The following is a 112,664-nucleotide window of genomic DNA, read 5'->3' as shown; positions in this document are numbered from 1 at the left end:
GGGTGCACAGGCCGCGGCCCAGGCCAAGTCCGGGCCGGAGATGCAGACCAACGGTCGGACCGTCCCGCCCGCACCGACCGGTCAGGTGCCGCAGCGCCCGGAGCAGGCCGGGAAGGCCCCGCAGCAGCCGGCTGCGGGCCGACCCGCGGCCGGGGCGGCGCGACCCGGTGCCCAGACCCCGCCGTGGCAGCGCGGCACCCAGGCGGGTGCCCAGCCGGCGGCGGGAAAGCCCGCCGGCCCGACCGCTGCCCAGCCGGCGGCCGGTAATCCGACCCAGCCGGTGGCCGGTAAGCCGACCGCTGCCCAGCCGGTGGCCGGTAAGCCCTCTGCTGCCGGCAAGCCCGCCGCTGCGCAGTCCGCAGCTCAGCAGGCTGCCGCACGTCCGAACGGGCAGCGTTCGGCCGCCGATCCGGCGCGGGCGGCACAGAAGCAGGCCGCGCAGGCGAAGGCCGCGGTGATCGACGGCCCGACCCGGCACATCGACCGCGAGGATCTCGCGAAGGATTTGCCGGACCTGTCGGAGGTCAAGCATCCGACGCCGGTCGCAGCGGAGAAGGCGCCGGGCAAGAAGCCGTCCGTGATGGTCGCCGCGACCACCCCGGTCGGGGATCCGCTGCGGGCCTCCGTGCAGATCCGCAAGGTCGACCCGTGGTCCACGCTCAAGGTGGCGTTGGTGCTGTCGGTGGCGATGTTCTTCGTGTGGATGTTCGCGGTCGGGTTCCTCTACATCGTGCTCGACGGCATGGGCGTGTGGGACCGGCTGAACAACGCGTTCACCGACATCGTGTCCGAGTCCTCCGACTCCGGATTGGTGACGGCCGGCCAGGTGTTCGGCTACTCGGCGCTGATCGGCGGCATCAACATCGTGCTGTTCACAGCGCTCGCGACCGTCGGCGCGTTCATCTACAACCTCTGCACCGACCTCGTCGGCGGTGTCGAGGTGACTCTGGCAGACCGTGACTGACTGGTCGCTCCTCGCGAACCGTGACCGATTGGTCGCTCGCGAACCGTGACTGACCTGGTCTTTTGCGTCCCCACCGGCCCGATTTTGGCGGCTGCGGGTCGGTGGGGTAGTGTCATGCCTCGGTTCGAGAGACACGATCAATCGGGCCGGTCACGGGCCTATAGCTCAGGCGGTTAGAGCGCTTCCCTGATAAGGAAGAGGTCGGAGGTTCAAGTCCTCCTAGGCCCACTCCCCGTGCCGACGAAGGGTTCGAGCATGAAGATTCTGCTGGTCATTGCGACAGCTGCGGCAGTGATCTTCGGCCTCACCAAGCTGCGCTCGCAGCAGCGCAGCGAGGACGTCTGGCACGAGGTAACCAACCGCTGACGCGGGACGGGGCCTTAGCTCAGTTGGTAGAGCGCTGCCTTTGCAAGGCAGATGTCAGGAGTTCGAATCTCCTAGGCTCCACAAATTTCACAGCTTCAACGAACACCCCGCACCTCTTCGGTGCGGGGTGTTCTGTTTCCTCCGCAGGCGGTCCGGGATGGGGATGCCCCGGCGAATGACCGATTTACCCAGGTTGTCCTGTGGAAATGTGAACAAGCCTGTGTAGCGATGACCTTCGGTCACCGTCGGTTCACGTCCTGGTCACGCTGTTGTCCGGGCTGACATCGGCTCGTGATCCGGGAGGTCGCGGTTCGGCCTCTTACCAAGCTGCTTGCGCTGTGTTACCGTCCCGATCAATCTGTTACTGCAAGTAACATAAATTGGGGGTCTGGGAGTGGTGAACAGCAGGGGAGTGCGCGTCGTTCTCGCGGCGGCGCTGATGGTCGGAGCGGTGACGGCAACGGCCACGAACGCCGCAGCCGCACCGGCGGACTTCTACGGCACACCGTCCGCGCTGCCCGCCGCCCCGGGCGACCTGGTCCGGACCGAGCCGGCCGCTCTCGCACTGCGCGTCCCGAACACCACAGGTGGCTTCCCGGCCGACGCGACCCGGATCATGTACCGCACGGCCGATGCCAACGGCGCGCCGATCGCCGTCACCGGCACCTACTTCGATCCGCAGACCCCGTGGACCGGGGCGGGGGAGCGGCCGCTCGTCAGCCTGGCGGTCGGCACCCATGGTCAGGGCGACCAGTGCGCGCCGTCGAAGCTCTTCGGGCAGCCGATCAACGTCGACGAGCACCTGGCCCCGATGGTCGAGTACGAGATCCTCGCCGTCAACAACCTCCTCCTGCGCGGCATCGCCGTCGTCGTCACCGACTACGAGGGCCTCGGGACCGATGGCGTGCACACCTACGTCAACCGCGCCGCCGAAGCGCACGCCGTCCTCGACGCCGTCCGTGCCGCGCAGGCGCTGCCGGACACCGCGATCACCCCGGACGGCCCGGTCGGCTTCTGGGGTTACTCCCAGGGCGGCGGCGCGGCTGCCGCGGCCGCCGAGCTCGCCCCGCAATACGCGCCCGAACTCGACGTCAGGGGCACCTACGCGGGCGCGCCGCCGGCAGACCTCGTCGCCACGCTGCGGGAGATCGACGGATCCTCCCTGACCGGGGCCATCGGCTACGCGATCAACAGCCTCGTGCAGGCGTACCCGGAGTTGCGGGACTTGCTGGAGGCCGAGGTCAACGACCGTGGCCGGGACATGCTCACGCGCGTCGCCGACCAGTGCATCGCCGAATCCGCGGCGGCGTTCGGATTCCAGCGGACCAGCGACTACACCCGCACCGGCGAGTCGCTGTCGGTGGTGCTGGATCGGATGCCGGTCGCGAAGGACCTGCTCGACCGGCAGCGGATCGGCAGGCTGACACCGTCCGCCCCGGTCCTGGTGCAGTCCGGCGTCCACGACGACGTTGTGCCGTACGGACAGGCCGCCCAGCTCGCCCGCGACTGGTGTGCCCGCGGGGCGACCATCCAGTTCTCCGAGAATCCGCTGCCCGCGCTCGGGACGGGTCTCGGCGTCAACCATGCCGCGCCGATCGTCCTCGGCCTGCCCGAGGGCTCCCAGTTCATGCTCGACAGGTTCAACGGCGTGCCCACGGCCGGCAACTGCTGACCGGTCCTCCACGCCACAGCGAACGGGCCCGGCACCTTGTGAAGGTGCCGGGCCCGTTCCACGTGAAACCGCTACTGCTCGACGGCCTCGAGGTCACGCAGGCTCGGCGGCTGGTCCGCGACCGGTGCCGGCTCCGCGCGTCGCAGTCGCCACACCGCGACACCCGCGGCGACGGCGACGCCGAGCGCGCCGACCACCGCGATCCGACGGAACCGGCCGCCGCGGTGGTCGGGGGCGACCGCAGCAGCGACGACGTTCTCGTCGGTCAGCGGGGCCGCGGCGGCATGCCTGGGCCGGGACAACGCCGACTTCGCCATCGAGTACCCGAGGCCGAGAAGGTAGGCGCTCACCGTGCCACCGCCCTTGACCAGACCGCCGGCACCCTTAAGCACGCCGAGCGCGGAGGCTTTCGCCAGCCGCAGCGCCATGCCGGGGTCGGTGGAATCGGTTCCGGACGTCGTCAGAACCGGTGCGTGGGTGTCGAATTCGTCTTCGAGCTCGACCGGTGCCGGGGCGGGGGACTGCTTGGTAGCGCGAGTCATTGCTCCACTGTCCCACATGTCCGTGCTGTGTGAGTGGCACCAGAGGTGCGTGTGAATGGCACCATGGAGGGGTGAGCACACCGAATCAGACCGCAACCGCAACGCTGCACACCAACCGTGGCGACATCAAGATCGCCCTGTTCGGCAACCACGCGCCGAAGACGGTCGCCAACTTCGTCGGCCTCGCCGACGGATCCGCCGACTACACGACCGAGAACGCCAAGGGGGAGAAGTCCGGCCCGTTCTACGACGGGGCGATCTTCCACCGCGTCATCGACGGCTTCATGATCCAGGGCGGCGACCCGACCGGCACCGGCCGCGGCGGCCCGGGCTACAAGTTCGCCGACGAGTTCCACCCCGAGCTGCAGTTCGACCGCGCCTACCTGCTGGCGATGGCGAACGCCGGCCCGGGCACGAACGGCTCGCAGTTCTTCATCACCACCGGCCAGACCCCGCACCTGAACCGTCGCCACACCATCTTCGGTGAGGTCGTCGACGAGGAGTCGAAGAAGGTCGTCGACGCCATCTCGGCGACCCCGGTCGACCGTTCCGACCGCCCCGTCGAGCCGGTCGTGATCAACAGCATCACCATCTCCTGATCGACCGAGGAACAAGATGACGAACCCCGGTTGGGGTGGGCCCGGCGAGGGCATCCCACCCCAACCGCGGTGCGTGCGGCACCCGGACCGTCCCACGGGACTGTCCTGCACGCGCTGCGGACGCCCCGCCTGCCCCGAATGCCTGCACATGGCCTCGGTCGGTCAGCACTGCGTCGACTGCGTCGCCGCGGCGAACCGCCAGACCGCGACCGTCCGCACCGCCGCCGGTGCCCCGGTCCGTGCCGGGCTGCCGACGCCGATCGTCACGTACGTCCTGATCGCGCTCAACGCCCTGGCCTTCGCGGTCACCGTCGCGCAGTCCGGGAACATCAGCGACAACCACCGCGGGTCGGCACTGTTCAACGACTGGGCGCTGTGGCCGCCTGCCGTCGCGAACGGGGACCTGGTCCGCGTCCTGGGCAGCGGTTTCCTGCACTTCGGGTTGCTGCACCTGGCCGTCAACATGTTCGCCCTGTGGGTGATCGGCCGGGACACCGAACTGGTTCTGGGTCGGGCCCGGTACCTGGCGGTGTATCTGGTGTCCATTCTCGGCGGTTCGGCCGCGGTGATGGCATTCCAGATCGACGCGGTCACCGCAGGCGCATCGGGCGCGGTGTTCGGCCTGATGGGCGCGCAGGCGGTGATCCTGTTGCGGATGCGCCGCAGTCCCGGACCCGTCCTCGCGGTCATCGCGCTGAACGTCATCATCAGTGTCACGATCCCCGGCATCTCGCTGTGGGGACATCTCGGCGGACTGGTCGCGGGCGCCGCGGCCACCGCGGTGTTCATGTACGCACCCGGCCTGGCCGGTGATCCGCAGCAGCGCAAGCAGGCCCGCACCCTCGGCTGGGTCGGGTTCGCCGCGGTCGTCGTCGTCACCGTCGGTGTCGTCGCGATGCGGATCGTGCAACTGCGGAGCGAACTGGGTCTCTGACGCCGCGGCGGCCGCGGTGGAGGGCCCCGGCCTCCGGTCGGACCGGCGGGGTTCCCCGTCGTCAGGGAGTGGTGCGACGGTCCGGCGGGACCAGGCCGCGGGAGTTCAGCTCCTCGAAGACGACGGTCGGATCGGCGCCGAGATCCCAGCGACCGAAGATGATCAGCCGGTCGTCATCGGACCCGGGCGGTCGCACGTCGATCTCGAGCATCGGGACGCGGCGGCCGAGACGCGGGTAGCGGACGATGCGGACCCGGCTCAGCTCGGAGCGGTCGACGTCGAGGCGCCCGCGCAGGCGCTGCATGGTCAGGCCGCGGTTGCCCTCCTGGATCGCGAGCCGCGGCCGCTGCCGCAGGCCCAACGCGGTCACCACGAGCAGGCCGAGCGCGGCCAGGCCGATCAGGAACCGTCCGGCGGGATCCGCGGGCAGCGCGAGCGCGGCAACCGCCATCGCCACCCCGCCGATTCCCGTGGCGGCCAGCGCCGCCGTCGGGGTGGACCAGGACCGTGGGGGCGTCATTCTCGGCCCCGAGGTGGGTTGTGCACTCGTACTCCCGAAGTTATCCACAGCGGTTATCCACAATGGGGATGAATGACATGTGTGTAATTGGAGGGGAGTGGACGGGTGAAACTGCAGGTCATCGCCACCGCATCGTCATGATCAGGCCGGCGACCATGAATCCGAACCCGATCAGGAAGTTGTATGCACCCAGGTTGTTGATGAACTCGATCTGGTCCCCGGCCAGGTAGTACACGATCAGCCACGCCAGACCGATCAGCATCAGGCCGAGCATCACCGACACGTACAAGGTGCTCGACGGTCCGGCCTTGACCTTCACGGGCGTGCGGTTCGCAGGGCCAACGGTGTAGTCCGTCTTCTTCCGGACCTTCGACTTCGGCATGACGTCCTCGGGTGATTGTGACCAGGGCAGCCGGCCCTGTGGATGAACGGTGTGCGACCGCGGTCGGCGTCGTCTCCGACACCTCCCAGGTAGATTCGAGCCTACGGTAGCGGGATACACGCTAGCCCAGCACCGAACCGCCCGGGGCGGACCTCGACCACTCCGCCGGCGGCGGACCAGATCACCGATGACACTCCGACTGCGCGGGGAAGGCACAGAGATGACCGAAGGCGTCCGCCGGTCGCGGCTCTGGCTGGTGGGCGTGCCGATCGTCTGCCTGGTCGCGGGGTTGCTGTTCGCCACCGCCCGCGAGGTTTCCGCGGGCGACGAGTTGCGGCGCGGAGACACCACCCGACTGTCCGACCTGGTGCGGGCCGCGCAGGGCGACCTCGACCGGGTCACCGCCGCCCGGGACGGACTCGTCGCGCAGGTCGATGCGCTGCAGGCCAGCGCCGCCGGCTCCGACACCGGGGTCGCGCAGGTCCTGGACCGGGTCCGCAGCCTCGAGGGCGCGGCGGGGTTGTCCGAGGTCACCGGTGCCGGCGTCACCGTCACCCTCACCGACGCCCCCCGCGACTCCGACGGCAACTATCCCGCCGGAGCCCGGCCCGACGATCTGGTCGTGCACCAGCAGGACGTGCAGTCGGTGCTCAACGCGCTGTGGGCGGGCGGCGCGACCGCCGTCGGCATGCAGGACCAGCGGGTCGTCGCCACCACGGCACCCCGTTGCATCGGCAACACGCTGCTGCTGCACGGTCGCACCTACAGCCCGCCGTATGTGATGACCGCGCTCGGCGACCCCGCCCGGCTCACCGCAGCCCTGGACGCCGAACCGGGCGTGCGGCTGTTCAAGCAGTACGCGGTCCGGTACGGGCTCGGGTTCAGCCAGACCACTTCGGATTCGCTGACCGTCCCCGCCTACGACGGGCAGATGCGCACCAAGTTCGCCCGGTGACCCGGCGTCCCCTTATCCTGACGCCATGCGCATCCTCGTCGTCGACAACTACGACAGCTTCGTTTTCAACCTGGTCCAGTACCTGGGTCAGCTGGGCACGACGGCGACTGTGTGGCGCAACGACGACCCGCGCCTCGACGACCGCGCGGCCGTCGCGGCGGAGTTCGACGGCATCCTCCTGAGCCCCGGTCCCGGCACCCCGCAGCGGGCCGGCGCCAGCATGGACCTGGTTGCGGCCTGCGCGGAGACGGGCACGCCGCTGCTGGGTGTGTGCCTGGGCCACCAGTCGATCGGGGCCGCGTTCGGCGCCACCGTCGACCGGGCCCCGGAGCTGCTGCACGGCAAGACCAGCCAGGTCACGCACGACGGCACCGGCGTGCTCGCCGGGCTGCCGAGCCCGTTCACGGCGACCCGGTACCACTCGCTGACCGTGCTGCCCGAGACGATGCCCGAGGAACTGATCCCGACGGCTCACACCGAAACCGGCATCGTGATGGCGCTGCGGCATCGGGACCTGCCGATTCACGGCGTCCAGTTCCATCCGGAGTCGGTGCTCACGCAGGGCGGGCACCGGATGCTCGCGAACTGGCTCGAGGTGTGTGGTGAGCGGCCTGCCGAGGCGCTGATCGAGACCCTCGAAGCCGAGATGGCTCGCGCCCTCGGCGACGCCCTCACCCACTCCTGACCTGCGCCCGGGGTTCCGTAATGTCACATCGAGTCACTTCAGGCGAGCCAATGTGACATTAGGGAACCGCCTGCGCTCCCAAAACTCCCGAACGGCCCACCGGTTCAGGTCAACTGAACCGGTGGGCCGTTCGGAAATCCGGGGTGGGGTCAGCGGCCGCCGCTCGGGATGCCGAGCTGACCGATGCCGACGGTGATCGACGCGGTCTTCGACACCTCGGAACCCGGAGGCTGGGTCTGCGAGACCACCTTGCCGACCTGATCCGTTTCCAGGGTGGGCTCCGGACGCTGCACCAGCTGGCTCGACGAGCCGGTCCAGCCGGCCTTGCGCAGCGAGTCGAGGACCTGTGAGACGGTCAGGTTGCTCAGGTCCGGCATCTGGATCATGTTGCCGTTCGACACCTTGATCGTGACCGTGCTGCCGCGGGAGGCGGTGTCGCCGCCGGTCGGTTCGGTGGACACCACCTGGCCCTTGGGGCGGCCGGAGTCGATGTTCTCGACCTGGACCTTGAAGCCGGCGCCCTCGATGTTCGGCTGGGCCACCTCGAGGGTCTGCCCGACGACGTTCGGCACCCGGACCTGTTCGGGTCCGCTGCCGAGGGTCACCTGGACGGTGCCGTTGAGATCGACCTTCGTGCCGGAGGTCGGCTCCTGCGCGGTGACCTTGTCGAGCTGGTCGGTCGAGGACGGCGCCCGGTCCACGGTCGGGTCGAGCGACAACCCGATCGCGTTCAGCGCCTGCGCGGCCTGCGACTGCGTCATGCCGGTCAGCTTCGGCACATCCACCTGCTGCGGCCCGGACGAGACGTCGAGGGTCACGACGGTGCCCTCGTCGGCCCGGGAGCCGGCGACGGGAATGGTGGCGATGACGTTGCCGTTGGCGACGACGTCGCTCGGCTTCGGCTGTGTCTGCACCCGGAAGCCGAGGTTCTGCAGTTCGGTCTGTGCGGCCTGCGACGACTGGTTGGTCACGTCGGGGACGGTGACCTGCGCGGCCTTCGACCCGGGGCCGAGCGACCACAGGAACGCGCCGACGATGCCGATCACGGCGAGGGCCGCGATCGCCGCGAGCGTCATCTTCAGGGCCTTGCGGGACCCCTGCTGGGGCTGCGCCGCCGCGGCAGCGGCGGTGGCCGCCGGCGCCGGGTTGGCGGGCGCGGTGGCCGCGTACCGGCCGGAGTTGTTGTCGACGGCGCCGAGGATGGTGGTGCGGTCCTCGTCGTTCATCACCATGGGTGCGGACGGACGCTGCCCGCCGAGCACTCGCACCAGGTCGCCGCGCATCTCGGCGGCGCTCTGGTAACGGTTCGCCGGGTTCTTGCTCATCGCCTTGAGGATCACCGAGTCCAGCTCGCGCGGGATGTCGGGGTTCACCGACGACGGGAGCGCCGGATCCTCGCGGACGTGCTGGTAGGCGACCGCGACCGGGGAGTCGCCCTTGAACGGAGGCTCGCCGGTCAGCACCTCGAACAGCACGCAGCCGAGCGAGTACACGTCGGAGCGGGCGTCGACCTGTTCACCGCGCGCCTGCTCGGGCGAGAGGTACTGCGCGGTGCCGATCACGGCCGCGGTCTGGGTCATCGGGCTGGAACTGTCCGAGATCGCGCGGGCGATGCCGAAGTCCATGACCTTCACCGCGCCGGAGCGGTTGATCATGATGTTCGCGGGCTTGATGTCGCGGTGCACGATGCCGTTGCGGTGGCTGAAGTCCAGCGCCGCGCACACGTCGGCGATGACCTCCATCGCGCGGCGCGGTGCCATCGGGCCCTCGCTGCGGACGATGTCGCGCAGGGTGACTCCGTCGACGTACTCCATCACGATGTACGGCAGCGGGCCGCCGTCGGTCTCGGCCTCGCCGGTGTCGTAGACGGCGACGATCGCCGGATGGTTCAGCGCCGCCGCGTTCTGCGCCTCCCGGCGGAAGCGCAGGTAGAACGTGGGGTCGCGGGCCAGGTCGGCACGCAGGACCTTGATGGCAACGTCCCGGCTGAGCCGCAGGTCGCGGGCGAGGTGGACCTCGGACATGCCACCGAAGCCGAGAATCTCACCCAGCTCGTAGCGGGAGGAGAGTTTGCGCGGTGTCGTCATGGCTGTCCTTGGGAAGCCGAGGTCGTCGTCTCGGTCGTCGTGGTGGTCGTGGTCGTGGTGGTGGTCGGCGGCTCGGTGGTCGTCGTGGTGGTCCGTTCCGTCGTGGTGGTCGGCGGCTCGGTGGTCGTCGTGGGCCGTTCCGTCGTGCGTTCCGTGGTCCGTTCCGTCGTGCGTTCCGTGGTCGGCTCGGCGGTCCATTCCGTGGTCGGCGGTCGGGTGGTGGTCGGGGCGTGGGTGGTGGTCACCGGGATGCGGGTGGTCGTCGGTGTCGCCGGACTCGACGGTTCACCGCCTCCACCGAACAGCAACATTCCTCCACCGATGAGCAGGGCCAGCAGTACCAACGCGCCGCCGGCCCACGCGAGGGCCTTCTGTCCGCTGGTCAGCCCGGACGGCGGCGGTTCCGCCGCCGGATCGGGCCCAGCATAGGCACCCGTCGACGGGGCCAGCACCTGGGTGGCCGCGGTGGGCGGCGCCACCGCCACCGTCGGCGCACCGGACCCCGGCATCGGTGGTCGGCCACCGGACCGGACGACCGCGACGGCGTCCGCGAACTCGCCGCCGCTGTGGTAGCGCGCCGCCGGGTCCTTCGCCATCGTGATCTCGATCAGTTCACGCACGTTCGGCGGCAGGTCCGCCGGCAGCGGGGCCGGGATCTCCTGCACGTGTTTCATCGCCACGGTCAGCGCGCCGTCGCCACTGAACGGGCGATGCCCGGACAGCGCCTCGTAGCCGACGACGCCGAGCGAGTAGACGTCGCTGGCCGGCGACGCGTCCTGGCCGAGGGCCTGCTCGGGGGCGATGTACTGGGCGGTGCCCATCACCATGCCGGTGCGGGTGACCGGTGACGCCTCGACCGCCTTCGCGATGCCGAAGTCGGTGATCTTCACCTGCCCGGTCGGGGTGATCAGGATGTTGCCGGGCTTGACGTCGCGGTGCACCACTCCGGTGGCGTGTGCGGCCTGCAACGCCCGACCGGTCTGTTCGAGCATGTCGAGGGCGTGCGGCAGCGACAGTCGTCCGACCCGGGCGAGCACCGCGTTGAGCGGTTCGCCGTTGACCAGTTCCATCACCAGGTAGGCGGTTGCGGCGCCGGCGGTGTCGCGGGTCTCGCCGTAGTCGTAGATGCCGGCGATCCCCGGATGGTTCAGCTGGGCGGTGGTGCGGGCCTCGATGCGGAACCGTTCCAGGAACTCCGGGTCGGAGGAGAACTCCGACTTGAGGACCTTGACGGCGACGCGGCGGTGCAGCCGGTTGTCGGTGGCCTCCCACACCTGACCCATGCCGCCGGTGGCGATCAGGCGCAGCAGCCGGTAGCGGTTGGCGATGACACCGCCGTTCTGCAGGCTCATCGTTCCCCCTCCCGCTGCAGGGCGGCACCGATGACGGCGCGGCCGATCGGGGCGGCCACGGAGCCACCGGTCGCGGCCGCACCCCGGTCGCCGCCGTCCTCGACGATCACGGCGATCGCGACCTGCGGGTTCTGGGCCGGCGCGAACGCGATGTACCAGGCGTGGGGCGGGGTGTTCCGCGGGTCGCTGCCGTGTTCGGCGGTGCCCGTCTTGGACGCGATCTGCACGCCCGGGATCTTGTTCCCGCCGCCGGTGTTGTTCTCCGAGCCGATCATCAGGTCGGTGAGGGTGGCCGCGACCTGCGGGGACACCGCCTGCCCCTTGGATTCGGGAGCGGTGGTGGCCAGGTTCGACAGGTCGGGGCTCTGCAGCTGCGCGACCAGGTGCGGCTGCATCCGGACCCCGCCGTTCGCGACGGTCGCGGCGATGACGGCGTTCTCCAGCGGCGTCAGCGCCACGTCCCGCTGGCCGATGCTGGACTGGCCGAGCGCGGCGTCGTCCGGGATGGTGCCGATGGTGCCGTCCGCGACGGGGAGCGGGATGCCGGGCGAGTCCGGGCTGATCCCGAACGCGGTGGCCCGTTCCTTGAGGGCGTCGGCGCCGTTCCGGATGCCGAGTTCGACGAACGCGGTGTTGCAGGAGCGGGCGAACGCCTCCCGCAGCGACGCGGTCGGGCCGGACCCGCAGGTGGTGCCGTTGTAGTTCTCCAGGGTGGTCGTCGTCCCCGGCAGGGTGATGGTCGGGGCGGCGGTCAGCTGCTCGTCCGGGTTCGCGCCGTTCGTCAGCGCGGCCGCGGTGACCACCACCTTGAACGTCGAGCCGGGCGGGTAGGTCTGCGAGATCGCGCGGTTGAGCAGCGGCTTGTCGGGGTCGGCGTTGAGCTCCTCCCACGCCTGGGTGCTGACCTTGCCGTCGTGGCTGGCCAGCAGGTTCGGGTCGTAGCTGGGGGTGCTGACCATCGAGAGGATCTCGCCGGTGCTCGGGCGGATCGCGACGACGGATCCCGTGTAGCCCTTCGCGGTCAGCTGGTCGTACGCGACCTGCTGGACGACGGGGTCGATGGTGGACACGACGTTGCCGCCGCGCGGATCCCGCCCGGAGACGAGGTCGAAGAAGCGGCGTCCGAACAGCCGGTTGTCGGAGCCGTTGAGCACCGCGTCCTCGGAGCGCTCGAGGCCGGTGTTGCCGTAGAGCATCGAGTAGAAGCCGGTGACGGGGGCGTTCGCGAACGGGCTCGACGGGGCCGTCGGGTTCGGCGGGTAGGTGCGCAGGTACTTGTATCGATCGTCGGTGGGGACCGACGCGGCCAGCACCTGACCCCCGGCGGAGATCTGCCCGCGCTGGCGGGAGTACTCGTCGAGCAGCACCCGCGAGTTCCGCGGGTCGGTGCGCAGGTCGTCGGCCTTGATGACCTGGACGTAGGTGGCGTTGGCGAGCAGGGCGACGACCATCACCATCACGGCCATCGCGACGCGGCGCAGCGGAGTGTTCATGTGCGCCTCAACATTTCCGTCGGTGCGTCCGCGATGGGTGCGGGTCCCTTCTTCTTCGGCTCGGGTGGGGTGCGGGCGGCGTCGGAGATCTTCATCAGCAACGCCAGCAGCAGGTAGTTCGCCAGCAGCGAGGAGCCGCCGTACGACATGAACGGGGTGGTCAGGCCGGTCAGCGGGATGAGTTTGGTGACGCCGCCGACGACCACGAACAGCTGGATCGCGATCGTGAAGGACAGGCCCGCGGCGAGCAGTTTGCCGAAGCTGTCCCGGACCGCCAGCGCGGTGCGCAGACCGCGGATGACGAAGATCAGGAACAGCATCAGCACCGCGGCGAGCCCGATCAGACCGAGTTCCTCACCGATGGTGGCGACGATGAAGTCGGTCTTCGCGAACGGGACCTGCGACGGGCGGCCGCTGCCCAGTCCGGTGCCGGCGAGCCCACCGGTCGCGAGGCCGAACAGCGACTGGGAGATCTGGTAGCCGGTGTTGTTGTAGTCGGCGAGCGGGTCGAGCCAGGTGTTCACCCGGACCCGCACGTGCCCGAACATCTGGTAGGCGAGCACGAACCCGAGTGCAAGCAGGCCGCCGCCGATGACGAGCCAGCCGGCCCGTTCGGTGGCGACGTACAGCATCACCAGCACCGTGCCGAACAGCAGCAACGAGGTGCCCAGGTCCTTCTCGAGCACCAGCACGCCGATCGAGACGACCCACGCGACCAGGATCGGGCCGAGGTCGCGGGCGCGCGGCAGGTCCAGGCCGAACACGTGCTTGCCCGCGGTGGTGAACAGTTCGCGCTTGGACACCAGCACCGACGCGAAGAAGATGATCAGCAGGATCTTCGCGAACTCGCCGGGCTGAATGCTGAAGAACGGCAGCTTGATCCAGATCTTCGCGCCGTTCACCTCGGACATCGACGACGGCAGCAGCGCGGGGATCGCCAGCAGCACCAGACCGGCCAGGCCGAGGGTGTAGCTGTACCGCGCGAGCAGTCGGTAGTCGCGCAGGAGCACCAGTACGGCGATGAACCCGGCGATGGCCAGCGCCGTCCACAGCACCTGCTGGGTGGCGTCGGGGGAGGGTGGCTCCCGGCCGAAGTAGGCGGCGGTCGAGGCGTCCGCCAGGTCGAGGCGGTGAATGAGCACCAGGCCGAGACCGTTGAGCAGCGCGACGATCGGCAGCAGCAGCGGGTCGGCGTGCGGCGCGAACCGGCGCACGGCCGCGTGCGCGATCAGGAACAGCGCCGCGTACGCGAGCGCGTACTTCGCCAGGTCCCAGGTGATGGCCTGTTCCTGGCTCGCCTCCACCAGCACCAGCGAGAGCGTGGTGATGGCGATGGCGGCGCAGATCAGCAGCAGTTCCGCGCCGCGGCGGTTGGACTGCTGGGGGGCGGGGGCGAACCCTCCCGGAGGACTCGGGAAGGAGGCGCCCGAGGGTGCCGAGGACACGGACATCAGCTACCGGTCCTGCAATTCTGTCCCGGAACCTGGGGCAGCGTCGTCTCGGTGGTCGCGGCAGGCGGGGTCGGTTCGGCCGTGGGAGCCGGTGCCGGTGCCGGGGGCGCGGCCGGCGGGGCCCCGGGTTCCGGGACCGGTGTGGGGGCCGGGGCGGGGGTCGGCGTCGGCTGCGCGGTGGTGGTGGGCTCGGGTGTGCACACCGGCAGCAGGTCGCCGTCGGTGAGCCGGTGCATCTGGTCCTTCGCGTCGTCGAGCGACCCGGACGGCAACCCGGCCCGGACCTGCTCCCGCGCGGACGGCTGCAGGTCGTCGACGGTGAGGATCGTGCACGAGGTGGGCGTGATCTCGGGCGCGACCAGAGTCAGGTCGCCCGTGTCGGTGACGCAGCCGAGGAGGTTGACGTCCTGCAGTGAGTAGCCGAGCACCGAGCCGGGCACACCGCGCAGCACGGCGACGCGGCCGTCGTCGGCGCCGACGTAGTAGTTGTGCCGGATCAGCATCCGGCCGACGACCACCCCCACTGCGAGGACCACGACGAGGCCGAGGGCCAGCAGGATCCAGCGCAGCCGGTGACGTTTCTTCGGTTCGGGTTCGGCGACGGCCACCCGGCGGGGCGTGGCCCGCGGCGGACGCATCGCGGCGGCCCGGCCCGCGGCGGTGTCCGGCGGCGGGGTGTCCTCCTCCTCGTCGGAGGCGGCACCGCCGACGATGGGCCGGCTCGGGCCGTAGTCGAGGTCGATGACGTCGGCGACGACGACGGTCACGTTGTCGGGTCCGCCGCTGCGCAGGGCCAGTTCGATGAGCCGGTCCGCGGATTCGGCCGGGGTGCCGCCGCGCAGGACGTCGGCGATGGTCTCGTCGCTGACGACGTCGGACAGTCCGTCGGAGCACAGCAGGTAGCGGTCCCCGGCGCGGGCCTCGCGCACGGTCAGCGTCGGTTCGATCTCGTTGCCGGTCAACGCCCGCATGATCAGCGACCGCTGCGGATGGGTGTGCGCCTGTTCGGCGGTGATCCGGCCCTCGTCGACGAGGGACTGCACGAAGGTGTCGTCCCGGGTGATCTGTGTGAGCACGTCGTCGCGGAGCAGGTAGGCGCGGGAGTCGCCGATGTGCACCAGGCCGAGCTTGCTGCCCGCGAACAGGATCGCGGTCAGGGTGGTGCCCATGCCGTCGAGTTCCGGCTCGTCCTCGACCTGTTCGGCGATGGCGGCGTTGCCGTGCCGGGTCGCGGCTTCGAGCTTGCCGAGCAGGTCGTCGCCGGGCTCGTCGTCGTCGAGGTGCGCCAGGGCGGCAATCATCAACTGCGACGCGACTTCACCGGCGGCGTGGCCGCCCATCCCGTCGGCGAGCGCGAGCAGCCGCGCACCGGCGTAGACGGAATCCTCGTTGTTGGACCGCACGAGGCCGCGGTCGCTGCGCGCTGCGTAGCGCAGGACGAGGGTCACGGGCGGAGCTCGATCACGGTCTTACCGACCCGGACCGGGGTGCCCAACGGCACCCGAACGGCGGTGGTGACGCGCGCCCGGTCGAGGTAGGTGCCGTTCGTTGAGCCGAGATCCTCCACGTACCAATCTGTTCCGCGGGGCGACAGGCGTGCGTGCCGGGTCGAGGCGTAGTCGTCGGTGAGGACCAGGGTGGAGTCGTCGGCGCGGCCGATGAGGACCGGCTGGGTGCCCAGGGTGATCCGGGTGCCGGCGAGCGCTCCCTGCGTCACGATGAGGTTCTTGGCGACCTTCGGTTTGCCGAACGAGGGCAGCACCGAGGAGCTGCGGTTGTATCGGGGCGGAACCCGGACGCCGGCGGCGGCGTAGACGTCACTGCGCAGGGTGCGGAGCACCGCCCACACGAACAGCCACAGGAGCAGCAGGAAACCGGCCCTGGTCAACTGCAGGATGAGTCCCTGCACAGCGGTCCACCTCCTCCTCGTTCGCGGCATCGTGCCGACAGCGTCGTATTGCGATGCGGCGATCGTCGCTCGCACCGGGGAACGCCCACACCACAATACGGAACTCCGTCGGACTTCCGTCGGTTAGTGGCTGGCCTGTCGGTTTGGGTAACTCTCTGGTAACTAGACGATGCGTACCAGGATCTCGGAGTGGCCGGCGCGGATGACGTCGCCGTCGGCGAGCTGCCAGTCCTGCACGGGGGCGCCGTTGACGGTGGTGCCGTTGGTGGAGCCGAGATCGGACAGCATCGCGACCTGGCCGTCCCAGCGGATCTCGATGTGCCTGCGGGACACGCCGGTGTCCGGCAGCCGGAACTGGGCCTCCTGACCGCGGCCGATCACGTTGCGGCCCTCGCGCAGCTGGAAGTTGCGTCCGCTGCCGTCCTCGAGCTGCAGGGTGGCGGTGAAGGTGCGGTTCTGGTCGTAGCTCGGGTACTCGGCACCGTAGGCCTGGCCGCCGTACTGCGGCTGCTGCTGGCCGTAGCCCTGCTGCTGGCCGTACGCCGGGTATTCGGTGCTGGGCGGGTAGGGGTTGGCGTAGTCCGCCTGCGCGTAGTCGGCCTGGGCGTAGTCGGGCTGCTGCTGGCCGTACGCGGGGTAGTCCGGGTTCGGCGGGTACGGATTGGCATAGTCCGCCTGCGCGTAGTCGGCCTGGGCGTAGTCCGTCTGCTGCTGGCCGTACGCCGGGTAGTCCGGGTTCGGCGGGTACGGGTTGGCCGGGTAGTCCGACTGCGCGGCGTAGTCGCTGCTCGGCGGGTAGGGGTTGGCGTAGTCCGTCTGCGGGTACGGGTTGGCCGGGTACTCGGAGCCGTTCTGACGGGCACCGCCCTGCGCGTAGCCGTTGCGGGGCTGGTCGTAGCCGCCGCCGGCCGCCGAGTAGCTCGGGTAGGCGTTGCCGTTCTGGGCGCTGACCGGGCGGTCCTGCGGGTACCGACCCTCGTCGGCGGGTTCGCGCGAGGGATCGAAACCTGAGTTCTGGGTCATCTGGCCAGCTCCTGAGTTCATGGGTGCGGAGGGTCGTGCGTTCGCGGGCGGTAAGGGTACTTGCCGATTCGGTTGCGGGGGCGGTGTTGCACCCACATCCGGATCCACTGCACCGCTGGTCCGGAACTGACCGGTGTGGAGTGTGGGCGACGCCTCGAACCGAACGGAGATCGGGCCGTAGGTCTGCCACCCCTGATCACGGATGAAGTCCTCAAGGTGTCGGGAGAACGCCTTGACTGTCAAGTCCCTGTCGGATGAAAGTTCTTCGTGATCGGACTCGTTGATCGTGATCACGTAGGAGTTGGGGGCCAACGTGTGCCCGCCGTCCAGTCGCTGCAGACCGTCGACGGCCTCGCGCTGTAGTGCGGACTCGACCTCCTGGGGAACGACACCTCCGCCGAACACCCGGGCCAGCCCGTCGCCGACGGCGCCCTGAAGTCTTCTTTCGAAGCGCTGGACGATACCCACGCCGCCTCCTCTCGACCCTCTCCGCGTGTCGCGGTCAGTCTCGACCGCACCTGCATGATATCTGCGACGGCGAACATAGGCCCCGGGGGTGATCATCATCGCAGGTCAGGGGGGCGAATCGTCGTTTCCTGGGTACCCGTGCTAGTGTTTCCAGCGTCGCTCGGGCGAGTGGCGGAATGGCAGACGCGCTGGCTTCAGGTGCCAGTGTCCTTCGGGACGTGGGGGTTCAAGTCCCCCTTCGCCCACAGAGAGCAGTTCCACGAACTGCGCAGAACGAGGTCACGAACCCAGTCGGGTTCGTGACCTCGTTTTCGTTGGCGGGTGGCCATGCATCCAGAGGGCGGTTCGTCATTGCGCGGTGGTATCCGCGACCGCTGATCGACCACCACGTGGTCGGGATGATTCTGATCAGCAGTGCCCCGCACGCAGGTTGGCGGGCCACCTTCGCGCATTACGGTCGCAGCCACTCCATCCCGGGTGTCGACGAGGCGGCGGCCCGCTACACCGCGCAACCCGACGACCGGACCCTGCGCGAGCTCACCCTCGCCTCCGCCCCCTGGAACTTCACACCCGCATCGTTTGCCGCGGGCCGCGCTCTGCTCGAGACCCCGCCCTGCAACCACGCTGCGGAGGCCTGGGCCGACACCCACTTCGACGACACCCACCGGGCCCGTTGGGCATCGCACAGCCTTCCAACGCTCATCGTCAGTGGTGCCGAGGACCGCGTCGTCGACCAACACCTGTGGTGCGACGAACCGGGTTTTCGCCGCCCGAACATCACGCACCGCCGGATCGACCGGGCCGGCCACTTCCCGTGGCTCGACAACCCGGACGCCGTCGGCGTGCCCTTCGCGGAACCGATCGACCGGCTCGACCCCCAACAGCACCCCAGCGGGCTGAGGCAAGTTCAATGGGCTCGGCCACGAACTCGACTGTGCACACGGCCTTTGCGGCACGCACAGGGTGATTCGACGCACGAAACCCCTGTGCACGCCAGAAGTGTTATGTGCACAGGGGTTTTGCGACCGGTGTCTAGAGCGTGCCGTTCTCGATGTCGCGCTTCATGGCCTGCTGGTTCTCGATGTGCGACGACACGCCGTTCTTCACGGTGTAGTCGATCAGCATCGCCGGCGCCGAGAACGTCAGGTGCTCGGTGACCGTGGTCGCGCCGCCATCCTCGGCGAAGGTGACCTCCTGGTGGGTGATCACGCCGGGCGCATCCCAGGTGTCGGTGCTGTACCAGTGATCGGCGGCGTACGTCCGCTGCTGCCCGACGGTGCGTCCCGGGATCGACACCGAGCCGGCCGGGATGTCCTCGAGGGCGATGAACTCCCAGACCTCGGCACCGTTGTCGGTGTACTTGCGGCGGTCGAGGACCTCGCGCAGGAAGGGATGCCGACCGATACCGTTGGTGAAGTTCGAATACACCGGGAACACCCGATCGATGGGTGCGTCGATGGTGACCGGCAGGGTGACGTTCACGGTCGCGAGTGCCGAGTCGGGCAGGCTCTTCTCGAACTCGTATGCCGCCCACGAGGCTTCCCATTCCACGTCCAGCGCGGAGGACGAACTCGACATGGCCTCGGCCCCTGCAACTCCCGTGCTCCCCAGCACGATCCCGGTAGCGAGCAGGCAGGCCGCGAGTGGTGTGGATTTCGAGCCTCTGGCTCGCCCGACACCGACCTGCTCCGGACGTTCGACCATCGTGTTTCCTCACCCCGTCGAGACCACTGCCACCGTTCGGCGACCGGGCGCATGTTACGCCGCCCGCACCAGCGATCGACCTCGAATGGGAGCAGAATCTGCATGCCGTCAGGAGTCGAACTCGGCCGCGCTCTCCCGGGCCCGCGTCAGCTGCGTGTCCGCGTGCCGGGCCGCCTTCTCTGCGGTGCGGAGGGTTGAGTCGGCGAACCGCGACTCGTGCTCGGCCCGCGACAGCTCTTCCCGTAGCTCTTGCACTTTCCGATTCGCCGCCTTCGCCCGTTCTGCCGCCGACTCGAGCTCCGAATTCGCCTCGCGTGCCGCCTCTTCGTCCTGGGCAACTCGGTCGAGGGCCGCACTGCGAGCGGCTTCGCGGGCCTCACGTCGCTCCGCTTCGCGTGTTTCGTCGCGTGTCGGTCGATCGTCGGCCTTGGTGGTGTGCTTCGTGGGCCGAGGTGCAGGCTCCGGCGTGGTTTCGGCCGTCGTTGGTGTGGGTACCGCTGCGATCAATGCGGGCCCGAAACCGCTGTAGGACACCGCACCGAGCATTCGTCCGCTCCGCAGATCGGTGCCGATCTCGGGGTCGGCGAGTGCCGCCGACAGCGACTGCCCGACCTCGCGCAGCACGGTCTCGGTCAGCTCGCGGCCGCGCTCCCTGGCCGCGGCGGCCGCGCGGTCCGTCAGTGCCGACAGCACCGCCGCACGCTGGGCCGTCAGCGAGCGCAACTCCTCACCGCGCAACGCCTGCTGCGCCGCGCGCAGCGTGGAGCCGAGATCGAGCAGTCGAGCGACGTCCTCCGGGTGATCCCGGACGAGCAGGTTGAGCGCCCACCCGGTCGTGGTGGGTTTGCGCAGGCCCGCCAGTTCCTTCGCCAGAGCCTTGTCACCCTCGGCCTTGGCGCTCGCCACTGCCGCGCCTCGAGCAGCGACGAACTCGGACGGCTCGACCCCGTAGAGTTCGTCGGCGGTGCTGTCGAAGTCCACACGTAGATCTTGGCACCGCGATCTCACGGCAGACCAGGGATTGCCGGGAGCCGTGCCGGGGAGTCATCCATCACCCTGCGGCGTCAGCGCTTCGCGCGCGGGTGACGAGTGGGCCGTTGCAGCCGTGGTTTCATGAACAGGTGCAACGACCGATTACAACGGTCATCCGGGGGGTACTGGCGGTTGCCGGCGTGGCCATGCTGGCTGCGTGCGGCACGGACTCGACCTCCGCGGAGACCGCAACCACAATGACCACGACGCCGAATTCCACTGTCACACAGGCGCCGTCGGATCCCGTTCTCGACGTCGATCCCGCCCTGTACGACAGCGGATCCGGGCGGTACCGCTTTCACGTCGCCGGATCCCCCAGGCGGGAATGTGTGATCGTCCAGGGCTCGTCCGGGGTCGGAACCTCGGTGTACTGCTCGGTGACCTTTCCCGACGGAACCCCCGACGTCACTGCTGCGCCGTTCAGTGGGCCCCCGAACACGGTGGTGCTCACCGGGCAGGGCTCCTATCCCACGATCACCGAGGGCGGCCCGCCCGGGGCCGCGCTGCTCGCGGTGAATTCGCGCCTGACCGTCGACGACGCGAGCTGTAGCGCCGTCCCTGGGGGATTCGCCTGCACTGTCGGCCCGAGCGCGGCGCGATTTGTCGACGGACAGTTGACCCTGACCGGTCCGAAGGTGTCGAGCCCGGCGGCTCCTTCGAGCGCACCCACCTCGACTGCTCCCGTCACCACGGCATTCGCACCCATGGATCACTACACCGACGGCACGACCCCGGCGGCGCCCGGATCCCTGTGTGGGGCAGCGACCGGTCGGCGATTGGTGACGGTCGTGACCGGCGCGATCTCCTGCGCCGATGCACTGGACGTGCTCGACACCTATCGCGGGCTTCCGCCCGGGGACTACGGCAATGCGAACATCCGCGAGTTCGACGGCTGGACCTGTGCGAGCCCGACGGCCGCGCGGTCACGCGAGGTGGGGTACGGAACGCAGTGCACGAAGGGGGACATCGAGTTGACCACTCCGCTCGGCGGCTCCTGACCCGAGCCCCGACCGATCGACGAGAGGCACTGGTGATGGATGGATTTCGCCACCGGACTGCCCGCGACGCCGAGCGGGTCAGGCGAACAGCGGGTCGGCGCGGGCGATCGTCGTGACCCGGGTGGTGACGTCGATCGTGATCACGGGCCGCCGTGCCGCGAGCTCGCGCAGCGCGGCGACGGTGCCTCCGCCGGGGATGCGCGGATCTCGCACGGCGATGACCACGTCCGCGTCGGAGAGCATCAGCGCGTTGTGTGCGCGGAAGACCTGCTTGTCCGGTCGGCCGCCCACCATCACCCGGCGCCTCGCGATCGCCAGCAGCCGTTGATGTTCGGCGACCTGCTCGGGTGGCCGGCCGACTGTCAGCTCCGGGTGGGGCTGGTACGCCCACAGTGACAGGCCGGCCTCGGTGGCGGCGTCGGCCCACCACAGGTCCGCGCCGGTTGCGAAGCCGCTGATCGCGATCTGCGTGCCATGGTCGGCGGCGAGTTTGCCTGCCAGACGGGCCAACTCGCCCTGCACCCACTCGGCCGTGCCGGGCTCCCGCAGCAGGTGGTCGCGGTGTCCGGTCACCGCGGCGCGGACCCAACGGTCCGTGGCATCGCCCCGGGCGACGGCGCGTTGCCGCATCCAGGTGCGGCCGAGCTCATTTCGGCCGATCGGAGTCTTGTAGCCCCGGTCGCGGTTTCGGCCCCACAGCTTGTCGGGTCCGGCGGCGACGAGCAGTGCGTCACCGGTCGCCGCGAGGGCCGCCGCGACGACCAGGTCGTCGGTCATGGCGGCGACGATCTCTCGGAGCACCGTGAACCGGGCGGTCGGCCAGTCGTCGCGGCGGACGGCGCCGATGCCGATGCGGTGCGCGGCCGCGCTGCTGGTGTCGGGGTCGGCGATGCGGTCCCAGGCGATCGTCGACGTGGTGTGGGAGGCGGCGAACGCGTGCTCGGGGGTCGGCCAGGTGCGGCCCGCCCACTCGATCGGCACCGGCCGGCGCAGGTGCAGCGGCCAGTCCGGGTGCGCGCCGAGGTCGACTACGTCGAGCGCCGTCAACGCATCGGGTGTCGTCTGGCTGGTCACTTCGGCTCCGTGGTGGTGGTCAACGACTACCAGGATGGGGGATGCGTTCGTCCTCGTCGAGGCGGACTGCGCTTTCGCCGGGCCTTCGCACTGCCGTGTTCCGGGTGCCGACGAGCATCGGTCTGTGGAAAACTCGGCCCTCAGGGGAGATTGCGACAACGGGGGTGGATGCGGTGGATCAGAACGGCATGGACGTGAGGGGGCACATCCATGCCGAACGAGACGAACTGGTCGCGTTGTTGCGGACGCTCGGTCCCGACCAGTGGTCGACGCAGTCGCTGTGCGGACTGTGGTCGGTGCGTGACGTCGCCACGCACCTGTCGATGGACTCGGTCACCATGCCTCGCTATTTCCTTGCGGCACTGCGTAATCGATCGGCCGATCGCGTCAACGAGTCCTACGTCGCCACCCACGGCGACGTGGCGACCGATGCCCTCGTCGAGCAGCTTGCGGATTCGGCGGCCTCGAGTTGGTTCGCCCGGTACGCGCCGCGCCTGACCCTCGCCGATCACGTCGTGCACCAGCAGGACATCCGGCGCCCGCTCGGACTCCCGCGAACGATCGACCCGGAGCGGCTGTGCCTGGTCCTCGATCGACCCGATCCGTTCGCCCGGCCCCGCCGGTTCACCCGCGGCCTGCGGTTCGCCGCGACCGACCTCGCGTGGGCGAGCGGCAGCGGGCCCGAGGTCCGTGGGCAGGCGGAGGCACTGGCACTGGTGATGGTCGGCAGGCCGTCGGTGCTCGACGAGTTGGAGGGCGACGGAGTCGGGCTCCTGCGGGCACGCATGTCGCCCGGACACGATTCGGCGTCCGGCCGGTAACCGGCCGACGGGGACAGGGAGCAGGGGACATGGGCGGACGCGCGGCCCTTCTCGGGGCGTTGATCATCGGGCTGGCCGTGACCACGGGGGCGGCCGCGCAGGCGGCGCCCGCCACCGGATCGGTCGATCCGGTCGTGCCACCCGCGGGTGAGGCGGTGCCTCCTCCGATCGACTGCCGCCCCTCCGCCGAACATCCACGGCCGGTGATCGTGCTGCCCGGCGCCGACGGAGGCACGTCCGAGACCGCGGACCAGTGGGCGACGATGACGTCGGCGCTGCGCGGATCGGGTGCGTGCACCCTGCTGTTCCAGGGCGGTGTCGTGGACGGCCGACGCTGGGCGGGCAACATCCCCGACGAGGCCGTCCAGCTCGCGGAGTTCGTCGCGTCGGTACAGGCCGCCACGGGTGCCGACGCGGTCGATCTCGTCGCGCACTCGGCGGGCACGGTCGTCTCGAACTACTACCTGAAGGTGCTCGGCGGTGCGCGGAACGTGGCGCATGCTGTCTTCCTGGCGCCGGAGGGCCGGGACTGCGACGGCGCGGGCTTCGTCGCGGCATACGGCATCGACGATCCGCCCGTCACGCCAGTGCAGGTGGTGCGGGCACTGCCGTTCCTGCCGCCGCTGCTCGGGCACGTCTCGCCGGACCTGGCGGTCGCCCTCCAACTGGCGCCCGGCTCGGAGGTGTACACGAAGGTGTTCGTCGACGGACCCCTCACGCAACCGGGCGTCGACTACTCCGTCATGGCCACCGAGCGCGACGAGATCGCCACGCCCGCCCCGACGTGCTCGTTCATCACCGAACCCGGTGTGACGAACACGCTGTTCGAACAGGTCTACCCCGAGGCGCCGGCGGTGGACCACTCGAGCCTGCGGTCGAGCCCGCAGACGGCCGAGTGGGTGTTGGAGCAGCTGCAATGATCACGCGACGGTCCCGAATGCCACAGGTCCGCGTCGTCGCGTGTTCGCCTGCTGGAGAGCGTGTTCGAACCTCAGGCCGAGCAGGCGTACCTCACCACGGCCTGCTGGTGCTGAGGTACGCGGCCATCTCCTGACTCTGCTGGCGGTGTGCGCGCCGGTGCTGTGCCCGCACGTCGCCGGTCTCGTTGAGTTTGCGTTCCTCGTCGGACTCCGGGACCACCTCGGGGACCCGGGTGGGCAATCCGGCGTCGTCGATTGCCACGAAGGTGAGGAACGCGGTGGCGGCGATACGGCGGTCGCCGCTGCGCAGATCCTCCGCGGTCACCTTCACGAACACCTCCATGGAGCTGCGCCCGGTCCAGGTGACGTACGACTCGAGGCACACCGAGTCCGAGGGCCGGACGGGTGCGAGGAACGCCACAGAGTCCGTCGACGCGGTCACGACGGATGCGCGGCTGTGGCGGGTCGCGGAGATCGACGCGGTCATGTCGATGTCGCTCATCAGCCTTCCGCCGAACAGCGTGTTGTGATCGTTCACGTCGTTGGGAAAGACCCTGCTGGTCTTGACGACTCGTGATTCGCGGCATGGTTTCGCCTGCACGATTGCCCTTTCGCTCATTGCGGTCGTCGGGATCTCCGCAGGCCGCACCCCTTCCAGCCTACGAGTTCGTGCCTCGGCCCCGGGCTCCCCGGCGAGTGGGGATCGGTGGGAGGTAAGGGCGTCCTCGGTGACCTTCGACACAATGGGGCGAAGTCACGATCCGGTCACGCTATGGTTACGTCAGCGCTGGCCGCAGCTGATCTCGAATCGCTGCGGTCAGTAGTCGTTTCCGGACCTTTTCATCCGGGTTCCGGTGGCCGCTCCGAGGACCGCGTCCCGCATCCGCCGGCCCGAGTCGGCCATCGCCAGCCTGCCCATCGCCCGCGATCCGCGCACCAGCACCCGGGTCCGGTGACGGCGGGCCCGGTCGTAGCGGCGCAGCGCGGTGGGCACGTCGGGGCTCTCGGTCAGGGCCCGGCCGAGGGTGACGGCGTCGACGATCGCCTCGCAGGCGCCGCGTCCCAGGTTGGGTGCCATCGCGTGGGCCGCGTCGCCGATCAGTGCGACGTTGCCGCGCACGTAGCACGGCAGGGCGGGGGAGTCGTACAGGTCGTGGTGCAGCAGGGCGGACTCGTCGAGCCGGTCGAGCACGTCCCGGACCGCGCGGTGCCAGCCGCCGAACCGGTTGCGCAGGAACGCGATCCCGCCGTCGGGTGAGCCGGGTTCGACCCGGACCGCGGCGAAGAAGTTGGTCAGGGCGCCGTCGCGCGGGGTGATGCCGAACAGGGCGCCCGCGTCCCAGGTCTCGGTGGTTGTCGTGGCCTCGCCGGGCACCCACCCGCGCCACGCGCTCATCCCCAGCGGCCGGGCCCGGTAGCGCGGGCCGAACAGCGCGTCCCGGGTGCGGCTGCCGATCCCGTCGGCGCCGATCACGACGTCGGTGTCCGCGGGGATGCCGTCGACGGTCGTCGAAAGCTCGAGCACGCCTGCGGGGAGCGGTTCGGCGAGGGTGCGGAGCAGTGCCGGCCGCGACACCAGCACGGTCGCGCCGCCCGGGGCGCCGAGGCGGGCGATGGTGGATCCGTCGGGGCGCAGGATCGCGCCGGAGGTCTGCGCGACGCCGAGTGCGCGAATGCGGTCACCGAGACCGAGGGTGTCGAGGGCGTGCTGCGCCCGCGGCCACATGCCGAGGGCGGTGCCGCTGGAGGGGAGCGAATCGGATCGCTCCAGCACGCGTACCTCCCAGCCGGCCCGAATCAGGTGGTTCGCCGCGGTGAGGCCGCCGATGCCTCCGCCGACGATCGTCGCCGTTCCTCGCATGGAGCCAGGGTACTACGGATGTAGTGCCAGTTACTACCGATGTAGTGAAGCCCACTACCGCTGTAGTGTTCGGGCATGGCAGGCAACCGTGATCAGGCACTGGACGCGGCGATCGACCTTCTCGGCGCCCGCGGCCTCCGGGGCCTGACCCATCGGGGCGTGGATGCGGCGGCGGGGCTCCCGCAGGGGTCGACCTCGAACTACTTCCGGACCCGGGACGCCCTGGTCGGCGCGGTCGTCGCGCGTCTGGTCGAGCGGGACCGCGAGGACTGGGCGGCGCTCGGATCTGCCCGCCTGCCCGCGACGGTGACCGAACTCGCCGACGGGCTGACCGGATACGTGCTGCTGGCCACCGGCCGCGACCGGCTGCGCACGGCCGCCCGGTTCGCGCTGTTCGCGGCCGCCATGACCGATCTCGCGGTGGCCGAATCGATCGGCCGTGGCCGCGCCGAACTCGTCGAGTGGGGGACCACCATGCTGGCCATGCTCGGCGCCCCCGATCCGGGGAAGCACGCTGTGATCCTCACCGACTACCTGGACGGTGTGATCCTGCACAGATTGACCGGGCACGAGTCGGTGTCGGAAGAAGTGCAATTCGACCCGCGGGCGGGAATTGTTACGGTCCTCGGCGCGGTCTTCGGGTCCGGATCGGGCCGGATGTGACCGGAAGAACTTCGGGATAGCCCCACGTCAACGCTATAAAAGGCTACCCTTGGTTGGCACTGCCCATGGGTTCTGAATTATCGTTTTCGGAACATGCTGGACACACAACAGTCCAGAGGGCCACTCGGCTGAGCCGGTGACGGACGGGTAACACCCCGTGCGATCGACCGCGGCGAGGCGAGTGGGCGCGCCGATCCGACGCTGTGTCGGCGCTCGTTCTGCCACGTGATGGCCATCAGCGTTGCTGGTCGTCTGTGCACTTTCACGCACACGAAGGCTAGGTATGAAGCAATTTCCAGGCCACAGGTCTCACGGACCCCAGGGCCTCTATGACCCCGCGAACGAGCACGACGCGTGTGGTGTCGCGTTCGTCGTCGACATGCACGGTCGTCGCAGCCGCGACATCGTCGACAAGGCCATCGCCGCGCTGGTGAACCTCGAGCACCGCGGCGCTGCCGGTGCGGAACCGAACAGCGGCGACGGCGCCGGCATCCTGTTGCAGGTCCCGGACTCGTTCCTGCGCGCGGTCGTCGACTTCGAGCTGCCCGCCGAGGGCGCCTACGCGACCGGCATCGGCTTCCTCCCGCAGGGCGCCGAGGCCGCCGACGAGGCCGCCACCGGTGTCGAGCGGATCGCCGTGGAGGAGGGCCTGACGGTTCTCGGCTGGCGTGAGGTCCCCACCGACGCATCCTCGCTCGGTGCGATGGCCCGTGACGCGATGCCGACCTTCCGGCAGCTGTTCCTGGCCGGACCCGACGCCTCGATCACCGGCATGGACCTCGAGCGCAAGGCCTACGTGGTCCGCAAGCGCGTCGAGCACGAACTCGGCGACGGCGGCTCCGGCGAGGGTGCCACCGGCCGCGAGTCGGTGTACTTCCCCAGCCTGTCCGGGCAGACGTTCGTCTACAAGGGCATGCTGACCACGCCGCAGCTCAAGAGCTTCTACCTGGACCTGCAGGACGAGCGGATGGAGTCCTCGCTGGGCCTGGTCCACTCGCGCTTCTCCACCAACACCTTCCCGTCGTGGCCGCTGGCGCACCCGTTCCGCCGCGTCGCGCACAACGGCGAGATCAACACCGTCACCGGCAACGAGAACTGGATGCGGGCCCGTGAGGCGCTCATCGAGTCCGACGTGTTCGGCGAGGGTGCGCTCGAGAAGATCTTCCCGATCTGCACCCCGGGCGCGTCCGACACCGCACGTTTCGACGAGGTGCTCGAGATGCTGCACCTCGCCGGCCGCAGCCTGCCGCACGCCGTGCTGATGATGATCCCGGAGGCGTGGGAGCGGCACGAGTCGATGGACCCGGCCCGCCGCGCGTTCTACGAGTACCACTCCGCGCTGATGGAGCCGTGGGACGGCCCGGCGTCGGTGTGCTTCACCGACGGCACCGTCGTCGGCGCCGTGCTGGACCGGAACGGCCTGCGCCCCAGCCGCATCTGGGTCACCGAGGACGGCCTCGTCGTGATGGCGTCCGAGGTCGGCGTCCTCGACATCGACCCGGAGAAGGTGGTCGTCAAGACCCGCCTGCAGCCGGGCCGCATGTTCCTCGTGGACACCGCGCAGGGCCGCATCGTCTCCGACGACGAGATCAAGTCGGAGCTGGCCGCCGCGCACCCGTACCAGGAGTGGCTCGACGCCGGCATGGTCCACATGGAGGACCTGCCCGAGCGTGAGGTCCTGCACATGAACCACGAGCGCGTGCTGATCCGTCAGCAGGTGTTCGGGTACAGCACCGAGGAGCTGAACATCCTCCTCGCGCCGATGGCGAAGACCGGTGGCGAGGCGCTCGGCTCGATGGGCACCGACACCCCGATCGCGGTGCTGTCCTCGCGGTCGCGGCTGCTGTTCGACTACTTCCAGCAGCTGTTCGCGCAGGTCACCAACCCGCCGCTGGACGCCATCCGCGAGGAGGTCGTCACCAGCATCGGCGGCAGCCTCGGGCCCGAGGGCGACCTGCTCAACCCGGGACCGGACTCCTGCAAGCTCCTGAGCCTGCCGTCGCCGATCCTGCACAACGACGACCTGTCGAAGCTGGTGCACGTCAACGACGACGGCAAGTTCCCCGGCTTCCGCTCGGTGGTCATTCCCGGCCTGTACCGGGTCGCGGACGGCGGCGCAGGCCTGCGTGCCGCGCTCGACAGCATCCGCTTCCAGGTCTCCGAGGCCATCGCGGGCGGCGCGCGCATCATCGTGCTCACCGACCGCAACTCGAACGAGACGTTCGCGCCGATCCCGTCGCTGCTGCTGACCTCGGCTGTGCACCACCACCTGGTGCGCGAGCGGTCCCGGACCAAGGTCGGTCTGATCGTGGAGGCCGGTGACGCCCGCGAGGTGCACCACATGGCTACCCTGATCGGTTTCGGTGCCGCCGCCGTCAACCCGTACATGGCCTTCGAGTCGATCGAGGACATGATCGAGAGCGGCGCGCTCACCGACGTCACCTACGACAAGGGCGTCGCGAACTACATCAAGGCCGCGGGCAAGGGCGTGCTCAAGGTGATGTCCAAGATGGGCATTTCCACCCTCGCCTCGTACACCGGCGCGCAGCTGTTCCAGGTCATCGGCCTCGGGCAGGAGCTCGTCGACGAGTACTTCACCGGCCTGAACTCGCAGCTCGGCGGCATCGGTCTCGACGAGATCGCGGCCGACGTCAAGGTCCGTCACCAGAACGCGTACCTGCCCCGCAAGGAGGAGCGCGCGCACCGCGAGCTCGAGGTCGGCGGCGAGTACCAGTGGCGTCGTGAGGGCGAGTACCACCTGTTCAACCCGGACACGGTGTTCAAGCTGCAGCACGCCACCCGCACCGGCCAGTACTCGATCTTCAAGGAGTACACCAAGATGGTCGACGACCAGTCCGAGCGACTGGCGTCCCTGCGCGGCCTGTTCAAGTTCAAGTCCGGTCTGCGCGAACCGATCTCGATCGACGAGGTCGAGCCGGCCAGCGAGATCGTCAAGCGGTTCTCGACCGGCGCGATGAGCTACGGCTCCATCTCGGCCGAGGCCCACGAGACCCTGGCCATCGCGATGAACCGCCTTGGCGCACGGTCGAACTCGGGCGAGGGCGGCGAGGATCCGCGGCGTTTCGAGGTCGAGGAGAACGGCGACTGGCGCCGGTCCGCGATCAAGCAGGTCGCGTCCGGTCGCTTCGGTGTCACCTCGCACTACCTGACCAACTGCACCGACATCCAGATCAAGATGGCGCAGGGTGCCAAGCCGGGTGAGGGCGGCCAGCTGCCGCCGCACAAGGTGTACCCGTGGGTCGCCGAGGTGCGCGGCTCGACGCCGGGCGTCGGCCTGATCTCTCCGCCGCCGCACCACGACATCTACTCGATCGAGGATCTCGCGCAGCTGATCCACGACCTGAAGAACGCCAACCCGCAGGCCCGCATCCACGTGAAGCTGGTCTCCGAGGTCGGCGTCGGTACCGTCGCCGCGGGTGTGTCCAAGGCACACGCCGACGTGGTGCTGATCTCCGGTCACGACGGCGGCACCGGTGCCTCCCCGCTGACCTCGCTCAAGCACGCGGGCGCCCCGTGGGAGCTCGGCCTCGCCGAGACCCAGCAGACCCTGCTGCTCAACGGTCTGCGCGACCGGATCGTGGTCCAGGTCGACGGTCAGATGAAGACCGGCCGCGACGTGATGATCGCGACGCTGCTCGGCGGCGAGGAGTTCGGTTTCGCCACCGCGCCGCTGGTGGTCTCCGGCTGCATCATGATGCGCGTGTGCCACCTCGACACCTGCCCCGTCGGTGTCGCTACGCAGAACCCGTTGCTGCGCAGCCGGTTCACCGGCAAGCCGGAGTTCGTGGAGAACTTCTTCCTGTTCATCGCCGAGGAGGTGCGCGAGCTGCTCGCCGAGCTGGGCTTCCGCACCCTCGAAGAGGCGGTCGGTCAGGTCGACGTGCTCGACACCACCGCGGCGGTCGAGACCTGGAAGGCGTCCAAGCTGGACCTGTCGCCGATCCTGGCGCAGCCCGAGACCTCCTTCCCGGACCAGGACCTGTACTGCACCGGCACCCAGGACCACGCGCTCGACAAGGCGCTGGACCAGGAGCTGATCGTGCAGGCCCGGCCCGCGCTGGACGGCGGTACCGCGGTGCAGATCGAGTCGAAGATCACCAACGTCAACCGCACGGTCGGCACCATGCTCGGCCACGAGGTGACCAAGGCGTACGGCGCAGAAGGACTGCCGGACAACACGATCGACATCACCTTCACCGGGTCGGCGGGCAACAGCTTCGGCGCGTTCGTGCCGAAGGGCATGACGCTGCGGCTCAACGGCGACGGCAACGACTTCGTCGGCAAGGGCCTGTCGGGTGGTCGCATCGTGGTGCGCCCGCCGCTGCAGACGGCGGACGGGTTCGTCGCCGAGGACAACATCATCGCCGGCAACGTGATCCTCTTCGGCGCCACCGGCGGCGAGGCGTTCCTCCGGGGCGTCGCGGGTGAGCGTTTCGCGGTGCGCAACTCCGGCGCGACCGCGGTCGTCGAGGGTGTCGGCGACCACGCCTGCGAGTACATGACCGGTGGCCGGGTGGTGATCCTGGGCAAGACGGGGCGCAACTTCGGTGCGGGCATGTCCGGCGGCGTGGCGTTCGTCTACAACGCCGACAAGTCCTTCGAGGCGAACCTCAACACCGAGCTGGTGGATCTCGAGGACCTCGAGCACGAGGACTTCGCCTGGCTCAAGGGTGTCGTGGAACGGCACCGGGACGAGACCGGTTCGGAGGTTGCCGCGCGCATCCTCGCGGACTGGTCGCAGCAGGTCAATCACTTCGCGAAGGTGATGCCGCGCGACTACAAGAAGGTGCTCGTGGCGATCGACACCGCGAAGAAGAACGGAACGAACGTGGACGAAGCGATCATGGAGGCAGCTCGTGGCTGATCCGAATGGCTTCCTCAAGCACACCTCCCGCGAGACCCCGGTCCGGCGGCCGGTGCCGCTGCGCCTGATGGACTGGAAGGAGGTGTACGAGGACTTCGACTCGAAGACCCTCCGCACCCAGGCCAGCCGCTGCATGGACTGCGGTATCCCCTTCTGCCACAACGGTTGCCCGCTGGGGAACCTGATTCCCGAGTGGAACGACCTGATCTACAAGGATCGGTGGCGCGAGGCGTTCGACCGACTGCACGCGACGAACAACTTCCCGGAGTTCACCGGGCGGCTGTGCCCGGCCCCGTGCGAGGCGTCCTGTGTCCTGGGCATCAACCAGGATCCGGTCACCATCAAGCAGGTCGAGGTCGAGATCATCGACCGCGCCTTCGACGAGGGCTGGGTCAAGCCGATCCGCACCTCCAGCCTGACCGGCAAGAAGGTCGCCGTGGTCGGCTCCGGCCCGGCCGGCCTGGCCGCCGCGCAGCAGCTGACCCGGGCCGGTCACACGGTGACGGTGTTCGAGCGTGCCGACCGCATCGGCGGCCTGCTGCGCTACGGCATCCCCGAGTTCAAGATGGAGAAGCGGCACATCGACCGTCGCCTGGTGCAGATGGAGTCCGAGGGCACCGTCTTCCGCACCGGCGTCAACGTCGGTGTCGACATCACCGCCGAGGAGCTCAAGGCCCAGTTCGATGCTGTCGTGCTGGCCGGCGGCGCCACCGAGGCGCGCGACCTGCCGGTCCCCGGTCGCGAGCTTGACGGCATCCACCAGGCGATGGAGTTCCTGCCGATCGCGAACCGGGTGCAGCTCGGTGATCTCGACGCCCCGACGATCACGGCCGAGGGCAAGAAGGTCGTCATCATCGGTGGCGGCGACACCGGCGCCGACTGCCTGGGCACTTCGCTGCGGCAGGGCGCGGAGATCGTGCACCAGTTCGAGATCATGCCGCGGCCGCCGGAGGCCCGCGCGGACTCCACCCCGTGGCCGACCTACCCGCTCATGTACCGGGTGTCGTCGGCGCACGAGGAGGGCGGCGAGCGGGTGTTCTCCGTGAACACCGAGCAGTTCGTCGGCGAGAACGGCAAGGTCACCGCCCTCAAGGCCCACGAGGTTCAGATGGTGGACGGCCGCTTCCAGAAGGTGGAGGGCTCGGACTTCGAGCTCGAGGCCGACCTGGTGCTGCTCGCCATGGGCTTCGTCGGTCCGGAGAAGCCGGGTCTGCTCACCGACCTCGGTGTCGACCTCACCGACCGCGGCAACGTCGCCCGGTCGGACGAGTGGGCCACCAACGTCCCGGGCGTGTACGTGGCCGGTGACATGGGTCGCGGTCAGTCCCTGATCGTGTGGGCCATCGCGGAGGGCCGCTCGTGCGCGGCCGCCGTCGACGCCTACCTCGAGGGCGGGCAGACCTTCCTGCCGTCGCCCATCAAGCCCACCGCCGCACCGCAGCGGTAGGAATACCGCCGGTCAGCGTCGCCCGGCATCGCTCCAGCAACCCGCCGTCCCGGTTCCTCCGGGGCGGCGGGTTTTCCTTTTGTCCTTCACCTGACCTGGCTGTCATTCGGTTGGACGAATGTCCAGGTTAAATGGACGTGTGTTCAGCAAAACGCTTCTGCGTTTGCCTCGTTACCGCTACGATCCCTCGCTGAGATGTGACTGTAATCACACACAAGGGCCGGCGACGTCAGCTGGTCCGTCGAGGAGGTAGCAGTGCGCCTGACCCTTCCCCGTCGCCTCGCGACACCGATGATCGCGGCCACGGCCGCCGCTGGGCTCGTGCTCGGCGTGACCGGTGGCGTCGCGGCCGCCGATCCGCCCCAGTCGAGCAACTCCATCACCAGCGCCCAGCTCGTGCTCTCGAAGGAGGTGGTCGGCAGCAACGTCGTCCACCCGGGTGACACTGTTTCCTACAAGATCACCGTGGCCCACACCGGCAGCGGAATCGAGCTGTCGATTCCCGAGGTCAAGGACATCCCGCCGGCCGGCTTCACGCTGGTGCCCGGCAGCGCCAAGGCCACCTACCTGGGTTCCACCACCCGCGCGTCGATCTCCACCAACTCCGACGGCGGCGCGAGCGCGAAGTGCACCAGCGGCTGCACGTTCCTCGTTGGCGGCTTCGTCGTCAAGAGCGGTCAGAACGTCACCCTCGAGGCCAGCTACACGGTGCCCGCGAACCAGCCGTTCGGCGTCTACGACAGCGGCGTCATCGTCAAGCCGAACACCTGGCAGACCGATCAGGGCAGCCGCACCTTCGGTGTCAACGTCGAGGTTGCCGACCCGGCCGTGAACACCACGACCAGCCTGCAGGCCCCGGCATCGGCGAAGACCGGTGAGGCCGTCACCCTCACTGCCAACGTCGGCCCCGCGAACGCGGTCGGCACCGTCCAGTTCAAGGACGGCGGCAACAACATCGGCGGCCCGATCGCCGTTTCGGGTGGCAACGCAGTCCTCTCGCACACCTTCGACACCGTCGGCGCGCATTCGGTGACCGCCGAGTTCACCGCCGGCGCCGGTTTCCACAACTCGGTCTCGACCGCGTCCACCGTCGACGTCACCGCCGACACCACCACGACCCTGACCGTGCCCGCGACCGCGGTGGTCGGTGACGACGTGACGCTGAGCGCGACGGTCTCGCCCGCCACCGCGACCGGTCGCGTCCAGTTCAAGGACGGCGCCACCGACGTCGGCGCGCCCGTCGACGTGGTGAACGGCGCCGCGTCGATCACCCGGAAGTTCGCCGAGGCCGGCACGCACAACTTCACCGCGAACTTCGTCGGCACCGGCGGCTACTCCGACTCCGCGTCCGCCGCGTCCCCGCTGACCGTCACCGACGCCGACTTCGGTACCACGACCACCGTGCTCGAACCCGTCACCGCCGTGGTCGGCACGCCGGTCAACCTGTCCGCGACCGTCTTCCCGATCCCCAGCGGCGGCGACGTGACCTTCAAGGTCGACGGCACCCCGGTCGGCACCGCACCGGTCGGCACCGGTGACGGCGTCGCGGTCCTGCCGCACACCTTCACCGCCGCGGGCAGCGCCAACGTGGTCGCCGAGTTCACCGGCACCGCCGGATTCACCCCGTCCACCTCGGCCGGTTTCACCGTCACCGTGAGCAACCCGGACACCCGTGCGGCCACGTCCACCGCGCTCGCCGTCTCCGGCAACGCGGCCGTCGGGCAGACGGTGACCCTCACCGCCACGGTCGACCCGGCCAACGCCGACGGCACCGTGCAGTTCAAGGCCGGCACCACCGAGATCGGCGCCCCGGTCGCCGTGGTGAACGGCGTCGCGACGCTGACCCACACCTTCGACGCGGAGGGGACCTACGCGGTCACCGCCAACTTCGTCGGCGGCAGCGGGTTCAAGGACTCGGTGTCCGGTCCGACCGTGCTCACCGTGTCCGCCGCGGGCACCCCTGGTGGCGGTGGAACGGGTAGCGCCGACTTCGGTTCGCTGACCGACCTCTTCAGCTCCTGAGACTTCGGCCGGGGCCCGGGTGATCGGACCCCGGGCCCCGGCCGACTCACCAGTTGCCCTCATTCATCCGTAGGAGAACTCGTGCAAAAGAAGAGAATTCGCGGGATGGTCACACCCCTGGGGGTCGGCGCCCTCGCCGGCGTCACCATTCTCGCCGGGGTACCCGCCCAGGCCGCCCCCAATACGGTCACCTTCAACAACACCTGTCTGGCGACCCCGTCCGCGGTCGCGGGTCCGCAGAGTCAGACGCAGGAAGCCTCGATCGTCGTCGACGCACCGGCGTCCGTGAACGCGGGCGAGGAGTACGACGTCGTGGTCACGGCTCCGCCGCTGACCATTCCGAACTCGAACTCGGGCTCGGCGCTGCAGAGCGTGTCCCGGGTCAAGGTCGACATGGAGGTGCCGCAGAACGCCCAGGTCATCGGCAGCGAGATCGTTCCGGGCACCAGCTCCGGACTCAGCGGTGTCGCCCCGAACCTGCTGCGGGTCAACGAGAACGGCGTCGTCGATGCGAACGGCACGATCCTCCGACTGTCCGGCAACAACCAGGTCATCGGCAACAGCCCCACCGCGAGCAAGAGCTCCCGAGGTGGCATCGTCGCCCTGGCACAGTCCGGCGCGAACACCGTGTTCCAGCTGCCCCAGGTGAAGGTCCGGCTGAAGGCAGGCGCCTCGGGCACGGTGGACGTCAAGCTCCGTTCCGCAGGCGACGCCGGGCTCTACGGCAACGACAAGAACTACCTGACGTTCCTGCCGGAGGCGACGCTCCTGATCACCGCGTGGGCGCCGACCCAGTGCAGTCCGCGGGACTCCTCGACGGCGCCGCTCAACTCCGGGGCCGGCCCGCTGGCCAGCACGAGCATCGTGGAGGCGGACAAGCAGACGACCACCACGGTGGTGGCACCGGGCGCCGTCAAGAACGGCGACTCGGTCACCCTGACCGCCAACGTCAACCCGGCCGCGAACGGTGGCACGGTCCAGTTCTCGGTCAACGGTACGGCGATCGGCGGTCCCGTGGACGTCGTCGGCGGCGCGGCCAGCACGACGCACACCTTCGACACCGACGGCGACTTCACCGTCACCGCTGTGTACTCCGGTGCGCAGGGCTTCGAAGGATCGACCTCCGCCCCGAAGACGATCAATGTCAGCACCGACGACATCGCCACCAGCGTCGCGATGACCGCGCCCGACAAGGCCTACGTCGACCAGGACGTCAACCTGCACGCGCAGGTCACGCCCGCGGTCCAGGGCGGCACGGTCGAGTTCACGATCAACGGTGGTGACAAGGTGACGGGCACGGTCGGCACCGACGGTGTCGCGGTCGCGCCCTACAAGTTCACCGGCACCGGCACCCACAGCGTGGTCGCCCGGTACTCCGGTGCCGAGGGGATCGCACCGTCGGTCGCGCCCGCCTTCCCGGTCAGTGTCACCGTGGCCCCGCCCGCGGATGTCCAGACGACCACCACTCTCGCGGCGGTCGGCACCGTCGCGAAGGGGCAGCCGGTCACCCTGACGGCGACGGTCGATCCGGCGAATGCCAAGGGCAAGGTGCAGTTCAAGCTCGGTAACACGCCGCTCGGTGCACCGGTCGATGTGGTGAACGGGGTTGCGACGCTGCCCACGACGTTCGCCAGTGCGGGCACGTTCAGCGTCACCGCGGAGTTCGTCGGTGCGGCCGGTTTCATCGACTCGGACTCCGAGCCGCAGACGCTGACCGTCCCCGGTGACACCGACGGGGGCGGCGGAACCGGCAGCCTCGACGGCCTGTTCGGGGGCTTCGGCTCCTCGCAGTAGCCGGCCGAGCCTTCGCGATTCACGTGGCCACCCGGGCACCGCGCCCGGGTGGCCACGGTCGTCCTACACGCCGGCGCTGAGCGCGACGCTCAGTGGAATCACGGTCAGGAAGATCACCGCCACGACGAACAGGCCGATCACCAGGGCCCGGTTCCAGCCGCCGCGGGCACCGCTGGCGGCGGTTACGAACAGCACGAATCCGATACACACGGATCCGATGGTGAGCAGTACCGAGGAGTCGACCATGCCCCGATTCTGCCCCGGGCCGCGGCGGCCGGGCCGCCGGGTCGTTCACCGTCGGTCGATCGTGGTATTTCTGGTGCTTCACCTCGCTACCGGACGTCGCCGCGGGGTAACGTTTCTTTACCGCTTGTGCATCTTTTCGACACATCCCGATGCGACGATCGCCGCGTCGTTTCGGGAGTGGCAGGAACTAGGGGGTCGGGAGTATGGGGCTGAGGAAGTTCGTGGCGATGGCGTCGGCAACCGTCGCTGCGAGTGCGGGATTGCTGGTCGGTGCCGGTGCAGCGCAGGCGGATCCGGCGTGCCCCGACCTGTATGTGGTCGCGGTCCCGGGCACCTGGGAGACCGGTGTCACGCCGGACAAGAACAGCGGCGGCGGCATGCTCGCGGACGTCACCGACCGCCTGCGGGGAGCCGACATCCAAACCGACTACGTGCGCTACGTCGCGACGGCGTTCCCGTGGGAGGGCGAGGTGTACGGCGCCTCCCGGCAACAGGCCACCAACAATGCCCGCGGCATGCTCGAGGCGATGCAGTCCCGCTGCGGCAACACCCGCTTCGGGATCATCGGCTACAGCCAGGGCGCCGACGCGGCAGGTGAACTCGCCAACGAGATCGGCACCGGGCTCAGCTCGATCCGTCCGGAGAAGGTGGCGGCCGTCGGGCTGCTGTCCGACCCGAAGCGGTCGCCGACCGACGTCCTGATCGGACCGTGGGTGCCGGGCAGCGGCGCCGGCGGACCGCGTCCCGGCGGGTTCGGCTGGCTGAGCGACCGGACCGTGACCTTCTGCGCGCCGGGTGACCTCTACTGCTCCACCGAACCCGACGACTTCGTGACGCGAATGGCCGGCTTCGCGGCGACGAACTCCGACCCGGGATCGTCGGACTCGCCGGACTACGCTCCGGAAGCCGGCGTGATCCTGGGTGACCTGGCCGGGGCCGGTGGCATCCCGGCGCTGCAGAACCAGCTGACCGACGAGGCCAACCTGCAGCGGGCCGGCCAGATGGCGAAGTTCTACGGCTCGGGCGCGCACCAGAACTACCAGGGCTACAGCGTCGACGCCGCGGGGAACACCCCGACGGCCTGGCTCGCCGGCTGGCTGCGCGACAAGGCCTGACCGACACGATCGATCGAAGCGGCCGGATCCACTGGATCCGGCCGCTTTTTCGTGGCGATCCGATTGGCGCGGCAGAATGGTCCGGTGTTCCGTTTCGGCCGGTCCAGGAAATCCGATGACTCACCTGCCATGTATGAGCCGCGAGAGCTGTTGCGCGCGTTCGAGCGTCACGCGACGCGAGAGGTACGTCCGAACTCGGGTGAGCTCCTGATCGTCATCCCGCTGAGCGACGACAGCACCCTGGAAATCACGGTCCCGGACCCCGCGGCGGACTGGATCGACTCGCGCGTGCGGGGGCTCTGCACCTCTCTGGGTGCGATCGATCGACGGGCCCAGCGCATCCTGCGCGGCGAGTTCACCGTCGGGTGGGTCGAACTCGACTCGGCGGACCACGGCATCGTCGACTACTGGGCCATCGGCCTCAACAGCGAGTACCCCATCGACATCTCCTGGGGCGGAGACGACTGGCAGGAGTCGGCGACCTAGGGCATGCCTCCCAATCCCCATTTCGGCGCCTCTGGCGCCCAATCGCCGCCCCGCTGCGTTGTCGTCGGCGCCGATACAACAGCCGTATCGGCTTCTCCTCCGCCTTACGAGACGACGATTGCTTCGCCAGATGCATCCGAGAGGGATCAGGAGACACGCCCTAGCCGCCCCGCGGTGCCGGGATTCGTCGTCCCTGCTGGTCTGCCGGTACACGATGGTGCCGCGGCACCGCTCGCGTGCAGCAAACGGTCCGGTGGGGCGGGTGTCGGCGCGACTTCCTCGCCCACCCCACCGGACCTGGGCCAGGTGGTTATGAACCGAAGAAGATCTCGGTCGGAATCTCAGCCTGCGGGAACTGCTGATGGAACTGCTGGATCTGCGGTGCGAACTGCGGGTACCGCTGCTTCAGCTGCTGGACGTGCTGCTCCAGCTGCTGGTTCTGGCCCTGGTTCTGGCCGGGAATCTGGTTCGGGCCCTGACCCTGGTTCTGACCGGGAATCTGGTTCGGGCCCTGACCCTGGTTCTGGCTCTGTCCCGGTCCCTGGACGGGATCGGCGCTGGCGACACCCGCTCCGATCCCGACCGCCGCAAGTCCGAGGGTGCCGACGGCGGCCGCTTTGATCAGTAGTGCCTTCACGGGTGTACCTCCTGGTCGACGGCGAATGCTCGTCGTGTGAAACGGGTCTGTCCTGACACGATCCATCATCGAGGAGCTCGCTGACCTGCAGGTGTGCAGAGCCTGACAGGTTGCTGGAAGCCGCTGTGCTGCAGTACATCACCTGCGCAGCGAAGCATCTGGGCGGTCCGGGTGCGATGGCGCCGGCCGGCTTGTCCGCATGCGGCGGCACGTGTCCGGGCGGATCCGACCTGGCAACCGCCCGGCGAGGAGCACCCGGTGTCGCTGGTAGGTTGTGCCGTCGTGGATGACTCGGTACCGACCGGTTTCGACGGCGTCGAACGCAATCATGTTCGCCCCTTGTTGAAGGGACTCGGCTTCCGGAAGCGGGCGCTGGTCTTCACCCGTGTCAGAGACGGGCTGACCGATGTCGTTACGTTGCAACGCTCTTCGGGCAACTCTGGTGGCCACGTGCGGTTCTACGTGAACTGCGGCGTCTACTCCACGGAATTCGCCGCCGCGATCGGTGACACGGTCACCGAACGTCCGAGGGAGGTCGACTGCCAGTTCCGGTGCCGGCTGGACTCCCTCGTCCCGGGGGCCCCGCAGTGGTACGAGATCGACGACGCAGCGGCCGCCGAGCCGATCGGGACCGCGCTGGCCGCCGCGCTGGAGACGGCGGCATCCGCGCTCGCTGCCGTCAGCACGTCCGACGAGGTCGCGGACCGGATCAGCCGCGGCGTCGCGACCGAGGCATTCCGCTACCGCGTCGCCACCGGTAACTGGGAGTCGGCGCGGGAAATCTACCGTTCCATTCGGGCCGAGTTCGGTACGGAGGACCGGTGGCCCAGAATCGACGCGATCCTCCGGAGCCACGTTCCGGAAGCGACACTCGCGCTGATCGTGGAGCCGGTTCAGCCGTTGTAGACGGTCGACGACCGGTGCTCGTACCAGCGGGCGAGCTGCTCGCCTCCGCTGAGGACGAGGACGACAGCATTCTCTGGAAGCGCACCGACATGCGCCGCGACGTCGGGGAGGTGCGGCGATGGACATTCCCGCACCGAAGGCGCACTGCGCGGTGGACGCTCCGGCATCGGAGGGATGCTGCAGCAACTGATCTCGGTTGTGCACACGCGACGGCGCCCCGTCCCCTGAGCGGGGACGGGGCGCCGTGGTGTCGTGTGTCAGCTGCCGAAGAACGGTGCCGGTGCCGGTGCCGGCTGGGGCTGGGGGAGCGGGGCGGGGTGGTTGAAGCCGCCGAAGTTGGGGATGTTGTTGACGAAGTGGTTGATGTCGGTGATGTTCATGTCTTCATTTCTATCGGTGGAGTCTGGCTGGAAGCGTGGCGTGACCTGGTAGTGGCCTGGCAACGAAATCCTGTGATCTGTTGGAGCAGAAAAGATTCGGAGTGAGCCTCGTCATCCGATGTGGTGCGGCCTTCCGGTCGACCCCGCGCCATGACCGATCTGTTGACCATGGCGCCCGCACGGCAGAAGCGCCCTGCGGCAACGTGTGACGGTTGCGGCAGGGCGCTTCTGGTGGGTGGTCACTCACGGGTTTGCGGCGACGCGACTCACCGTAATGCCGTGTATGACAGAGTGTCTCGCTTTGTCAGCTGCCGAAGAACGGTGCCGGCTGGGGCTGCGGGTGCGGCTGGGGCTGCGGCTGGGGAAACGGAGCGGGGCCGAAGCCGCCGGGGATGTTGTTGATGATCTGGTGGAAGTGGTTGATGTCCATGTCTTCCGTTCTACCGACGGAGTCTGGCCGAAAGTGTGGGGAAACCTGGCAATCGTCTGGCAGTGATCGTCGTGTGACCTGTTGCGGTGGAGCGGTTTTCCTGTGTTCGGCCTCACAGAAACGCCCCCGCCTCGGGGAGGTGGCGGGGGCGTTTCCGGAGGGGGACCGGCTGTGATCAGTGGAAGAACGGTGCCGGCTGAGGGTGCGGCTGCGGCTGGGGCTGCTGCGGGAACGGGCTGCCGAAGCCGAAGCCGTTGAAGAAGTTGTTGAAGGCCTGGGGGAAGTGGTTGAAGTCCATGGGTGTATTTCTACGGGCGAAACCTGGCCGTGGGTTGGCAGCAACCTGGCAAACGGCAGTCAGTCACGTGGGTGGTCTGCCAGGCTTGCCGGGCGCGGTCGCGGTCCGGCTACGCCGAGACCGGCAACGGCACCCGCTTCGCCAGCCGTGCGGCGATGGCCGCGCACACGAGCAGCTGCATCTGGTGGAACAGCATGAGCGGCAGCACGATCAGGCCGATCGGCTGGCCGGGGAACAGGACCGTCGCCATCGGCAGGCCCGTCGCGAGGGACTTGGTGGAACCGCAGAACAGGATCGCGGTGCGGTCCTCGTACGTGAAGCCGAGGCTCCGCGAGCCGTACCAGGTCAGCGCCAGGACGATCGCGAGCAGCACCGCGCACACGCCGACGAGGGCGAGGAGCCGGCCGACGGACACCATCGACCAGATGCCCTCGTTCATGCCGCGACTGAACGCGACGTACACCACCAGCAGGATCGAGCCGCGGTCCACCAGCTTGAGCGGCTTGCCGTGCTCCTTGACCCAGCCGCCGACCCAGCGGCGCAGCAGCTGCCCGGCGGCGAACGGGACCAGCAGCATCAGCACGATGTCGAGGACCGCGGACCCGCTGAACGTGACGCCCTGCGTGGACATCGTCAGCGCCACCAGCAGCGGGGTGACGAAGATGCCGAGCAGGCTGGACGCGCTCGCCGAGACCACCGCGCCGGGGATGTTGCCGCGGGCGACGGACACCAGGGCGATCGCGGACTGCACGGTCGACGGCAGCAGGCACAGGTACAGCAGTCCGAGGTACAGCGGGTCGGTGAGTATGGACGGCACCAGCACCTTCGCGGCGAGCCCGAGCAGCGGGAACACCACGAAGGTGGTCGCGAGGATGGTGACGTGCAGGCGCCAGTGCCTGAGGCCGTCGATCGCCTCCTGGGTCGACAGCCGCGCGCCGTAGAGGAAGAACAGCAGGCCGATGGCGATCTTCGCCGCCCACGCGACGGTGTCGAGGGCGATCCCCTGTGCCGGGACCAGCGCCGCGAGCGCGACGGTGGTGAGGATGGCGACCAGGAACGGGTCGAGCCGGCCCAGCAGGGGGATCTTCGAGAGCATCACCCGACGGTAACGGGCAGGTCACTCATTCGCGAACTCGATAGCCATGATTTCAGCGATCACAAATCGTGATTGAAGTGGTTGGATGATGGGGTGTACGAGCCGATCCAGTTGCGCAGCTTCCTGGCCGTGGAGCGTGAGGGCGGCTTCACCGCAGCCGCGCGGCGCCTGGGCCTTCGCCAATCCACCGTCAGCCAGCACGTCGCGAAGCTCGAGCAGGCCGTCGGCCGGCAGTTGTTTCTCCGGGACACCCACGGCGTGGAACTGACCGCGGACGGATCCGCGATGGTGGGGTTCGCGCAGGACATCCTCGACCGGCACGACGCCGCCGAGCAGTACTTCGCCGGGTCCACCGTGAGCGGACGCCTTCGGTTCGGCGCGTCGGAGGACCTGGTGCTCTACGAACTCCCCGAGATCCTCGCCGAGTTCCGGCGCGGCCATCCCCGGGTCGACCTCGAGCTCACCGTCGGTCTCAGCGAGGATCTGCACCGCCGGCTCGCGGACAACGACCTCGATCTGATGTTCGGCAAGCGGCGGCCGGGGGAGCAGCACGGGGAACTGATCTTCCGCGACCGTCTCGCCTTCCATGCCGCGCCGGGTTACGCACTGGACGGCGAGGGCCCCGTCCCGCTGGTCACCTACCCGCCGCCGTCGCTGACCCGGGAGGCCGCGCTGGACGCGCTCCGGCGCAGCGGCCGCGGCGCGCGGATCACCTGCACCACCGACAGCCTCAACGGTCTGCGCGCCGCCGCGCTGGCCGGGCTGGGGGTGGTGCTGCACGCCGAGAGCCTTCCCCCTTCTGGACTCGAACCCGTTCGAGGGCAAGGACTTCCGGAAGCAGGGTCCATCGAGTTCGTCCTGGTGGCGCGCCGGACCATGCTCACCGAACCCGAATCCGCGCTGCGTGCCGTCATTTTCGCCAACGCCGACCGGCTCCGGGCACGCAGTGGTAGGCGCTGACCCGAGCTCGGCTACTCCGGGAACGTGGTGGCAGGACGGTCGATCGGGCGACGTGACGGGCTCTCGTGACCACCGGATCGGCCGGCAGGGAAGTCGGTGGTCCACACCGGTTGCAGCATGTGCCAGTCGGCCGGATGCGCTGCGATCCCGGTGGCGAACCGGTCGGCCAGCGTCTGGGTCGTGTCCCGCAGGCCTCCGGCGGTGTCGATCGGCGCGCCGACGTCGAAGCCCCAGCCGTCGGGGGTGAACCAGCAGTTCACCGGCAGCAGGGGCGCACCGGTGTCGATCGCCAGCCGTGCCGGACCTGCCGGCATCCGGGTCGGTTCACCGAAGAAGCTGACCGGGACGCCAGTGCCGGTCAGGTCGCGTTCGGCGAGCAACCCGACGATCCGCCCCTCCCGCAGGCCCGCGGCCAGCCGTTCGAACGGCGGCATCGCGCCGCCGGTCAGCGGAATGATCTCGAATCCCAAGCTTTCACGGAACCGGACGAAGCGCCGGAACAACGACTCCGGCCGGAGTCGCTCGGCGATGACGATGGGCGAGCCCACCCGCTGCGCCACCCAGACCCCCGCCAGGTCCCAGTTGCCGCTGTGCGTCAACGCCAGGACGGCCCCGGTGCCGCGCTCGACCGACTCGTGAATGTGCTCCAGCCCGGTCGCCGACGCCTCGACGCTCTCGGCGACTCGCACCGGATCCATCGACGGCAGCCGGAACGCCTCGCACCAGTAGCGGGCATAGGAGCGCACGTTCGCACGGATCAGGCCGTCGGGCACCTGGGATGGTGCCGTGGCGATGACCCGCGCCAGGTTGCGTCGCAACTGGTCCGGTCCGCCCCCGCGGGCGGCGAGGTCTGCGCCGATCTCGAACATGCGGCCGGCCCACCGCTGCGGCAGGGCGCGTACCAGCCGCCACCCGGCCGCGTACCCGAGGTCCCGGGTTCGATCCATCCGGTTCACCGGTCACCGCCGATCGGGGCTCGACGGCGGCAGACACCTGCCCATCCCTTCAGTGTCCTCCCAATGGGGGTGGTCCACATCCAGTAGAGGTGACCGCGGCACGCACACCCCGAGGCCCCGGAAGCCAGCAGCTTCCGGGGCCTCGGTGCCGATGCCGCGCAATCCTGTCGAGCACACTGCGAGGCGACGGTCCGTGATCGTCTAGGCGAACTTGCGTCGGTAGATCGCCGTCGCGGCCAGGTACGAGACGACGAGGATGCCAGCGCACCAGGCGAGCGCAACCCAGATGTCGGAGCCCGCGGGGTTGCCCGCGAGCAGGTCGCGGATCGCGTTCACGATCGAGGTCACAGGTTGGTTGTCGGCGAACGCCCGTACCGGTCCGGGCATCGACTCGGTGGGAACGAACGCGGAGCTGACGAACGGCAGGAAGATGAGCGGGTAGGCGAACGCTCCCGCGCCGTCCACCGAGCTCGCCGAGAGGCCCGCGATCACGGCGAGCCAGGTCAACGCCAGCGTGAACAGGATCAGAATGCCTGCGACCGCGAGCCATTCGAGGGCGTTCGCTCCCGAACGGAAACCCATGAGCAGGGCGACGCCGACGACGATCACGAGCGCACTCACGTTGGCGACCAGCGAGGTCAGCACGTGTGACCACAGCACCGACGGGCGGGCGATCGGCATCGACTGGAACCGCTCGACGATGCCGCCCTGCAGATCGTTGAACAGCCGCACCGAGGTGTACGCGACACCCGACGCGATCGTGATGAGCAGGATGCCGGGCAGCAGGTAGGTGGCGTAGTCGCCGGTGCTCGTGCCGGTGCCCGCGCCGGTGTCGATGGCCCCGGCGAACACGAACACGAACAACAGCATGATCGCGACCGGTGTGACGGCCGTCGTGATGATCGTGTCCGGACTGCGGGTGATGTGGCGCAGGGAGCGCCCGGTGAGTGCCGTGGTGTCGGCGATAACGTGGGTGGTCATGACCGGTCCTTTCCGGCGCCGACGAGGCTGAGGAAGACCTCTTCGAGGGTCGGTTGCTTCTCGACGTACTCGACCTTCGCGGGCGGGAGCAGTTGCTTGAGTTCGGTGAGGGTGCCGTCGACGATGATCGGTCCCTGGTGGAGGACCGCGATCCGGTCGGCGAGTTGTTCGGCCTCCTCCAGGTACTGCGTCGTGAGGAGGACCGTCGTGCCGCCGTCGGCGAGGTCCCGCACGGCCTGCCACACCTCGTTGCGCGCCTGGGGATCGAGTCCCGTCGTCGGTTCGTCGAGGAAGATCACCGGCGGGTTCCCGATGAGGCTCATCGCGATGTCGAGGCGCCGGCGCATGCCGCCCGAGTAGGCCGAGACCTTCCGGTCCCCGGCGTCGCTCAGCGAGAAGCGCGCGAGCAGCTCGTCGGCGATCGCCCCCGGATTCGTCAGGTGCCGGAGCCTCGCGATCAGCGCGAGATTCTCTCTGCCGCTGAGGATCTCGTCGACCGCGGCGAATTGTCCGGTGAGGCTGATGGATTCGCGCACCTCTGCCGCCTGCGCGGCAACATCGAAGCCGTCGACCGAGGCCGTGCCTGCGTCCGCCCGCAGCAACGTGGCAAGGATCTTCACGAGGGTGGTCTTGCCGGCCCCGTTCGAGCCGAGCAGTGCGAAGATGCTGCCCCGTTCGACCTCGAAGTCGACGCCGCGTAGCACGTGGAGCTGCTCGAACGACTTCTCGATGCCCTGCACCCGGATGGCTGCCCGTGTGGTCATTTCCCCTCCCTCTTCACGACGTCGTCGATCGTCTGGGTGAGGCGAGCGCGCTCCTTGTCGATCCACTGCTTGCCGGTGTAGGCCTGCGCGAACGTCTCGGCGAACTCGACCGGGTCGTCGCCGACGATTGCCCGCACCGGGGTGCCGTCGGCCGCGGCGCGCTCCCAGAGGTCGACGGAGTCGCCGAACATGGTCACGAGGGTGTCGCCGTCGGTGACGCCCCCGTAGTAGGTGAGGTACCGCTGGATCGCCTTCGCGGCGGTCGCATACGGCTCGGGGAGGGCCTCGATGCGGGCCTTGTCCCGCTTGAACTGCTTCTTCTGCTCGAGCGAGCCGGTGAGGGTCTCGATCCACTTGGCGCCCATGGTCACTTCTCTCCTTCGTGGAGCTGCTCGATCCGTTCCGCCAGGAAGCTCCAGTTCCTCCAGAACTCGTTCAGTTGGTCTCGTCCCCGCGCGTTGAGGGTGTACACCTTGCGCGGCGGCCCCTTCTCGGATGGAACCTTCTCCACGTCGACGAGGTCGCGCTGCTCGACTCTGACGAGCAGGGCATAGATGGTGCCCTCCGCGATGTCCGCGAAGCCCTGCTCGCGCAGCCTTGCCGTGATCTCGTAGCCGTAGGCGGGTCGCACCGCCAGGATCGCGAGCACGATGCCCTCGAGGACTCCCTTGAGCATCTCGGTCGCCTGCTTGCTCATCGCACCTTCTCCAGTACTCGGTGTTGCTGACTACCGGTACAAAGTAACACTGAGTACTGGTAGGTGGCAACACTTAGTAGTGGACGGTTTTCGTGCGGTCCCACGGCGCTGTGCGCGGTGGATCGGTTGGTGTTTATGGGTTTCGGCGCCGGCACCGCGGCGTTGGCGCGGTGTGATGCTCATGGTGAGGCGCGAGGTGGTGGCCCGAACGCCTGTTCCCCCCGCGTGACACGCCGAGGAGGGTTGGCCGGGCGCCCTCGGGGGTATCTGTGGTTACGGTCGCAAGTAACCGAACAGGGAGGCCGTTGATGATCGTTCGTCGTATCGCCCGTCCGCTGCTCTCCACGGTCTTCATCGCCGGTGGGATCGATGCGTTCCGGAACCCGGCGGCCAAGGTGCCCGCCGCCACCGCCGTCGAGCAGGCCGCGGACAGGCTTCCCGCATCGATCTCGGAGAAGGTTCCCTCCGATCCGGAAACGCTGGTCAAGATCAACGCCGCGGTTCAGGTGGGCGCCGGTGCACTGCTGGCCGTGGGCAAGGCGCCACGGCTGGCGGCGCTGGCACTCGCCGGCAGCCTCGCCCCGACCACCGTCGTGGGCCACGCGTTCTGGAACGTCGAGGATCCTGCCCAGCGCGCTGCGCAACGAATGCAGTTCTTCAAGAACCTGTCACTGCTCGGTGGGCTGTTGATCGCCGCCGTCGACACCGAGGGCAAGCCGTCGCTCGGCTGGCGGGGCCGGCGGGCCGCCCGGCACGCGCAGGACCGGGTCGCGGAAGTGTTCGCCACCGAGTCGGGGCACCCCGCGCTCGCCCTCGTGTCCGATCGGGCCCAGGTGGCGGCCGAACACGCCGGCGTACTCGGCGGCGAGGCCCTCGAAGTCGCGCGGGAGCGCGGCGCGGACGCCCTCGAAGTCGCGCGGGAGCGCGGCGCGGACGCCCTCGAGACCGCCCGTGAACGCGGCGGCGAGTGGGCCGAGCTGGCCCGTGAGCACGGCACCGAACTCGCCGAGAAGGTGCGTACCCGGGGGGTCGAGCTCGCCGAGCTGGCCCGTGAGCGCGGCGAGGAACTGGCCGAGATCGCCCGCGAACGCGGCGAGGAGCTGGCCGAGATCGCCCGCGAGCGGGGCGGCGAATGGACCGCGGCAGCCGGGGGGCAGGTCGAGGTGCTCGGGCGCCGTGCGCGCCGGAAAGCGGAGCGAGCCCTCGATGTCGCCAGGGAACGCGCCGCCGACCTGCAGCGCTGACCCGAGGTCCCGGCTCGCCGGCGCACTACCGGGGCGCTCGGCCAGGGGGCGTCAGCGGTGCCGGGGGAGCAGGTCTCGGACGTGCCCGGTCTCGTTGACCGAGGCGGGTCGGGCCTTTCCGTTGCGGGAGAACAAGATCCGGGAGACCGACGTGTAGTCGATCGGGAACGTGAGCGGCCGGTCCAGGCCGAGCAGGTGCTGCAGGTAGATGTTGATGACGCCGCCGTGTGCCACGACGGCGACGGTGTCCTCGTGGTCGGCGGTCGCCACGACGCGGCCCATCGCGGACAGCACCCGGTCGCGGAACTCGGCCTCGTCGACGAACTCCGGAAGGTGGCCGGCGAGGATCCGGGCATACGCCTCGGGTGCCGCCGTCCTCGCCTCGTGGATCGGGATGTAGTGCGAGAGCCTGCTGTCGTACTCGGCGAGATCCTCGTCGACGTCGATCGTCAGGCCCCGCGCCTCGGCGAGCGGCGCAGCGGTCTGCCGCGCTCGCAGCTGCGGGCTGCTGACGATCCGGGCCACCGGGTACGGCGCGAGTGCCCCGGGCAGTCGCGCGGCCTGCGCCTGCCCCTCCGGGGTCAGCGCCGGATCGGCGGGGGCGTCGTCGGTGAAGACACGTTCGGGCAGTGCGTGGCGGATCAGGAGCAGTTGCACCCCGTCACGGTCTCACGAGCCCGATTCCGTCGTCGCGGGCGGTGGTGCGGTTTCACGTGGAACCCGGTCGTGCCCGGGAACCCTGCTGTGCCCGAATGCCGTACACAGTGCGAGGTAGACGATCCAGCTCGTCACCGCGACCAGTTGCAGCCGCTGCGCGTAGCCGAGCAGCCACACCTCGTCCCCGCGGCCGTCCATGTCGATCGCGAACACGGTCCACACGTTGCCGACCACGTAGGTGATCACGATCGCGATGCCCACCCACCGCAGCCAGTGCGGCCAGCCGTACCGGTACGCGGCGATGATGAACGCGAACACCGACACGCCGGCGGCGGTCGCGGCGCCGACGCTGGTCAGGGCGTGCGCGAGCCTGGCCTCGTCGAGCAGTCCCGCCTGCTCGCGTGCCGCGCAGGCGGCGCTGGCGTGGGCCGAGCACTCGAGCGGCATCCGGGAGTCCAGGGCCGTCGAGATCGCGAACACCGCCAGCCCCACCCAGCCGATCGTCGTCAGGATCCGGCGGGGACGCAGCGTCAGCGCGACCGCCGCGGTGACCGTGAGCAGGACGCCGGTGAGCAGGTCGCCGGTGCGGAAGATCAGCCCGTACGGCTGGTCCAGCGCGGCCAGTTCGCTGACGTACGCGCGGGACGGGTCCAGGCCCGTCGGCAGCACCAGCTCGAGCAGCCAGGACGAGTACAGCACCGCGCCGAGCAGGATCTCCACGATCACCACGATGCGGGTCCGGTGCTGACGGTCGCTCTCGCCGCCGGCGACGGCGTCTCGGTCGTCGCTCACCGGTGTGGTCGTGTCCCGTCCTGACATGGGTCCATCCTCCCCGACACCGCTCCGGTCACCGCTGTGGCCGCGCCACTCACCGGTCACTGCCGCGGCTTCGCCAGGGGGAACGCGAGGGTCTCGCGGATGCTGCCGCCGGTGATGAGCATGACCACCCGGTCCACGCCCATGCCGAGGCCGCCCGTCGGCGGCATGGCGTGCTCGAGCGCCTGCAGGAAGTCCTCGTCGAGTTCCATCGCCTCCTCGTCACCGCCCGCAGCGAGCAGTGACTGCTCGGTGAGCCGGGCCCGCTGGTCGACCGGGTCGGTCAGTTCGCTGTACGCGGTGCCCAGTTCGATGCCCCATGCGACCAGGTCCCACTTCGCCGCGACCCCGGGGATCGTGGGGTGCGGCCGGGTCAGCGGCGACATCGACGTCGGGAAGTTCGTGTAGAAGGTGGGGAACTCGGTGTGGTCCTCGACGAGGTGCTCGTACATCTCCTGCGCCACCGCACCGGCGTCCCAGCCCGGCTGGTACGGGATCTCGTGCTCGTCGCACAGCCGCTGCAACTCGGCGAGCGGCGTCTCCGGGGTGACGGGGACGCCCAGCTTCTCGGCGACCGCGCCGTGCATGGTCTTGACCGGCCACTCGCCGGAGATGTCGACCTCGACCGGCTCGCCGTCCGGGCCGGGCCGCAGGATGATCTCGCGGCCGTGCGCGGCGACCGCCGCCGCCTGGATCAGCTCGCGGCACAGCACCATCATCTGCTCGTAGTCGCTGTGCGCCTCGTATGCCTCGAGGATCGTGAACTCCGGGTTGTGCTTGAAGTCGACGCCCTCGTTTCGGAACACCCGCCCGATCTCGAACACCCGCTCCATCCCGGCCACGCAGAGCCGTTTGAGGTACAGCTCCGGCGCGATCCGCAGGTACAGGTCCAGGTGGTAGGCGTTGATGTGGGTCAGGAACGGGGCCGCGTTGGCGCCGCCGTGCACCTGCTGCAGGATCGGCGTCTCCACCTCCAGGTACTGCCGCGCGGTGAGCGTGTCCCGCAGCGACTTGACCACCGCGCTGCGCGCCACCAGCAGGTCCCGGGCGTCGGGGTTGATCGCCAGGTCCACGTACCGCTGTCGCACCCGGGTCTCCGGGTCGGACAGGCCCTTCCACTTGTCGGGCAGCGGGTGCAGGCACTTGCCGTTCATCCGCCAGTCTGCGGCCAGCAGCGACAGCTCGCCCTTGCGGCTGCGCCCGATCGTGCCGCTCACCTCGATCAGGTCGCCGAGGTCGAAGTCGGCGGTGAACTCGTCGAGGCGATCGCCGACCGTGTTCCGGTCGAACAGCACCTGCAGGTCCCCGGACCAGTCCCGGACCACCGCGAACGCGACGCCGCCGTAGGCGCGGATCCGCAGCAGCCGGCCGGCGATCCGCACCCGGGTGCCCTCCGGGGACGCCGCCGCGGCCGCGACCGTGTGCGTCGGCGGGTAGGCGACGGGGTATGCGTCGACACCTTCAGCGGTCAGCCGGTCCAGCTTGTCCATCCGCACCCGCACCTGCTCGGGCCGGCGCGGGCCCGACTCGGGTGCGGCGGCCGCGGGGACAAGCGCGGGGATCGCGGCGACGCCGTCGGGTGCGCTGCCGTCCGCGTGCAGCGTCCCGGTGCCGGTCATTGCGGCAGGCACCGCCTCGTGCACCCCCGTGTGCTTGCTCGCGTCCCGTCGGCGCAGGCTCGGCAGGGTCAGGAAGCCCTCGGCGATCGCCGAGGCGACACCCACCTTGGGCAGCACCCGGCGGTCCGCGAAGCACAGGTACCGCGGCGCCCAGTCGGGCTGGTACTTCACATTCGAGCGGTACAACGCCTCGAGCTGCCACCACTTGGACGCGAACACCAGCAGTGACCGCCACATCCGCAGGACCGGTCCGGCACCGATCCGGGCGCCCTCCTCGAACACCGACCGGAAGACGGCGAAGTTCAGCGAGATCCGGTTGATCCCGAACCGGTCGCCGCCGGTGGCCAGCTCCGTGACCATCAGCTCGACGACACCGTTGGGAGCCTTGGGGTTCCGCCGCATCAGGTCCAGTGACACCCCGCTCACGCCCCACGGCACCAGTGACAGGATGCCGAGCACCTCGCCGTCCGGGTCCGTCTCGGTCGCGGGCCCGACCGCCTCGACGAGCAGGCAGTCGCCGTCCGCCGGGTCCCCGAGGCGGCCGAGCGCCATCGAGAATCCGCGTTCGGTCTCGGTGTCACGCCACGCGTCCGCGAGGGCTGTCACCCGCCTCATGTCCTCGGCCGGGATGTCGCGGTGCCGGCGGATCCGCACCGTCACACCCTGTTTGCGGACCCGGTTCACGGCCTGGCGCACCTGCCGCATCTCGCGGCCCGCGAGGTCGAAGTCTCGAGTGTGCACGATCGCCTCGTCGCCGAGCTGAAGGACCGTCAACCCGGCCCGGTCGTACGCGGTGGCGCCGGCCTCGCTCGCGCCCATCACGGCTGGAGTCCAGCCGTAGGTCGAGGCGAGGTCGAGCCACGCGTCGATGGCGTGCGGCCACGCCTCCTCGTCGCCGATCGGGTCACCGCTGGCCAGGCAGACCCCGACCTCGACGCGGTAGGTGACGGCGGCCTTGCCCGAGGGCGCGAACACCACCGCCTTGTCACGGCGGGTGGCGAAGTAGCCGAGCGAGTCGTCCCCGCGGCCACGGGCGAGCAGGCCGCGCAGCGCGGACTCGTCGTGGCCGGTGAGGGCGTTGCTCGAACGCTGCGACCGGAACAGGACGACCACCGCGGCGAGCAGGGCGAGGGCGCCGAACAGGCCGAGCAGGGTGTTCACGAAACCGTGTGGGCGCCCGTCGAACTGCTCGTTGTCGATGGCCGCGAGGGCGGTCACCCGGTTGAACGCCCACAGCAGGCGCTGGCCCTGCGGGAGGGTGCCGGGGAACAGTTCCACCAGGCCCCACCCGAGCAGGGTGCCGATCACGAGCCCGGCGACCAGGACCCCGAGCGCCTTCCACCCCGCGCCGCGCCGCACCCGCGTGTAGAACTGCGGCCGCGCCGCGACCAGGATGCCGATCACCGCCAGGTGCGCCACCAGTGCGACAAGGTTGTTCACGTTGCGGTCGATCGCGAACTCGACGATGTTCGCGACCGCGAGCAGCACCAGGTAGATCGTGAGCAGCCACCATGCGATCCGTTTACGGCTTGCCAGGGCCGCTGCGAGCAGGCCGAGCACCAGCGCCCAGGCGAAGCTCGTGTCGGGGGCGTCGAAGTAGTAGTCGTCGATGTACGCCCGCACCGGATGGATGAAGTACCGGAGCACCGGCGACAGGCTCCACAGGAACACGAGGACGGCGTAGACGCCGAGGACCAGGCCGGCGATGTGGGGAACCTGCGCCAGGCGGCCGTCGGCCGGGCGCGGCAGCGCCCGCGACGGCACCGGCTTCGGCACCGGCTTCGGCTGAGCTGACGGTTCACTCGTGGTGATCGGCGGCATGAACCCAGTGTGAACGGTCCCGCGGCCGGGTGCGGGATGATGAGGTCATGTCCGCTCCCGAAGACGTCCCCATCCGCGACGAGGTCATCCGCCTCGGTCAGTTCCTCAAGCTCGCCAACCTGATCGACTCCGGCGCGGAGGCCAAGGAGGTCATCGCCGACGGCCTGGTCACCGTCAACGGGGATGTCGAGGTGCGGCGCGGTCGGCAGCTACGAGCCGGCGACGTCGTCGAGATCGGTGGCATGCGCGCCCGCGTCTCGCACTGACCGCAGCTCGTCCGGCCGAGGGGCACCCTCGCGCGGGTGGGTGGAACGCCGGTGCGCGTGAGCCGGGGATGGCCCGCTATCGTCCGGTCACCTTCGGGGTTTCGTAATTGGCTGGTGGTCAATGGTTTTCGGTGCAACGGCTGTCGAGGGAATTGTTTCGCGGTTCATCGGCCGGTCATCCGGCGTCCACGTGACACCGGGTTTGCCTGCCTACCGTCCGGTCGTCCGTTGTTCATCGATGGAGGTACCCGGAAGTGACCCTTTCACCACTGAACCGCCGCGCGTTCCTCGAACGCACCGCCCTCGCCGGCCTCGGGGTCGCGCTCGCGGGCAGCGTCGACACCCTGTTCCGCCCGGCACTCGCGGCCGCGGCCCCGGGCAGGGCGATCGGCTACGGTCCGCTCGTCCCCGACCCCAACCGAATCCTCGCGCTGCCCGTGGGGTTCTCGTACACCGTCGTGTCCCGGTCGGGTGAGACCTTCCTCGACGGCGGCGCCGCGTTCCCGAGCGACCCCGACGCGAACGGGGTGTTCGCAAGCGGAAACGGCACCGCGATCGTCACCAACCACGAGATCGGCAAGGACGAGCCCTACGGCGTCCCGGCCGTGGACGGCCTCACCTACGACCCGGGTGCGCGCGGCGGCACCACCACAACCGTCCTCGGCCGCGACGGCGCACGTCAGGCCCAGTACGTCAGCGTCGCAGGCACGGTCAACAACTGCGCAGGCGGCATCACTCCGTGGGGGACCTGGCTCACCTGTGAGGAAACCGAGGCGAAGGCCGGGTCCGGCGGTTTCACCCTCGACCACGGCTACGTTTTCGAGGTCGACCCGGCAGCGCAGGCGGCGAACGTCGGCAAGAGCCCGATTCCGCTGAAGTTCCTCGGCCGGTACGCGCACGAGGCGGTCGCCGTCGACCCGGCGACGAGCGCCATCTACCTCACCGAGGACGCGTCCGACCCGAACGGCCTGTACTACCGGTGGACGCCGCCGCAGGGCTTCGTCGGCGGCCCCGGTGCGCTGCACGCGCTCGCCCAGTCACAGGGCGGGGACACCGCCGGTGCGCTGCAGGCGATGAAGTGCTTCGCCGGCGGAGTCCACGTGCCGGACCTGTCGCAGGCCACCGAACCCGGCGTCCGCTACACCGTGGAGTGGGTCGACGTTCCCGACCGGGACGCGAAGTCCAAGTCGGTGCGCAAGCAGTTCACGAACGATCAGGTCACCCGCAGCCGCAAGCTCGAGGGCCAGTGGTGGGGCGACGGCGGCGTCTACTTCGTCGCCAGCTACGCCCGCACCAGCGACGGCAGCGTCGCCGAGCACGACGGTCAGGTGTGGTTCCATGACCCGGCCGCTCAGACGATCGAGCTGAAGACCCTGTTCGGGGTGAACCCGGACCCGTCCGTCGACACCGGCAACTACGACGGTCCGGACAACATCACGGTGTCGCCGTACGGCGGCGTGATCCTCGCGGAGGACGGCGAGGGCATCAGTCACCTCATCGGGGTGGCGCAGGAGGGCGATCCGTTCCCGATCGCGCGAAACGAACTGAACGACAGCGAGTTCTGCGGCCCGGCGTTCAGCGCCGACGGGAAGACGCTGTACGCGAACATCCAGACACCCGGCATCACGGTCGCGATCCGCGGCCCGTGGCGGCGCCCGACGGGCCTGTCCTTCGGCTCGTAGCCGGCGCCGCTCGCCCGGTCGCGAGTGTGCACCTGCCGACCGTGCCTTTCCGGGCCGTGCGGCGGCAGGTGCACACCCTTCGGCGATCGGGGTGGGCACTGTCGTACGCCGTCTCACGGTGCCACACTGGATGGACCGGTCGCGTCTTCTCGAAAGGCGGTACGGCCATGATGCGGGCACATCGGAACGCACTGCGGATGCTGGGCGTGGTGGCGGTGATCCTGCTGCTGCACTTGGTTTTCGGTGGTGGTGCGGTCGCTGCGCCGCCGTGGGTGCGAACACAGGGTGGCGCGGTGTCCGCGGTCGCGAACGTCACCACGCACCAGTTCACGGTCAGCATCGGGGATCAGGTCGTGCGGACGATGCCGGCCTCGATGGGCAAGCCGGGCCACGAGACCCCGCTGGGCACCTTCGAGGTGCTCGAGAAGTACCGGAACCTGGTGATGGACTCGTCCACGTACGGGGTGCCGATCGACTCGCCGGAGGGGTACCGGATCGACACCGAGTACGCGGTCCGGCTGACCTGGAGCGGGATTTTCGTGCACTCTGCACCCTGGTCGGTCGACTCCCAGGGCCACGAGAACGTCAGCCACGGCTGCATCAACCTGAGCCCCGAGAACGCCCGGTGGTTCTACGAGAACGTGCAGGTCGGGGACAGGGTCGTGATCGTCGACTGACCGGTCGGCGCCGAGCGTGCGGTTGTCGGCGCCGCTCTCGGGCGTTGCGGCGACAACTGCACGCTCGACGACCGTGGTCAGTCCTCCGCGCGGACGACGACGCCGTCGTGGTCGCTGTAGACCATCTCGCCGGGGTTGAAGGTGACGCCGCCGAACGTGACGGGCACGTTCTTCTCGCCCGACCCGGTCTGGGTGCTCTTGCGCGGGTTGGTGCCGAGCGCCTTGATACCGATCTCGAGGGTGCGCAGGATCGCCGAGTCACGGACGGCACCGTTGACGATCACGCCGGCCCATCCGTTGGCGACGCCCTTGCCGCCGATGATGTCGCCGACCAGCGCGGTGTGCACGCTCGCGTCGCCGTCGACGACGAGGACGCCGCCGTTGCCGGGCTCGCCGAGGGTCTGCTTGACGAGCAGGTTGTCCTGGAAGCACTTGATGGTGGTGATCCGCCCGGAGAACACTGCATGCCCGCCGAACTGGATGAACTGGGTGTCGCAGCTGCGGATGTCGGGGCCGATCTCGTCGGCCAGATCTGCGGTGGCTACCTGCTCCGTCATGTGGGTGTCCCTTCGTCGACGAACATCCACAGCCTAGTTACCGGTCGGTACCGCGGCCGTGCCGGGACTCGTAGTCCTCGCGGGTGGCGTCCGCGCGCCGCTGCGCACGTGCGTTGAGCAGTTGGGGGTCCAGGCCGTGGGCGAGCAGCCGGTGCCTGCGGTAGATGTTCATCAGCGCGATCGCGAAGTACAGCACCGGCAGCAGGAGCAGTGCCATCATCGCCAGCGGAATCCACCGTTCGCCCGGGATGAGCAGGTAGAAGGCGACGAACAGCGGGATCAGCGGGACCGTGAACCGGATGACGTACCGCACCGAGGAGCCCGGCCCGACCAGATCGTTCCGCACCCAGTCCTGCATCGAGTCCGGCAGCGTGCGGCCGAACAGGTAGCCGAGGTACTGGGTGACGCTGGGTTTGCGCTGGTCGGGCATCAGTCCAGGGTAAGACTCCGGAGTGGCCGCGCACCGGTCGGCCCGGATGTTCGGTCGGCGCTATCGGGTGCGGCGGTTGCGCCTGGCGGTGGCCAGCCGGCCGGTGGCCCGCAGCACCTGCGGCGCGCGGCGAGCCACCCGCAGCACGGTGCGGTCGATCATGTTGAGGTTCAGCGGCTTTCGTGCCATCACACCGAAACCGTTCTCGCCCTCGGCGAGTTCGTACAGGCGCCAGTGCCCGGGAACACCCTTGAGGTCGTGTTCACCGCGGTCGGTGAAGACGAGTTCGGATCCGACGACGAGGTCTCGCACCGTGCGGGACACGAGCACCTCGCCGGGCCCGGCCGCCGCGCCGACCCGCGAGCCGACGTGCACGGTCATCCCGGTCAGTTCGGTCCCGATGCCCTCGATCTCGCCGGTGTGCACCCCCGCTCGCACGCCGAGACCCAGGTCCGCGGCCTGCCGGCAGACGGTGCGGGCGCACCGGACCGCGGCGACCGGACCGTCGAACACGCTCAGCGTGCCGTCGCCGGCGACGTTCACCAGGCGCCCGCCCGCCGTATCGACCTCGTTGCGCACCTGCCGTTCGTACGAGGCACGAAGTTCGCGGTACCGCCCGTCGCCGATCCGGGCGAGGGTCTCGGTGGACCCGGCGACGTCGGTGAACAGCACCGTCGCGAGGTAGCGCTCGGCGTGGACGGGTCGGCTGACGCCGGTCGCGACCCGCTCGATGTGGTCGAGCACCGGTATCCAGCCCTCCCCGAGCGAGGTGCCCGGCGGCTGTCGGGGCAGCACGTGCAGTGTGCCGTGCGGAATCGCCTCGGCGATCCGGCGGGACCCCTCCAGCGGGATCGGGCTCCCGGCGGAATGCAGCACCCGCGTCGGGCACTGGATGGAGGCGAGTGCGTCGAAATAGTCGATCCGGAGCCACCATTCGAGATGTGCGCGGGCGGTGGCGGGAGTCGCCGAGCAACGCTCGAGCAGCGCCATCAGACGCCGATTGAACGGCGAGTCCAGTGCGGTATCCCATGCCGCGAGCAACTGGCCAGACCCCCAGTTGTCGTACGCGGCGCGCCATCCGTCGACGAACCGGTCCCGCTCCTCCTCGGTCCACCCCCGCGGCGGGCCGACGCCGTCGCGGAGCGCCCCCTCCACGAACGGTTGCTGCAGCACCATGCCGGACACGCGATCGGGGGCGCGGGCGGCGACGAGGGCGAGGGCACCGCAGGTGCTGGCGATGCCGACCAGGGTGGCGCGAGGAACTCCGACGGCGTCCATCACCGCCAGGACGTCCTCGGCCTGTTCGTCGAGGGTGGGGACGTGGTCGACGGGGTCGGACAGGCCGAAGCCGCGGCGCTGGAAATACACCATCCGGCCGAAGGCCGCGGCGCGCTCGAACACGTAGTGGATGTGCGGATCGGTCCACATCAGATCCGGGTGCAGACCGATCTCGAGGAACAGGACGACGTCGGCGCCGCCCTCGCCCACGACCTGGTAGGCCAGCGCGTGCCCGTCACGCTCGACATACCTGGTCCCCGGCGGGTCCATGCATCCAGGGTAGCCGCGGCGCCCGGTCGGCGGGACCGGCGGCTTTCCGCTGGTCAGACCGGTCGGTCTGTTAGGGCTTGTCCTGGGCTGGTGGTCAACTCTATGATCTCTGCGCTCGCGTCGCACCGTTGGGGAGTGGTCCGCGGGCAGATTTTCAGTACACCGTGTGGGGGCACGTTGCTTCGGCGGGCCTTCCACCGTCTCAGGGGGAATTGGCTTGAGCTCGACCGTATTCGGCGCGCGCACGCGTCGCTTCCCTCCCTCATGCATCGCACGGTGCGGTGTTCGATTCACGACCGGAGGGAACTTCACATGAGCAGTGCCGTTTCGAAGGGCAGGCACCGCCGCCGCGTCGAGCGGGTCACGGTGGCCGGTGCGCTACCCGTCGCCATCGCCATCGCCTACTCCGGGGTCGCGGCCGCGGTCCCCGTGCAGCCGGGCGTGAGCGACGCGCCCGAGGCCCAACCGGGTGTGGACGCCGAGGTCCCCTCACCCGCCGCGGAGGTGTCGCCGCCGACCGCCGACGTCGTCCCCGACGAGCCGAAGGCGTACTGGGTCGCGCCGCCCGTGGAATACGACAACGTCCCCACCCGCCCCGCCCCGACGTACTACTACGAGGAGGCCCCGATCGCCCCGGCCGGCGTGCAACAGTTGCACCTGCCGGTCCCGGTCGAGCCGGTCGCCCCGATCGAGGCCCCGGCTCAGCGCCTCCGGCTCGGCGATTACGTTGCGGACAAGCCGAATTGGCTGTCCGAGGAGGATCTCGACAAGACCAACAACACCGCCGCCGCCTACGAGGCGCAGGTCAACACCGCGTGGCGGTCGGTCGGTGTCGAGGCCTCCCGCGCAGACCGGATCGGTGCCGCGACCGTCGCCGGAGCCGCTGCCGGCGGGCTCGGAGCCGCCGCAGCCCTCGGCCTCCCCGCGGCCGTCGCGGGCGGGTTGGTCGGTGGCGCGATCGGGACGACGGTCCTGCCGGAATCGGTGGGCATCGGAACCGCCGTCCTCCCCGGCGTCGGCACGATCACCGCGCCGGTGCTGACCATTGCCGCGGGCGCAGGCATCGGCGCGGCGGCGGCGGGAATCCCGGTCGCGGTCGTGGCCGGCACGGCGGGCGCCGTTGTCGGTGCGGCGCAGGGCATGGCGTTCGGCGCCGGCGACACCCTCGCCGAGCCGGTCGAGATGCAGATCCCGGACGCCCCGACCGTGGATCCGGGGGCGATCACCGAGGGAACACGGGCGACGGTCGCGCAGGTCGAGACGCTGCCCGGCGGACCCCAGGCGGTCGACGCGGTCCGCGACGCCGTCGAATGGGTGCCGCCGCAGGTCGCCGCGACGACCGAGCAGGTCCGCACGGCCACGCTGGGACGGCCCGGCGGGCCTGAGCTGGTCCACCGCGTCGAGGCCACCGCGACGGCAACGGCGGACGCGTTCGCGCCGATCACCGGCCCGGCGGGCGAGGTGGCCGGCGCCGTCGTGGCCGGGTTGGTCTAGGCCCGCAGGGCGGGTACCGGAAGGTGGGCCGGAACTCCGCCCGCGCACCCGTGTGAGGCGGCAGGAAGGGGGGCGAGCAGGCCGATGGATCCGTCGGAGATGAGCCCGCACGAGGACGGCACCGCGGCCGCCGCCGGCCAGACCGGTCCGGCGGTCGCCGAGCCGGCGTGGCTGTCGGACCCCGCGCCCCCGGCGCCCGGCGGCCCGGCCGACGCGTCCGATGGCCGCCCGGAGCCGCCGCGACCCCATCGCCGGCTACGGCCGCGTCGCGGTGTCCTGCTCGTCGCGGCCGCGGCCGTGCTGGTCGCGGCGGTCGTCACCACCGTGGGATTGGTGCTGAACATGTCGGACCGGTCGACGACCGGCACCACGACCGGTCGGGCCGAACCCGAACCGGCCGACACGGCGTGGTGCGCGGGGCTCGGGGCGGGCACCCCCGCCTCGGTCGACGCCGCCGACCCCGGCGAGGCCGCGATAGCCGGTTTCGAACGCGCCTACTACGTGCTGCGGGACGGTGCCCGTGCCCGTGAACACGTCGCACCCGATGCCCGAGTCGGCTCCGCCGAGCAGATCGGCAAGGGAATCGCGCAGATTCCCGTCGGCACCACGCACTGCGTGCTGGTGCGCAAGGCGACCGACGGCGCCTACGCGGTCGACGTGTTCGAACGCCGCCCGGACGGCAGCACCACGCACTACCCGCAGACGGTGCTGACCGTGACCACACCGGAGGGCACCCGGATCACGGCCATCACCCCGCGCGAGGGGTGAGTCCGAGTTCAGTTGTGCCGCAGCGCGTCACCGCCGGTCCATGACACCGGGCCGGCCGCAGCGGGGGTCAGCGGGACAGTCGTCGCTGCCTGGCGTTGGCCATCCGGACCGCACCCCGCAGGACCCGCGGGGTGCGGCGGGCAACGGTGAGGACGGCGCGGTCGAAGGCGGACAGGTTCGGGCGCAGCCGGGGCAGTGGGTCGCGCCGGGCGCCGGGGGTCAGCGCGAACAGCTGCCAGCGTCCGGGCACGCCCCTCAGCGTGTGGGTGCCGCGGTCGGCGAAGGCGAGCCCGGATCCGGCGGTGAGGTCGCGGACGGCCCGCGAGACCAGGACCTCGCCTGCGCCGGCGGCGGCACCGATACGGGCGCCGACGTGCACCGTCATCCCGGTCAGGTCAGGTCCACTGCGCTGAACCTCTCCGGTGTGCACGCCGGCCCGGACCTCGAGGCCGAGTGCGTGTGCCTGTTCGCAGATCTCGTGGGCGCAGCGCACCGCCGCCGCGGCGCCGTCGAACACGCTGAAGGTGCCGTCCCCGGCGACCGTCAGCACGCGACCACCCGCGTCCTCGACGCCGGAACGGACCTGCCGTTCGTGAGTGGCACGCACTTCCCGATACGCCAGATCCCCCAGTCGGGCCAGGGTCTGCGTCGAGCCGACCAGGTCGGTGAACAGGACGGTCGCCAGGAACCGGTCGGCGGCCGCCGGGTGGTGGGCGCCGGTGACCACCTCTTCGACGTGCTCGAGGATCGGCACCCACGCCTCCCCGAGGGCGGCGCCGGGCGGCGCCGGCGGCAGCAGATGGAAGCTGCCGTGCGGGATCAGGTCGGCGACGTGCCGCGCGGCTCCGCGAGACACCGGGCTGCGCGGCACGAGCAGTACCCGGGCCGGGCACTGGATCGCGGGCAGCGCGTCCGCGTAGTCGGCCCTCATCATGCTCTCGAGGAGCTCCTGCGCGGTGGCGGGGGTGGCCGAGCAGCGTTCGAGCATCGCCATCACTCGCCGGTTGAAGGGTGAATCGACGGCGGGATCCCACATCGGGACACTCTCCCCGGCACCCCAGTGCCGGTAGGCGTTCCGCCAACCGGACACGAACCATTCGAGGTGGTCGCGGTCCCAGCCGGTCGGAACGACGGCCTGGCCGTCTGCGGTGAACAGATGTTCCGCGAAGGGCTGGATCAGCACCAGCCCGGCGACCCGCTCCGGGGCCCGTGCGGCGACCAGCGCGACCGGCCCGCCCCCGCTCGCCACGCCGACCATCGTGGCGCGAGGCATCCCGGCGGCGTCCATGACCGCGAGCACGTCGTCGGCCTGTTCGTCGAGGGTGGGCAGGTGGTCGACGGGATCGGACAGGCCGACGCCGCGACGCTGGAAGAACACGGTCCGCGCGAAGCCGCCGCCGCGTTCCATCAGGTAGTGGATCTGCGGATCGGTCCACATCAGATCGAGGTGCATGTTGATCTCGAAGAGCCACACCACGTTCGAGCCGCCCGCTCCCACCACCTGATAGGCCAGCGCGTGCCCGTCGCGCTGGACGTACCGCGTTTCCGGCGGATCCATGTCCTCAGCGTAGGCGCCGGTGGGTGGCGAGGCGCGCGAGTCCGCGCATCACCCCGGGAACCCGGCGGGCCATGGTCAGCACCGCTCGGTCGGCCGGTGTCGGGCGCGGTGGGAGCGGTGGCTGCGGTAGCCGGTCCCGGCTCGTCGCGGAGTACACGTGGACCTGCTCGGGGACGCCTTTGAGGCGGTGCTGTCCGAGGTCGGTGAACTCGATGTCGGAACCGCGTGCGAGGTCGCGGGCCAGGCGCGAGCAGCGCACCTCTCCGGGGTGCGCGGAGGCCGCGATCCGGGCCCCGACGTGCACCGCCATCCCGGTCAGTTCGGGGCCGGCGCGGGTGACCGCGCCCACGTTGATCCCCGATCGCACCTGCAGGCCGAGATCTGCTGCAGCGGAGTCGATTCGAAGGGCGCACCGGAGTGCGGCCACCGGGCCGTCGAACACGCTCAGGGTGCCGTCCCCGGCGATGCCGATCAGGCGACCGCCCCCGGACTCGACCTCGCCACGCACGAGTCGGTCGTGTGCGGTCAGCAGGGCCGCGAATCTGGTGTCGCCGATCTCGGCGAGCACATCCGTGGACCGCACGACGTCGGTGAACAGGACCGTGGCGAGGAACCGGTCCGCGTCCACCGGCCGTACCGCTCCGGTCACCAGTTCCTCGACGCGGTCGAGAACGGGAATCAGGGCCTCGCCCAGGGTTGCTCCCGCGAGAATCGGTGGGAGGTCGAGGAAACGGGACTCGGGGGTGAGGTCCGCGACCCGTCGCACGGCGTCCCGGGCGAACAGACTGTCCGGCTGGTGCAGGATCTCCGTCCGGCACTGGATGGACGGCAGCACACGCGCGTAGTCGGCGCGCAGGGCCCACTCGAGGTGCGCCTGCGCGGTTCCCGGTGTGGCCGAACAACGTTCGAGAAGCGCCATGATGCGGCGGTTGTGCGGCATGTCGAGGGTGGGATGGGTGAGGGCGCTGAGTTCCCCCTGGCCCCAGTGCGCGTAGGCGCCGCGGTAGGAGCCCACGAAGCGGTCCCGCTGCGCAGCGGTCCACCCGTCGGTGACGCCCTCGTCGTCCCGCAGCAACGCCTCGGACCAGGGTTCGGCGAGAACCAGTCCGGTGACGCGGTCGGGGCAGCGGGCGGCCAGCAGGGCCAGCGGGCCGCAGGTGCTGCACGCCCCGACCAGGGTGGCCCGGGCGACACCGGCGTCGTCGAGGACCGCGAGGACGTCGTCGGCCTGCTCCTCGAGCGTCGGGACGTGATCGATGGGATCCGAGAGCCCGAGACCGCGACGCTGGAAGAACAGTGACCGCGCGTAGGTGGAGCAGCGTTCGAAGTTGTAGTGCAGGTGCGGGTCGGTCCACATGAGATCCGGGTGCATCATGACCTCGAAGAACCAGGCCACGGTGCGCGGTCCATCGCCAACCACCTGGTAGGCCAGCGCGTTGCCGTCGCGCTGGACGTACCGCGTCACGGGCGGGTCCATGTCGTCAGGTTAGTCGCCCTGACACCGGACGACCGGCGGACCACGATTCTCCCGACGACGAATGCGGCCCCGGTTGAAAAGCCAACCGGGGCCGCATTCGCGGATTTCGACTACGCCTTCTCGGCCGTCGCGTTATCCGGCCGCGACCTCGACCGGGGCCTCGGCCTCCGCCGGGGTGCTGGTGCGGATGAGGTGGTCGAAGGCACCGAGCGCCGCCGTCGCGCCGGATCCGGCGGCGACGATGATCTGCTTGTACGGGGCCGTGGTGCAGTCGCCGGCCGCGAACACGCCGGGGACCGACGTGCGGCCGTGGTCGTCTACGACGATCTCGCCGCGCGGGGTGAGTTCGACTGTGCCGGAGAGCCATTCGGTGTTCGGCAGCAGGCCGATCTGCACGAAGACGCCGTCCAGGTCGACGGTGTGCGACTCGTCGGTGGTGCGGTCCGTGTAGGCCAGGCCGGTCACCTTGTCGCCGTCGCCGAGGACCTCGGTCGACAGGGTGCTGAGCAGGATGTCGACGTTGGGCAGGCTGCGGAGCTTGCGCTGCAGGACATCGTCGGCGCGCAGCTGCGAGTCGAACTCCACGAGGGTGACGTGCGCGACGATGCCGGCGAGATCGATGGCCGCCTCGACGCCGGAGTTGCCGCCGCCGATCACCGCGACCCGCTTGCCCTTGAAGAGGGGGCCGTCGCAGTGCGGGCAGTACGTGACGCCCTTGTTCCGGTACTCGTTCTCGCCGGGAACGTTCATCGACCGCCAGCGCGCGCCGGTGGAGAGGATCACCGTCTTCGACAGCAGCCGTGCGCCGGAGGCGAGCTCGACCTCGACGAGGCCCTGCTCGGTCTCGGCCGGCGTCAGCTTCGCGGCGTTCTGGACGTTCATGATGTCGACGTCGTACTGGCGAACGTGGTTCTCGAGCTCGGCGGCGAACTTCGGGCCCTCGGTGTAGGGGACCGACGCGAAGTTCTCGATGCCCATCGTGTCGAGCACCTGGCCACCGAACCGCTCGGCCACCACACCGGTACGGATTCCCTTGCGGGCCGCGTAGATCGCCGCGGTGGCGCCGGCCGGGCCGCCGCCGACGACGAGCACGTCGAAGGGGTCCTTCTCGGAGATCGCGGTGGCGGTGCGTTCCGCGGCGCCCGTGTCGAGCTTGCCGACGATCTGTTCCAGGCTCATCCGGCCGGAGCCGAACGGCTCGCCGTTGAGGAACACCGTCGGCACCGCCATCACCTGGCGGCTGTCGACCTCGTCCTGGAAGAGGGAGCCCTCGATCGCGATGTGCTTGACGCGCGGGTTGAGCACGGCCATCACGTTCAGCGCCTGCACGACGTCGGGGCAGTTCTGGCAGGACAGCGAGAAGTAGGTCTCGAAGTAGAAGTCGCCTTCGAGGTCCCGCACCTGTGCGAGCAGGTCCGCGTCCTCCTTGGACGGGTGCCCGCCGACCTGCAGCAGGGCGAGGACGAGGGACGTGAACTCGTGGCCGAGGGGGATGCCGGCGAACTGCACCTCGACGTCGGTGCCGACGCGGCGGATCGCGAACGAGGGGCGACGCGGGTCGTCGCCGGTGCGGGTGTGGGTGACCTGATCCGACAGGCCGGCGATCTGGTCCAGGAGTTCGGCGAGCTCGGTGGACTTCGCGCCCTCGTCGAGGGAGGACACCAGCTCGATCGGCTGGGTCACCTTCTCGAGGAGCGACTTCAGTTGGTTGGCGAGGGAGGCTTCGAGCATGAGAACTACTCCATGTGTTGGAAGAAGAACAGTGACTTGATGGAACGGGAGTCGGCGAACTTCTCAGCTCGAGCCGAGGCGTGGTGATCTGCGCGCGGCGCGCTGGCGCCGGTGGCACGGGGTGATCCCGTGCCACCGGACGAGCACCGTCGGCGAATCAGATCTTGCCGACGAGCTCCAGCGACGGAGCGAGGGTCTCTTCGCCCTCTTCCCACTTCGCCGGGCAGACCTCGCCCGGGTGCGAGCGGACGTACTGCGCGGCCTTGACCTTGCGGACGAGCTCGGCGGCGTTGCGGCCGATGCCCTCGGCGGTGACCTCGGTGAACTGGATGACGCCGTCCGGGTCGACCAGGAAGGTGCCGCGGTCGGCCAGGCCCTGGTTCTCGCGGAGGACCTCGAAGTCGGTGCTGATCTGCAGGGTCGGGTCACCGATCATCGCGTACTTGATCTTCGCGATGGTGTCGGACGAGCCGTGCCACGCCTTGTGCGTGAAGTGGGTGTCAGTGGAGACGGAGAAGACCTCGACGCCCAGGCCCTGCAGTTCGTCGTAGTGGTCGGCGAGGTCGCCGAGCTCGGTCGGGCAGACGAACGTGAAGTCGGCCGGGTAGAAGTAGAAGACCGCCCACTTGCCCTTGATGTCCTCGTCGGAAACGGTAACGAAGGCACCGTCTTTGAACGCCTCCGCGGAGAAGGGCTTGATCTTCTTGTTGATCAGCGACATGTATGGCCTCATTCATTTCGGGATGTTGGTGTGTCCGTTTCGACCCTAACGAGGGTTTATTGATTGCACCAATCGATTGTTCTTTGTGTGTTGATAGACGAGGGCTATAAGCGCTGGATCCTGTTCTGGAATCGTGCCAAAAAAGACGCAAGTGTGATGGACGCCATAGTCGGGTGGATCCGGGTCGTGGCACCGGTCACGGGCGCAGTGCCGAACATGCCTGTGACGGCGACCACGAACGCGGTAGGTTGTCTGTAACCGCTGAAACTACTAACCAGTAGGGGTACGAAATGCCTGCTCCGTCCGCCGCGACGTTCGAAAGGCTCGGAAAGCTCGTCGCCATCCCCGACGCCGCGAACCGGCCCACCCGCCCGGTCGTAGAGGCGTTCACCGGCCGGGAGCTGGCGACCATCCCGGTCGGCACCGCGCAGGACGCGATCGACGCGATCGAGCGGGCGCGCGTCGCCCAGCGGGAGTGGGCGCGGCGCACCCCGGCCGAGCGGGCGGAGATCTTCCACCGCTACCGCGACCTGGTGCTCTCGAATCGTGAGGCCCTGCTGGACATGGCGCAGGCCGAGACCGGGAAGGCCCGTGCGTCCGCGCTCGAGGAGGTCCTCGACATCGCGATGACCTCTCGCTTCTACGCCAAGCTCGCCCCCAAGGCGCTGAAGCCGAAGCGCGTGCAGGGCATGCTCCCCGGCCTGACCAAGACCGTCGTCAACCACCACGCGAAGGGCGTCGTCGGCGTCATCTCGCCGTGGAACTACCCGATGACCCTCGCCGTCTCCGACGCCATCGCGGCACTGCTCGCAGGCAACGCAGTCGTCATCAAGCCGGACAGTCAGACCCCGTACTGCGCGCTGGCCTGCGTCGACCTGCTGTACCGGGCCGGGCTGCCGAAGGACCTGTTCGCGGTCGTCCCCGGGCCGGGCTCGGTGGTCGGCACCGCGATCGTGGAGAACTCCGACTACCTGATGTTCACCGGTTCCACCGCCACCGGGCAGCTGCTCGCCGAGCAGGCCGGACGCCGGCTGATCGGCTTCTCCGCCGAGCTCGGCGGCAAGAACCCGATGATCGTCACCAGGGGCGCCAACCTGCGCGAGGTCACCGACGCCGCCGTGCGTGCCTGCTTCTCGAATTCCGGGCAGCTGTGCATCTCCATCGAGCGGATCTACGTCGAGCAGCCGGTGGCCGCCGAGTTCACCCGCATGTTCGGCGACCGGGTCAAGAAGATGACCCTCGGCCCCGGCTACGAGTTCGGGACCGAGATGGGCTCGCTGGTCTCCGAGGCGCAGGTCAAGACCGTGTCCGGGCACGTCGACGACGCCGTCGCCAAGGGTGCGACGGTGGTCGCGGGCGGCCGGGCGCGCCCCGACCTCGGCCCGCTGTTCTTCGAGCCGACGGTGCTCACCGGGGTCACCGACGAGATGGAATGCGCCCGCAACGAGACGTTCGGTCCGCTGGTGTCGATCTACCCGGTCGCCGACGTGGAGGAGGCCGTCGCGAAGGCCAACGACACCGAATACGGCCTCAACGCCAGCGTGTGGGCGGGCAGCAAGGCCGAGGGTGAGGCCATCGCCGCCCGGGTCCGGGCCGGCACCGTCAACGTCGACGAGGGCTACGCGCCGGCGTGGGGCAGCACCGCCGCCCCGATGGGCGGCATGGGCGTCTCGGGTGTCGGCCGCAGGCACGGTGTCGACGGCCTGCTCAAGTACACCGAGTCGCAGACGGTCGCCACCACCCGGGTGCTCAATCTCGGTGGGCCGCGGGGACTTCCGCCGAAGGTGTGGTCGAAGGTGCTGGCCCCGTTCATCGCCGTGATGAAGTACCTGCCCGGGAGGTAGAGATGGACGTCGCGAGCATCGAGGTCGCCGCCGCGCCGGACCGGGTGTGGGACGTGGTCACCGACATCGCCGGCTACAACCGCTTCAGCCCCGAGAACACCGGCGGGCGCTGGACCGGCGGCGCGCCGGTGACCGTCGGTGCGACGTTCACCGGTACCAACCGGCACGGGCTGATGCGCTGGAAGACCCACTGCACCGTGGTGGAAGTGATTCCCGGACAGAGGTTCTCATTCCAGTCCGACGAACCGAAGGCACGCTGGAGCTATCTCGTCGAGCCGGCCGATGCGGGCAGCCGGATCACCGAGACCCGGGAGATCTACGGCACCCCCGCCTGGTACGTGCGGCTCGTGCAGCGCTCCACGCTGATCGGCCGCGACCGGGACACGCTGATGCAGGCCGGGATGCACGACACCCTTGCCGCGATGAAGGCGCACCTCGAGCGTTAGTCGGGCCGTCTCCAAGGATTTCGCCCGGTGTGAGCCAAGTGTGCCGGCGCACGGTGGGGACGGCGCGAGAGCCCTCGCGTCGTCCCGACGACACCCGAGGACAGCCGATGCCGGCCCTGACAGTTCCGAAGAGCGCCGCGACGCGACGCGCAACCCTGATCGTGGTCTGTGTGACCACGGCGATGCTGATGCTCGACATCGCCGTGGTCAACACCGCCCTGCCGTCCATCGCGGTCGACCTCGACACCGGGGTGAGCGGGCTGCAATGGGTCGTCGACGCCTACACCCTCGCGTTGGCCACCGTGGTCCTCAGCGCCGGATCGTGGGCCGACCGGCGTGGGCGTCGCCACGTGTTCGAAATCGGCATCGCGGCGTTCACCGTCGCCTCGCTGCTCTGCACGCTGGCGCCGAACATCTGGGTGCTCGACCTCGCCCGCACCGCACAGGGGGTCGGCGGCGCCATCCTGTTCGCCTGCTCGCTCGCCCTCCTCGCGGACGTGTTCGAGAAGGGACCCGCACGCGCGACGGCGCTGGCCGCGTACGGTGCCACGATCGGCGGGGCCTTCGCGATCGGGCCGCTGGTGGGCGGGTTGCTGACCGAACTGGTGCACTGGCGGGCCATCTTCCTGATCAACGTCCCGATCGGGCTGCTCACCCTCGCCGTCACCGTCCGGTGGGTACCGGAATCGCGGGATCCGAACCCGCGTGGTGCCGACGTGATCGGACAGATCCTCGTCTGCGTCGGGCTGGGTGCACTGGTGTTCGGATTGTTGCGCGGCAACGAGGTCGGGTGGACCTCGGCGGCGACGGTCGTCGCCCTCGCCGTCGGTGTGGTTGCCCTGATCGGCTTCGTCGCATACGAACTGCGGGCGCGTGAACCGATGTTGCCGCCGCAGCTGATGCGGAACCGGGCGTTCGCGGGGGCACAGGTCGCGGCGTTCGCGATCTCGGCGTCGCTGTTCGCGGTGTTCGTATACACCACGATCTACCTGCAGAACATCCTGCACCTGTCGCCTGTCGAGGCAGGGCTGGTGTACCTGCCCGGGACGGTCGCCATGTTCGTCGTCGCGGGCGCCACCGCGAAACTCGACGGCCGAATCCCGGTGTCGGTCACGCTGACCGGTTCGCTCGCTCTGGTGTCCGCCGGTCTGGTGATGATGACCGTCGTGGACGTGGCCGGCTCGAAGTGGGCGATCCTGCCCGGGTTCGTCGTCGCCCTGGTGGGCGCCGGAGTGTTCAATCCGGTCATGAGCGGACTGGTGCTCGGGGAGAGCAGCGCCGACCACGTCGGATTGGCCGCGGGCATCAACGACGCGTTCCGCCAGACCGGCATCGCGGTGGGCGTCGCCGGTCTCGGCGTCCTGCTGCCCGCGCAGTCGATGCTGCCGGGCGGATCGCCGGACGAGTTCGTCTCCGGCCTGCACGACGCGCTGATGGTCGCCGCCGTCATCGCGGCGCTGGGCGCGCTGGTCTGCGCGGTCACGCTGTCCGCGCGCCGTTCCGGGCGCCCGGAGGTCGACGATGCCGGCGAGGTCGTTCCGGCACTTCGATGACCGTTCTGCCGCACATCGACGCCCCTCGGTCCCTACACTCGAGCAGTCCGGAGTCGACAGGTGCGAGGAGCCCACGCATGATCTACCGGCTGCTCGGGCCGCTGGAGGCGGCCCGATCCGACTCCGACGACGGGACCCTCGATCTGGGGCCGCGCAAACAGCGCGCGGTCCTGGCGGTCCTGCTGCTCGGCCGGGGGCGGGTGGTGTCCACCGCCCGCCTCGTCGACGCGCTCTGGGGCGACGACGCGCCCGCCAGCGCCATGGCGAGCATCCAGGCATACATCTCGAATCTGCGCCGGGTGCTCCGCGCCGAGACCGGGGCCACCTCGCCGATCGTGCGGCAGCCACCGGGTTACGTCCTCGACGTCTCGGCCGACGAGGTCGATCTGGTGACCTTTCTCGACGACGCCGAGGAGGCGCGGCGGCTCGCGGCGGACGGGGAGTGGGAACCGGCGCTGAAGACGGCCGACCGCGCGCTCGCGGTGGTCCGGGGACCGTTGCTCGAGGACCTGGCCGACGAACCGTGGGTTCAGGTGGAGGCGGCCGGATTCGACGAGGTTCGCACCGAATGCCGGGAAACCAGGATCACCGCCCTGCTTGCGCTGGGACGGATCCCACCCGCCCTCGTCGAGGCCGCCCAGCTGTGCAGCGAATTCCCGTACCGGGATCGCACCTGCTGGCTCCGGATGCTCGCCCTGCACCGGGCAGGCAGGTCGTCGGAGGCGTTGGAGTGGTTCAGGTCGCACGTCGAGCGGCTCGACACCGAGTTGGGGCTCGAGCCCGGGACGGAACTGCGTGCGCTCCAGGGCGCGATTCTGCGCCACGACCCGGGTCTCGCGGCATGGCCGCGGACACCGGGATGGACCGGGGCGGAGCAGGTTCCGCTTCCGGGGTCCCCGTCCTCGAACCCCGACGCGCCCGGGCCGGGCGGCGGTGCCGCCGAGGGGGAGACGGGCCGCGTGTTCGTCGGGCGGGGAAGCGAAACCCTCGTGATCGAGCGGATGCTCGACGACGTCCTCGGCGGAGAGACGCGGTGGCTGGCGCTCACCGGTCCGGCCGGGATCGGGAAGACGCGGGTGGCCGAGGAGTGTGCCGGGCGGACGGTCGCGGCGGGCGGGGCCGCGGTGTGGGCGCGGTGCCCGGAGGACGACGGCGCGCCGGCCTGGTGGCCGATCCGCCGACTGGTGCGGGAACTCGGCGGCGACGCGGACGCGGTGCTGGTTCCGCCGACCGGCGTCGATCCCGACGAGGCGCGATTCGCCGTGTACGAGCGGGTGCTGGAGGTGATCGAGGCCGCGGTCGCAGGCCAACCAGTGCTGACCGTCGTCGTCGACGACATCCAGTGGGCCGACCCGACGTCACTGCGGTGCCTGGCGTATCTGGTTGGGGCGATCCGCCACCGCCCGGTGTGGTTCGTGCTGACGCTGCGCGACACGGGCATCGGCACGGACGTCGGCACGGTCGTCGACGCGGTCTTGCGCGGGGAAGGCAATCGGCAGGTCGCGGTGCCACCATTGGAACCGAGCGAGGTCGAGGAGCTGGCCTGCCATGTCGCCGGTGAGCGGATCGGTCCGGACGAGGTGCGGATCCTGACGGACCGGACCGGGGGCAATCCGCTGTTCGTCTCGGAGTACGCGCGGCTGCCGCGCGACGAGCGTCTCGGCGACGGGATCCCGGTCGCCGTCAGGTCGGTGCTCGGCCGACGGCTCGCGGCCGTGGAACCTGCTGTGCTGCAGGTGCTCCGAGTCGCGGCCGTGCTCGGCGACGCCATCGAGATCGATCTCCTGGCCGCGGCGTCCCGCCTCGACCTGGACACCCTGGCCGACTATCTCGACGAGGCTGCAGACGAACGGATCATCGTGACGGCGCCCGGGGCCCGCGGGTACGTCTTCGCGCACGGATTGCTGCGGCACGAGGTGCTCGAAGGCATGCCGGCATTGCGGCGTCAGCGTGTTCACGCGCGGGTCGCCGAGATCCTGGCGAATTCCTCCGACGCGGACCGTTCCAGCCGTCGCGCCCAGCATCTCTGCGCCGCAATGCCTCTGGTTGATCCGCACGAGGTGCTCGACGCGTGCACCGTCGCGGCCCGGGAGGCGACCGAGCGATGGAGTTCGGAGACCGCCGCGCACTGGTGGGAGATCGCCGTGCAGATCTTCGACCAAGTGCCCGCGCCGGAGCGGTCGCCGGACGATCGTGACGACCTGCTGGTGGCCCGGGTGGAGGCACTGGCCCGCGCCGGTCGCGGCCAGACCGTTCTCGACGTCGTTGGTGCCGGCCTGCTCGACGCGGTGCGGGAGGGACGCACCTCGACCGCCGGGCGGCTCGCCGCGGCACTCCTGCGTGCCGCCGGGGGGTGGCCCTGGGTGTCGTACGGCCGGGATCCCGGGCCGCTGCTCGAACGCCTCGGTGCGCTGGAACCGTTCGTCGTGGCCGATCCCGTCGCGCACGCCCGGGTTCTGTCCGCGCTTGCGGTCGGCAGCTGCTACCACCCGGATTCCACGGTGCCCGACGGCATGAGCCGCCGCGCGCTCGAACTCGCCCGCGCCCAGGGGGATCCGGATGTGATCGCGGATGCGCTGCTGGGCCGGATCATCCTCTTCTCCGGGGTGGCCCGCCACGGTCGGGAATCGGTCGACCTGTTGACCGAACTTCTCGAACTGCCACACCAGCAGTCGCGGGTCGACGACGTCATCGTGCACACGGTCGCGAGCATGACGCAGATGAATCTCGCGAACACCGAGGCCGCCGCCGCGCACGTGCGCCAGGGCATCATCGGCTGCGACCTGTTGCGCCTACCCGTGGTCCGAGTCCAACTCAGGTGGATGGAAGGCACCCTCGCGGAGTGGCGCGGCGACCTCGAAGAGGCCGCGCGACAATACGACACGGCCCGGCAGATCCACCTGCAGACCGAGCTGTACACCGCGGGCAGCGCCGATCTCGCCCAGAACACCCTGAAATGGGAGCTGGGCCAGGTGGCCGACACGACGCCCGGGTTCGTCGAGCCGCGGGCGTGGAGTATCGCGATCGCGGCGGCACGGGGAGACCGGCAGACCGCGGTCGACGGGCTCGCGCGCTGGGTGGAGGAGCCGGGGCCGGACGTGTGGACCACGCTCGGCCACCAGACGCTTCTCGCGCATGTCGTCGCCGATCTGTCCCTGTCCGAATACGCCGACCTGTTCATCGGACAACTCGAGCCCTTCCCGGACCGGATCGCGACCGTGGGGCAGGTGGGGGTCGTCGGTGCGGTGGCCGAGGCGTCCGCACGACTGCACGCGCTGCTCGGGCGGACCGATCAGGCGTCGGCTCTGCTGGAGCAGGCCGAGCAGATCGCGCACCGCACGTCGGGCGCGCCGACGTTGTTGCGATGCAGACTGCTTCGCGCGCAGCTCGCACCGGACTCGCCCGCACGCGTCGGCGAACTGTCCGCGGTCGCCGAGGAATCGCAGCGCCGCGGGATGCTCGGACTGGCGGCGCAGGCACGGTCGCTGCTGGCCTGAGGCAGGGATCTCGGCCCGCGGCCCCGGTCGCCGACGCCACTTGGCCGAAACTTGGATCCGCGCCCTCGCGGTACGCAAGAACCAACCAAGCGGACCCGGACATCCTTTCGTCACGCCCCGAAGGCGGACGACGAAAGGAAGTTTCCATGGACCTCCAGACCCCGGTGAGCGACGAGACGATCGCGTCGCTCCGTGCGTCTCTGACCGGCTCTGTCGCCCTTCCCGGTGAACCCCTGTACGAGTTGGCGACACCGTGGAACCTGGCCGTGCCGGTGACCCCGCGTGCGGTCGTCGTGGCCGCGGACACCGGCGATGTCGCGGCGACTGTCCGCTTCGCCGCGGAGCACGGTCTCCGGGTCGCGGTGCAGCGCACCGGCCACGGTGCGGTCGCGGTGAGCGGTGACGTTCTGCTGGTGCACACCGGGCAACTGAACGAGTGCGTCGTCGATGCCGGCACCCGCACCGCGCGCGTCGGTGCCGGGGCGATCTGGCAGGACGTGCTCGACGCGGCGGCGCCGCACGGCCTGGCGCCGCTGACCGGCTCCTCCGCCACCGTCGGGGTTGCCGGCTTCCTCACCGGTGCGGGCATCGGCCCGCTGGTGCGCACCTATGGACTGTCCTCGGACCACGTGCGGGCGTTCGACCTCGTCACCGGCGACGGAGCGCAGCTGCGCGTCACCCCGGACGATCACGCCGAACTGTTCTGGGGCCTTCGCGGCGGCAAGGCCACACTGGGGATCGTCACGGCGGTCGAGATCGACCTGCTGCCGATCAGCCAGATCTACGGTGGTGCACTCTATTTCGACGGTGACGACGCCGCGGCGGTCGCGCATGCCTGGCTCGACTGGTGCCGCGACCTGCCCGAGCACAGCTCCACCTCGATCGCCTTCCTGCAGTTGCCGCCGTTGCCGCAGATCCCGCCGCCGCTCGCCGGGCGGCTGACGCTCGCCGTCCGATTCGCCAGTGTCGCAGCGGAGAATGACGCCGCGGCCGAACTCGCGCGACTGCGCGCGGTGGCGACGCCACTGATCGACGCGGTCGGCCCGATGCCGTACGCGGCTCTGTCCGCGATCCACGCCGACCCGGTGGACCCGATGCCGACCCACGAGTTCAGCACCCTCACCCATGCGCTGCCGCACGAGGCCGTCGACGCGCTGCTGGCGGTGGCCGGACCCGGTTCCGGGTCGCCGCAGACGGTGATCGAGCTCCGGCTGCTCGGCGGGGCGCTTGGCCGCGAGCCCCGGCACCGCAGCGCCTTCTGCCACCGGGACGCCTCGTTCGCGCTGATGGTCGTGGGCGTGCTCGCTCCGCCCGTCGCCGAGGCGGTCGTCGAACACGCCCGGGGCGTCGAACAGGCCGTGGCGGCGTGGTCCACAGGGGGGACCCTGCCCAATTTCGCGGCCAGTGCCGACCCGGAGCGGATCGCCCGGTGCTACGACGAGGACACCCGGCACTGGCTCAGCGCGCTCGCGAACGAGCACGACCCGAACGGCGTCCTGCGCGTGGGTCAGGTCGTGCGCCTCCCGGTGTGACCGGTGTTCGGCGGGACGAACAACGAACAAGGAACCAATCGAAAGGCTTCACAGTGAAGATAATTCGTACCTCCGCCTGCGTGGTCGCGGCGTGCGCGACGCTCACCCTGGCCGCCTGCAGTTCGCCGGCGCACTCGGTCGGACACAGCGGCCATGGCGGGTTCAGCGGTTCGAGCGGTTCGAGCGACGGCCCGGGAATCCAGGTGGGTGAACAACACCCGCTGGGCAACGGAACGTCCCGAACCTACGTCGTGCGCGACGAGGCCGGACAGCCCGCCGAGGTCGGTATCCGGATCACCGCGTCCGCGCTCGACGGGCTGCCGGACGGACCCGATGCGCAGATGCAGATGTTGATGCTCGACCTGCCCGCAGGTGCACAGGACACCGGATTCGACAACGTCATGCTCGACTGGAATCCGAACGGGCACGAACCAGAGGTGCTCTTCGGTGATCCGCATTTCGACATGCACTTCTACACGGACGACATCCAGCAGGAAATCGACCCTGCCGCTCCGGATTTCGCGCAGAAGGCCGCGCACCTCCCGGATGCGAAGTACATTCCGGAGGGTTACGTGCCACCGCCCGGTCCCCCCGAGGCGAACACGGTGCCGTTCATGGGTATGCACTGGACCGACAGCGCGGACAACGTGATTCCGGGCGTTTTCGACTTCACCGAGGTCCTCCTCAACGGGTCGTGGGACGGGAAGTTCACCTTCATCGAGCCGATGATGACCCTGGAATGGCTGAAGACCCGTCCCGCCCTGCAGGAGCAGGTCAAACAGCCGTCGTCCTACCAGAAGACCGGGTACTACCCGACCACCTACTCGGTTCGATTCGACGAGACCGCGCAGGAGTACGTCATCGCGCTCGGTGGCATGACGATGCGACAGGCATCGTGAGGTGACCGCGGCACCTGCTTCTCCGCGACCGTCGGCGCCGTCTCCATCGAACGGTTGATTTCGCTCGACGTCCGGCGGGTCGGGATGCCCGTGAGTCACAACCCTGCTGAGATTGCGTAAGGGACCGTTGACCGGCCTCGGCACCGACTCAGGAGGGCAGCGATGACCGCGGACGAAGTCGAGATCGCACCGCCGGCCGACCGGCGAACGTGGATCGGTTTGGGGGTGCTCGCGGCCGGCCTGTCGATGATCGTCGTCGACGGCACCATCGTCGGGGTCGCGTTGCCCGTGATCATCGACGACCTCGACATGGACCTGACGGACGCCCAGTGGGTGAACAGCGTCTACTCGGTGGTGTTCGCGGCGCTGCTGCTCACCGCCGGCCGTCTCGGTGACCGGCTCGGCCGACGGTCGATGTTCATCGCCGGGGTGCTGGTGTTCCTGCTGGGCAGCGTGCTGGCCGCGCTCGCCGGAAGCGCCTCCGCGCTGATCGCGGCCCGGGTCGTGCAGGGCGTCGGCGGCGCGTTCGTGCTGCCGACCACGCTGTCGAGCGTCAACGCGACGTTCCGCGGCCGGGACCGGGTGATCGCGTTCGCGGTGTGGGGTGCGGTGATCTCCGGCATGGCGGCGGTCGGCCCGCTACTGGGGGGCTGGCTGACCACGTACTTCACCTGGCCGTGGATCTTCGTCGTCAACATCCCGATCGGTGTCGCGGTCATCGTCGGCGCGCTGCTGACGGTCCGCGACACCCGCGCGACGATCACGGTGCCGGGCCTCGACGTGGACGGGTTGCTGCTCAGCGCGATCGGGTTCGGTGGGGTGATCTTCGCGCTCATCGAGGGGCAGAGCCTGGGCTGGTGGAAGCCGATCGCCGAGTTCAGCGTCTTCGGGTTCACGTGGCCTGCGGATGCGCCTGTGTCGGTCGTCCCGGTGGTGGGCGCCATCGGCGTTGTTGCGCTCGTGCTGTTCGTCCTGTGGGAGCGGCACCGGGCGGTCGGCAGCCACCGGTCCGCCATCCTCGACCTGAACCTGTTCCGCGTGCCGACGTTCAGCTTGGGGAACGTGACGGCCCTGGCCGTCGCGATCGGAGAGTTCGGTCTGCTGCTGGTGTTGCCGCTGTTCCTCGTCAACGCGCTCGGACTGTCCACCATGGGTGCCGGGTTCGTGCTCGCGGGAATGGCGTTGGGGGCGTTCGCGTCCGGGGCGGCGGCCCGGCATCTGGCGGCCGCTCTCGGTGCGACCCGGGTGGTGATCATCGGGTTGGCGCTCGAGGTGGTGGGTGTGGTTGTGGTCGCGGTGTTCGTCTCCTCGACCGTGTCCCCGTGGCTGCTGGCGGTGCTGCTCGCCGTCTACGGCGCCGGGTTGGGACTGGCCTCCGCCCAGCTCACCGGCACGGTGTTGGCCGACATCCCGACGGAGAAGTCCGGTGAGGGCTCGGCCACCCAGAGCACCGTCCGGCAGTTGGGTGCGGCACTCGGGTCGGCGATCCTGGGTGCGGTGCTGTCGGTGTCGCTCGCGCACACCCTCACCGACCGGCTCGAGCCGGTGCCCGGGGTGCCCGCGCAGGCGCAGGAACAGTTGGTGAACGCGACCCGGGACTCGGCGGGCGGCACCATCACCGGGTTGCGGGAGCAGGGGGAGACCGGCCGGCTCGGGCCCGCGGGGCCGGAGGTGACGACCGCGCTGGCCGAGGGGTTCGGTGACGCCACCCGGGTCTCGCTGTTCGCCGCGGCCGGCTTCCTCGCGCTGGGCCTGGTGTCGGCGACGGCCCTGCACGCGCGGGCGCGACGCGACGACGCGGCCATCACGTGACGGCGCGGTCCCGGTCGTAGGCCGCGACGACCCGTTTCGGCGCGGTCAGTCGCCACGCCTCTTCGATCAGCTCGGCGAGCTCGTCCGGATCGACGCGGCCGATCACCACGTCGACCCAGCCCCACCGGCCGAAATAGGGCGGGACGCGGAACACGTCCGGGTTCTCGTCGAGCAGCGCCGCCTGGTCGTCGCGGGTCGCCTTGAGGCACACCGTCGGGGCGTCCGAGCCGAGCAGTGCGAAGATCTTGTTCCGAACCCGGTACGTGGGCTGGTCACCCCAGCTCGGGACCACCACCTCCTCGGCCTCGGGCAGGGCCAGCAGCATCGCGCACACTTCGCGTCTGGAGGCCATGGTTCCTTTCTAGCGCAGACGCGCGGCACGGGCCTGTGAGACGGTGGGATCGCCGCTCCACGACACTCGAGGAGGACCGCCCGTGGACACCGCCACCGTCACCGTCGGGGACCTGATCGCGCACCTGTCCCGGCCGTCGGGAACCGACCCGGACACCGGTGGCGCGATGCTGCTGTTGCCGATGATCACCGGCATCGACGCCCAGGTCCGCGAGTACGCCGCCGACATCGCCGCCGCGGGGATGACGGCGCTGGTGTGGGATCCGTGGCACGGACCGAGCGCCGACGACACGCCCCGGGAGCGGCTGGTCGAGTTGATGGGGCAACTCGACGACGAGCGGTGCCTCGCCGAGATGCGGACCCTCCTCGACCACCTGCGCTCGGACCTCGGGTTCGAGCGGGTCGGGGTGATCGGCTGGTGCCTCGGCGGGCGGCTCGCGCTGCTCCTCGGTGCGCGGGACCCGGCCCTGGCGAACGTGATCGCTTACCACCCGTCGATCTACGACCCGCCGGCGCCGAACCACACCCTCGACACCGTCGCGGCCGCGTCGGACATCGAGGCCCCGGTGATGATCCTGCACGCCGGCGCGGACGTCGTGATGACGGCGGGCACGCTGGGCAGGCTGCGCGCCGCCCTGGAGTCGCGTCCGCGCGGCGCGACCATCGTGCACACCTACCCGGGCGCCGAGCACGGGTTCAGCTCCCGTGCCCGGCAGGACGATCCGGTGAACGCGGCGGCCTACGCGGTGTCGTGGCCGCAGGCCCTCGCGTTCACGTCGGCGACGGTGTCCTGAGCCGGTTCAGCCCGTCGTCGCCAGCGCGGCGGCGAGGCCGAACACGACAGCGAGCGCGGCGATCTCGACGGTTGCGCGTCGCAGCGAATCCCGTTCGGGGGTGCGGTGCCCCGCGGCCGCCGGGACCCAGGTGCGACGCCACCACCAGCCGAGCGCGGTCAGCCCGGCCAGGCCCACGGCCTTGGCGAGCAGGATCCGTCCGTAGCCGGTGTCCACGAGCGCACCGACCCCGCCGAGCGCGACGGCGGCGTCGACCACGCCGGTCACCGCGAGGGCGGCGACGCACTTCCAGGCGAGGTCGGAGTAGCGGGGAAGCAGCGTCGCCCACGCCCCGCGGCCGCGGAGCAGCAACGCCATCGCGAGCAGCGGGCCCAACCACAGGGCCGCCGCCAGGACGTGCACGGCGACGAGCACCGAGCCGAGCGTCTGCGCGGACATGTGCCCGGTCACCGGGCGGGCGAGCAACGCGACGGCGGCGACCGCCGCGATCGGGGTCAGCGGCCACTGCGCCCCCCGCCGGTACCCGACGGCGGCGACGGCGGCCACGGCGACAGTGCACGCCACCGCCGCCGCACCGAGCTGGCCGACGCTGATCTGCGCGACGAACCGGCCGAACGCGGCGGGGCTCAGTGCCCCGGCCGCGACCTCACTGGTCTGGGCGGCCTCTGCGACGAGCAGCGCCGCCTCCGTCACCGCCCACGCGCCCGCCGTGACGGCCAGGGGACGCCACAGCAGGGGACGTGGCACGGCCGGTCGACGGTCGCCGCGCTGCAGCAGGTCGAGGACGCACAGACCGAGCACCGTCGACCCGAGCAGGTCCGCCAGCACCCGGATCGTCGCCGCCGCGTCGGGCCCGGCCGGTGCGGCGAGCAGCCAGGCCAACCCGACCCCGGCCAGCGCCGCAGGCACCGCGAGCAACAGGCGCTCCGCACCCGTGCGCCTTTCCGGTGGCCAGAGCTGCCAGAAAGGCGCACGCGCGGCGGAGCCGCCGGTCACTGCTTCGGCTTGCGCAGGGCGAACGCCAGCCCGCCGCCGAACACCACGACCGCGGCGACGATGAACGGCCACAGCGGCAGCCCCGAGCCGTCGTCGTCGGAGCCGGACCCGCCGCCGGCCGGGGCGCCGGGGGTGCCGGTGCCCTCGGTGGTCAGCGTGAACGTGCTTGTGCCGCTCACCGGATGCCCGTCCGCGGACGTCACGCGGTACGCGATCGTGTACTCGCCGACCGGTCCGAGTTCGCCGACAGGGACGCTGATCGACGGGCCGGACACCGTCGGGTCACCCTTCGACCACAGGTTCCCGTCCGGACCGACCACCGTCAGCGACGCGAAGCTGGACTGCAGCGGCTCGTTGAACGTGACGGTGACCTGCTCCGGTCCCGACGCGACGGACGCGCCCGACTCGGGACTGGTCGCGATGGCCGCGGAGTGCGCACCCGCCACCCCGACCCCGGTCAGCGCGGCGAGTGCGGTCAGCACCCCGAGCACGAGGACGCGCAGGCGGGCGCTCACGAGCGCCGGCTCCGGACCAGGGCGCCGAGGCCGAGGGCGGCGCCGAGCGCGCCGAGGACCAGGCCGATGCCGCCGAGCCAGCGGGCGGTGCTGTCGGTGGCGTCGACGTCCTCGGCGGTGGTGGAGGCGTGGGCGCCGTGGGCGTCCCCGGACTCCGATGCCTCGGCCAGCGTCAGGCCCGGGGCGGGCTTGTCGGGTTCGGCGCCGTCCGGGCCGGGCTGCTGATTCCAGGCGACGACCTGACCGTCGCTGTAGGTCTGCACCGCGGGGAACGACACCGACTCCTGCTCGGGCAGCGGCCCTGCGGACAGGGCGAACTGCTGGAACTGGCCCGGGCCGACGGACACGCCGGGGTCCGCGGTCCACGCGACCGCGGTGGCCTCCCCGGTCGACGGGTCCTTGGTCACCTGCGAGGTCCAGCCCGGGATCGGTTCGGTGCGTGCGGACTTCAGGTTGGGCAGGGTGACCTCGAGCTTGGTGGTGCCCGCGGTCTCGGACTCGGTGGGCACCTTGAAGGTCAGCACCGTGTAGCCGCCCTGGGCGGCGTCGGGGGCGACGACGCCGACGTGGGCGGTCGCGATGCCGGAACCGCACAGGAGCAGCCCGGCGGTCGCGCCGGCGACGAGCGCGGCGCGGGAGGAACGGATGTTCATTTGTCGTCTCTCGTTCGAGGAAGGGTTCGTCGGTGGGCTGTCAGGCCACCGACGGGGGTCCCCGTCTCGAGACGACATGGTCGAGGAATCGGTGCGGGAGGGTTTCGGGGGCCGTCGGGACGGCGCGTCGCGGGTGGGGACGCGGGGCGCCCGCGGGTCCGCGCAGGACGACGCGCAGCGCCCGGGTGATCGGCCCGTACAGCCGCTCGGCGGCCAGGATCAGCGCCGTGCACACCGCGGTCGCGGCCGCGTGCGCGGCGAGCATCGACATCCCCCGCGCGCCGACATCCGAATGCTGGTGGGTCAGCGTGGTCGACAGGGTCAGGTGCCCGACGAGTTGCCCACCGATCAGGGTGGCGACCAGGGTGGCGCGGTTGCCGCGCGTCGTCGTCGCCAGGCCGGCGGCCACCGCACCGGCCCCGGCGCAGCACAGCACCAGCAGGGTCAGTGCCGCGGACGTCGGGTAGCCGCCCCCGCCGAGGCCGTGCCCGGCGACCGAAAGCGCCGCCGTCAGCGCACCGACCGCGCCGCCACGCAGGGTGGCGGCGTCGGTGGCGCGGGGCGACGGCACGGGTGCGTTCGGGAGGTCAGCGCACGCCGAGCCGGGCGAGCAGATCGGCTTCGACGCCGTCGAGTTCCGCCGCGATGGCCTGATGTGCGGCCCTGCGGCGCTGCGTGGGCATCTGCTCGGATGCGCGCACGGCGGTCTCGAGTTCGCCGAGCCGGCCGCGGACAGCGGCGAGGAACGAGGCGGTCTCGGCGTCGGGGAATCGGGTCGCGATCTCGTCCGTGGTCCGTTCGGCACCGGCGATCCGGGCGCTCAGGCGCGCGCCGTGTCCGGTGTAGTTGCCGAGGTCCTCGGCGGCGATGCCCATCCGGCCGGCCTTCTGCTGGTCGAGCTGGCCGCGCACTGCCATCGCGCCCCGGTAGGCGAGCGGCGCCAGGACCGGGGTGAGCAGCCGCGCGATGCCGAGGTATCGGCGCACCTGGCCCACGCTGATGCCGGACCGGTTGGCGGCCTTCTCCTGCGCTTTCAGCGTCGCTACCTGCGCTTTTTCGACCTTCTTCGCCGACTTTGCCTCGGCCCGCATCTTCTTGCGTTCGTTGCGGGCGCCGTGCTTGGCCTCGAGCTTCGCCTTGTGTTTGAGCGCCTTCGCCTCGGCACGCCGGGTCGCGCGGGACTTGCGTTTCTTGAACAGACCCATCCGGGTGGCCCCTCCATCTGGTGCTCGAGCGCCGAAACACTGCCGACTACAGGGTATCGGTGAGACCGCGTCGGCCCGCCTCCGGAGTCGGGCGGGTGCGCGGGCTGTCGGACCGGCGGACCATAATCTCTTTTATCGTGAATTCTTCGCAAGGCCCCCGGCAGCCGACCCGGCCGGTCGACACCGCAGCCGCCCCGACGGGGCGGCGGCCGGTGCTCATCGACCCGAGAGCGTTGACCGGGTGCCGGCACCGCGTCCACCTCGACACGGCGTATCCCCAGGTCGTCGCCGACGTTCCGGAGGACATCGGGGTGCAGCAGCGGCGGGAGGCGGCACGGGCGTTCCGGGAGGCGATGCGGGACCGATTGATGACGGTGCCCGCCGGGCACAGTTGGCTCATCATCGACCCGACCACCCCCGCGGGCGAGCGGGCCGCGGCCACCCTGCAGGCGTGCGCCGACGGCGTCGACCGGATCTGGGGCGCGGTGCTGCCGCTGGAGTTCGACACCGGTCGGCGCGGGCGGGCCGAGCTGCTGATCCGGGACCGGGAGCGGGGTGGCTACATCCCGGTGATCGTCGTCAACCACAAGGTCACCGATCCGGGCAGTGGTGCGGTGACCTCCGGCCTCGACGACTGGGCACCGGCGGTCGACGAGACCAGGAAGGTGCGGGCCCAGCTGCGTGACCAGTTCCGTCTCGCGCAGATCCACCGGATGCTCGAGCGGCACGGGCACGCCAGCCCCGGCGTGCTCGGCGGCGCCATCGGCTACGGCGGCGAGTGCATCCTCGTGCACGACCTGGCCGAGGTGCTGGACCAGTACGACGAGCGGTTCGCCGACCGGATCGCCGTCGCGCGAGGAGAAGTGCCCACCGCGCCGTCGCAGCTGGGGGAGTGCCGGTCCTGCCCGTGGTGGCCGGACTGCAAGGCGTCGCTGACCGAGGCCAGGGACGTGAGCCTGGTCGCGACGGGGTCGCGGGCGGACGTGCTGCGCGGTGCGGGCGCGAACACCATCGACGCGCTCGCGGCGTGGGACGGTCCGCCGCCGGAGGACTGGCAGGGCAACGGTTTCGAGGACGCGGTGGTACTCGCGAAGGCGTGGCTGTCGGGAGTGCCGCTGGTACGCCGGTCCGCGGAGGTGACGGTGACCCGTGCCGACGTCGAGGTGGACGTCGACATGGAGAGCTACCAGGAGCACGGCGCCTACCTGTGGGGCACCCTGCTCACCGAGGGCGGGGTGACGCAGCCGTACCGGCCGTTCGTCACCTGGGATCCGCTGCCGACCGTCGACGAGGCGCGCTCGTTCGCCGAGTTCTGGACCTGGCTGACGGAGACCCTCGAGCGAACCCTGGCGCAAGGGAAAACCTTTGCCGCCTACTGCTATTCGCGGTCCGCAGAGGACAAGTGGCTGCTGGACTCCGCCACCCGGTTCGCGGGACTGCCCGGGATCCCGACGAAGGCGCAGGTTCGCGCGTTCATCGACGGACCGCACTGGGTGGACATCTACCAGGCGGTGAGCGACCAGTTCATCTGCCCGAACGGCAAGGGACTCAAGAAGATCGCGCCGGTCGCCGGGTTCCATTGGCGGGACGCCGAGGCGAGTGGCGAGGCGTCGATGAGCTGGTACCGAGAGGCCGTCGGGTACGACGGAGAGTCGGATCTCACCCAGCGCGAGCGGTTGTTCGTCTACAACGAGGACGATGTGCGCGCGACGAAGGTGTTGCGGGAGTGGATGACCGACCGCGCCGAGGTCGAGGTGCCGCTCGCCGCGGACCTGTAGCGATCGGGCCGGGGGTAGCCCCGAGACGCGCGCCCCGCGCCAACGGAGTTGCCTGAGGACGTGTGCCGGCTTCATCGCGGGTCGGATCAGCAGGTTGCCGCGTGCACACAGGTTTTCGGGCGTGCACACGGGTGTTGGGCGTACAGCACCCGTGTGCGTGCTCCATCGGGTGTGTGCACCGAGGTTCTGGCGGAGAGGTTGGGTGGCTGAGACCCCGCCCCGAACAGGGCACGCGGTCGGCGCTCGCCGAGCTGCGGCGGTGCACCCCCTGAGCGCCGGGGTGCACCACCACGAGACTCGCTACCGCGGGGTCATGCGCAGCGCGCCGTCCATGCGGATGGTCTCGCCGTTGAGGTAGTCGTGCTCGACGATCATCTGCGCGAGCTGCGCGTACTCCGCCGGCTGGCCGAGGCGGGACGGGAACGGCACACCGGCCTCGAGGCCCTTGCGGTACTCGTCGGTGACGCCGGCGAGCATCGGGGTGTCGATGATGCCGGGGGCGATGGTGTTGACGCGGATGCCGTACTGGGCGAGGTCGCGCGCCGCGGGGACGGTCATGCCGTGCACGCCGCCCTTCGACGCCGAGTAGGCGATCTGGCCGATCTGGCCCTCGAACGCGGCGACCGAGGCGGTGTTGATGACGACGCCGCGCTGGCCGGACTCGTCGACTGCGTCGGTCTTGGCGATCGCGTCCGCCGCCAGGCGCATCACGTTGAACGTGCCGAGCAGGTTGACGGTGATGACCGTGCGGAACAGTTCGAGGTCGTGCGGGCCGTTCTTGGACAGGATGCGGCCCGCCCAGCCGACGCCGGCGCAGTTGACGACGGTGCGCAGCGGCACACCCGAGGCGACGATCTGGTCGACTGCGGCCTGCACCTCTTCGGCGCTGGTGACGTCGGTGGGGATGAGGGTGACGCCGGCGGGGATGTTGTCGCCCGCGCGCTCGATGGACTGCGCGAGGTCGAGCCCGAAGACGGTCGCGCCGGCCTCCGCGAAGCGCTTCGCCGTGGCGGCGCCGAGCCCGGAGGCCGCCCCGGTGACCAGTGCCGCGGTTCCCTGGATTTCCACTGTCGATCCCCTTTCGTGACGGCCATTACTTGGGCGTCCTAGTACTTGCTGAAACGATAACGCAGGACGCGTGAGCCGGGTTGAGGGCAGTTCACCGAACTGGTGGCCGAATCGTTGTTCCGGCCGCGCGCCTTTTGGTTGCGTAAAACGCTTGACCTGCGGTGATGTGGATTCTCGAAAGCGCGTGCGGGGTGGATGGCGGGTTCTAGTCTGTCGCCGTCGGGGGTGTCCGATGACTGTGGCGCCCGTCATTGCACATCGAAATGGAGTGACAACTTGCGAAAGAACTTCTTGCGCCGCGGCGCACCGATCCTCGCTGCCGTGGCGGTCGTCGTGGGCGGATTGACCATCGGGGCGGGTGCCGCGGGTGCGAGCTGCAACGTCCCGGTTGACTGTGGCGTTGATTGGTGGTTCCGCAGCGGGACAGTCGAGAACGTCACGGTCAACGGCAGTGGCGACTACAAGGTGGCCCGGGGGAATGCGACTGACTTCTCTGCCGGCTTCTCGGCCTCGGGTAACCCGGACAGAAGCCTCACGAAGATCGTGTACCACGTGCCGGCGGAGCTCGTGTTCCAGGCGGTCAGGCTGGAGCAGCTCGCGTTCGACGGGGCCGAAACCACACGGGAGACGCTGCCCACCGGCGCAGTGACCACCGACCGTGCGGCCGGGACCGTCACCATCGACGCACCGGCAGGGGGATGGCAGCTGCCTCAGACCGGGGCTGGCAACGTCAGGGTGGAGGTCGACTACAAGGCTCCGCGCAATGCCTCCCTCTCCCGGCTCCCCATCGGCCTGACGTTCGAGGTGTCCGGAATCGACGGGCCCCAAGGCTGGGCGCACTGGGCGGACACGTCGATCGTCAGGACGCCGCAGGAGGAGCAGGTTGACGCGTATGTGGGGTCGGTGGAGTCGCAGTTCGACTACGCCAGCAGCTTCAGTAGTGCGGATATCGACTTCGGAAGCCTCGCGACCGGCTCCGAGACGGGTTCGAACTGATTCCGGCGTGGATCGGGACGCCGCGAGCTTTATCGCTCCGAGGTAGGTGTCCGGCGCGTGTGACGGCGATGGTCGGGGACCGTGATTCTGGTTCAACGGTGGTTCGTTGGCCCGGGTGGTCGCGGTGTCCGATCCATCACGATGAAGCACATTGCGTACAACGCTTGACCTGCGGTGATGTCGACTTTCGAAAGTGGCGTGCCGGGCGACCGGCGGGCGCTGGTCTGCCGTCGTCGGGGGTGTCCGACGGCTGTGGCGCCCGTCATGTGCACATCGAACAACAACTGGGGCCAGGTCCGGCTCGTGACCGTCGGCCGCCCCGGACGGTCAGGCGCAGTCGATGCACCGCCGGGCGGCGGGCAGGGCGTCCAGGCGTTCCGGGCTGATCGGACCTCCGCACTTCTCACAGATCCCGTAGGTGCCGGCGTCGAGGCGCCGCTCGGCGGCGTCGAGTTCGTCGAGGTCTCGCCGGGCCTCGGCGAGCAGCGACGCCGTCTGGGCGCGCTCGAACGCCACGGTCGCGCCCTCGGGGTCGTGCTCGTCGTCATCGGTTGTCAGGTGCGACCCCTCGATGATCTCGGCGAGCCGGGCGTTGAGGAAGTCGATGCGGTGCGCGGCGTCGGCGCGTTCGGCGGCGATGCGCTGACGCGACGTGACGACGCCTGATTCCGGAAGCGTCATACCCGGTTCAACGTGAAACCGCTCGGATCCGATACCCATGGTGGTCAGTCCGGGGTGTGGAAGTTCGTCAGCTCGTAATGAAGCGTCGGCGTGCGCATCACCTTGTGCGTCGCCCGCACCAGCACCCCTTGCAGGACGGGGAAGCGGTGGTCGATTGCGTGCGAGGCGGCCTCGTTCTCGGGTCCCGACAGCAGCCGGGCGGTTGCCGCGACGGGCTCCGGTCCGGTCGGCTTGCCGGACCAACTACAGGGGCTCAGCCGCACCTCGGGGAAGTTGCGCAGGCGCTTGTTCTTCGACGCCCGGCCGGGGGTGCGGAAATAGGTGTGGGTGCCGTCGAGGGCGATGTTCACCGGTGTGTCCACCCAGGTTCCGTCCCGCTTGCGGGTCTGCAGCAGCACCACCTTGGCGGCTGCGACGGATTTCGGGGGTACCTGTTCGGTCATGTCCAACCCTCCCGTGGGTGACGACGTGACACCTCCAGTGTCCTCCCGACACCGTCGTGACGGCGGTCTATCGACGATCTTCCAGCGGCAATCCGACCGATCAGTCCTGTGGCTTCACCTGGTCGATGCCTCGGGAACGCATGGAAGGCCCGCAGGGCGATCGACGACCACCCGGCGTCGGCCGCGGAACAGGTGTCGCGCCTGCCCGGCGGCTCACCCTCGTGCGGCCCGGTTAAGCTCCTGCACTCATGGCACTCAGCGCGACCCTGTACACCTTCACCCTCCAGTTGGCCGACGTCGATCGCGGTGTCTACCAGGACCTGGAGTTGCGGGTCGCCCGGCATCCGTCCGAAACCGCCGAGTTCATGCTGACGCGACTGATGGCCTACTGCCTCGAGTACGAGGACGGCATCGCCTTCAGCGACGGCGGGGTGTCCGCCACCGACGAGCCCGCCGTCCTCGTCCGCGACCTCACCGGCCGCCTCACCGCCTGGATCGACATCGGCGCACCCGACGCCGACCGCATCCACCGCGCCGCCAAACTCGCCGACCGCGTCGCCATCTACACCCACCGCGACCCGGCGAAGGTCCTGGCCCCGCTCACCGGCAAGCGCATCCACCGGGCCGAATCCATTCCCCTCTTCAGCTTCGACCGCTCCTTCGTCGATGCGGCTGCCGCAGCCGTCGAACGCCGCAACACCGCCGCCATTTCCGTCACCGAGCGGTCGCTGTTCCTCGACCTGAACGGAACGGGTTTCAGCACGCCGATCGAGGAGCATCGCCTCGCGTAGTCGGCACAGCCCCGGCTCAGCGAATCCCGTCCCGCCGCAAGGCGATCGAGACGGCGGCGGCCCGCGAGTCGACGCCGAGCTTTGCGTAGATGTGCGCGAGGTGGGTCTTCACCGTGGCCTCGCTGATGAACAGCCGCCGGCCGAGTTCCTTGTTCGTCAGCCCCTCCGCCAGCAGCGCCAGCAGTTCCGCCTCGCGGGCGGTCAGGGCCTGGTCGGGGCGGCGCATCCGGTCCAGCACCCGCGCCGCGACCGGCGGCGACAGCACGCTCTGGCCGGTGACCGCCCCGCGGATCGCGGCGAAGATGTCCCGGGGCGCGGAGTCCTTGAGCAGGTAGCCGATCGCGCCCACGTCGAGCGCGCGGACCACGTCGGCGTCGGTGTCGTAGGTGGTGAACACCAGCACCGGCTGCTCGGGCCGGTCGGCGCGGATCCGGCGGATGGCCTCCACCCCGTCGATCCCGGCGCCCAGCGCGAGGTCCATCATCACCAGGTCGGGGGAGCGGTCGGAGCACAGTGAAACGGCGTCCTCGCCGCTGTCCGCCTCGCCGACCACCTCGATGTCCGGCTGGGAGTCCAGCAGGGCACGCAGCCCGGCCCGCACCACCAGGTGGTCGTCGACCAGCAGTACGCAGATCACGACGCGTCCCCGACCGGGATCTGCGCCGCGACGACGGTGCCCTCGCCGGGGGAGCTCTCGACGGCGAACGTGCCGCCGAGCGCCTCGACCCGCTGACGCATCGCGGGCAGCCCGAAGCCGCCGGCGTCGTCGACGACGAACCCGACGCCGTCGTCGTAGATGTCGAGGGCGACGGCGTCCGGCAGGTACGTGAGGGTCACTCCGACAGTCTGCGCCTGCGCGTGCCTGCGGATGTTCGACGCCGCGCTCTGCGTGATCCGCAGCAGCGCGTGCTCGACGTCGGACGGCAGCGGCACCGCCTCGCCGACCACGCGCAGCTGCGCGGAGGGCACGTAGCCGCGGACGGCCGCCAGGAGCGCGGCGTTGAGGGACTGGGTGGCCAGGTCCGGCGAGCTGAGGTGGTGCACGAGGTCGCGCGTCGCGGCGAGATTCTCCCGCAGCAGCGTCGTCGCGGTGCGGACCTCGCCCCGGGCTCGCTGCCCGGGTTCCATCTCCTCGGCGGCCTCGAGGTGGAGCAGCGCGCTCGTCAGTCCCTGGGTGACGGTGTCGTGGATCTCGCGCGCGAGCCGCTCCCGCTCCGACAGCACCCCGGCCTCGCGCTCGGTCTCGGCGAGTTTCGACTTGGCCTCGACGAGTTCGCCGAGCAACCGTTCCCGCTCGGCGCTGTCCCGTTCGACCTGCCCGTACGCCAGGACGATCAGCGCCCCTGTGCACAACGGGGCCAACAGGACCGCCCACTCGGTGCGGCCGCTGAACGACGCGAACTCCACACCCGCGAAAACCGCGAGGGCGGCGACGATCAGGTACGCGGTCCACCGGGGAAAGGCCCGGGTGCACAGGAAGAAGATCGGGAACGCGGTCCACGCGAAGCTCGGCGCCAGCCACACCAGCGCCACCCACGTCGTCAGCACCGGCCACACCCACGGCTGCCACACCCCGCCGCGGCGGGACAGCACCACGATCACGGCGTACAGCGCCGCCAGCACGACGATCAGACCGGCGACGACCACCCATCGCCCGCTGACCCCGTGGTACGTCAGGTACCGCGCCGTGGACGCCGCCAGCAGCACGTAGAAGGAGAGGTGGATCGCGACGCCCAGCGGGCCGCGGAGGGCCTTGTCCTGCACCGCGCCGATCCTACGGACGACGGAGTGGCTGCGGATCGGCCATTCGGATGATCCGGTGCCACCCGAACGGCCGACACCGGGGCAGACGGGCGGGCGATGCCGAACCGGGGGTTCCGGGGCGAGGCTCGAATCGATCGATTCACCACCCGACGAAAGGTTCGACGATGACCGTCTCCCGCCGCCTGCCCCGTGCCCTTGCCATCACCGTGCCCGCGGTGGCCCTGCTCGCCGCGACGGCCTGCGGTGCGCCCGAGGACGCCGCCGCGGCGCCGACCACCGAGATGACCCCCGCCGCGGTGGTGTCGCAGCAGCAGGCCGACGGTGACGCGGGCACGGTGAGTGCGAACCGGCTGTCGGTGGCCACGGCCGGTCGCGCCGCGCAGGCCGCGCTGGCCAAGTGCCAGGCCGACGGCCTCGGCTTCGTCACCGTGTCCGTGGTGGATCGTGCCGGCAACGTGCAGGCGATGCTCCGCGGCGACAACGCCGCCCAGCACACCGTCGAGGCGTCGCGGGCCAAGGGCTACACGGCTGCGGCGTTCGGCGCGAACACCAGCGACCTCGCCGGCCGCGCGAAGGGCGACGGCCCGACCGTCGCCGACCTGCCGGGCACCCTGTTCCTGCCCGGCGGGGTCACGGTGAAGGTGGGCAACGCCTCGATCGCCGGCATCGGGGTCGGCGGTGCACCCGACGGCAACGCCGACCAGGCCTGTGCCGCAGCGGGTCTCGCCGCGATCGCGGGAAGCCTGAAGTGAGGTCCGGGGTCGCGGCCGCGGTCCTGACGGCCGCGGCCCTGACCGTGAGTGCGTGCGGAAGCGGGATTCCCATCGAGGGTGACTCTCCCGCAGCTGTTTCGAATGTCGAGACCGCACCGCCCGAGACCCCGGCCCCGCCCGCCGCGACGGGCGGAGCCCCACCGGTGTCGACGCGCGAGCTCGAGGACGCGTTGTTCGCCGCCGCCCGGACGAACGATGCGGATGCGGTGCGCGAGGCGTTGATTCGCGGCGCCGACCTCGAGGCCCGGGGAGAGGGCGACCGGACTCCGCTGGTCGCGGCGACGAAGGGGAACGCGGTCGCCGCGGCCACTGCGTTGATCGAGGCGGGTGCCGACGTGAACGCCAAGGACAGCATGCAGGATTCGGCGTTCCTCTACGCCGGCGCCGAGGGCCTGAACGAGATCCTCGCCCTCACCCTCGCCCACGGCGCGGATGTGCGGAGCCTCAACCGTTTCGGCGGAACGGCGCTGATCCCGGCAGCCGAGCACGGGCATGTCGAAACCGTGCGGACGCTCATCCGGGCGGGTGTGCCGGTGAACCACGTCAACGACCCGGGTTGGACGGCGCTGCACGAGGCGATCGTCTACGGCGACGGGTCGGCGCGGTACGTCGATGTCGTCGGGCAGCTGCTCGACGCAGGCGCGGAACCGTCCGTCCGCGACGCGCAGGACCGCACCGCTCTCCAGAACGCGCTGCAGCGGGGCCAGCACGAAGTGGCGGCGTTGCTCCGCGCCCGCGGCGACAGGTGACGAACGCAGCGTTGGTTGAGATTTGGTGCCTAACGCTGTGACCTGCGCAAAGTCGTCGGTGCGATTTCGCGGTGACGCGCCGGTGCGATCGCCTGTCCTGCGGGGCCGTCGGGGATGGGGCCAGCATCGGGCTCAGTCGGCTTCCCGCCGCGGCGGGAGAGCGTGTCAATGGCAGGACGCGCGGTGCGTGTTCACCGTCGATCCCGAGACGGATGATGTGACGGTCACGGCTTCCTCGGGCTCGATGCACCTCCCCACCGGGCAGAGTGCCTCGGAATTCTTCTCAGGTGCCGTCCGCATGGAGCTGACCTACGTGGCAACCGAGTTCGTCGGTGACGGGGAAACCTCGCTTCGATTCAGTGGTACCGGGGTGCCGGACTCGGGTTGGGTGGCAACAGGTCCCACCCGCGGGTCTGCCTGACCTCGGAGGGTTCTCCGGCAGTCTCGATCGCGGTGACGGCGGCTACGGGGCGTCGGAGCACGCGCCAGCCGCCTACCGGTCGAGGTTTCGTGAGTCTCCTCGACCGGTAGTGCGGTCTTGTCGCCGAACTCGCGAGGAGGAACGCGGATGAGACCGATTCGACGGTACCTGCGATCGTCCAGTAAAACCCAAGTAGCCCAACAAGTGCGATCGTTGGCTGTGAGGTTCGTGCAGCGGCTGGTCGCTGATCGTTGCGGTGTAAGCGTTTAGTGCTTCGGCTGGTGGGTGTGAATCTGATCGGTTTCGTTCCGGTCCGTCCGTACCATCCTCTACGGTGTGCGGGCGATCGGGGCGCGGGGGGGCACTGGGCCGACCGGCTTCCGGCGCAGAGGGAGATCGTGATGGTGGGTCGTGTGGCGCGTGCGGGTGGTGCGGCGCTTGCGGTGTTGGCGATGGCCGCGGGTGGTGTGGTCGCCGGTGGGGGTGGCGCGGGGGCGTTCTCCGTGGATCCGGGTTCAACCGCCGGAGCGCCGGTGTGTAAGCCATTCACCGACGAGGACGAGCTTCCTCAGGCACTCTGTGACGATCTCCGATTCGAGGCGTACGCGCCGGTGGGGGACTTCGATGTGTGGCTCTCGGGACGTGAGCGTGTGTATTCTGGTGAGAACCATGCGGTGCGAGCAGGTTTCAGGGCTCGCAAGGCCGGTGTCGAGCTCTCGAGTGCGACCGTCCGTACCCCGCACGGCTTCGAGTTCAAGGGCGGGACGGTCAAGCTGAACGGCACGGAGGTCGAGGCGACCTTCACGGTCGATCCCGCGACCGGGGATGTCACGGTCGCGGCCCCCGGTGGTGGTTGGACAGGCAACGTCAACATGGAGTTGACCTATCGGGCGGGCGGGCTCTCACTGACCGCTGCGGAGACCGCGTTGCGGTTCAGTGGCAGCGGGGTGCCTGATTCGGGGTGGGTGCTCAAGGGGGCCACCAACACGCTGCTTGTGCCCAGCTGGTTTGACGTTATGGACTGGTCTGGCAGCAGTCAGCGGGCCGAAGGTGAACCCGCGTAGAGCTGCGGGTGTTCGGGCCGGGTGCGGTCCGGTGAGACCGCACCCGTGTCCGAAGAACCAAGGGGTGAGGTCTGATTCGCCGATCACCGGCCCATCGGCGACGACCGGTACCGCCGTGTCCGGCTGCGGATCGTCCGGCAGTTCCGGCTCCTGAACGCCACCGCCGGCCTCGAGTTGTCGAGGCCACCGGTGCTCGGCCGACGAGATCTGGCAGAACCCGGTGCGTGCCTTGCGCGGGATACCAGATCGGATCTCGGTCACCGACCACCGATGAATCCGGCTCGGTCAAAGTGGAGCTGCGACGCGCCCAGTGCATGACACCGACCGCGAGGGCCAGCACTGCGGTCATTCTGAAACCGAAAGGGCGGCGGCGTCGCGGCACGCGCCTGGTGAATGGCGATCCACCGATGCGGCGTTTAACGCTTTGACCTGTGTAAAGTCGCAACTCGATTCTGCGTTGGCGTCGCGCTTCAGCCCATACTCTTGGGCGCTGTCGGGGGGTGTGCGCGCGGGTATCGGGCTCGTCGGCTTCCCGGCGCGGAGGGAGATCGTGTCGATGGTGGGTCGGATTGTGCGGGCGGGCGGGGCGGTGCTGGCGGCGTTGGCGATTGTCGCGGGTGGTGCGTTGGCCGGGGTGGGTTCCGCGGGTGCGCAGTCGTCGGAAGAAGGGTTCCAAGGGTCGGTCGGGGATCTTCTTTTTGACTTCACCGTCATCGGATTTCCTCCCTGCCCACCGATCTCGCAGGACAACATGCCGTGTGACGATGGGCGGTTCAGCAGCCGAGCGGTCGTCGGGGACATCGGCGTGGAGTTCAAGGGAACCAGGGAACTGGATCGTGGTGACACCGCCCAGATGGAGACGAGCTTCTGGGCGGACGGACGCTATCGTGGCCTCCTGGATCAGCAGCCGGATCTGCAGGTCGCGAGCGCGACAGTCCGAACCCCGCGCGGCTTCGTGTTCACCGGTGGGGAGGTGAAAGCCGGTTTGGCCCAAATGCTCGACGCGACATTTGCCGTCGACCCGGCCACCGGCGACGTCACCGCCACGGCCCCGGCGGGCGGGTGGGCGATACCCAGCTACCAGAACTCCGACGGCCGATTCAGGACCGGATCGGTCACGGTGGTGCTGAACTACGAAGCAACCGAGTACGTCAGCCAAGGGGAGGCCGCTGTGCGCTTCAGCAGCACGGGGACCCCTGAGTCCGATTGGGTTCTGACAGGAAAGACTCAGGTCGTTCCTGAACTCGTCAGCACCATCAATTCCGGGAGCACCGTCGGTAGTTCCAGGCTCTTCGGCAGCTCCGGCTCCTGACGGCTGTCTGCGGTCGAGGGGGAGCTCCCCGACCGCAGTCCGGCACCCTCCGATTCAGGCGTGTTTAACGCATTGACCTGCGCAAAGAAGCATTGCGATTTCACGGCGGTGCTCGGTTTCATCCGATACCCTTCGGCGCGGTCGGGGGGTGTTGGGGCGGGCATAAGGCCCGTTGGCTCCCTGTGGAGGGAGATCGTGTCGATGGCAGGACATTTGGTGCGTGCAGGCGGGGCGGTGCTCGCGGCGTTGGCGATCGTCGCAAGTGGGGCGGTGAGTGCGGGCACTGCGGGAGCTCAGTCCCTGGATCTGGGCTTGACCCCACTTGTGGGGTCACTCGTGTTCGGGCTGGAGGATGCCGGCCTCGGCAGTGGGACTTGGACGGTGGGAGCGTGTGAACCCTTCACCGACCAGGACTGGGCCTGGACTGGGGGTATGCTATGCGACGATCTTCGTTTTGAGGATCGGGCTTCTGTCGAGAACTTTCAAGCGGCACTCACCGGACGTGAACAGGTGCTCCGCGGCGAAGAAGCCGTTGTGAGGGCGTACTTCTCGATAACCAAACTCGGGGAACTGGCTGATCCGCAGTCAGGCTTGGAGCTTGCAAGCGCCACCATCCGTACCCCACGAGGATTCGAGTTCAAGGGCGGAAAAGCTTCACTTTCAGGGGCTTCAGGGGCTTCAGGGGTTTGGACCACGACCCCACTTGACCTGACGTACACCGTCGATCCCGAGACGGCCGATGTGACAGTGACGGCTGCCACGGGGTCGATGGACCTCCCGGCCTCGCAGACCGCCTGGGGATGGCGCTCGGACGAGATCAACATGGAGTTGACCTACGTGGCAACCGAGTACGTCACCGACGGAGAGACCGCGCTTCGATTCAGCGGTACCGGGGTGCCGGATTCGGGTTGGGTGGCGTCGGGGGTCACCCAGGTCACGCCTGATCTAGACCCTTTCGGTAGCTCCGGCAGCGCCGCCGAGGGACAGGGGGGTTACGGGGCGTAGGACCCGCGGTGACGGCGACCGCGAGGATCGAGGGGGCGGCGATCGGTTCTGCCGGGCTTCCGGGGACAGTCCGTCGAGGAGCATCGTCACGCCGAACACGAGAAACAGTGTCGCGGAGCCTCATTGGATGAAGACGTTCGGTCAGGCGCCTACCGAGGACCCCGCCGACCACGATGGCCAGTGCGTCGTCGGCGACCATGCCGATCGCGGAGCCGATCCACACGCCGACCCAGTCGTTGTCGGCGGCGAGGGTGATCGTCTTGCCGCCAAGTCGGCAAGGAAGAACGCGGAGGCGACGGCAAGAAGTGCGGAGGTGCCGACGCGGCCCGCCTTGCTCTGTTCCTCGTCGGTGAGGCTGTCGCCGCGCAACGTCCACGTCGCGAAGAACGCGAACGCGAGGCCGCCGATCACCACCCACCACCGGTAGCGCCGCCTGAACGGAACGGGTTTCAGCACGCCGATCGAGGAGCATCGGCTCGCGTAGGCAGGAACCGTTCTCGGTTTGTGTCATGACCTGATCAGGGAATATCGAACTGCCGCAGCATGATAGCGACGGAAGGGGCCGGAGTATGGAGTTGCGCCCCTGATCTCACGGTAGCCAGTGGGACCAGCTGTGCGTTCAGGTCACACGGACGCAACCGATTCTGCGACACCTGTCGGCGAGTACAGCGGCTCGGTGACCTACCCCGATTCCGGACAGTTCGCCGCCCCGACCATCGACCGGACAGTCCCGTGTTTAACGCTCTGACCTGCGCAGAACCGGCTCGTGAAACCTGATGTGTGCGCCGGGATCGGGCGGTAATCTCAGGCGCGCTTTCGGGGGTGGGGCGGGTATCGGGCTCGTCTGTCTCTTGCTTCGGAGGGAGATCGTGTCGATGGTAGGAAGTTTCGTGCGAGCGGGTGGGTCGGTGCTTGCAGCGCTGACGATTGCCACGGGTGGTGCGGTGATGGGTGCGGGCACCGCGGTCGGGTTGCCGTCGTGGATGGACGAGATTTGGCAGAACGTGGCGCCCCAGTGCGTCCCCGGTCAGGATGGCTTGGGCGACGCGCGGCCCTACTGTTACGAAGATTCGTTCCTGAGGTCGAAAATTGTCGGCGACCACAACTTCTATTACGGCGGGCACAAGGTTGCTGCTCCGGGTGCCGAGGTCCAGTTCCACGTCGGCGTCCGAGGCGTGGAAGCCGCCTACGATGATCCCGCAGCGGATGTCGACGTGACGAGCTTCACCCACCACGTACCGAAGGGCTTCGAGTTGATTGGGGTCACTGCGGCCCGGGGGACGCCAACCGACTCCGGCGCCCCTGTCCACGAGAAGTTGGAGGACTTCACGACCGTGGTCGACCCTGTCTCCGGAGACGTCACGGTCATGGCGCCTGCCGGGGGCTGGGCGATCCCTCCGGGATACGACGCCGGCAGGTTCGAAAGCAGCAGCGTGTCCGTCACCTTCACCTACCGGGCGCCCGACGAGGACTTCCAGGGAACCACCGGAATGACCGCCACGGGCACCGAAGTTCCCACGGTCCAGGGATGGATCATGAGCGACGACATCCGCTCCGACGCCGACAACGGTGGGACGGGCAGCACTGGCTCCTGACGGGTTACCGGTCGAGGGGCTCGCGGGGCTCCTCGACCGGTTCGGGGCGGGCGTTCCGCGAGCGCGCCCAGCGCACGATGCCCGCCGCCACCGCGGCCAGGAGGATGGATGCCGCGGCGATCGGGCCGGCGGGGTTGCCGGGGAACAGGCCGTCGAGCAGCAGCATGACGCCGAACACCAGGAACAGGGTCGCGGCGGCGAGCTGGATGAACCGTTCGGGCAGATGCTTGCCGAGCACGGCGCCGACGACGATGGCGAGGGCGTCGGCGGCGACCATGCCGATCGTGGAGCCGATCCACACGCCGACCCAGTCGTTGTCGGCGGCGAGGGTGATGGTTGCGAGCATCGTCTTGTCGCCGAGTTCGGCGAGGAAGAACGCCGACGCGACCGCCAGGAACGCGGAGGTGCCGACGCGGCCCGCCTTGCTCTGTTCCTCGTCGGTGAGGCTGTCGCCGCGCAACGTCCACGCCGCGAAGAACACGAACGCCAGGCCGCCGATGATGCTGATCAGGTTCGTGGGGATCGCGACGCCGAGGTAGTGGCCGACACCGACCGAGACGAGGTGCACGACCGTGGTGGCAACGGTGATGCCGCCGATCACCACCCACCACCGGTAGCGCAACGCGAAGGTCATCGCCATCAGCTGGGACTTGTCGCCGAGCTCGGCGACGAAGATGACACCGAAACTCAGCAGCAGGGCGGCAAGCACGTGAACTCCTCCGTTCGACTTCTCGGAGGATGTTGGGGACGCTCCTCCGGTCCCCGACGCGGGTGCGTCGACGACCGAAGGTCTCGCCCACCGGCGGAAACCGGTTCGGGCAGCCGGGCGGACCCGTGTCGTTCAAAACGGCCGAGGGTCTGGCCAGTATGTCGACTGCTCGATTGGGGGCTACTCCCCTTCGCTGACCGAAAGACTACCCAGGTATGGCTAATTTGCCAAGCGCGGCAACAAGTTTGGGAACCCGAACTTTGAAATTTCGGGGTCGGTCAGGCGGCCAGCAGCATCGCCAAAATCGCGGTGTCGGGGTCGCTGTTCGGGTCCAGGCTCACGCGGCTGACCATCGAGGTGACCGTGCCGTCGGCCTCGGTCTCCACCCACGCGGCCCGATGGTCGAGGCCGAGATAGGGGAGTCCGGGCAGCAGCACGCAGCCGGACGCGGCGCCCACGCACTCCGGCAGCGACGGCACCGTCTCGGACGGCGGATGCAGCATCATCAGCGCGGGCGGTTGACGCTCCGCGAAACAGCCTGGCGTGACGGCAGATTCGCCGATGACGGGCCCCTCGGCGAGCACCAGGCCGACGGTGCCGGGCTGGGGGTCCTCCGGGAGTTCCTCGCGGGCGCCGAAAACCGTTGAGGTGGACAGCAACCCGGGCAGCGAGGCGACCCGGACGGCGAGGACCAGCAGCTGTGCCCACTCCTTGGTGGTGTCCGGCCAGCGGCCGGAGATGACGAACCCGCGCAGTGCGCCCGCGGCGTGGAACGGGGAGACCCCGATGTATTCGCTTCTGCTCATGCCCGCCTCCTGACCATGGTCGCGCGTCCCGGCGACGCTGCCGGCGGATACCTCAAGGATGCGCCCAAAACGGCTGGCAGACAACTCGGGTCGAGTGCCAGGAGGCCGGTCAGAAACCGCGTCCCGGGACGCCGACCCGGAGCCGGAGCACCGCACCCGCGAGGTCCCGGGCCGCGTCCTCCGGGACGGCGGTGCGGGCGGTACAGACGAACAGGTCGCGGCCGTCGTCGCCGCCCAATGCGACGGAGTACGGACCGTGCACGGTCAGTCGCTCGGTGACAGATCCGTCGGCGTCGAACCGCACTACCTCGCCGGTGCTCGGGGAGACCACCCAGATGCCGTCCTCGGCGTCGATCGCGAGCCCCTCCGGCTGCGCGGCCTCGTCGAACTCGGCGAACACCCGCTGCTGCTCCAGGCTGCCGTCCGGCGCAATCGTGAACGCCGTGAGCCGAGGCGGGACCGCGCGACTCTCCGCGACGGTCAGGGTGGCGCCGTCCGCGCTGACCACCATGCCGCCGGTGCAGGTCAGCGAGCACGCGACGTCGTGCACCGTGCCGTCGGGTTCGACCATCGCCAGGTCGGCGGTCGACGCGGGCGCGTCGTCGTCGCCGCGGCTGCCGACGTACGCGCGACCGTCGGGGCCCACCTGGATGTCGGCGAGGCGGCGGGTGGTGACGCCTGCGAGGTCGGCGTGCACGATCACGGCGCCGTCGACCTCGCGGCGCAGCAACAGTTGGTCGTGGCTGGAGGCGATCAGCAGGCGCCCGTCCGGCAGGAATCCCAGCCCGGCGGGCAGTCCGGGGACTTCGGCGACCGTGTTCAGGGCGCCGGTGACGGGGTCGAACGCCAGCACCGTGCCCGAGAAGTGATCCGAGAACCAGAGGTGACCTGCGTGCCACTGCGCGCCCACCGGGAAGGCGAGCCCGTCGACGAGTGTGTCCATCGTCACGGTCACCACTTCACGATACGACCGTGGGCGGCGAATGCGACCCCCCGAACCCGGATGCTCCCCGGAAACGCGGCGACGCCACACCCGGGAGACGGGTGCGGCGTCGCCGCGCGATGCGTAGTCGCAGGTCAGGCGATCAGACCGGCGGTGGCGGTGCGGGCCTTCTCGAAGCGCGCGGCGACGTCCGCCCAGTTCACGATGTTCCAGAATGCCTTGACGTAGTCGCCCTTGACGTTCTGGTAGTCGAGGTAGAAGGCGTGCTCCCACATGTCGAGCATGAGCAGCGGGGTCAGGCCGATGGAGATGTTGCCCTGCTGGTCGTACAGCTGGACGATGATCAGCCGCTGACCGATCGAGTCCCAGGCCAGGATGGACCAGCCGGAGCCCTGGATGGCGTTGGCGTTGGCCGAGAAGTGGCTGCGGAACGCGTCGAAGCTGCCGAACTGGTCGTCGATCGCGGCGGCCAGCTCGCCCTCCGGCTTGTCGCCACCATTCGGGGACAGGTTGTTCCAGAAGACCGTGTGGTTGGTGTGGCCACCGAGGTGGAAGGCGAGGTTCTTCTCGTGCAGGTTCACCACGGGGGCGAGGGCGTCGGCCTCACGGAGCTCGGCGAGCTTCTCGAGGGCGGTGTTGGCGCCGGCGACGTACGCGGCGTGGTGCTTGTCGTGGTGCAGCTCCATGATCTTGCCGGAGATGTGCGGCTCGAGGGCGGCGTAGTCGTAGGGCAGTTCAGGCAGCGTGTAGACAGACACTTCGGTCCCTTCCTTACGGGCGCGGGTTACGCCCGGCGTGTACCTTCTTTTGATCCTTGCTCGGGCTCTAACCCAAGCTCATTGGTACACCGTCCGCAATATTTGCCGTCACGCGCCCGGCCGTGTCGCCGCAGCCTGGGACCGCACGGAATTCGTCTCCAGGGTGAACGGAACCTTAATATCGGGTGGTGCCCGAGCCGACCGTCGAACCCGCCATGCGCGGGGTCGGCACCGCTGACGCGGCCCGGCGACTGCACTTCGGCGGTGCCGATCTGCTGCGGACCCTCGCGGTGCTGGCGGTCCTGTACTCGCACATCTCGTACTACCTGATCGACGATCTCGGCACCGGTTGGTGGCTGATCGACGGCGTCTACGACCTGTTCGTCAAGGGGCTGCGACTGCACCAGCACCTGTCGTTCCTCGGCGTCGCGGTGTTCATGATGCTCACCGGGCTCCTGCTGACGGCGTCCGCCGCCCGCAACCATCCGGGCATGTTCCTGGTCAACCGGATCGGCCGGCTGCTGCCCGCGTTGTGGATCGCGATCGCGCTGGCGGTTCTGCTGGTCAAGCTCGGGATCAACGGCATGTTCAGCGGGCAGGACGGCGTGACGAACGGGCAGGCCGCGCTCAGCTTCGTGCTCGGCGGCTTCTTCCTCAAGCCCGAGGTCGCGGTGCTCGGGGTGACGTGGACGCTGGTCGTGCAGATCATCTTCTACCTGTACAGCGTCGCGACGCGGCCGCTGCTGCGCGTCGCGCCGGCCGCCGTCCCGGTCCTGGGCGCCGTGCTGTGCTGCGCGGTGCTCCTCTACAACCAGTACGTCCCGCAGCCGTATTCGGTGCCGATGCTCACCAAGGTGGCCGCCACCCTCCCTGCCGTGTTCATCGGCCAGATCATCTACATGGCGTGGACCGGCATGGCGAGCTGGCGCTGGCTGGTCGTCGCGGCCCTCGCGCAGGTCGAGGTGGTTCTCCTGGCCACCGACCTCCGCGCCTACTGGGCCGGTGACCGGTACCTGTGGACGATCGCGGTCGTCGCCGTCGCGGTGCTGACGCTGGCCCGCCACGACGGCCCGATCGCGCGCTGGTCGGTGATCCGGTGGACCGGCACCCGCAGCTACGCCATCTATCTGCTGCACACCCTGATCCTCTACCGCGCCTACGACTGGACCGTCGGACTGTTCGGCAAGACCGGCGCCGTCCTCGTGTTCCTGGCCGTCACCGCCGCCGCGGCCGAGCTGCTCTACCGGGCGGTGGAGGTCCCCGCCGGGCGGTGGGTCGGATCGGTGGCCTCCCGCGTCGGCGCACCGAAACCCGCCCCGGCACAGGCCGTGCGAGCCGAATCCGACGGTGCGGACCGCGCGTAGCATCGGGGCATGTCCTGGTTCGACGACATTCTCCGTCAGTTCGCCGCGAAGTCCGTGCTGATCACCGCCGATCAGGCGCTGCCCGGCCGGCCCAATCCGATGCGGGTGCCGGTCGCCCATCACGTGAACGGGCACACCCTCACCCCACCGTTCCCGGAGGGGTTGCAGACCGCGGTCGTGGGGATGGGGTGCTTCTGGGGTGCGGAGAAGGAGTTCTGGCAACTGGACGGCGTGTACAGCACCGCCGTCGGATACGCCGGCGGCTTCACCCCGAACCCCACCTACGAGGAGGTGTGCTCCGGCCGCACCGGGCACACCGAGGTGGTCCTCGTCGTCTTCGATCCGAAGGTGATCACGTACGCCGGAGTGCTGCAACAGTTCTGGGAGAACCACGATCCGACGCAGGGGATGCGCCAGGGCAACGACCGGGGCACCCAGTACCGCTCGGCGATCTACACAGTCGACGCCGCGCAGGCCGAGACGGCGCGCGGCACGGCCGCGGCGTTCGGCACGCGGCTGGCCGCCGCCGGCTACGGCGAGGTCACCACCGAGATCGCCCCGCTGGGCACCTTCTTCTACGCCGAGGCCTACCACCAGCAGTACCTGTCGAAGAATCCCGGCGGCTACTGCCCGGTGCACGCGACCGGCGTGAGCTGCCCGGTCGGGCTCGACGCCTGACACGGCGCGCCATGACAGTGACCCACCTCACATGTGATGGCGTCCTCGATGACTTGATCTTGTTCGAGACCGGGTCGACTCTGGAACGAGGGACCTGAACGGGCGACCAGGACGGGGGCGGGCGATGTGGCGGGACGCGTTCGGCTATGCCGCACTGATGCGGCGGTCGCTGCGCCGAGGTCACGATCCGTTGCGGCGGCGCTTCGACCGCCTAGAGGGCCTTCTCGCGGTCGGGTTGATCCTGTTGGCCGTCGTCCTGATTCCGCTGTCCGTGTGGCTCGGCAACCTCGCCGGTGACAGCCAGTCCGCCCTCGCCGAACAGCAGGCGCGGGACTACCGCCAGGTCACCGCGACCACCGTCGCCGACGCGACCACCCGGTCGTTGCCCACGGACGGTGTGCCGGTCAGTGCCGACTCCGCCCCCGCCCGGTGGGTGGCGGCCGGCGGGGAGCACCGCGCGGAGGTGCCCGTCGACCAGGGGGCCCGCGCCGGCACCGAGCTGACCATCTGGGTCAACGGCGACGGCAACCTTTCCGGCGCACCGATCACCGCGACCGCGGCGACCACCGGCGGCATCATCGTCGGCGTGTTCACCTGGACGTCGACCATGCTGATCGCCGCCTGCGGCTTCCTCGGCGCCCGCGCAGCACTGAACCGGTACCGCGAGCGGGAGTGGAGCCGGCAGATCAGCGCCTTCCTGGGATCCGCGACCTCGCACTGACCGGCCTGCGTCCCCATCCACCGGTTCCCGAATGGCCCATTCGTTCGGTCTGAGTGAACGAATGGGCCATTCGGGAGAACCCGGGGTCAGCCCAGCTGCGGCATGACCTCCGACGCGACCAGGTCCAGGTGGTCGAGGTCGTCGAGGTCGAGGGTCTGCAGGTAGACCCGGGAGGTCCCGAGTTCGCCGTAGCGGCCGATCTTGTCGACGATCTCGGCGGGCGATCCGGCGAGACCGTTCGTGCGGAGCTCGTCGACCTCGCGGCCGATCGCGGCGGCGCGCCGTGCGATCTCGGCGTCGTCACGGCCGCAGCACAGCACCAGCGCGTTGGAGTACACCAGGTCGGCGGGATCCCGATCGATCGCGCGGCATGCCTCGCGGACCCGGTCGAACTGGGTCGCCGTCGCCTCCAGCGAACCGAACGGCAGGTTGAACTCGTCGGCGTAGCGCGCCGTGAGTGCGGGGGTGCGCTTGCGGCCGTTGCCACCGATCAGGATCGGCGGCCCGGGGTGCTGGTGCGGCTTCGGCAGCGCGGGGGAGTCGAGCACGCGGTGGTGGGCGCCGTCGTAGGAGAAGGTCTCACCGAGCGGCGTCTTCCACATGCCGGTGATCACGGCGAGGGTGTCCTCGAGTCGGTCGAAACGCTCCTTGAGCGGGGGGAACGGGATGCCGTAGGCGAGGTGCTCCTCCTCGTACCAGCCGGCGCCGATGCCGAGGTCGACGCGGCCGCCGCTCATCGCGTCGACCTGCGCCACGGAGATCGCCAACGGTCCGGGGTGACGGAAGGTCGCGGAGGTGACGAGGGTGCCGAGCCGGATGGTCGACGTCTCGCGGGCGATGCCGGCGAGCGTGATCCACGCATCCGTGGGACCCGGCAGGCCCTCGGTGTTCATCGCGAGGTAGTGGTCGGAACGGAAGAACGCGCCGTAGCCGGCCTGTTCGGCGGCCTGCGCGACGCGGAGCAACTGTTCGTAGGTCGCGCCCTGCTGTGGTTCGGTGAAGATTCGCAGTTCCATGACTGTCAACTGTGCCCCATCACCGATCGGCCCGCTCCACTCGTAGCGTTGTGCACTATCTGTGGACTGGGTTGTGGAAACTGTGGATAACCCGGTGCATAAACTGTGGTGCGTGTCACAAAATGTCGCTCTTCGGCCGGATTCGCTGTGGAAAACACGGCCGGGGCCATCCATAGGCTGTGGAATTCTCCCTGGGGATCAACCCGCGACCGAGCGGTTGGGGAATCGCGCGGACGCCGCCCCGTACGCCGTCACGGCGACCGTTGGGGGGCCTTCGGCGGTTCCGCGCCACCTGTGCGAGGTGCTCCGCTGCCGCGCCGAGCGGGACGTGACACTATCGAGTTGTGAGCTTCGGTGACGTTCCCTCGATCCCCGTCTCGGAGGTGCCGGTGCCGGACGCCGGATCGGTGCTGCTCGACATCCGGGAGGACGACGAGTGGGCGGACGGTCATGCGCCGGACGCCCTGCACATTCCGATGGTCGACGTGCCCGCCCGGCGGGACGAGATCGACATCGACGCCGAGGTCTACGTGGTGTGCCGGTCCGGTGGCCGGTCGGTCGCGGTCGTCGAGTACCTCAACGACGCCGGGTTCGACGCGTTCAGCGTCACCGGCGGAATGGTGGCCTGGCAGAAGTCCGGTCGACCGCTGGTCGCGGACGACGACAGGGCGGCGAAGATCTACTAGATGAGCGCCGTCCAGGTCTGTGTCCGCTGCGCCGCCCGCTGGCCCGTCGTGGGCGCGCCCGCCCAGTGGTGCCCGGGATGCCGCGGCGTGCTGCTCTCGCCGACGCGGCCCGGACGACCGGAACCGCCCTCGCGCCGCAACTTCCGGTGGGTGGCCCGCCGACCCGAGGGCGCCCGGCCACCGGCCTCGGACCGCGCGACGATCGCCGACCGCACGCCGTCCTACCAGCAGGTGCCGAGGTGGGGTCTGCTGGACCCGGAGCCGGCAGAGACCGAGACGGCGCCCAGCCGCACCGAGCGGCTCGCCGAACTCGCCCCGACCCTGCTCGTTGCCGCCGCCGTGCTGTTCCTGGCCGGGGCGGCGGTGGAACTGCTGCGCTATGTCCTGTTGCTGCGCAACCGGACCACGCTGATCTCGCCCACGCTGCTCGCGATCTCCGACGGACTCGTCTTCACGGCCGGTGTGATGGCGCCGCTGGTGGCGTTCGCCGCCGCGGCCGCCGCGGTCGCCTGGCTGCTCGGTGCCCGCCGGTCCGCCTGGGGACGGCTCGGACGCACCGATCCGCGCTCGCCCTCGGCGATCGCGTTCGGCTGCCTGGTGCCGGTGGTGAACCTGGTGTGGCCGGGGGTGTTCCTGACCGAGCTCGCCTCCGCGGAAACCCGGATCCGGTCGCTGGTGCGGGTGTGGTGGGCGACGTGGGCGCTCGGCGGCGTCCTGTTGATCGTCAGCGTCGCGTGGCGCTCCCACGACTCGCTGCAGGCCCGGGCGAACGGCGTCCTGCTGGCGGTGCTGGTGAATCTGGTGGCGGCCGCGGTCGCGGTCCTGACGCTGATGGTGACGCGGCGCATCGACGGTCTCGACCTCGGGGGTCGGCCGCGAACCGGGACCCGGTGGGTGGCGGCATGAGCCCGGACCGGAGGGGACCACTCGTCGTCGCGCACCGCGGAGCGTCCGCCGCCCGACCCGAACACACCCTCGCCGCCTACGAACTCGCGCTGGCGCAGGGCGCGGACGGGCTCGAGTGCGATGTCCGGCTGACCCGGGACGGGCACCTGGTGTGCGTGCACGACCGCACCGTCGACCGCACCTCGTCGGGGTCGGGCGTGGTCAGTGAGATGACCCTCCAGCACCTGTCGACGCTGGAGTTCGGCGGCAACGGGGAGCAGGTGCTCACCCTCGCGGAACTGATCACCCTCGTCCTCGACCACCCCGCGCCGACCAAACTGTTCATCGAGACCAAGCATCCCGTCCGCTACGGCGGTCTCGTCGAGAGCAAGGTACTCGCCGAACTCTCCCGTTTCGGGCTGTCCGCCCCCGCCTCCGCGGACCATTCCCGGGCGGTGGTGATGTCGTTCTCGGCGGCCGCGGTGTGGCGGATCCGGCGGGCGGCGCCGCTGCTGCCGACGGTGCTGCTCGGGGAGTCGTCCCGGTACCTCGGCGGTGGCGCCGCGACCACCGTCGGCGCGACTGCGGTGGGCCCGTCGATCCGGACGCTGCGCGAGCACCCCGAGATCGTCGACCGGGCCGCCGCGGCGGGCCGTGCCACGTATTGCTGGACGGTGGACGAGCGCGACGACGTCGAACTGTGCCGCGACCTCGGCGTCGGGTGGGTCGCGACGAACCACCCGGGGCGCACCAAGGCCTGGCTGGCGGGCTGATCACCGGCCCCCGGGAAACGCAGGTCGACTCGTGGACGCGCCCGGTGCGTGTAGGTTTCCCGACGTGGGTAAGAGCAAAAGAAACAGTGGTCCGAAGCCGGGAAGCAACCGCGCCGCCAAGCTCGCCGAGCGGCGTGCCGCGCAGGAGGCCACCGCGTCGACCGCGGTGCCGCGTCCGTTCGAGGGCCTCGCGGCCGAGTGCGACCTGATCGCGCTGCGCGAGTTCGTCCCGTCCGCGACGGCGCCGCTGCCGATGTCGTCGGGCGAGCGCCCGGTCGTCGTCGCGACGGTGCTGCCCGGTGCGGTCGCGGCCCTCGTTCGCGACGAGGAGAACGCCGCAACCGGCTTCGTCGGCCTGCAGGTGCAGGTGCAGTCCCCGGACCTGGCGGCCGACCTGGGCACGGCCGCCGCGTGGGCACAGGCGGCGACGCCGGGTGAGTCGCTGACCGCGGCGAACCCGCAGCCGGACGGGCCGCGCCTGGCCGACGTGATCGACCCGGCCGCGGCGCTGGACATCACCGTCCACCAGGACTTCAACTGGTGGATCCCGGAGGGTGTCACCCCGGCGCCGGAGGTCGCGGCGACCGTCGAGCAGGCGAACTCGGTGATCATGCCGTCGGCGCGCTTGGAGGCGGACGGCGTCGTCGCCGCGTGGTGGGTGGACGCCGGCGAGAAGGCGCACCTGCGGTGGGTGCGGCCCGAGGACGAGGACCAGTTGATGCTGGCGCTGGCCCGCGTGCACGCCGCCGGTGGCCTGCACCTCGGTGAGGGGTCCCGCTACGCCGGGTCGTTCCGCACGCACGGCCTGCTGGTGCCGGTGTTCGACCTCGATCCCGAGAAGCATGCCCAGGAGTGGGCGGCCGCGACCGCGGAGCTCGGTGACCGCCTGGCCCAGGCCCTCGCCGTCGACGCGCCCCTGAACTCCGACGAGCGCCGCGCGCGCGACGGCCTGCGCGGCCGCCAGGTCACGCTGCGATAGGCGGCTCCGCCGCCCGTGAGTCCTTTTGGGGGCCAGAAGGACTCACGGGCGCGCAGCGCCTATTCGACGATCACGACGTGCAGGTTGCGGGGGCCGTGCACGCCCTCGACCCGTTCGAGCTCGATGTCGGAGGTGGCGGACGGTCCGCTGATCATCGTCGTCGGCCGCTCGGGCACCAGCCGGGCCAGCGCCTCCGGCACCCCGACTTCGACGCTGTCCGCCGGGACCACGCATACGTGCACGTCCGGCACCAGGGTCAGCGCGCGCCGGCCCTGGTCGGCGCTGCCGTCGAGGAAGATCGTGCCGGTCTCCGCGCAGGTGACGGTGGACGCCGTCAGGACTGCGTCGAGGCCCGACAGCTGCGGAGCCGGGACGTCCGAGGAGTCCACGACCACCTCGCCCGAGAATCCCGTGAGCCACGAATCGTCCAGTCCGGCAGGCACTCCGACGCGGCCTGCACCGATCCCGTCCAGTACCTGCGCGACTGTGCCGGGCAGCTCGGCCGGGGTGCAGCGGTGCACGTGCGCCTTGTAGTCGACGAGCCGGTCCACCAGCAGGTCGATTCGCTCGGCGTCGGGCATCGTGCGGCCGGTCCGGTACTCGCGCGGAACCTGCTGTGGCGCAGGCGGGGCCAGTGTCTGCGCGTCCCGGATCCGCGCCAGGATGGTCTCCCGCGCGCTCATCGGTCCGCCTCCGGCCGTGCGTTCGGGCTCGCGTCGGCGATCGCGGCGCGGCCCTCCTCGGACTCCCACCACTGCCGGAACGTCTGCTTCGGCGGTGCCGGGATGTCACGGGCCGCGGTCCATCCGTTCAGCGGCGGCGGCAGTGTCGAGATCCTGCCCTTCTTCCCGGCGGCCAACCGGCCGAGTCCGGCGGCCTTCTGCGCCAACGTGAATCGCCGCGGGGAGCTCATCGCGACGGACGCCGCCTTCATCGCGACCCGCTCTACCGTCATGCCGGCCTTCTCCACCTTCTGGTGCCGCAGTTCGACCAGCAGCGACGGGATGTCGATCTTGACCGGGCACGCGTCGAAGCAGGCGCCGCACAGGCTGGACGCGAACGGCAGGGTGGCGTTCGGGTCGTCGGGGGCGTCCATCCCGGCCAGCTGCGGGGTGAGCACCGCTCCGATAGGCCCGGGATAGGTGGAGCCGTAGGCGTGCCCGCCGGTGCGTTCGTACACGGGGCACACGTTCAGGCAGGCCGAGCAGCGGATGCAGTGCAGCGCCTGCCTGCCGATCTCGTCGGCCAGGGCGGCGGTGCGGCCGTTGTCGAGCAGCACCAGGTGGAACGACTGCGGTCCGTCACCGGGGGTGACGCCCGTCCACATCGACGTGTACGGGTTCATCCGCTCACCCGTCGACGAGCGGGGCAGCAGTTGCAGGAACACCTCCAGGTCGGCGAACCGGGGGAGCACCTTCTCGATGCCCATCACGGTGATCAGCGTCTGCGGCATGGTCAGGCACATGCGCCCGTTGCCCTCGGATTCGACGACGCCGAGGGTGCCGGTCTCGGCGATCCCGAAGTTCGCACCCGACACCGCGACGGGAACCGTCATGAACTTGTGCCGCAGGAACTTCCGTGCCGCGGCCGCGAGATGCGCGGGCTCGGAATCGAGGTCGGGGTCGACGTCGGCCATCTCGCGCAGGAAGATCTCGCGGATCTCCGACCGGTTGCGGTGGATGGCGGGCACGAGGATGTGCGAGGGCTTGTCGTGGCCGAGCTGGACGATCAGCTCCGCGAGATCGGTCTCGTAGGCGGTGATGCCCTGCGTCTCGAGGTGCTCGTTGAGCTCGATCTCCTGGGTGGCCATCGACTTGACCTTGATGACCTCGGTCGAGCCGGTCGCACGGATCAGGTCGGTGACGATGGCGTTCGCCTCGACCGCGTCCGCGGCCCAGTGCACGACGCCGCCGCGCGCCACGACCGCGGCCTCGAGCTGCTCGAGCAGCTCCGGCAGCCGGTTCATCACCTCGGTCTTGATCGCGGAGCCGCTGTCGCGCAATGCCTCCCAGTCCGGGAGCTCGCCGGTGACCTTCAGTCGCTTGGCCCGGATGGTGTGGGTGGCCTTGCCGATGTTTCGGCGCAGTTGCGCATTGGCGAGTTCGTGGTGTGCGGCCTTCGGGAACGGCTCGGTGCCACGCAGGAACCCGACGCCCTGCGGGGCGCGGGGTGGGACGGCGGGCAGTCCGAGTCCGACGCGTCGGCCCGAGTCTCCGAGGTTGGCGGTGGAGCTCATGCCGGGGTCACCTCCTTCGGTTCGACGGACGCCAGGATCTCGGCGAGATGGATGGTGCGGGTGCCCATCTGCAGCCGCGACATGCCGCCGCCGATGTGCATCAGGCAGGACGAGTCACCGGCGCACAGGGATTCGGCGCCCGTGGCCGCGACGTTGCGGATCTTGTCGGCGAGCATCGCGGTGGAAGTCTCGGCGTTCTTGATCGCGAAGGTGCCGCCGAATCCGCAGCAGGAGTCGGCTTCCGGCAGTTCGACGAGGTCGATGTCGCGCACCGCGCGCAGCAGCCGCAGCGGCTTGTCGCCGACCCGCAGCATCCGCAGTGAGTGGCAGGTGGGGTGGTAGGTGACCCGGTGCGGGAACCAGGCGCCGACGTCGGTCACGCCGAGGACGTCGACCAGCAGTTCGGACAGCTCGTAGGTCTTGGTCTTGACCGTCTCCACCCGCTCGCGCAGCGCGGTCGAGCCGTAGCGGGCGGCAACGATCTCGTGCTGGTGCCGGACCGAGCCGACGCAGGATCCTGACGGGGCGACGACCGCGTCGAAGGACGCGTCCCCGAACTCGTCGGCGTAGTTCGTCACCAGCGGCAGTGCGTCCGGCTGGTAGCCGGTGTTGACGTGCATCTGCCCGCAGCAGGTCTGGCCGGGCGGGAACACCACGTCGTGCCCGAGCCGGGTCAGGAGCAGGGCGGTGGCCTTGGCCGCGTTCGGGAACATCGTGTCCCCGATGCAGGTCGCGAACAGCGCGATTCGCATGTGGATCTCCGCAATCGTCGATGTGGTCAGACCACAGTAACCCACGGTCAGCGCGATTTCGCAAGATTCGCTCCGAACTCGGCTCAGGTCTCGATTGTGACCGGGGTCATGGTGTACCTTGCTGTGGTCTGACCACACAGTCGACGTCGAAATCCGCCGCGACCTGCGGCACCATCACAGGAGTTACATGTGGCTACCGACCACCTGGCGGTGACCTTCACCCCGGCCACCGACGCCGTCGCGCACAACCTGACCGCGTCGGCGCTCGTCGGCCTGACCCCGCTGCTGACGTTCTTCGTGCTGCTCGCCGGCTTCAAGCTCAAGGCCTGGTACTCGGGCCTCGGTGCGCTCGCGGTCGCGGCGGTGGTCGCGATCGTCGGGTTCTCGATGCCGGTCTCGCTCACCGCGCTGTCGGCGCTGCAGGGCATCGCCTTCGGCCTCTTCCCGGTCATGTGGATCGTGGTCACCGCGATCTGGTTCTACGAACTGACCGTCGTCAGCGGCCGGTTCGAGGATCTGCGCCGGGTGTTCAACTCCATCGGTCGCGGCGACATGCGCGTGCAGGCGATGCTCATCGCGTTCTGCTTCGGCGGCATGCTCGAGGCGCTCGCAGGCTTCGGTGCCCCGGTCGCGATCACCGGCGCGATGCTGATCGCGCTCGGGATGCCGCCGATCCGGGCGGCCGTGACCGTCCTGGTCGCCAACACCGCGCCGGTTGCGTTCGGGGCCATGGCGATCCCGATCACCACCGCCGGCAACCTGACCGGCATCCCGGCCACCGACATCGCCGCCGTCGTCGGCCGCCAGACCCCGCTGCTGGCGCTGTTCGTGCCGCTGCTGCTGTTGTTCCTGGTCGACGGTCGGCGGGGCGTGCGGCAGGTCTGGCCGATCGCCCTGGTCACCGGTGCGGTATTCGCGTTCGCCCAGTTCTGGTGCTCGAGCCACTTCTCGTACGAGCTCACCGACGTCGTCGCCTCCCTCGCCGGTCTCGGTGCCGCGGTGCTCATGCTGCGCTTCTGGGGCCCGGCCACCCCGGACGACCAGCGCTCGCACGTCGAACCGGAACCGCTCGGCCCGTCGCGCGTGGTGCTCGCGTTGATGCCGTACCTGCTGGTCGTCGTCGTGTTCGGTGTCGCCAAGCTGTGGACCGTCGGGTTCGACCTGCCGACCTGGCTGTCCGGCACCGACCGCAAGGTGCACTGGCCCGGCCTGTACGGCAACCTGCTCACCGGCAGCGGAGACCCCGCGTCCAGCGCGGTCTACACATTCTCCTGGTTGTCGAACCCGGGCACCCTGCTGCTGCTCTGCGGTCTGGTCGTGACCGCCGTGTACACCCTGGTCGACAGTGGTGGCCGGTTCCCGATGACGTTCGGCGCCGCGGCGACCACGTTCGGCCACACCCTGGTGAAGATGCGGCTGTCGATCGCCACCGTCGCGACCGTGCTCGGCCTGAGCTACGTGATGAACCAGTCCGGGCAGACCGTCGCGATCGGCACCTGGCTCGCCGGGACGGGCGCCGTCTTCGCGTTCTTCTCGCCGATCCTCGGCTGGCTCGGGACCGCCGTCACCGGCTCCGACACCTCGGCGAACGCCCTGTTCGCGAAGCTGCAGCAGACCGCAGGCCAGCACGCCGGCATCGACCCGACGCTGCTGGTCGCGGCGAACACCTCCGGTGGCGTCGTCGGCAAGCTGGTCAGTCCGCAGAACCTGACCATCGCGGCGACCGCCGTCGGGCAGGCGGGCAGCGAACCGGTGCTCCTGCGCAAGGTGATCGGGTACAGCCTCGGCATGCTGCTGATCCTGTGCACGCTGGTGTACCTGCAGTCCACGCCGGTGCTGGGTTGGATGCTGCCGTGAGCAGCCGCCTAGGCTGACGTCTCATGTCCGCACAGCCGTCACCCGAAGCCAGCCCCCGCGCCTGGGAGCAGGTGCTGGCGCGGCTCGAGCACATGCTCGTCGCCGGGGAGGTGCGCCCCGGTCAGCGCCTGCCCGGCGAGCGGGTGCTGGCCGCAGACCTCGGCGTCGGACGCTCGTCGGTGCGGGAGGCGCTGCGCGTGATGGAGGCGTTGGGTCTGCTGCGCGCGCAGACCGGCTCTGGCCCGAACGCGGGCGCGATGATCGTCTCCCGGCCCACCGGCGGGATGTCGATGCTGATGCGGATGCAGGTTGCCGCGCAAGGATTTCCGGTGTCCGATGTGGTGCAGACCCGCCTCGTCCTCGAATCGGAGGTGATGCGGACGCTGGCCGCGCGGCGTCCGGCGCCGGATCTCGCGCCCGCCGTCGAACTGCTCGACTCGATGGACGACGAGACGCTCTCCGCGACCGAGTTCCTGATCCTCGACTCCCAGTTCCACGTCGCACTGGCCGACGCGGCGGGGAACCAGGTGATCGCGGCGATGATGACGGGCCTGCGCGAGTCGATCGAGTCGTACGTCGTCGGCGGCGTGGACGCGACGGCGTGGCCGACCACCTGCACCCGGCTGCGGCACGAGCACCGGGGCCTGGTCGAGGCCGTCGAGGCGGGCGATCCGCAGCTGGCCGAACGCCGGATCCTCGACCACATCCGCGGCTACTACGAGGGCATGGGCGCGTAGGCAGCGGAGCTCTACGGTACGACGACGAGTTTCTCGCCCGCGTAATCGTTTCGAGCCGCAACGTCGACGAGCAGCTGCCCGATCGTCGCGAAGCTGGTCTTGGGCAGGCCCTTCAGCCGCGGCGCCGCCGCGAGGGGCACCACCGTCACGTGCGGGTCGACCGGCCCCTCGGCCAGGAGTGCGGGATGCACCGTGGTCCAGTTCAGCCCTGACGCAGTCAGCTGCGACTCGGCGAAGTCCTTGTCGTGGTAGATCGCGCGCATCGCCGTGTTCGAGGTGAACTTCGCGAGGACGGACGCCTTCGCCCTCGTGTCGCCGACCCCGAACGCGGACAGCTGAACCAGGCGGGCGACGCCCGCGCGCCGCATGGCGGTGACGATCGCAGGCAGGGTGGTGCGCGTGGTGTCGTCGCGCCGTATCGACCTCAGGCTCAGCACCGGGCCGATGCAGTTGACGACGGCGTCGGCGCCCGTCACGGCCTGCGCGAGGTCGTCGATGTCGGTGACCTCGCCGATGTGGACGGTGACGCCCTCCCGCGGGGTGATCGCCCCGGGCCTGCGCGCACAGGCGAGCACGTCGTGGCCGG

General features: G+C 69.9%; 107 protein-coding genes, 3 tRNA genes and 2 pseudogenes (2 of these 112 running past the window's edge). 54 read left to right on the top strand and 58 right to left on the bottom strand.

Annotation, left to right across the window (positions count from 1 at the left end):
• From ACWEPG_RS14385 to ACWEPG_RS14365, 5 genes are all read left to right on the top strand, one after another.
• Positions 1-964, top strand: partial view of a DUF3566 domain-containing protein gene (locus ACWEPG_RS14385; RefSeq protein ID WP_452594653.1) — the 3' portion only. 443 nt of this gene lie to the left of the window's left edge; only the last 964 of its 1,407 coding nucleotides appear in the window; its start codon lies off the left edge, out of view; its stop codon occupies positions 962-964.
• A 154-nt stretch (positions 965-1,118) separates the two neighbouring features.
• Positions 1,119-1,192, top strand: a tRNA-Ile gene (locus ACWEPG_RS14380).
• Between the two features lie 27 nt (positions 1,193-1,219).
• Entirely contained in the window at positions 1,220-1,330 is a 111-nt protein-coding gene (locus ACWEPG_RS14375) for a DLW-39 family protein (RefSeq protein ID WP_450113879.1), read from the top strand.
• A gap of 8 nt (positions 1,331-1,338) precedes the next feature.
• A tRNA-Ala gene (locus ACWEPG_RS14370) sits at positions 1,339-1,411 on the top strand.
• 358 nt (positions 1,412-1,769) lie between these two features.
• On the top strand, positions 1,770-3,002 hold the full coding sequence (locus tag ACWEPG_RS14365; protein ID WP_452594686.1) for a lipase family protein: 1,233 nt from the start codon (positions 1,770-1,772) through the stop codon (positions 3,000-3,002).
• A 71-nt stretch (positions 3,003-3,073) separates the two neighbouring features.
• Here ACWEPG_RS14365 and ACWEPG_RS14360 read toward each other — a convergent pair whose 3' ends face one another.
• Positions 3,074-3,544, bottom strand: a complete 471-nt coding sequence (locus ACWEPG_RS14360; RefSeq protein ID WP_450113880.1) for a hypothetical protein — start codon at positions 3,542-3,544, stop codon at positions 3,074-3,076.
• 71 nt (positions 3,545-3,615) lie between these two features.
• Here ACWEPG_RS14360 and ACWEPG_RS14355 point away from each other — a divergent pair, with 71 nt between their 5' ends.
• Both ACWEPG_RS14355 and ACWEPG_RS14350 read left to right on the top strand, forming a co-directional pair.
• Positions 3,616-4,143 (top strand): peptidylprolyl isomerase, encoded by a 528-nt coding sequence (locus tag ACWEPG_RS14355; RefSeq protein ID WP_450113881.1) that lies wholly within the window; start codon positions 3,616-3,618, stop codon positions 4,141-4,143.
• A gap of 16 nt (positions 4,144-4,159) precedes the next feature.
• Complete coding sequence (locus ACWEPG_RS14350; RefSeq protein ID WP_452594652.1) at positions 4,160-5,077, top strand: rhomboid family intramembrane serine protease; 918 nt, start codon at positions 4,160-4,162, stop codon at positions 5,075-5,077.
• A gap of 61 nt (positions 5,078-5,138) precedes the next feature.
• On the opposite strand, the gene ACWEPG_RS14345 is transcribed toward ACWEPG_RS14350, so the two are convergent.
• Both ACWEPG_RS14345 and crgA read right to left on the bottom strand, forming a co-directional pair.
• Positions 5,139-5,597: a PH domain-containing protein gene (locus ACWEPG_RS14345; protein ID WP_452594651.1), complete on the bottom strand. Its 459-nt coding sequence runs from the start codon at positions 5,595-5,597 to the stop codon at positions 5,139-5,141.
• A 118-nt stretch (positions 5,598-5,715) separates the two neighbouring features.
• On the bottom strand, positions 5,716-5,979 hold the full coding sequence (gene crgA / locus ACWEPG_RS14340) for a cell division protein CrgA (RefSeq protein ID WP_450113884.1): 264 nt from the start codon (positions 5,977-5,979) through the stop codon (positions 5,716-5,718).
• Positions 5,980-6,199: 220 nt separating this feature from the next.
• Between crgA and ACWEPG_RS14335 the strand changes: the two genes are divergently transcribed.
• Positions 6,200-6,934 carry a DUF881 domain-containing protein gene (locus ACWEPG_RS14335; protein ID WP_452594650.1) on the top strand — a complete coding sequence of 245 codons (735 nt, stop codon included), beginning with the start codon at positions 6,200-6,202 and terminating at the stop codon, positions 6,932-6,934.
• Positions 6,935-6,959: 25 nt separating this feature from the next.
• Positions 6,960-7,619, top strand: coding sequence for an aminodeoxychorismate/anthranilate synthase component II (locus tag ACWEPG_RS14330; protein WP_452594649.1), 660 nt, complete (start codon positions 6,960-6,962; stop codon positions 7,617-7,619).
• Positions 7,620-7,768: 149 nt separating this feature from the next.
• Here ACWEPG_RS14330 and pknB read toward each other — a convergent pair whose 3' ends face one another.
• From pknB to ACWEPG_RS14295, 7 genes are all read right to left on the bottom strand, one after another.
• Positions 7,769-9,706, bottom strand: a complete 1,938-nt coding sequence (gene pknB / locus ACWEPG_RS14325) for a Stk1 family PASTA domain-containing Ser/Thr kinase (protein ID WP_452594648.1) — start codon at positions 9,704-9,706, stop codon at positions 7,769-7,771.
• A complete protein-coding gene (locus ACWEPG_RS14320) occupies positions 9,703-11,058 on the bottom strand; it encodes a serine/threonine-protein kinase (protein WP_450113888.1) in 1,356 nt (451 codons plus the stop codon). The genes pknB and ACWEPG_RS14320 overlap by 4 nt, the downstream gene beginning before the upstream one ends.
• Positions 11,055-12,551 (bottom strand): peptidoglycan D,D-transpeptidase FtsI family protein, encoded by a 1,497-nt coding sequence (locus ACWEPG_RS14315; RefSeq protein ID WP_450113889.1) that lies wholly within the window; start codon positions 12,549-12,551, stop codon positions 11,055-11,057. Before ACWEPG_RS14315 ends, ACWEPG_RS14320 begins: the two co-directional genes overlap by 4 nt.
• Positions 12,548-14,002, bottom strand: coding sequence for an FtsW/RodA/SpoVE family cell cycle protein (locus ACWEPG_RS14310; protein ID WP_452594647.1), 1,455 nt, complete (start codon positions 14,000-14,002; stop codon positions 12,548-12,550). The genes ACWEPG_RS14315 and ACWEPG_RS14310 overlap by 4 nt, the downstream gene beginning before the upstream one ends.
• On the bottom strand, positions 14,002-15,450 hold the full coding sequence (locus ACWEPG_RS14305) for a PP2C family protein-serine/threonine phosphatase (protein WP_450113891.1): 1,449 nt from the start codon (positions 15,448-15,450) through the stop codon (positions 14,002-14,004). Before ACWEPG_RS14305 ends, ACWEPG_RS14310 begins: the two co-directional genes overlap by 1 nt.
• Positions 15,447-15,911, bottom strand: a complete 465-nt coding sequence (locus tag ACWEPG_RS14300) for an FHA domain-containing protein FhaB/FipA (RefSeq protein WP_450113892.1) — start codon at positions 15,909-15,911, stop codon at positions 15,447-15,449. Before ACWEPG_RS14300 ends, ACWEPG_RS14305 begins: the two co-directional genes overlap by 4 nt.
• A gap of 162 nt (positions 15,912-16,073) precedes the next feature.
• Positions 16,074-17,402, bottom strand: coding sequence for an FhaA domain-containing protein (locus tag ACWEPG_RS14295; protein WP_450113893.1), 1,329 nt, complete (start codon positions 17,400-17,402; stop codon positions 16,074-16,076).
• A 162-nt stretch (positions 17,403-17,564) separates the two neighbouring features.
• Here ACWEPG_RS14295 and ACWEPG_RS14290 point away from each other — a divergent pair.
• A tRNA-Leu gene (locus ACWEPG_RS14290) sits at positions 17,565-17,647 on the top strand.
• 787 nt (positions 17,648-18,434) lie between these two features.
• On the opposite strand, the gene ACWEPG_RS14285 is transcribed toward ACWEPG_RS14290, so the two are convergent.
• Together ACWEPG_RS14285 and ACWEPG_RS14280 are read right to left on the bottom strand one after the other, a co-directional pair.
• Positions 18,435-18,980: a hypothetical protein gene (locus tag ACWEPG_RS14285; protein WP_450113906.1), complete on the bottom strand. Its 546-nt coding sequence runs from the start codon at positions 18,978-18,980 to the stop codon at positions 18,435-18,437.
• 234 nt (positions 18,981-19,214) lie between these two features.
• Positions 19,215-20,087, bottom strand: a complete 873-nt coding sequence (locus ACWEPG_RS14280; RefSeq protein WP_452594646.1) for a hypothetical protein — start codon at positions 20,085-20,087, stop codon at positions 19,215-19,217.
• A gap of 248 nt (positions 20,088-20,335) precedes the next feature.
• On the opposite strand from ACWEPG_RS14280, the gene ACWEPG_RS14275 reads away from it, so the two are divergent.
• Complete coding sequence (locus ACWEPG_RS14275; protein ID WP_452594645.1) at positions 20,336-21,136, top strand: hypothetical protein; 801 nt, start codon at positions 20,336-20,338, stop codon at positions 21,134-21,136.
• Positions 21,137-21,214: 78 nt separating this feature from the next.
• Here ACWEPG_RS14275 and ACWEPG_RS14270 read toward each other — a convergent pair whose 3' ends face one another.
• Positions 21,215-22,210 (bottom strand): hypothetical protein, encoded by a 996-nt coding sequence (locus ACWEPG_RS14270; protein WP_452594644.1) that lies wholly within the window; start codon positions 22,208-22,210, stop codon positions 21,215-21,217.
• Positions 22,211-22,383: 173 nt separating this feature from the next.
• Here ACWEPG_RS14270 and ACWEPG_RS14265 point away from each other — a divergent pair, with 173 nt between their 5' ends.
• Positions 22,384-23,031, top strand: coding sequence for a maleylpyruvate isomerase family mycothiol-dependent enzyme (locus ACWEPG_RS14265; protein WP_452594643.1), 648 nt, complete (start codon positions 22,384-22,386; stop codon positions 23,029-23,031).
• Positions 23,032-23,060: 29 nt separating this feature from the next.
• Positions 23,061-23,951, top strand: coding sequence for an esterase/lipase family protein (locus tag ACWEPG_RS14260; protein WP_452594642.1), 891 nt, complete (start codon positions 23,061-23,063; stop codon positions 23,949-23,951).
• Positions 23,952-24,042: 91 nt separating this feature from the next.
• Here ACWEPG_RS14260 and ACWEPG_RS14255 read toward each other — a convergent pair whose 3' ends face one another.
• Together ACWEPG_RS14255 and ACWEPG_RS14250 are read right to left on the bottom strand one after the other, a co-directional pair.
• A complete protein-coding gene (locus tag ACWEPG_RS14255; protein WP_450133860.1) occupies positions 24,043-24,570 on the bottom strand; it encodes an acyl-CoA thioesterase in 528 nt (175 codons plus the stop codon).
• 198 nt (positions 24,571-24,768) lie between these two features.
• Positions 24,769-25,812, bottom strand: a complete 1,044-nt coding sequence (locus tag ACWEPG_RS14250; protein ID WP_452594641.1) for an FAD-dependent oxidoreductase — start codon at positions 25,810-25,812, stop codon at positions 24,769-24,771.
• 75 nt (positions 25,813-25,887) lie between these two features.
• Here ACWEPG_RS14250 and ACWEPG_RS14245 point away from each other — a divergent pair, with 75 nt between their 5' ends.
• From ACWEPG_RS14245 to ACWEPG_RS14225, 5 genes are all read left to right on the top strand, one after another.
• Positions 25,888-26,475 carry a TetR/AcrR family transcriptional regulator gene (locus ACWEPG_RS14245; protein ID WP_452594640.1) on the top strand — a complete coding sequence of 196 codons (588 nt, stop codon included), beginning with the start codon at positions 25,888-25,890 and terminating at the stop codon, positions 26,473-26,475.
• A gap of 283 nt (positions 26,476-26,758) precedes the next feature.
• A complete protein-coding gene (gltB, locus tag ACWEPG_RS14240; RefSeq protein ID WP_452594639.1) occupies positions 26,759-31,360 on the top strand; it encodes a glutamate synthase large subunit in 4,602 nt (1,533 codons plus the stop codon).
• Positions 31,353-32,807, top strand: a complete 1,455-nt coding sequence (locus tag ACWEPG_RS14235) for a glutamate synthase subunit beta (RefSeq protein WP_450113916.1) — start codon at positions 31,353-31,355, stop codon at positions 32,805-32,807. The genes gltB and ACWEPG_RS14235 overlap by 8 nt, the downstream gene beginning before the upstream one ends.
• Positions 32,808-33,062: 255 nt before the next feature.
• Complete coding sequence (locus tag ACWEPG_RS14230) at positions 33,063-34,829, top strand: Ig-like domain-containing protein (protein ID WP_452594638.1); 1,767 nt, start codon at positions 33,063-33,065, stop codon at positions 34,827-34,829.
• A 105-nt stretch (positions 34,830-34,934) separates the two neighbouring features.
• Positions 34,935-36,623, top strand: coding sequence for an Ig-like domain-containing protein (locus tag ACWEPG_RS14225; RefSeq protein ID WP_452594637.1), 1,689 nt, complete (start codon positions 34,935-34,937; stop codon positions 36,621-36,623).
• A 63-nt stretch (positions 36,624-36,686) separates the two neighbouring features.
• Here the strand turns inward: ACWEPG_RS14225 and ACWEPG_RS14220 are convergent, their stop codons facing one another.
• Positions 36,687-36,869, bottom strand: coding sequence for a hypothetical protein (locus ACWEPG_RS14220; RefSeq protein ID WP_450113919.1), 183 nt, complete (start codon positions 36,867-36,869; stop codon positions 36,687-36,689).
• Between the two features lie 203 nt (positions 36,870-37,072).
• On the opposite strand from ACWEPG_RS14220, the gene ACWEPG_RS14215 reads away from it, so the two are divergent.
• Together ACWEPG_RS14215 and ACWEPG_RS14210 are read left to right on the top strand one after the other, a co-directional pair.
• Positions 37,073-37,984, top strand: a complete 912-nt coding sequence (locus ACWEPG_RS14215) for a cutinase family protein (RefSeq protein ID WP_450113920.1) — start codon at positions 37,073-37,075, stop codon at positions 37,982-37,984.
• A gap of 129 nt (positions 37,985-38,113) precedes the next feature.
• Positions 38,114-38,470, top strand: a complete 357-nt coding sequence (locus ACWEPG_RS14210; RefSeq protein ID WP_452594636.1) for a hypothetical protein — start codon at positions 38,114-38,116, stop codon at positions 38,468-38,470.
• Between the two features lie 310 nt (positions 38,471-38,780).
• Here ACWEPG_RS14210 and ACWEPG_RS14205 read toward each other — a convergent pair whose 3' ends face one another.
• Positions 38,781-39,107 (bottom strand): hypothetical protein, encoded by a 327-nt coding sequence (locus ACWEPG_RS14205; protein ID WP_452594635.1) that lies wholly within the window; start codon positions 39,105-39,107, stop codon positions 38,781-38,783.
• Positions 39,108-39,200: 93 nt separating this feature from the next.
• Between ACWEPG_RS14205 and ACWEPG_RS14200 the strand changes: the two genes are divergently transcribed.
• On the top strand, positions 39,201-40,013 hold the full coding sequence (locus ACWEPG_RS14200; RefSeq protein WP_452594634.1) for a DUF4304 domain-containing protein: 813 nt from the start codon (positions 39,201-39,203) through the stop codon (positions 40,011-40,013).
• Here the strand turns inward: ACWEPG_RS14200 and ACWEPG_RS14195 are convergent.
• The 5 genes from ACWEPG_RS14195 to ACWEPG_RS14175 all read right to left on the bottom strand — a co-directional run bounded on the left by ACWEPG_RS14195 (position 40,001) and on the right by ACWEPG_RS14175 (position 42,217).
• On the bottom strand, positions 40,001-40,180 hold the full coding sequence (locus ACWEPG_RS14195) for a hypothetical protein (protein WP_450133870.1): 180 nt from the start codon (positions 40,178-40,180) through the stop codon (positions 40,001-40,003). The genes ACWEPG_RS14200 and ACWEPG_RS14195 overlap by 13 nt on opposite strands.
• A gap of 90 nt (positions 40,181-40,270) precedes the next feature.
• Complete coding sequence (locus ACWEPG_RS14190; protein ID WP_450133871.1) at positions 40,271-40,393, bottom strand: hypothetical protein; 123 nt, start codon at positions 40,391-40,393, stop codon at positions 40,271-40,273.
• Between the two features lie 304 nt (positions 40,394-40,697).
• On the bottom strand, positions 40,698-40,823 hold the full coding sequence (locus ACWEPG_RS14185; protein WP_450133873.1) for a hypothetical protein: 126 nt from the start codon (positions 40,821-40,823) through the stop codon (positions 40,698-40,700).
• Positions 40,824-40,998: 175 nt separating this feature from the next.
• A complete protein-coding gene (locus ACWEPG_RS14180) occupies positions 40,999-41,121 on the bottom strand; it encodes a hypothetical protein (RefSeq protein WP_450133874.1) in 123 nt (40 codons plus the stop codon).
• A 109-nt stretch (positions 41,122-41,230) separates the two neighbouring features.
• Positions 41,231-42,217 carry a bile acid:sodium symporter family protein gene (locus ACWEPG_RS14175; RefSeq protein WP_452594633.1) on the bottom strand — a complete coding sequence of 329 codons (987 nt, stop codon included), beginning with the start codon at positions 42,215-42,217 and terminating at the stop codon, positions 41,231-41,233.
• Between the two features lie 93 nt (positions 42,218-42,310).
• Here ACWEPG_RS14175 and ACWEPG_RS14170 point away from each other — a divergent pair, with 93 nt between their 5' ends.
• The gene (locus ACWEPG_RS14170) at positions 42,311-43,177 is read left to right on the top strand and encodes a LysR family transcriptional regulator (protein WP_452594632.1); all 867 of its coding nucleotides are present in this window, start codon (positions 42,311-42,313) and stop codon (positions 43,175-43,177) included.
• Positions 43,178-43,188: 11 nt separating this feature from the next.
• Here ACWEPG_RS14170 and ACWEPG_RS14165 read toward each other — a convergent pair whose 3' ends face one another.
• The 5 genes from ACWEPG_RS14165 to ACWEPG_RS14145 form a co-directional block, all read right to left on the bottom strand.
• Positions 43,189-44,124, bottom strand: coding sequence for a phosphatidylinositol mannoside acyltransferase (locus ACWEPG_RS14165; protein WP_452594631.1), 936 nt, complete (start codon positions 44,122-44,124; stop codon positions 43,189-43,191).
• A 210-nt stretch (positions 44,125-44,334) separates the two neighbouring features.
• Positions 44,335-45,114: an ABC transporter permease gene (locus ACWEPG_RS14160; protein ID WP_452594630.1), complete on the bottom strand. Its 780-nt coding sequence runs from the start codon at positions 45,112-45,114 to the stop codon at positions 44,335-44,337.
• Positions 45,111-45,878 (bottom strand): ABC transporter ATP-binding protein, encoded by a 768-nt coding sequence (locus tag ACWEPG_RS14155; RefSeq protein WP_452594629.1) that lies wholly within the window; start codon positions 45,876-45,878, stop codon positions 45,111-45,113. Before ACWEPG_RS14155 ends, ACWEPG_RS14160 begins: the two co-directional genes overlap by 4 nt.
• Positions 45,875-46,243, bottom strand: coding sequence for a DUF1048 domain-containing protein (locus ACWEPG_RS14150; RefSeq protein WP_452594628.1), 369 nt, complete (start codon positions 46,241-46,243; stop codon positions 45,875-45,877). Before ACWEPG_RS14150 ends, ACWEPG_RS14155 begins: the two co-directional genes overlap by 4 nt.
• A 2-nt stretch (positions 46,244-46,245) precedes the next feature.
• Complete coding sequence (locus tag ACWEPG_RS14145) at positions 46,246-46,575, bottom strand: PadR family transcriptional regulator (RefSeq protein WP_452594627.1); 330 nt, start codon at positions 46,573-46,575, stop codon at positions 46,246-46,248.
• Between the two features lie 308 nt (positions 46,576-46,883).
• Between ACWEPG_RS14145 and ACWEPG_RS14140 the strand changes: the two genes are divergently transcribed.
• Positions 46,884-47,819: a DoxX family membrane protein gene (locus ACWEPG_RS14140; RefSeq protein WP_452594626.1), complete on the top strand. Its 936-nt coding sequence runs from the start codon at positions 46,884-46,886 to the stop codon at positions 47,817-47,819.
• A 51-nt stretch (positions 47,820-47,870) separates the two neighbouring features.
• On the opposite strand, the gene ACWEPG_RS14135 is transcribed toward ACWEPG_RS14140, so the two are convergent.
• Genes ACWEPG_RS14135 through lysX form a run of 3 tightly spaced genes read right to left on the bottom strand, consistent with a single transcriptional unit; the run spans position 47,871 to position 52,732 of the window.
• Entirely contained in the window at positions 47,871-48,476 is a 606-nt protein-coding gene (locus ACWEPG_RS14135) for a histidine phosphatase family protein (protein ID WP_452594625.1), read from the bottom strand.
• Between the two features lie 12 nt (positions 48,477-48,488).
• Positions 48,489-49,295, bottom strand: a complete 807-nt coding sequence (locus ACWEPG_RS14130) for a DUF998 domain-containing protein (protein WP_452594624.1) — start codon at positions 49,293-49,295, stop codon at positions 48,489-48,491.
• 56 nt (positions 49,296-49,351) lie between these two features.
• Complete coding sequence (gene lysX / locus ACWEPG_RS14125; protein ID WP_452594623.1) at positions 49,352-52,732, bottom strand: bifunctional lysylphosphatidylglycerol synthetase/lysine--tRNA ligase LysX; 3,381 nt, start codon at positions 52,730-52,732, stop codon at positions 49,352-49,354.
• Between the two features lie 47 nt (positions 52,733-52,779).
• Here lysX and ACWEPG_RS14120 point away from each other — a divergent pair, with 47 nt between their 5' ends.
• From ACWEPG_RS14120 to ACWEPG_RS14110, 3 genes and pseudogenes are all read left to right on the top strand, one after another.
• Complete coding sequence (locus tag ACWEPG_RS14120; RefSeq protein WP_452594622.1) at positions 52,780-52,998, top strand: RNA-binding S4 domain-containing protein; 219 nt, start codon at positions 52,780-52,782, stop codon at positions 52,996-52,998.
• A gap of 254 nt (positions 52,999-53,252) precedes the next feature.
• On the top strand, positions 53,253-54,680 hold the full coding sequence (locus ACWEPG_RS14115; protein ID WP_450133885.1) for an alkaline phosphatase PhoX: 1,428 nt from the start codon (positions 53,253-53,255) through the stop codon (positions 54,678-54,680).
• Between the two features lie 284 nt (positions 54,681-54,964).
• A pseudogene (locus ACWEPG_RS14110) lies at positions 54,965-55,357 on the top strand (L,D-transpeptidase); the annotation flags it as partial.
• 77 nt (positions 55,358-55,434) lie between these two features.
• Here the strand turns inward: ACWEPG_RS14110 and rraA are convergent.
• From rraA to ACWEPG_RS14095, 3 genes are read right to left on the bottom strand one after another with little or no spacing between them, the layout of a single operon-like run.
• Positions 55,435-55,914 carry a ribonuclease E activity regulator RraA gene (gene rraA / locus ACWEPG_RS14105; protein ID WP_450112478.1) on the bottom strand — a complete coding sequence of 160 codons (480 nt, stop codon included), beginning with the start codon at positions 55,912-55,914 and terminating at the stop codon, positions 55,435-55,437.
• A gap of 37 nt (positions 55,915-55,951) precedes the next feature.
• A complete protein-coding gene (locus ACWEPG_RS14100; protein ID WP_450112479.1) occupies positions 55,952-56,344 on the bottom strand; it encodes a DUF5313 family protein in 393 nt (130 codons plus the stop codon).
• Positions 56,345-56,404: 60 nt separating this feature from the next.
• Positions 56,405-57,892 carry an adenylate/guanylate cyclase domain-containing protein gene (locus ACWEPG_RS14095; protein ID WP_452594621.1) on the bottom strand — a complete coding sequence of 496 codons (1,488 nt, stop codon included), beginning with the start codon at positions 57,890-57,892 and terminating at the stop codon, positions 56,405-56,407.
• 312 nt (positions 57,893-58,204) lie between these two features.
• Between ACWEPG_RS14095 and ACWEPG_RS14090 the strand changes: the two genes are divergently transcribed.
• The gene (locus ACWEPG_RS14090; protein WP_452594620.1) at positions 58,205-59,386 is read left to right on the top strand and encodes an insoluble domain protein; all 1,182 of its coding nucleotides are present in this window, start codon (positions 58,205-58,207) and stop codon (positions 59,384-59,386) included.
• A 99-nt stretch (positions 59,387-59,485) separates the two neighbouring features.
• On the top strand, positions 59,486-60,154 hold the full coding sequence (locus tag ACWEPG_RS14085) for a hypothetical protein (RefSeq protein WP_450133887.1): 669 nt from the start codon (positions 59,486-59,488) through the stop codon (positions 60,152-60,154).
• Positions 60,155-60,221: 67 nt separating this feature from the next.
• Here ACWEPG_RS14085 and ACWEPG_RS14080 read toward each other — a convergent pair whose 3' ends face one another.
• The 4 genes from ACWEPG_RS14080 to ahpC form a co-directional block, all read right to left on the bottom strand.
• Entirely contained in the window at positions 60,222-61,712 is a 1,491-nt protein-coding gene (locus ACWEPG_RS14080) for an adenylate/guanylate cyclase domain-containing protein (RefSeq protein WP_450112483.1), read from the bottom strand.
• Between the two features lie 4 nt (positions 61,713-61,716).
• Complete coding sequence (locus ACWEPG_RS14075; protein ID WP_450112484.1) at positions 61,717-63,189, bottom strand: adenylate/guanylate cyclase domain-containing protein; 1,473 nt, start codon at positions 63,187-63,189, stop codon at positions 61,717-61,719.
• A 132-nt stretch (positions 63,190-63,321) separates the two neighbouring features.
• Entirely contained in the window at positions 63,322-64,920 is a 1,599-nt protein-coding gene (gene ahpF / locus ACWEPG_RS14070; RefSeq protein ID WP_450112485.1) for an alkyl hydroperoxide reductase subunit F, read from the bottom strand.
• 157 nt (positions 64,921-65,077) lie between these two features.
• Positions 65,078-65,641, bottom strand: coding sequence for an alkyl hydroperoxide reductase subunit C (gene ahpC / locus ACWEPG_RS14065; RefSeq protein WP_450112486.1), 564 nt, complete (start codon positions 65,639-65,641; stop codon positions 65,078-65,080).
• Between the two features lie 290 nt (positions 65,642-65,931).
• On the opposite strand from ahpC, the gene ACWEPG_RS14060 reads away from it, so the two are divergent.
• From ACWEPG_RS14060 to ACWEPG_RS14030, 7 genes are all read left to right on the top strand, one after another.
• The gene (locus tag ACWEPG_RS14060; RefSeq protein ID WP_450112487.1) at positions 65,932-67,485 is read left to right on the top strand and encodes a succinic semialdehyde dehydrogenase; all 1,554 of its coding nucleotides are present in this window, start codon (positions 65,932-65,934) and stop codon (positions 67,483-67,485) included.
• 2 nt (positions 67,486-67,487) lie between these two features.
• Positions 67,488-67,931, top strand: a complete 444-nt coding sequence (locus ACWEPG_RS14055; protein WP_450112488.1) for an SRPBCC family protein — start codon at positions 67,488-67,490, stop codon at positions 67,929-67,931.
• Positions 67,932-68,038: 107 nt separating this feature from the next.
• Complete coding sequence (locus tag ACWEPG_RS14050; protein ID WP_452594619.1) at positions 68,039-69,484, top strand: MFS transporter; 1,446 nt, start codon at positions 68,039-68,041, stop codon at positions 69,482-69,484.
• 77 nt (positions 69,485-69,561) lie between these two features.
• Entirely contained in the window at positions 69,562-72,981 is a 3,420-nt protein-coding gene (locus tag ACWEPG_RS14045) for a BTAD domain-containing putative transcriptional regulator (RefSeq protein ID WP_452594618.1), read from the top strand.
• A 146-nt stretch (positions 72,982-73,127) separates the two neighbouring features.
• Complete coding sequence (locus ACWEPG_RS14040; protein WP_452594617.1) at positions 73,128-74,513, top strand: FAD-binding oxidoreductase; 1,386 nt, start codon at positions 73,128-73,130, stop codon at positions 74,511-74,513.
• 203 nt (positions 74,514-74,716) lie between these two features.
• A complete protein-coding gene (locus ACWEPG_RS14035) occupies positions 74,717-75,412 on the top strand; it encodes a DUF5602 domain-containing protein (protein ID WP_450112492.1) in 696 nt (231 codons plus the stop codon).
• Between the two features lie 162 nt (positions 75,413-75,574).
• Positions 75,575-77,224 (top strand): MFS transporter, encoded by a 1,650-nt coding sequence (locus ACWEPG_RS14030; protein WP_450112493.1) that lies wholly within the window; start codon positions 75,575-75,577, stop codon positions 77,222-77,224.
• On the opposite strand, the gene ACWEPG_RS14025 is transcribed toward ACWEPG_RS14030, so the two are convergent.
• Positions 77,217-77,576, bottom strand: coding sequence for an MmcQ/YjbR family DNA-binding protein (locus ACWEPG_RS14025; protein WP_452594616.1), 360 nt, complete (start codon positions 77,574-77,576; stop codon positions 77,217-77,219). The two genes, ACWEPG_RS14030 and ACWEPG_RS14025, sit on opposite strands and share 8 nt — an antisense overlap.
• 82 nt (positions 77,577-77,658) lie before the next feature.
• On the opposite strand from ACWEPG_RS14025, the gene ACWEPG_RS14020 reads away from it, so the two are divergent.
• Positions 77,659-78,369: a dienelactone hydrolase family protein gene (locus ACWEPG_RS14020; RefSeq protein WP_452594615.1), complete on the top strand. Its 711-nt coding sequence runs from the start codon at positions 77,659-77,661 to the stop codon at positions 78,367-78,369.
• Between the two features lie 6 nt (positions 78,370-78,375).
• Here ACWEPG_RS14020 and ACWEPG_RS14015 read toward each other — a convergent pair whose 3' ends face one another.
• From ACWEPG_RS14015 to ACWEPG_RS13995, 5 genes are all read right to left on the bottom strand, one after another.
• Positions 78,376-79,290, bottom strand: coding sequence for a copper resistance D family protein (locus tag ACWEPG_RS14015; protein WP_452594685.1), 915 nt, complete (start codon positions 79,288-79,290; stop codon positions 78,376-78,378).
• A 71-nt stretch (positions 79,291-79,361) separates the two neighbouring features.
• Positions 79,362-79,880, bottom strand: a complete 519-nt coding sequence (locus tag ACWEPG_RS14010) for a copper resistance CopC family protein (RefSeq protein WP_450112496.1) — start codon at positions 79,878-79,880, stop codon at positions 79,362-79,364.
• Positions 79,877-80,533: a YcnI family copper-binding membrane protein gene (locus tag ACWEPG_RS14005; protein WP_452594614.1), complete on the bottom strand. Its 657-nt coding sequence runs from the start codon at positions 80,531-80,533 to the stop codon at positions 79,877-79,879. The genes ACWEPG_RS14010 and ACWEPG_RS14005 overlap by 4 nt, the downstream gene beginning before the upstream one ends.
• A gap of 40 nt (positions 80,534-80,573) precedes the next feature.
• On the bottom strand, positions 80,574-81,104 hold the full coding sequence (locus tag ACWEPG_RS14000; protein WP_450112498.1) for a hypothetical protein: 531 nt from the start codon (positions 81,102-81,104) through the stop codon (positions 80,574-80,576).
• A 16-nt stretch (positions 81,105-81,120) separates the two neighbouring features.
• Complete coding sequence (locus ACWEPG_RS13995; protein ID WP_450112499.1) at positions 81,121-81,738, bottom strand: DUF6474 family protein; 618 nt, start codon at positions 81,736-81,738, stop codon at positions 81,121-81,123.
• A gap of 212 nt (positions 81,739-81,950) precedes the next feature.
• Between ACWEPG_RS13995 and ACWEPG_RS13990 the strand changes: the two genes are divergently transcribed.
• A complete protein-coding gene (locus ACWEPG_RS13990; protein WP_450112648.1) occupies positions 81,951-83,516 on the top strand; it encodes a TM0106 family RecB-like putative nuclease in 1,566 nt (521 codons plus the stop codon).
• A 300-nt stretch (positions 83,517-83,816) separates the two neighbouring features.
• Here the strand turns inward: ACWEPG_RS13990 and ACWEPG_RS13985 are convergent, their stop codons facing one another.
• Positions 83,817-84,584 carry an SDR family NAD(P)-dependent oxidoreductase gene (locus ACWEPG_RS13985; protein WP_452594613.1) on the bottom strand — a complete coding sequence of 256 codons (768 nt, stop codon included), beginning with the start codon at positions 84,582-84,584 and terminating at the stop codon, positions 83,817-83,819.
• A gap of 276 nt (positions 84,585-84,860) precedes the next feature.
• Between ACWEPG_RS13985 and ACWEPG_RS13980 the strand changes: the two genes are divergently transcribed.
• The gene (locus ACWEPG_RS13980; protein WP_452594612.1) at positions 84,861-85,580 is read left to right on the top strand and encodes a hypothetical protein; all 720 of its coding nucleotides are present in this window, start codon (positions 84,861-84,863) and stop codon (positions 85,578-85,580) included.
• Positions 85,581-85,907: 327 nt separating this feature from the next.
• Here the strand turns inward: ACWEPG_RS13980 and ACWEPG_RS13975 are convergent, their stop codons facing one another.
• Positions 85,908-86,261 carry a TraR/DksA family transcriptional regulator gene (locus ACWEPG_RS13975; protein WP_452594611.1) on the bottom strand — a complete coding sequence of 118 codons (354 nt, stop codon included), beginning with the start codon at positions 86,259-86,261 and terminating at the stop codon, positions 85,908-85,910.
• A 44-nt stretch (positions 86,262-86,305) separates the two neighbouring features.
• Positions 86,306-86,704: a PPOX class F420-dependent oxidoreductase gene (locus tag ACWEPG_RS13970; RefSeq protein WP_452594610.1), complete on the bottom strand. Its 399-nt coding sequence runs from the start codon at positions 86,702-86,704 to the stop codon at positions 86,306-86,308.
• A gap of 248 nt (positions 86,705-86,952) precedes the next feature.
• On the opposite strand from ACWEPG_RS13970, the gene ACWEPG_RS13965 reads away from it, so the two are divergent.
• Positions 86,953-87,495, top strand: coding sequence for a YaeQ family protein (locus ACWEPG_RS13965; protein ID WP_452594609.1), 543 nt, complete (start codon positions 86,953-86,955; stop codon positions 87,493-87,495).
• Positions 87,496-87,511: 16 nt separating this feature from the next.
• Here the strand turns inward: ACWEPG_RS13965 and ACWEPG_RS13960 are convergent, their stop codons facing one another.
• The gene (locus ACWEPG_RS13960) at positions 87,512-88,132 is read right to left on the bottom strand and encodes a response regulator (protein ID WP_450112506.1); all 621 of its coding nucleotides are present in this window, start codon (positions 88,130-88,132) and stop codon (positions 87,512-87,514) included.
• Positions 88,129-89,268 carry a sensor histidine kinase gene (locus ACWEPG_RS13955; RefSeq protein ID WP_450112649.1) on the bottom strand — a complete coding sequence of 380 codons (1,140 nt, stop codon included), beginning with the start codon at positions 89,266-89,268 and terminating at the stop codon, positions 88,129-88,131. Before ACWEPG_RS13955 ends, ACWEPG_RS13960 begins: the two co-directional genes overlap by 4 nt.
• A 155-nt stretch (positions 89,269-89,423) precedes the next feature.
• Here ACWEPG_RS13955 and ACWEPG_RS13950 point away from each other — a divergent pair, with 155 nt between their 5' ends.
• The 5 genes from ACWEPG_RS13950 to ACWEPG_RS13930 all read left to right on the top strand — a co-directional run bounded on the left by ACWEPG_RS13950 (position 89,424) and on the right by ACWEPG_RS13930 (position 94,583).
• On the top strand, positions 89,424-90,011 hold the full coding sequence (locus ACWEPG_RS13950; RefSeq protein WP_450112507.1) for a GlcG/HbpS family heme-binding protein: 588 nt from the start codon (positions 89,424-89,426) through the stop codon (positions 90,009-90,011).
• Positions 90,012-90,175: 164 nt separating this feature from the next.
• Complete coding sequence (locus ACWEPG_RS13945) at positions 90,176-90,781, top strand: ankyrin repeat domain-containing protein (RefSeq protein ID WP_450112508.1); 606 nt, start codon at positions 90,176-90,178, stop codon at positions 90,779-90,781.
• 1,095 nt (positions 90,782-91,876) lie between these two features.
• Entirely contained in the window at positions 91,877-92,266 is a 390-nt protein-coding gene (locus ACWEPG_RS13940) for a hypothetical protein (protein ID WP_452594608.1), read from the top strand.
• Between the two features lie 310 nt (positions 92,267-92,576).
• Positions 92,577-93,578 (top strand): hypothetical protein, encoded by a 1,002-nt coding sequence (locus tag ACWEPG_RS13935; RefSeq protein ID WP_452594607.1) that lies wholly within the window; start codon positions 92,577-92,579, stop codon positions 93,576-93,578.
• Between the two features lie 336 nt (positions 93,579-93,914).
• Positions 93,915-94,583, top strand: coding sequence for a hypothetical protein (locus ACWEPG_RS13930; protein ID WP_450112511.1), 669 nt, complete (start codon positions 93,915-93,917; stop codon positions 94,581-94,583).
• On the opposite strand, the pseudogene ACWEPG_RS13925 reads toward ACWEPG_RS13930, so the two are convergent.
• Positions 94,513-95,036 (bottom strand): annotated as a pseudogene (locus ACWEPG_RS13925) (TMEM165/GDT1 family protein); the annotation flags it as partial. The gene ACWEPG_RS13930 and the pseudogene ACWEPG_RS13925 sit on opposite strands and share 71 nt — an antisense overlap.
• Positions 95,037-95,530: 494 nt before the next feature.
• On the opposite strand from ACWEPG_RS13925, the gene ACWEPG_RS13920 reads away from it, so the two are divergent.
• Positions 95,531-96,178 carry a hypothetical protein gene (locus ACWEPG_RS13920; protein ID WP_452594606.1) on the top strand — a complete coding sequence of 216 codons (648 nt, stop codon included), beginning with the start codon at positions 95,531-95,533 and terminating at the stop codon, positions 96,176-96,178.
• A 4-nt stretch (positions 96,179-96,182) separates the two neighbouring features.
• On the opposite strand, the gene ACWEPG_RS13915 is transcribed toward ACWEPG_RS13920, so the two are convergent.
• From ACWEPG_RS13915 to ACWEPG_RS13900, 4 genes are all read right to left on the bottom strand, one after another.
• Positions 96,183-96,887: a TMEM165/GDT1 family protein gene (locus ACWEPG_RS13915; RefSeq protein WP_450112513.1), complete on the bottom strand. Its 705-nt coding sequence runs from the start codon at positions 96,885-96,887 to the stop codon at positions 96,183-96,185.
• A gap of 278 nt (positions 96,888-97,165) precedes the next feature.
• A complete protein-coding gene (locus ACWEPG_RS13910) occupies positions 97,166-97,693 on the bottom strand; it encodes a peptidase (protein ID WP_450112514.1) in 528 nt (175 codons plus the stop codon).
• A gap of 109 nt (positions 97,694-97,802) precedes the next feature.
• Positions 97,803-98,648, bottom strand: coding sequence for an SMP-30/gluconolactonase/LRE family protein (locus ACWEPG_RS13905; protein WP_452594605.1), 846 nt, complete (start codon positions 98,646-98,648; stop codon positions 97,803-97,805).
• A 122-nt stretch (positions 98,649-98,770) separates the two neighbouring features.
• Positions 98,771-99,394: a superoxide dismutase gene (locus ACWEPG_RS13900; RefSeq protein ID WP_450112516.1), complete on the bottom strand. Its 624-nt coding sequence runs from the start codon at positions 99,392-99,394 to the stop codon at positions 98,771-98,773.
• A 215-nt stretch (positions 99,395-99,609) separates the two neighbouring features.
• Here ACWEPG_RS13900 and ACWEPG_RS13895 point away from each other — a divergent pair, with 215 nt between their 5' ends.
• The 3 genes from ACWEPG_RS13895 to ACWEPG_RS13885 all read left to right on the top strand — a co-directional run bounded on the left by ACWEPG_RS13895 (position 99,610) and on the right by ACWEPG_RS13885 (position 102,157).
• Complete coding sequence (locus tag ACWEPG_RS13895) at positions 99,610-100,758, top strand: acyltransferase family protein (protein WP_450112650.1); 1,149 nt, start codon at positions 99,610-99,612, stop codon at positions 100,756-100,758.
• 9 nt (positions 100,759-100,767) lie between these two features.
• Complete coding sequence (gene msrA, locus ACWEPG_RS13890; protein WP_452594604.1) at positions 100,768-101,436, top strand: peptide-methionine (S)-S-oxide reductase MsrA; 669 nt, start codon at positions 100,768-100,770, stop codon at positions 101,434-101,436.
• Positions 101,437-101,560: 124 nt separating this feature from the next.
• A complete protein-coding gene (locus ACWEPG_RS13885; RefSeq protein ID WP_452594603.1) occupies positions 101,561-102,157 on the top strand; it encodes an Rv1733c family protein in 597 nt (198 codons plus the stop codon).
• Between the two features lie 86 nt (positions 102,158-102,243).
• Here ACWEPG_RS13885 and ACWEPG_RS13880 read toward each other — a convergent pair whose 3' ends face one another.
• The gene (locus ACWEPG_RS13880) at positions 102,244-103,173 is read right to left on the bottom strand and encodes an LLM class F420-dependent oxidoreductase (protein ID WP_450112519.1); all 930 of its coding nucleotides are present in this window, start codon (positions 103,171-103,173) and stop codon (positions 102,244-102,246) included.
• 344 nt (positions 103,174-103,517) lie between these two features.
• Between ACWEPG_RS13880 and ACWEPG_RS13875 the strand changes: the two genes are divergently transcribed.
• The 4 genes from ACWEPG_RS13875 (at position 103,518) to ACWEPG_RS13860 (ending at position 106,496) form a co-directional block, all read left to right on the top strand.
• Positions 103,518-103,859 carry a rhodanese-like domain-containing protein gene (locus ACWEPG_RS13875; RefSeq protein WP_450112520.1) on the top strand — a complete coding sequence of 114 codons (342 nt, stop codon included), beginning with the start codon at positions 103,518-103,520 and terminating at the stop codon, positions 103,857-103,859.
• On the top strand, positions 103,860-104,765 hold the full coding sequence (locus ACWEPG_RS13870) for a DUF4328 domain-containing protein (RefSeq protein WP_450112521.1): 906 nt from the start codon (positions 103,860-103,862) through the stop codon (positions 104,763-104,765).
• A complete protein-coding gene (locus ACWEPG_RS13865; protein ID WP_450112522.1) occupies positions 104,762-105,517 on the top strand; it encodes a glycerophosphodiester phosphodiesterase in 756 nt (251 codons plus the stop codon). The genes ACWEPG_RS13870 and ACWEPG_RS13865 overlap by 4 nt, the downstream gene beginning before the upstream one ends.
• Before the next feature lie 64 nt (positions 105,518-105,581).
• Positions 105,582-106,496: a DUF5926 family protein gene (locus ACWEPG_RS13860; RefSeq protein ID WP_450112523.1), complete on the top strand. Its 915-nt coding sequence runs from the start codon at positions 105,582-105,584 to the stop codon at positions 106,494-106,496.
• 59 nt (positions 106,497-106,555) lie between these two features.
• Here ACWEPG_RS13860 and ACWEPG_RS13855 read toward each other — a convergent pair whose 3' ends face one another.
• The 3 genes from ACWEPG_RS13855 to ACWEPG_RS13845 are packed head-to-tail and all read right to left on the bottom strand — an operon-like array spanning position 106,556 to position 109,484.
• A complete protein-coding gene (locus ACWEPG_RS13855; RefSeq protein WP_450112524.1) occupies positions 106,556-107,179 on the bottom strand; it encodes a LutC/YkgG family protein in 624 nt (207 codons plus the stop codon).
• A complete protein-coding gene (locus ACWEPG_RS13850) occupies positions 107,176-108,732 on the bottom strand; it encodes a LutB/LldF family L-lactate oxidation iron-sulfur protein (RefSeq protein WP_450112525.1) in 1,557 nt (518 codons plus the stop codon). Before ACWEPG_RS13850 ends, ACWEPG_RS13855 begins: the two co-directional genes overlap by 4 nt.
• The gene (locus ACWEPG_RS13845) at positions 108,729-109,484 is read right to left on the bottom strand and encodes a (Fe-S)-binding protein (RefSeq protein WP_452594602.1); all 756 of its coding nucleotides are present in this window, start codon (positions 109,482-109,484) and stop codon (positions 108,729-108,731) included. The genes ACWEPG_RS13850 and ACWEPG_RS13845 overlap by 4 nt, the downstream gene beginning before the upstream one ends.
• A 189-nt stretch (positions 109,485-109,673) precedes the next feature.
• Here ACWEPG_RS13845 and ACWEPG_RS13840 point away from each other — a divergent pair, with 189 nt between their 5' ends.
• Together ACWEPG_RS13840 and ACWEPG_RS13835 are read left to right on the top strand one after the other, a co-directional pair.
• Positions 109,674-111,341, top strand: coding sequence for an L-lactate permease (locus ACWEPG_RS13840; RefSeq protein WP_450112527.1), 1,668 nt, complete (start codon positions 109,674-109,676; stop codon positions 111,339-111,341).
• Positions 111,342-111,364: 23 nt separating this feature from the next.
• Positions 111,365-112,078, top strand: a complete 714-nt coding sequence (locus tag ACWEPG_RS13835) for a FadR/GntR family transcriptional regulator (protein WP_450112528.1) — start codon at positions 111,365-111,367, stop codon at positions 112,076-112,078.
• 11 nt (positions 112,079-112,089) lie between these two features.
• Here ACWEPG_RS13835 and ACWEPG_RS13830 read toward each other — a convergent pair whose 3' ends face one another.
• Positions 112,090-112,664 carry the 3' portion of an NAD(P)-dependent oxidoreductase gene (locus ACWEPG_RS13830; RefSeq protein ID WP_450112529.1) on the bottom strand. Its footprint extends 67 nt past the window's final position, so only the last 575 of its 642 coding nucleotides appear in the window; the start codon falls outside the window, past its right edge; the stop codon is at positions 112,090-112,092.

This window comes from Rhodococcus sp. NPDC004095, assembly GCF_053604015.1.
This window is presented reverse-complemented; position numbering and strand designations above follow the sequence as displayed.

Excerpts from the sequence above, each read along its gene's own strand:
- ACWEPG_RS14375 (WP_450113879.1), top strand. The coding sequence starts at position 1,220 with ATGAAGATTCTGCTGGTCATTGCGACAGCTGCGGCAGTGATCTTCGGC.
- ACWEPG_RS14365 (WP_452594686.1), top strand. The coding sequence starts at position 1,770 with ATGGTCGGAGCGGTGACGGCAACGGCCACGAACGCCGCAGCCGCACCG.
- ACWEPG_RS14360 (WP_450113880.1), bottom strand. The coding sequence starts at position 3,544 with ATGACTCGCGCTACCAAGCAGTCCCCCGCCCCGGCACCGGTCGAGCTC.
- ACWEPG_RS14350 (WP_452594652.1), top strand. The coding sequence starts at position 4,160 with ATGACGAACCCCGGTTGGGGTGGGCCCGGCGAGGGCATCCCACCCCAA.
- ACWEPG_RS14345 (WP_452594651.1), bottom strand. The coding sequence starts at position 5,597 with ATGACGCCCCCACGGTCCTGGTCCACCCCGACGGCGGCGCTGGCCGCC.
- crgA (WP_450113884.1), bottom strand. The coding sequence starts at position 5,979 with ATGCCGAAGTCGAAGGTCCGGAAGAAGACGGACTACACCGTTGGCCCT.
- ACWEPG_RS14335 (WP_452594650.1), top strand. The coding sequence starts at position 6,200 with ATGACCGAAGGCGTCCGCCGGTCGCGGCTCTGGCTGGTGGGCGTGCCG.
- ACWEPG_RS14330 (WP_452594649.1), top strand. The coding sequence starts at position 6,960 with ATGCGCATCCTCGTCGTCGACAACTACGACAGCTTCGTTTTCAACCTG.
- pknB (WP_452594648.1), bottom strand. The coding sequence starts at position 9,706 with ATGACGACACCGCGCAAACTCTCCTCCCGCTACGAGCTGGGTGAGATT.
- ACWEPG_RS14320 (WP_450113888.1), bottom strand. The coding sequence starts at position 11,058 with ATGAGCCTGCAGAACGGCGGTGTCATCGCCAACCGCTACCGGCTGCTG.
- ACWEPG_RS14315 (WP_450113889.1), bottom strand. The coding sequence starts at position 12,551 with ATGAACACTCCGCTGCGCCGCGTCGCGATGGCCGTGATGGTGATGGTC.
- ACWEPG_RS14310 (WP_452594647.1), bottom strand. The coding sequence starts at position 14,002 with ATGTCCGTGTCCTCGGCACCCTCGGGCGCCTCCTTCCCGAGTCCTCCG.
- ACWEPG_RS14285 (WP_450113906.1), bottom strand. The coding sequence starts at position 18,980 with ATGTCGAGTTCGTCCTCCGCGCTGGACGTGGAATGGGAAGCCTCGTGG.
- ACWEPG_RS14275 (WP_452594645.1), top strand. The coding sequence starts at position 20,336 with ATGACCACGACGCCGAATTCCACTGTCACACAGGCGCCGTCGGATCCC.
- ACWEPG_RS14260 (WP_452594642.1), top strand. The coding sequence starts at position 23,061 with ATGGGCGGACGCGCGGCCCTTCTCGGGGCGTTGATCATCGGGCTGGCC.
- ACWEPG_RS14255 (WP_450133860.1), bottom strand. The coding sequence starts at position 24,570 with ATGAGCGAAAGGGCAATCGTGCAGGCGAAACCATGCCGCGAATCACGA.
- ACWEPG_RS14250 (WP_452594641.1), bottom strand. The coding sequence starts at position 25,812 with ATGCGAGGAACGGCGACGATCGTCGGCGGAGGCATCGGCGGCCTCACC.
- ACWEPG_RS14245 (WP_452594640.1), top strand. The coding sequence starts at position 25,888 with ATGGCAGGCAACCGTGATCAGGCACTGGACGCGGCGATCGACCTTCTC.
- gltB (WP_452594639.1), top strand. The coding sequence starts at position 26,759 with ATGAAGCAATTTCCAGGCCACAGGTCTCACGGACCCCAGGGCCTCTAT.
- ACWEPG_RS14225 (WP_452594637.1), top strand. The coding sequence starts at position 34,935 with ATGGTCACACCCCTGGGGGTCGGCGCCCTCGCCGGCGTCACCATTCTC.
- ACWEPG_RS14220 (WP_450113919.1), bottom strand. The coding sequence starts at position 36,869 with ATGGTCGACTCCTCGGTACTGCTCACCATCGGATCCGTGTGTATCGGA.
- ACWEPG_RS14215 (WP_450113920.1), top strand. The coding sequence starts at position 37,073 with ATGGGGCTGAGGAAGTTCGTGGCGATGGCGTCGGCAACCGTCGCTGCG.
- ACWEPG_RS14210 (WP_452594636.1), top strand. The coding sequence starts at position 38,114 with ATGTATGAGCCGCGAGAGCTGTTGCGCGCGTTCGAGCGTCACGCGACG.
- ACWEPG_RS14195 (WP_450133870.1), bottom strand. The coding sequence starts at position 40,180 with ATGCCGGAGCGTCCACCGCGCAGTGCGCCTTCGGTGCGGGAATGTCCA.
- ACWEPG_RS14190 (WP_450133871.1), bottom strand. The coding sequence starts at position 40,393 with ATGAACATCACCGACATCAACCACTTCGTCAACAACATCCCCAACTTC.
- ACWEPG_RS14185 (WP_450133873.1), bottom strand. The coding sequence starts at position 40,823 with ATGGACATCAACCACTTCCACCAGATCATCAACAACATCCCCGGCGGC.
- ACWEPG_RS14180 (WP_450133874.1), bottom strand. The coding sequence starts at position 41,121 with ATGGACTTCAACCACTTCCCCCAGGCCTTCAACAACTTCTTCAACGGC.
- ACWEPG_RS14175 (WP_452594633.1), bottom strand. The coding sequence starts at position 42,217 with ATGCTCTCGAAGATCCCCCTGCTGGGCCGGCTCGACCCGTTCCTGGTC.
- ACWEPG_RS14165 (WP_452594631.1), bottom strand. The coding sequence starts at position 44,124 with ATGGATCGAACCCGGGACCTCGGGTACGCGGCCGGGTGGCGGCTGGTA.
- ACWEPG_RS14160 (WP_452594630.1), bottom strand. The coding sequence starts at position 45,114 with ATGACCACCCACGTTATCGCCGACACCACGGCACTCACCGGGCGCTCC.
- ACWEPG_RS14155 (WP_452594629.1), bottom strand. The coding sequence starts at position 45,878 with ATGACCACACGGGCAGCCATCCGGGTGCAGGGCATCGAGAAGTCGTTC.
- ACWEPG_RS14150 (WP_452594628.1), bottom strand. The coding sequence starts at position 46,243 with ATGGGCGCCAAGTGGATCGAGACCCTCACCGGCTCGCTCGAGCAGAAG.
- ACWEPG_RS14145 (WP_452594627.1), bottom strand. The coding sequence starts at position 46,575 with ATGAGCAAGCAGGCGACCGAGATGCTCAAGGGAGTCCTCGAGGGCATC.
- ACWEPG_RS14140 (WP_452594626.1), top strand. The coding sequence starts at position 46,884 with ATGATCGTTCGTCGTATCGCCCGTCCGCTGCTCTCCACGGTCTTCATC.
- ACWEPG_RS14130 (WP_452594624.1), bottom strand. The coding sequence starts at position 49,295 with ATGTCAGGACGGGACACGACCACACCGGTGAGCGACGACCGAGACGCC.
- lysX (WP_452594623.1), bottom strand. The coding sequence starts at position 52,732 with ATGCCGCCGATCACCACGAGTGAACCGTCAGCTCAGCCGAAGCCGGTG.
- ACWEPG_RS14120 (WP_452594622.1), top strand. The coding sequence starts at position 52,780 with ATGTCCGCTCCCGAAGACGTCCCCATCCGCGACGAGGTCATCCGCCTC.
- rraA (WP_450112478.1), bottom strand. The coding sequence starts at position 55,914 with ATGACGGAGCAGGTAGCCACCGCAGATCTGGCCGACGAGATCGGCCCC.
- ACWEPG_RS14100 (WP_450112479.1), bottom strand. The coding sequence starts at position 56,344 with ATGCCCGACCAGCGCAAACCCAGCGTCACCCAGTACCTCGGCTACCTG.
- ACWEPG_RS14095 (WP_452594621.1), bottom strand. The coding sequence starts at position 57,892 with ATGGACCCGCCGGGGACCAGGTATGTCGAGCGTGACGGGCACGCGCTG.
- ACWEPG_RS14090 (WP_452594620.1), top strand. The coding sequence starts at position 58,205 with ATGAGCAGTGCCGTTTCGAAGGGCAGGCACCGCCGCCGCGTCGAGCGG.
- ACWEPG_RS14085 (WP_450133887.1), top strand. The coding sequence starts at position 59,486 with ATGAGCCCGCACGAGGACGGCACCGCGGCCGCCGCCGGCCAGACCGGT.
- ACWEPG_RS14080 (WP_450112483.1), bottom strand. The coding sequence starts at position 61,712 with ATGGATCCGCCGGAAACGCGGTACGTCCAGCGCGACGGGCACGCGCTG.
- ACWEPG_RS14075 (WP_450112484.1), bottom strand. The coding sequence starts at position 63,189 with ATGGACCCGCCCGTGACGCGGTACGTCCAGCGCGACGGCAACGCGCTG.
- ahpF (WP_450112485.1), bottom strand. The coding sequence starts at position 64,920 with ATGCTCGAAGCCTCCCTCGCCAACCAACTGAAGTCGCTCCTCGAGAAG.
- ahpC (WP_450112486.1), bottom strand. The coding sequence starts at position 65,641 with ATGTCGCTGATCAACAAGAAGATCAAGCCCTTCTCCGCGGAGGCGTTC.
- ACWEPG_RS14060 (WP_450112487.1), top strand. The coding sequence starts at position 65,932 with ATGCCTGCTCCGTCCGCCGCGACGTTCGAAAGGCTCGGAAAGCTCGTC.
- ACWEPG_RS14055 (WP_450112488.1), top strand. The coding sequence starts at position 67,488 with ATGGACGTCGCGAGCATCGAGGTCGCCGCCGCGCCGGACCGGGTGTGG.
- ACWEPG_RS14050 (WP_452594619.1), top strand. The coding sequence starts at position 68,039 with ATGCCGGCCCTGACAGTTCCGAAGAGCGCCGCGACGCGACGCGCAACC.
- ACWEPG_RS14045 (WP_452594618.1), top strand. The coding sequence starts at position 69,562 with ATGATCTACCGGCTGCTCGGGCCGCTGGAGGCGGCCCGATCCGACTCC.
- ACWEPG_RS14040 (WP_452594617.1), top strand. The coding sequence starts at position 73,128 with ATGGACCTCCAGACCCCGGTGAGCGACGAGACGATCGCGTCGCTCCGT.
- ACWEPG_RS14030 (WP_450112493.1), top strand. The coding sequence starts at position 75,575 with ATGACCGCGGACGAAGTCGAGATCGCACCGCCGGCCGACCGGCGAACG.
- ACWEPG_RS14025 (WP_452594616.1), bottom strand. The coding sequence starts at position 77,576 with ATGGCCTCCAGACGCGAAGTGTGCGCGATGCTGCTGGCCCTGCCCGAG.
- ACWEPG_RS14005 (WP_452594614.1), bottom strand. The coding sequence starts at position 80,533 with ATGAACATCCGTTCCTCCCGCGCCGCGCTCGTCGCCGGCGCGACCGCC.
- ACWEPG_RS13995 (WP_450112499.1), bottom strand. The coding sequence starts at position 81,738 with ATGGGTCTGTTCAAGAAACGCAAGTCCCGCGCGACCCGGCGTGCCGAG.
- ACWEPG_RS13975 (WP_452594611.1), bottom strand. The coding sequence starts at position 86,261 with ATGACGCTTCCGGAATCAGGCGTCGTCACGTCGCGTCAGCGCATCGCC.
- ACWEPG_RS13970 (WP_452594610.1), bottom strand. The coding sequence starts at position 86,704 with ATGACCGAACAGGTACCCCCGAAATCCGTCGCAGCCGCCAAGGTGGTG.
- ACWEPG_RS13965 (WP_452594609.1), top strand. The coding sequence starts at position 86,953 with ATGGCACTCAGCGCGACCCTGTACACCTTCACCCTCCAGTTGGCCGAC.
- ACWEPG_RS13950 (WP_450112507.1), top strand. The coding sequence starts at position 89,424 with ATGACCGTCTCCCGCCGCCTGCCCCGTGCCCTTGCCATCACCGTGCCC.
- ACWEPG_RS13920 (WP_452594606.1), top strand. The coding sequence starts at position 95,531 with ATGGGTGCGGGCACCGCGGTCGGGTTGCCGTCGTGGATGGACGAGATT.
- ACWEPG_RS13910 (WP_450112514.1), bottom strand. The coding sequence starts at position 97,693 with ATGAGCAGAAGCGAATACATCGGGGTCTCCCCGTTCCACGCCGCGGGC.
- ACWEPG_RS13895 (WP_450112650.1), top strand. The coding sequence starts at position 99,610 with ATGCGCGGGGTCGGCACCGCTGACGCGGCCCGGCGACTGCACTTCGGC.
- msrA (WP_452594604.1), top strand. The coding sequence starts at position 100,768 with ATGTCCTGGTTCGACGACATTCTCCGTCAGTTCGCCGCGAAGTCCGTG.
- ACWEPG_RS13885 (WP_452594603.1), top strand. The coding sequence starts at position 101,561 with ATGTGGCGGGACGCGTTCGGCTATGCCGCACTGATGCGGCGGTCGCTG.
- ACWEPG_RS13880 (WP_450112519.1), bottom strand. The coding sequence starts at position 103,173 with ATGGAACTGCGAATCTTCACCGAACCACAGCAGGGCGCGACCTACGAA.
- ACWEPG_RS13870 (WP_450112521.1), top strand. The coding sequence starts at position 103,860 with ATGAGCGCCGTCCAGGTCTGTGTCCGCTGCGCCGCCCGCTGGCCCGTC.
- ACWEPG_RS13865 (WP_450112522.1), top strand. The coding sequence starts at position 104,762 with ATGAGCCCGGACCGGAGGGGACCACTCGTCGTCGCGCACCGCGGAGCG.
- ACWEPG_RS13855 (WP_450112524.1), bottom strand. The coding sequence starts at position 107,179 with ATGAGCGCGCGGGAGACCATCCTGGCGCGGATCCGGGACGCGCAGACA.
- ACWEPG_RS13850 (WP_450112525.1), bottom strand. The coding sequence starts at position 108,732 with ATGAGCTCCACCGCCAACCTCGGAGACTCGGGCCGACGCGTCGGACTC.
- ACWEPG_RS13845 (WP_452594602.1), bottom strand. The coding sequence starts at position 109,484 with ATGCGAATCGCGCTGTTCGCGACCTGCATCGGGGACACGATGTTCCCG.
- ACWEPG_RS13835 (WP_450112528.1), top strand. The coding sequence starts at position 111,365 with ATGTCCGCACAGCCGTCACCCGAAGCCAGCCCCCGCGCCTGGGAGCAG.